Consider the following 115,343-nt stretch of genomic DNA (forward strand, 5'->3'; position numbering starts at 1 on the left):
TCGTCGATTTACCCATAGTAACATTTTCAAGCACCGGACTTGTCAACACTGCATTCAAGTATAGGCCTATCGGCCACTCGAATGCTTAGTTATTGTGTGTAGTGTTTTTTAATCATTCGTTTCGTTTAATTTATAAACATCATTACTAATTAAATCCACAAAACAAATTCCGATTAGAATATTCGTGTAATTTTCATCTTTTATGTCAATTCGTTTTCTTTTTATTCTACCGATGAAGTTATTTTCTGAATAAACCATTTTTCCATAACCGTTACTTACTATTTGTATTTCGGTAAATTCCGATTTATAAAATGACTTGTTAGAAATTGCAATAATCTTTATAGGATTAAATGGTTTCCATTTTTCATTTTTTGATAAGTCAATTATTTCAAAATCATAATTTTTATTTCCTTTAAGAACTATTTCACTATTACCTTTTTTAATAGCAAACTCTCTGTTTTTAATACTATGCTTGTTAATGTCCAAATAAGCTAATTCATTGGAAACATCGTGTTTAAATTCAATCCTTTTTAAATTTCTGAAAATGAAATTGTCGTGAGTCAGTTTTCCTTTCAGATGGATTAAATCTTTTAGTTCAATAAATTCAGACATATTATCGTTTGGTTACATTACACACAACGTTCGATGTATGAGTTGGGGCGGATTATCGTGCCGATTTCGCGTCCGATAGGACAGTGAAATCCAGCGAGAATCCGGCGCTTGACCTGGCACTAATGCCGTCATAACTTATACATGCTGTTATGCTTAGTTTTAGTCACCAGTTTGTAATTCTTTAAATCCATCGAGAGTCCAATAATGAATTACTGAAGCAGCTTCAAATTTTATTATCTGAATAGCATTGCAATTTAGATTAATTTGTGTTTCTTCATACATATCTGATATTTGCCCTGGATTTACAAGAGATATTCCATACCCATAGGGATATTTAGTCTCGGGAATTGAGTCAATTTTAATACATGAATATTTATCATCATTTAAATAGAAAAACCATAATCCTAATTCATTTTTATTCTTTTTATATAAAAGAGTAAAAAAATCTTCCACCTGATCACAATTAAAATCTCCCTTTACAAAATTCAGCTCATCGATAGAATTCGTTTTATAAATGTCTAATTCTTTGATATAATTATTAGCATCTAGAATCTCCCAATCAGGCAGATTTTTTTTTATTGCTTGGTAATAAATGGTATCCGTTGTTGTTTGACCAAACATAATTGACGCTGCACATAAACCAAATAATGTAAGTGTTTTTTTCATATCAATTAAGCATAACGATTGGATAAGCGCGACTCTATTGCTCTTATCCCACATATGTGTTTTGTTATTTTCTGGCAATATAAGCTCCAATTGATTATTTCCAAAAATCTGTTTGAACAATAATGTCGCGCTTAGTATTCTCATTATCCTGCTTTTTTGACTTTTAATTTTTTTAAGGGGTCAACGGCCTCTTCCTAAATTTGATTTTATATGCTTTAACCCTTCCATCTGAATCTCAGACTCTCCATTTAACTCCATTCATTGCCTTATTTTACTTGTTTTGTGTTTCAAAAGGATGTTTCTCACCTCATTTTCAATATAGTCTGTTCTTCTTAGCTAAGCGTAAGATTATACGTATATATACGTTTATTATACGTATAATCAACACTTAAAATGGGGGTGCTAATTTGGTTTGTTAATTATTGAAGTGATAGATTATTAGTATTGTATGGGTGTTTTTGAGACAATAAAAAAAGCCGCTAAACCTTTCGGCCTAACAGCTTGATATATTAATTTCTTATGTATTTTTATTGTCCGTCGGTATCAGGCACCTCAGTAACTGTAATCTGTGGGAATGTAAATGGGGGAGTCTCTATAATATTACTTTCATTAAGGGCTTTATCTACAACCTGAACTTGTAATTTAACTGTGTCATTTCTGAATACCGAAAATATCGCCGCAGAATACATGTTATACCTTAACTCTCCTTTTATTGCTCTTTCATTCTCTTCCAGATTTAAAACAGGGAATCGACCGTCATAAGTATCAGCACATAAAAACGGATCTATTTTTCTGAGATCATATTCTTCCCAAACTCCTTGCCTCTTTACAAAAAAGTCAATGAATATATTATTGTGATATTTATTTCTTTGAACCAAGAAGGTATCTACATCAGTTCCATTAACAATCAATTCATAATCAATACAATTAAAGTCCGGGTCACCTTCACGGTCTCCAAATCTGATTAACTCACCATTATCAAGGATAAATGCATAAGGATGATATGGTACTCCGATATCTTCAGGACTTAACCCCAGATCGCCATTTCCATCTTCAAAATTTAATACCAGCGAAAGATTTTTAGTAAATCCTGTATCATAATAAGTAATGTTATTGTAGCTGATCGCAGGGGTAGAAGAAAGTGACGGCGGTCCGTCGCAAAAGGCCGCTGTGCATAGAATAAAAATTATTGCTAATATCGCATTATATTTCATAGGTGCTCGTCTATCTTTAATTAAAGATATGTAATTATTTACAATATTAAAACGAACATTGATGTCAGATAGTTTAAAGGACAGGATCTTAAATTTATCAAGAGGGGATAAGCAGGGGTTTAATCAACTTGCTCTCGAAGTTTTCAGGTATCAGGCAACAAATAATGTTGTTTATAATGAATATATAAGTCATTTGTCTGTTGATTCTACGAAAGTTTCTTCAATTGAGGAAATTCCCTTCCTTCCGATCAGTTTTTTTAAAAGGCATCGAATATCTACTTTAAATTCCACTCCGGAAAGGATTTTTACCAGCAGTGGCACTACGGGCTCGGTTACATCACGACATGAATTATATGGCACCAAATGGTATGAAGCTATCACTACCAAAATCTGGAATGAATATTATCCATCATTAGAAAACTGTGTCATTCTTGCTCTTTTGCCGGGCTACCTCGAAAGAGAAGGGTCATCGTTAATCTATATGGTTGATCATTTTATCAAATCTTCCGGAGATGCCAGAAACGGATTTTTTCTCTATGATCACGATAAGTTGTATCACCTGCTTCAATCACTAAAAGGTGAGGGAAAGACTGTGGTATTGTTTGGAGTTACATTCGGATTACTTGATTTTGCAGAAAGCTATTCATTGAGTTTTCCTGAACTAATTATCATGGAAACTGGTGGTATGAAGGGTAGGAGGAAAGAAATGACCAGACAAGAGGTTCATACAATTATCAAAAAATCATTTGGCGTGGAAAGGGTTCATTCTGAATACGGGATGACAGAATTATTATCTCAGGCATACTCCAATGGGAATGGCATTTTTGCTCCTTCATCAACACTTGATATCATATTACGTGATACTAATGATCCGTTCAGTTATGTACCTGAAAGAAAAACAGGCGGGGTTAATGTAATCGACCTGGCTAATGTTGATACTTGCTCGTTTATTGAAACACAGGATTTGGGCCGGAAATATGATGATGGCACTTTTGAAGTCCTGGGACGATTTGATAATAGTGATATCAGAGGATGTAATCTGATGGTTTTATAGTTATGGCTAAGGGATATTGTTATGGCTTGTGTCCTCACTAGCCATGGAAAATATGTTTGGACTGGTTGGTGGAGACACCAACCAAGACTTTAAGAGACACCAATCATGATTTACTGCTGTTCCGGATATTAGCGCAGCGCATCAGGTAATTAAGAATAAAAGGGGATTTGAAATCCCTCATTATCAATGATTCAACATGCCCTGCTGAAAATGTCGAAAAGCAGAAAATATATAATGCCAATTATTAAATCTGCGTTACAAACGCAGTTCTCTAACACCCTCGTTACGCTTCGCTAAACAAGGGCGATGAAAATATTGTGAGGCCATCTGTCGTCTTCATTTGTAACAGATTATTTAATGGTTAGTGGAGACACTAACCAAAACTTTTATACCCTTCGAACCATATCGAACAGCAAAGTTCCATCATCATAATTGTTATGGCTTGTGTCCACACTAGCCATGGAAAATATGTTTAGAATGATTGGTGGGGACACCAACCAGGACTTACTGCTGTTCTGGATGTTTGCGCAGCGCATCCGGTAACTAAGAATAAATGGGGATTTGAAATCCCTCATTATCAATGATTCAACAAGCCCTTCTGAACATGTTGAATAGCAGAAAATATATAATGCCAATTATTAAATCTGCGTTACAAACGCAGTTCTCTAACACCCTCGTTACGCTTTGCTAAACAAGGGCGATGAAAATATTGTGAGGCCATCTGTCGTCTTCATTTGTAACAGATTATTTAATGGTTAGTGGAGACACTAACCAGAACTTTTATACCCTTCGAACCATATCGAACAGCAAAGTTCCATCATCATAATTGTTATGGCTTGTGTCCTCACTAGCCATGGAAAATATGTTTAGAATGATTGGTGGGGACACCAACCAAAACTCATAAAGACACCAACCAAGACTCTAAGAGACACTAACCAGGACAAAAAAAAAGGGTGTTGCATGCAACACCCTTACAAGGAATATATCAATTAACAATATTTCTTCACATCATCAGCGGTAATTGTCTTTCCGGACATGATTACCAATCGCTCAACAACATTTCTCAACTCACGGATATTACCTGTCCAGTCATGTTTTTTCAATTCTTCAACAGCACCGTCGTCAATGTCCTTTTTAGCAGTGCCATATTCACCAGCCAGATCATTAAGAAATTTGTCTGCCAGTAAAGGGATATCGTCTTTCCTGTCATTTAATGAAGGCACTTTGATTATGATCACACTCAACCTGTGATACAAGTCTTCACGGAAGTTACCTTCTTCAATTTCTTTCTTCAGGTCTTTATTCGTTGCAGCTAATACTCTGACATTAACCTTGATATCTTTATCTCCTCCAACACGGGTGATTCTGTTTTCCTGAAGTGCACGAAGTACTTTTGCCTGAGCCGAAAGCGACATATCACCAATTTCATCCAGAAAGAGTGTGCCGCCATCTGCAAGTTCAAACTTTCCTTTTCTTTGCTTTACAGCAGAGGTAAATGCTCCTTTTTCATGACCAAACAATTCACTCTCAATCAACTCTGCAGGAATTGCTGCACAGTTAACTTCAATCATTGGTCCGTTGCAACGCTCACTTTTCTCATGTAGCCAGCGTGCTACCAGTTCCTTACCCGATCCGTTAGGCCCGGTAATTAATACTCTGGCATCAGTTGGAGCTACTTTTTCGATAGTTTCCTTAATTTCACCCATTGGCTCCGACTCACCGATCATATCATATTTTTTGGCGATCTTTTTCTTAAGAGTCTTAGTTTCGGTAACCAGATTTGATTTGTCCAGTGCATTTCTGATACTCACAAGCATTCGGTTAAGATCCGGTGGCTTGGAAATGAAATCAAAAGCACCTTTTTTGGTGGCATCTACAGCTGTTTCGATCGTGCCATGGGCAGATATCATGATAAACTGAGTATCTTTTCCAAGCTCAAGGGCTTTAGTAAGAACCTCCATACCATCCATCTTTGGCATTTTAATATCGCATAATACGATATCATAATCATTTTTCTCGATTTTTTCCAGACCGGCCTTACCATCTGGAGCATCGTCTACTTCATACTTTTCATATGAAAGAATATCTTTCAGTGTTTCTCTGATGCCCGGTTCGTCATCTATGATCAATATTTTAGCCATGATCTATCTGGTTGGTTAAAAAAATAAAATTAACGAACAGCAAATTGAATGCCAGTAAAAAAATGATAAAAAATAAAAAAACAAAGGCAGCACGATAAGCCGGGTTCTGTCCTCCTTGCGGAGTGCTTATCATTTATCTGGGCCTGACGTCACCATCAGGCTCTATCGACCTACCCATTCCGGCTTCCCGAAGGAAATAAGCGGGCAGCTTAACCCGGAACCTATTTGGTCTTTCAACCCGTAAGGTTTACCTCGCATCATGATTCACACCATGACCGGTGAGCTCTTACCTCACCTTTTCACCCTTACCCATAACGAAGCCTTGCGGCTTGTCAGGGCGGTATATTTTCTGTGGCACTGGCTGTTACTGACAAGCCGAAGCCTGCCAGCACCTTCCCGTTAGGAAGTACGGCGCCCTGTGTTGCCCGGACTTTCCTCACAAAATCAGATTTTGTGCGATAAGCTGTACTGCCTTTGTTTTTTAGAAACGTAAAATTATACCATACAGATTATTTAATGTACATCCAGACCTGTTAATTTAAACTCATACTCGTCAGCAAGCTCTGCAACCTCAGTGATCATCTCTTTGAGCAAATCATCAGTGATGTTATCAAGGAAGGTCGCTGCCTCTACTTTAACGAAGTTATCGCTAATCACAAATTTGGCATGACAGAAGCGTGCATTTTCAACCAACAGTCGTTTTAGATCGATGTCGGGCGTAAATTCACAGACTTTGGAGGTAAACTCCACACCTGTTTTTCCATATTTTTCGTTCATGCGCATCATACCTAATACGGTCTGATAACGTGACTCATCAACCGGTATTACGATTACCGATTTGTTTTGGTCGTACTCGGAAAATTGTCCCCCGATCTCGGAGGAGAATTCTTCAATGAATTCCAGAAAGTTCATAATATTTGGGTACGGTTAGTTAGTTATTATGAATAATATAAGGATATTTTATTGTTTTCCAGAATTATATTTCATTTTATTTAATATGAACGATATGTAAATGAATTGTTGAGTGATTTGACTGGTTTTGAGTGCTTTATGCCTTTTAATTCACCTGGTTAGCTATTCTGTTACCTCGTTTTTTTGATACTCTGTATAAGTAAGGCAATTATTTTCTTTAAGTTGTTTTTTTATTTCTCCGGAATAGTCCTTAACTATTTTCCAGCTTTGAGTACTGTCAAGCATAAAAGTGAAAGTTTCACAACTTTTTTCTTTGTTCTCTTTAAATGCCATTGTGATATTATATTTCACTTTTTCAGGTTTAGCATCGTCTTTTGCAAGATTTGCTGCTTCTTCAATATAATCTGCATAGGTTTTATGGCCTGATTTTTCTGAACCATTACTGCAACTCATCGCCAGGATTAATACAGTTGTAATTGTTAATAAATAAAAATTCTTCAATTGACTTCAGGGATTTGGGTGATAAAATAGATTTTGTATTATTTGTTTATAAACTAATAACGATCCTTGTGAAATTAATTTACTGAGTCAATGTTAATAAATATTAAAATTTTAATTTTTAACAATTAACCCATTTTTCAAATTGATTTTTGAGCTGCCTGAAAGAAAGAAATGAAAATATACCCTGAATGCTTCTTGATTGAGTTTACATTAAAAAGTATGGGTATCAGGAATCCGGATCCTTAGAGAGGAGACTGACGATCTAGACTTAATCGAGATAAGAGTAATCACCAGATATTGATTAAAATGATATCTGGTGATTATTTATTATTTAAATACAACTTTGGTGGCACCGTAACCACCCCATTTGTCTCGTTGTGTGTCTTTAAAGTATTTGATGTTGTCTATTCCACTCAGATATTTGTGGATCTTGTTTTTTAATACACCGTTACCAACTCCATGAATAAATGTGATTTCATCCATTCCTGAACTTAGTGCCTGGTCAAATTTTTGCAAGAATGTATCAAATTGTAAATCAAGCATCTGGCTGTTGCTCATTGTTGCATGATCTTTCGATAGCTCTTCGATATGTAAATCAATGCTTGCTGAAGGTTTCTGGGCAGATGAATAGTTTTGGCTTTCTCCTGGTTTTGCAGATGATTCCTGAAGTGTTTCTTTTAATTCGCGAACATTTATTTTCTTTCCCTGATCATCTAATCTGAATGTATAGGCATCAGCATCAATTAAAGGTGTTTTTCTTCTGCTTTTAAAGAATTTCCCAGCCTTGAATTTAATCTGTCTGCTCATTGGTGTCGGAGTCTCTTCAAATGTTCTTGAATGATAAATGATGTCTGCTCGATACACAGGCCAGTTATCAAAGTCATTTGAATCCAGATTAAAGAGCTTGTAATGCTCTTTTGGAAGTACTCTTCCGGCAATGATACCCTTCGAATTATCTCCCGAAATCTCAGAAAAGGAAAATAACACCATTTGATCAGTTAGGTTGATCAGGTGCAGAGCCATTTGTTTGTCGTTAACAGGCTTGAACGCAACATATATGCCTTCCGGCCAACCTATAACAGCCGGAGCAGCTTTAATTTTCTCAGCCTGCTTTTCGTATTCTGGCGTTTCTTTCTTTTTGAAATAGGTAGTTTCTTCCTTACTGATGAACACAAGTTCTGAACGAAGTACCGGGATCTCAAACCCATCTTCGATCTCAACCATTACTGTCTGGTTATCAACAATGGAAGTCACAACTCCGCTTTCTGTACCTCTTAAAAATCTTACTTTGTCTCCGATGTTCATTGTTAGAAATATATAGGGTGAAATTTGACATTGCCCCTGGTGTTTATTTCAAGAGCAGGTGTCGGTAAATGTATATAGTTAGCTAGCTTAAGTATAAACTTCAGCCATTTCTTATTTGTTTTAATTGCTGACAGATCAATGTCAGGAGCTAAAAAGAACTGTCGATACGGATCAAGTCCGGCTTCGATATTCTGATGGTCTCTGGCGTAGATCATGTCTTCAGCACCATAGCCAAGGCCGATATTGATATACGATAACCATTTTGGTATGTTGCCAAAGTTATCTGTCTGAATGCTTAACCAGTAGGTTTGCCCGTTATAATCCTTTAAAATTTGCTCGTGAAGTCCATCTCCAAGTACTTCAGGTCTCATAGAAGCATATCCGGAAGTTGAAAAACTGAATTTTGGTCTTACCCACTGTTTGTCCCAGCTTCTGTTTGATTGTAACACGAACAATCCTGTGCCGAGCAAATTAGCCAAAAGGTCTGTTCCACTGGCTCCATAATCCGGAGAATAGCCATCAAAGATTTCAATTGATGCCATTGCTACTGTTGCAGCAGCTGCTCCATAGATAATCGATTTCTTATTTTCCAGTCCCGCATTTCGAAGCCCGTCAACCATCAATTCTGTGATAAAAAAGCTACCTGTCATGTGCCCTGCCTTATCCATCTGTTTCCATTCTTTGGAATCATCAAACCACCGAAATGAAACTTTCTCATCATTGTTGTACCAGGTGGTTCCGAGGTAGGTCATGGTCAGGGCATAGGTTCCTGCCGAAATTAAGGCAAACCTTGCTACATGGTTTTTTGAATCCGTGGTATCAGATGCTTCAGGAGAATATTGACCAAAGCCTAATGCTGGTATGATCAATAAAAGTGCAAAAAGGATTGTCCTTACCGATAGATTCATCCGGTAAACTTAATACTTCCTTTTTATTTCACTGCTTGTTCATAAGTTTTTATTGCTCTTTCCCGGGCTGCTTTATGTTCTACTATTGGTTTAGGGTAATCACCGGAAAGGATTTCAGGAACCCATTTCTTAATGTATTCCATATCCGGATCAAATTTTTTGAGTTGTGACGAAGGATTAAAGACTCTGAAATAGGGCTGGGCATCAGTGCCCGTCCCGGCAGCCCATTGCCAACCTCCATTATTACTGGCAAGCTCATAATCAAGCAGCTTCTTTGCAAAATAAGCCTCTCCCCAGCGCCAGTCGATGAGCAGGTGCTTGCATAAAAAACTGGCTACAACCATTCTTACCCGGTTATGCATATATCCCGTCTGGTTTAATTGCCTCATACCTGCATCAACCAGTGGATAACCTGTTTTTCCTTCGCACCATTTTTGAAATTTTTCCGCATCATTTATCCATTGTACAGCATCATATTTGGGTTTGAAGTTATTATTAACGACCTGTGGGTTGAAAAACAGAATCATCATATAAAACTCTCTCCAGATGAGTTCGTTTAAATAGGTTTTATTTAGTTCTGCTGCTTTTTTTGCAAGTTTCCGAATACTTATTGTCCCAAATCTCAAATGAATACCAAGGTGAGTTGTCCCTTTTTCCAATTTGGGGATATCCCGGGTTTCATCATAGGTTTCAATAATGTTTTCATTGATATCGTTTGTTGGAATCTCAATTTCTGATCTTTCAAACCCCATATCTGATAATTGGTGGGGATTCTTTACTGTAGTTTCGTAAAGATTATGAAGGTTATTTTCACTCCAGTAGTGTGGAACTTCATCCTTAGCCCATTTATCCAACCATGTTCGGCTGTAGGGGGTGAATACTTTGTAGTATGAATCCGTCTGAGTCAAAATATCATACTTCTCAAATATTACCTGGTCCTTATAGGTATTGAACCCGATATTTTTTGATTTTAGAAATTCTTCAATCTTTTCATCGCGTTGCCTGGCATAGGGCTCATAATCACGGTTACAGTAGACTGTATCAACGTTATATTCCTGTGTTAAAGACTGAAATGCTTCTTCAGGAGTGTCATAAAAAGTCAATAAACCACTATTATGCTTTTGAAAACTAGCATGAAGTTCATTGATTTTATCTGAAATAAACATTACTCTTGGATCTTTCTTGTCTTCAAGATCATCAAGAATCTGTCTATCAAAAATAAATATTGGGAGTACTTTGTGTTCTGATTTTAATGCTTCGTACAGACCGTGATTATCGTCTGTTCTCAAGTCTCTTCGAAACCAAAAAATATTGATTTTTTCTTTAGTCATTTATTCGGGATCATTTTCTTCCCTCAAAACAGCATCATCATTCAAATTGTTTTGTTCATTTTCATCTTCCGGACTCTCTTCTTCTTCTTTTTTCTTTTTGTCCTTCCCAAACAAATCCCTGATGTTGTCAAAATTTTCGGTGTATAACAAACTGAGTCCGGCATTAACATCAGACCCTGTAAGTGAGTAAATATTGTTGTAGTCGGTTTTGTTATACATTTTAACCTTCAGCTTGCCATTTTTGGTCAGCACATATTCGATTGTCCAATCTCCGATAAGTTCATTTACCGGCTGAGTATTGTTATCGAGTCCTGCATTGTTGGCATTATTATTAAAGGTACCATCGCGAGTAATTGTCAGACGACCATCAAGCATGCTGTATGAAAGCCTCACCCTGAATGTTTCAAATTGCTGGAAGTCAAGGTTGATATCCAGATTATCATCTACCTGACTTAACCAATAGCTTATCTGGTTAGATAATAACTCACCCATACTGTTTGTGGCAATGGTGTTTTCCACGGTAAAGGTATTACGCGGTGTAAGCCCACCAAGCACTAGAAGACTGAATACCTGCTGGTTCAAATACTGTTCGTTATTTTGAACATCCCTATGAAATGCCTGAACTTCGGCAAGCATCTGTCGCGGATAATCAACAATTTCGATATCAAAATCAACATTAGGCGATAATAACGGCCCGTCAATATCCATTAATGCATTTACCGGATACTTTCTGGCAACATCAGTATTTGAAGTCGATACCTGGTCGTCTTGTGGAATATTCAAGATAGGCCTTAAAGAAGCAAGGTTGCTATATGAAGCCCTGATATCAAGGATACCCTGATACGGATCACCATACCACGTAATTCGGCTGTCAGGCAAAATGCTAAAGTGCTTATTGATGACATTGTAGAAGATGAAGTTGTAATCACCACGTTCAATCTGGTAGTCACCAAACATGTTAAATTCACCCTGTGTATCAATGATCATTTTGATTTTTCCATTACCATACCCTCTGAGTATATCTCCGGTTTTATCATCAAAAATGATCTCCAGGTAGGCATCGGTGGTAACATCAAAGTTGAAATCCAGGATTACTCCACTCAGGTCAATTTCCTCTTCAGTAGCATTTAGTTCTAAAGTTTGTTCTGAATCTGCATCCTCGATGGTTATAAAGTCTGTAGTTGTAGTATTTTCTACTTCCTCACTAACAGGAATGTGAATATGCGTTCCTTTCTCACTTGTGGCATTAGCTGTGATATACAGGTTTTCGAAAGATCCGAGGATCTCTACATCACCGGTGGCATATGCCTCTCCATAGAAAAGTTCATTTTGCCTGATAGTTGTGTTTAATACTTTGAAGTTTTGCAGCTCTCCTCTTAAGTCTAGAGTAAAATATTGAAAGCCGTCATGGAAAATACCACCGTTTAAAACTCCTTGCTGATCGTTTACATCTCTTAGCTGAAGGTTTCTGAATCCGATTTGGTTTTCGTCGAAGAAAATAGAACCCCTGAATGTATAGTAGGTATTCATGTAGTTCATTCTGATTCCACCATCATCAATAAATCCGTTTCCTCTTAATATCGGGTAGTCAAACATTCCGGTAATCTTGAAATCACCTTGCGCTGTCCCTCTGATATCCGAGAAAATAGTTTTCAAATAGGGTTCGAAAATAGTCAGGTTGGCATCATCAAAACTAGCTACCAGGTCGAGTTGATTTCGATCACTTTTAGGGAAAACATCACCTTTTAACGAGATAGTTTCAAATCCTTCACGCACCACATTAAGATCGAGGGCTATCTTTTGTGATTGTTTGTTGAATTCAGAAACACCATTAACATTTCCAACGAGGAAGTCATCGATTTTTAATGAATCTATCGATAAGGTACCATCAATTTCAGGACTCTTAAATAAATTACTTAAAGTGATGTCGCTATTCAGCGTCCCATAATACTTAACTTTCATCAGTGGGTTTAAAGTGCTGATCTTAAAGTTGTTGACGTTGATATCGAGCTCATGTTCAGTCGAGTCAGAGATAACACCATTCAGACTTATAATTTCTTCATTATGGAAAACATTGAAATTTGATACTTTGAAGATTTTATTGATCCAGGCTATTGAGTTATCAGGGTCAATTCCCCAGCTTTTATCCAATATATTAAACTTAGCTTCCTCAATTCGAAGTCTTGTGCTATCAGTAAGGAAATCAAGTTCTCCAATGATTTTAGCATCATTATTTTCGTTTTCTTGCTTAGCAAAAAACTCAAGGTCAATGTGATTTTCACTCCATATAGCTTCAAAAAACAAATCTTCAGTAGTCAGATTATTGGTAACTTTTTGTTTTGATGATTCAACTATTGCATACGCCAGAACATTCGTGCTGTCTTTAAACTTTGATGTAGATAGATCAACTTTCAGATCTTTCATTATCAACTTATTCAGCTGTAAGGTGTCTGTTTCAAGGTATGCGTTTAATATGGAAGTAGCTCCATTCTGAAAGTTTCCGGAGAGATAGATGGTATCCTGAATCTGCATTTTTGACTCAACCAGATCAAGAATTGGCTTCATATTAAAACCTGTAACCTCAAAATCAATATCGTATGACTCATCCGAGCTTTTCCTGGTTAGTGTTGAAAGTTTTTCTTTTTCATTACTTAAGATATAGGTGTATTCTTTCAACAGTAACTGAAGGTCATTCCAGGCAGTTGTTAGGTTAAATTTCCCTTCAGCATTAAAATCTATCAGATCAGATTCAAGTTTGATTTTTCTTCCGAGACTATCTTTTACCGAAATCAATGAAAGAGTATCAATGTGCATTCGGTTATTTTTAAACTCGATGTCTGTATTACTGAATTGCGCATTTCCTCTCAAGCTGTCAATTTCCAGACCTGTGGCATCAATATGGAAATCTCCGGAAAGTGATAATTTTTCCTTACTTAGATTTAACTCATGAAAAAAAGCAGTGTCTAGTGATGCAGTTATTTGAATGAGCTCCTTGTTTTTGTTAAGGTCAATTGTGCCTTCAGTGACAAATTGTAAATTAGGATCATCTATGCTTAGCTTTCCTTCGAAAAGCTCACTTGCTAATCTGGCATTTGTAACAATGTTTTTATAATTATATCCCTTTATTCCAAGGCTGGTTACCTTAGCATCGAGAATAAAATCCGCATTTTCAAGAATTAATCCTGAACCCTGAATTTCACCGCTTAATGATACTTTCTGGAAATCTTCAGGTCTGTTAAAGTATTTACCAAGATCAAAATTTTTGAGTACCAGGTCACCTTTGTAGTTGGCCGCATTATTTTCAAATAGCTTAAGATTTATATCTGTCTCGATATATCCGATTTCAGTCTGGAATGTGGCATTACTTACAAAGTCATTAACAAAGCCAATAAACTGACCTTCAATCTGTGTCTTGCCGAGAGGGGTAAGCAGGGTGTCACGTTTTCCCGGGATGATCTTTTGAAGATCCGAATTAAACATATTTGCTTCATCAACAGTGATAAACATGAAGGTCTCCCCAACATTTGGCAAGCCCGAAAACTGCATGTTTCCTTTTATTTCACTTCGCTGAGCATAGTTTATATTAAGGTTATAGACCGAAAAATCGGTGATTCCGCCACTGAATACCCCTGAAACTTCATGCTTTTCGTTTTGACCTCTGAAATAGGATGCGAAAAGACTCAGATCTTTAGAGTCAATGATGCTTTTATTAATTTTTGCTTCGATATCTACCGAATCAATGAAATAACTTAATGCCGAAGGTGATTTGTAATTAAATACAAGGCTATCCTGAATGAATGATTCTCCAATATTAAGATTCAGATCATCAAAAGACATATGGTCATCGCAATAGAGAAATTGCGTTTGCATGTCATTGATGTGTAATCTGTTATAAACTGGATCATTGGAATTAAGAAAGTCTGAGTAGAAACTTAATGAGTCATTGAAAATCTCAAAACCCTCAAGGTGGGCATTGATTTCATTTAACTTAAAGTGAAACAGGTCAAATTCATTAGATGGCAGACTGTCTTTTTCAATATAATTATAAGTGAAGAAACCCCTGTCGATAAATACATCCGTGAAAGTAACCCATGTCCGCTTTTTGGTCTTAGTTTGTTTGCGGGCCATATTTTTCAATGAAACAATAAAGCCAGTAAGGTTTAATGTGTCTTCACCAGGATGTTTGATAAGGTGTACGGTTGGTTGATCGAGAGATACTTTGTTTAAATGGATTCGTCCTTTCTTATTGATTCCGGTAATATCAAAATTTAGAATCAACCTGTTAACATCAACCATAAGGCTGTCGTTTCGGTCAAAAACCTGGATTCCGTTCAGGCTGATTTCATCATACCATAAAACACCCACCTTATCGAAATTTACCCTGTATCCTGTGGCTGCTTCCAGTTTTGATTTTAACCTACTGGTGATTTCATTTTGTACAAAAGGAAGTTGAATAAGCGCAGTTAACATTAAAAATAAGATTATCAGCCCAAGAATTACCCTCGTGAGTAATTTGAGTACCTTATTTTTAATAACTTGCGATAATTTTATTTCCTTAGTCACTTATGTCAATTAATATATTAGCCATTGAGTCCTCTTGTGATGAAACTGCGGCCTCCGTCATTTCTGATGGAAAGGTCGTAAATAATATAATTGCAACACAAGATATACACGAAAAATATGGCGGTGTCGTTCCCGAATTAGCATCAAGAGTTCACCAACAAAATATAGTTCCGGTAGTTTCCGAAGCTCTCAAACAAGCAAATATAGAAATTTCAGACATCAATGCAGTAGCATTTACCCGTGGACCTGGATTATTAGGTTCATTATTAGTTGGAGTTTCTTTTGCCAAAGGGTTAAGCCTTGCCAGAAATATTCCGATGATTGAAGTAAATCATATGCAGGCACACATTTTGGCTCATTTTATCGATGATCCGAAACCTGAGTTTCCTTTCTTGTGTTTAACTGTTAGTGGAGGGCATACTCAATTGGTAGTTGTCAGAGATTATCTTGATATGGAGATAATTGGTCAGACAAAAGATGATGCTGTAGGAGAGGCTTTTGACAAGGCAGCTAAAATTATGGGATTACCTTATCCCGGCGGACCCTTGATTGATAAGTATGCGAAGGATGGTGATCCGAAAAAATACACCTATCCACCAGCAGAAATACCCGGGCTGGATTTTTCTTTTAGTGGAATTAAAACTGCTATTTTGTATTTTCTAAGGGATGAACTAAAGAGTAATCCGGATTTTATTAAAGAAAATATAAATGATATCTGTGCCGGTATTCAGCAAAGTTTAATTAATATGTTGATTGATAAACTGAAAAAGGCAGTTAAACAAACGGGTATCAAAAGAGTAGCTCTTGCAGGTGGAGTATCGGCAAACTCCGGGCTGCGAAATACGTTACAATCTGAAGCAGAAAAACATGGTTGGGAAACATTTATTCCTGCTTTTGAATACTGCACGGATAATGCCGGAATGATTGCAATTGCTGCCTGGTACAAATATCAGGCAAAGGAATTTGTTGATTTAAATGTATCAGCAGAACCAAGACTAAAGTTTTAATAGTAATGAGTAAAAAAGAAATACAGAAACAAGTAAATATAAAAAATAAAAAGGCCTCGTTTGAGTTTGAATGGCTTGAGCAATTTACGGCAGGGATTGTTCTCAAAGGAACTGAAATAAAATCTATCAGGCAGGGAAAGGCGAACTTGCAAGAGGCTTATTGTGTTTTTCATAAAGGCGAACTGTGGGTGAAATCAATGCACATTTCTCCTTATGAGCAAGCAAGTTTTAAAAATCATGAGCCTAAAGCTGATCGTAAACTACTTCTCAATAAACGAGAAATAGAAAAATTGCAAGGTAAGATGGAGGAGAAAGGGTTGGCCATTATTCCAACGAAACTTTTTATTAATGAAAGAGGCTTTGCCAAAGTCAATATTGCACTTGCAAAAGGTAAAAAGCTTCATGATAAGCGGGATTCAATAAAAGAAAAGGATATCAAAAGAGAACTTCAAAGGCAGCAATTTTAAGCTGTCTTTTTTTTTGGTCATGTTCTGACTCCCATATTTGACTTTCCTTCTGTATATTTAATAGAAATAATTAGTATGGAAAATAACGAAAAAGGTATTTGCAGACTATCTATTATTCCTGTCAGATCTGAACCCCGGCATGCATCTGAAATGGTTACCCAACTTTTGTTTGGAGATCATTATGAAGTAATTAAAGAGGAAAAAGGCTGGAAGAAAATAAAGATTGCCTTTGATGATTATGAAGGGTGGATAGATGGTAACCAATTTCATGGTATCTCAAATGAATATTATGACCAGATAGCTTTTTCTGATTTTAAAGTGTCAACAGAGAAAGTCTCAACCATTTTATTTAATAAGCATTCACTGGATATCGTGATGGGAAGTGTCCTTCCTTTATCAACCAATGAGTTGTTTAAAATGGAAGAACAGATTGCTTTTAATGGTGAATCGAAAAGTATGGCCACTAAAGGTACTGCCGAGGATATCAAAAATACAGCCCTGAAGCTTAATAACTCACCGTACCTATGGGGAGGTAAGAGCCCATTTGGGTATGACTGCAGCGGATTTGTTCAGATTGTATATAAGATAAATGGATATTTTTTACCTCGCGATGCATCACAACAAGTTAATAGTGGTGTAGGAGTGAAAGATCACAATGAAGCTGAGCTGGGAGACCTTGCTTTTTTTGTTAATGATAAGGGAAAGGTAGACCACGTGGGTATTATTCTTGATGGAAATACAATAATTCATGCCTCCGGTAGGGTCAGGGTCGATGAACTGAATGAAAACGGAATTTTTAATAAAGAAAAAAATATTTACACTCATAAAAAACTTCATGCCATAAGACATGTTTTAAGAAAAAGAAAGGAGTAAGGATGAATCAAAAAGTCCTTTTATTAAATCAGGACTACAGTCCTTTAGCTGTTTGTACAGTTAATAAAGCATTTATTTTGCTATTTCTGGATAAGGCAGAAATGGTTAGAGAATTTGCAGGAGAAGCGTTACATTCTGTAACCAGGACTTTTCCCAAACCTGCTGTTGTCAAACTTAAAAGGTATATCAACCTGCCTTACAAAAATGTAATGTTGTCCAGGAAAAACATTTTTAAACGCGACGATCACAAATGTCAGTACTGTGGTAAGTCCTCAGATCTTACAGTCGACCACCTGGTTCCCAAAGCCAAAGGAGGGAAGACTACCTGGAGTAATTTGGTTACTGCATGCAAAAGGTGCAATACCGTAAAAGGAAATAGTTCTCCCGAGGAGGTGGGTCTCGAATTAAGACGTCAACCATACAGACCTAATTACCTGCTTTTTCTAAGGGATTATGTCGGTGAACAAAATAAAGAATGGGAAGATTTCTTTCCCAAAGTCAGTGCCTAGTAATTTTCGTGTATAACCTTGAAGATGGTTTCCATCTTACCTTTTACAATGCTGGTTTTTTCAGTATAATGATTGTTCATGAAACTAAAAATCAGCGTTTTACCACTTTTGGTTTTTATATATCCGCTCATGTTGAAGTTATTATTCAAACTACCGGTTTTTCCCCATAAATAAGGATTGTCAGCAGTATCCTTGAGGAAATATTTTAATGTTCCGGTTTGTCCTGCTACTGGAAAATAAGACATAAGCTCTTCTTTATCTTCAAACTCATCATAAAGCAGGTCAAGAATAGTAACGAAATGTATCGGTGAGAACAAATTATATCTTGATAGTCCGCTTCCATCTCTCCATATCGGGGCTTTTTCCCATTTTTCTGCAAGTGTATCCTGCATCTTTTTGATAATTAGTTCTGTGGAAAGGCTATCTGTATAAAATGAGGAGGCATTGATTAAAAGCTGCTCGGCAATGAAATTATCACTTTCAATCATCATTTTTTTCAATACTGTATCCTTTCTTCCCCCTCGCATTACCAATTCATCCTTATGGTGACTTCTGAACTCCTCTGGCATTCTTCGTATGAAAACCGGCTTTTGAAGTGTGTCTTCTAAAATACAGGTTAACACCTGGTCATCATAATCTAGTGGTACATTCACCGGATCGTCATTGTAGAACATTGAAGGAAAAATCGTAAATGTATTATCAGTGATATTTCGACTTACCCGATAAATACCTCTGCCTCCGTTTTTACTAACCATGGTTGAAGGTAAAAAGTAATCGGGGTAAACGTTAAAAGTGCTGTCTTTACGATTGAAATCCACTCTTAATGCATTTCCACAAACCGGGAAACTTGCTCTTTCATTACTAAAGAAGTAGGTGTAGTCATCCCATGCCCACCCCGGACCGTAATGATCTTCTTCGTAGTTTCCGGTAAGAAATACAATTGTTTTTTCAGTATGCTTAAGATATTCGAGTAAAGGCTGTTCTTCAAAATCAGGATGTAGAAATGTCGGATCACCAGTTCCCATGATATAAACAGTATCACCTCTATAGAAATAATGACAGGATGATAAATACTCGGGAATTAACTTTAGAGCGGTATAAAAAGTGAAAATTTTAACATTCGAAGCCGGATTAAAGAACTTTTTCTCATTAATGCTGGCAATGGTATCGCCTGTTTCCGGATCATAAAGCATAAATCCGGTAAAGTTCTCTTTAAAAAGCTTTACTGTGTCAAATGCATATTCGACTTTATTCTGCCCTTGAGTTTTAAAAATTCCTGTGGTAATTATCAGGATGATGATACAGTATCTGATCATAAAAGTTGGGTCTGTTGTTTTATAAATTTAATTTCTTCTTCACTAATTCAAGGTCTTCAGGGGTATCAATACCAATTGATTCAATGTCTGTCTCGACCATTTTTATTGAATACCCTTTCTCAAGCCATCTTAGTTGTTCTAACGATTCAGCCTTTTCAAGTTTACCTTCAGGAAGTGCAGCTAGTTTTGATAAAATATCTGTTCGGTAAGCATAGATTCCAAGGTGCTTGAAATAGCTGAAATTCTCCAGCCAGTTTTCTTTTTCAGCATTTCTCTGATAAGGAATGGTTTGCCTCGAAAAATATAGTGCATTGCCGGGCTCAGAAACAACTACTTTTACAACGTTAGGATTGAACAAATCTTTTTCATCAGATATTTTTTTCATCATGGAGCCTATTTCAACTTCCGGAGTCAACACCTGACAAAGACTATTAATTTGTTCGGGTTTCAAGAATGGTTCATCACCTTGAATATTGATTGCGAAATCAAATCGTTCTTCAATACCAGAGATTGCTTCGTTGCATCGGTCTGTTCCACTTGGATGGTCATCACGAGTCATAACTGCTGTGCCACCATTTTCATAAACATGATCGAATATTCTTTGATCATCCGTAGCAACAATTACTTTTGAAATAGCTGCCACTTTAGATGCCTGATCAAACACACGCATTACCATAGACCTGCCTCCAATATCAACCAAAGGTTTCCCGGGAAATCTTGTCGAAGAATATCTCGCAGGTATAATTCCTATAATTTTCATTTTATGCCTCGGCTTTTACTAATAAACTGCTTCCCTCATCGCGAATTACGACAATTCTCTGACCTTTTGAAATAAATTCACCTCTTGTATAGGCATCATAGTAATCTTCACCGATTGATACTTTACCACTTGGTCTTAATACGGTGTATGCAATACCATTTTTACCGGTTAGATCTGCCTCATTTTTGACTTTTGATGTATAGCCCAAATCTTTGGTTTCCCGGTAGGCAAGTGAAATTTTATTAAATAATGGAGTTTTATACAGGGTGAATCCACCAACGATCATCAATATTCCTGAAAGTAATGATGATGTTACTACAATTCCCATGGCTCTGACAATGCTCTCAATATTTACAAATTCAAAATTGAAAGTGTCGTTATCTAGCATGACCAATGTAAGGCTGGTGAATATCAGAATTAGACCACTAACTCCTGCAACACCAAACCCCGGGATCACAAATATTTCCAGAGCAAGCAAAATGATACCTATTCCGAATAGAAGAATCTCCCAGTTTTCTGCCAGTCCATTAAGGTAGTATGGAATGAAATATAATACAGCAGCAAGTATAGAAGCGGCAATTGGAAAGCCTACTCCGGGTGTTTGAAGCTCATAATATATACCACCGATCATTATTAAAATTAAAAACCCTGATACAACCGGGTTTAGGACCCATGATATTACCTTTTCACTCCATCCCAATGAGAATTTATCAACTGAAGCGCCTGCAAGCCCTGTTCTTTCAAGAATATCTTCATAACTGGTAACTTCTGCCTCGCAATAATTATATTTTAATGCTTCCTTTGTTGAAAATGTGATCACTTTACCTGCTGTGGTTATACTATCTATTTCTATTGATTCATCTACCATTCCTTCAGCAATAATAGGATCACGCCCCCTTTCTTCTGCCGTTGATCTCATGATTTTGCGCATATAGCTCTGGTATTTATCAGGAGCAGCTTCACCAGTCTGTACAACTACGGTAGCTGCCCCCATAGCCGATCCTGGAGCCATGTAGATACTGTCACAAGCAATACTTATCAAGGCCCCTGCCGAGGCAGCATCGGTATTAATAAAGGCATAAACCGGAATATCAGACTTTAATATTCTTTCTCTGATATCATTGGCGTCCGTTACCAGACCACCATAAGTATCAAGTTCGAGAATAATAGCTGAGTAATTTCCCTCTACAGCTTTTTCCATTCCCAGCTTGGTGTATCTGTTAGTTCTTGGGTCGATTTCCGAATCCACGGTCAAGACAATCACTTTACTGCTATCCTGAGCGATGGCAGCGAAAAAAGTGAAAAAAAATAAAATGTTAAAAAGTTTCAGTTTCTGAACCACTGTCGATTGTTTAATTTTAAGTTGAAATACTAAAATACGTGAAAGAAGTACTTAATTCCACTTTTTCATATACTTTTAAATACCCTGTCTGGCAAACTGTAATAGGATTTCCAACTAATATTCTCGGTATTGAGGTGAGAGGAGAAGGATTCGACGAAGTTTCCTACTATTTATTCGACACAGATCTAAATGAACTGAGTCCGCTAACTTTGAATCTTGATGATCCTTGGTGGAGCAGATTAGCCGCTATTAGTAATGGAAACATAGTTTTACAGGAGTATTCAGGAGAAGGTAACCCTGAAGTGAAGCGAGTTGAAATCTTCAATTCGGGAAAAAAAGTTGCAGAAAATAATGAGGTCCAGTTTGATTATATTGATCTGACTAATGGATCACTGGTTTTTAATTCCAGAAATGATGATAAGAACCAGTTTATTTTTGATCATCATGAAAATAAGTTTATTCCTGGTGATGATGATTATAACCAAAAACAAGCTGAAGGATTAATTTTTCCTGTTCAATATCCTGAAGGAACAGAATATTTTAATGATATAAATGAATTTTTGAGTCTAAAAAGTATTAAACCCTGTGTCGGAGCCGTTGAATATCTGGAGACAGAAAGATTTATTTTAATTTCAGGATATGAGAGAATAGATAAGTTCTTTAAGCATAAACTTTATATCTTTGACGAAGAGGGAAGTTTATTAAAAGAGATTTTATTAGAAAAAGCCGGCAAGGGATTAAGTAAAGATCCTTACTTCATCTTTAACGGCAAGCTTTTTGTGATAGAGGATAAAAATACTATTTCAATTTATGCAGTCTAGATTTTTATTATTTGTATGTAGTGCGTTTCTTTTTTTATCTGCGTTTGTTACGAACGCTCAGCAAACAAGAGAAGTAGATGGAAAGAAGTTTTGGGTTCACATTGTTGAAGCCGGACAAACTGCTTTTTCTATTTCTAAAACGTACGATGTTCCAATTAGCGATATTGAAAAATACAACCCTGACTTTAGTAAGGTGATTAAAGTTGGTCAGGAAGTATTAATTCCCAAGGGTAATCAGGTAGTGAGTAATTCACAGTCTACAAATAGAAAAATTCATACTGTTAAGAAAGGAGAGACCCTGTTTTCGATTTCAAGACAGTATGACATAACTGTAAATGAAATTAAAACCTGGAACGGACTAAATGAAAACGCAATTGATCTTGGTCAAAAGCTTTTTGTGTCTCCAAATGGAAGGTCTCAGGCTACAAATGCAAATTCAGAAGAAAACACCACTCCTAAAGCAGCAATTAAAGGTACTCATGAAGTAGTTGCAGGGGAAACACTATACCGAATTAGTAAGCAGTATGGTGTAGAGGTTGATGATCTTGTTAAATGGAATAATTTGACAGATAATGCAGTTTCGATAGGACAGGTTTTAGTGGTGACATCTCCTGATGGTTCCAAGCCAGTAAAGCAAACTCAGGAATCGAACACTCAAACTACAAATAATAATACTGCAACGGCAAGTACTAAAACAGAACCTCAGACTGAAAGAGAAGTCTTTACTGTACCTGCAATAGATGTTCAAAATCCGGAAATCAAAAAAGTAGTTGAAAAAGGTGTTGCCGAAGTGATTGAAGGAACTGATAAGAATGAGAAATATCTTGGTTTGCACAAAACTGCTCCGGTAGGTACTTTGTTAGAGGTTATTAATGAAGAAAACAAGCGAAGAGTATTTGTGAGGGTTATTGGAAAGCTTCCGGAAAATACAAACGTCGATGTGATTCTACGAATGTCCGAGAGAGCATACCAACGTCTGGGCGCATCAAATAAAAAAATCAGAGTGCAGATTTCTTACTTTCCATACTAATAATGGAATTTTCTATTGATGATGTGAAGGATCATCTGGATGCAGCATTTGAAAAATATGCACGTCCGGAGTTTATTGATTCTGATCCTATTCAGATACCTCATTTATTCTCAAAGAGGCAAGACATTGAAATTGCCGGGCTTTTTGCTTCTACACTTGCCTGGGGGCAGAGAAAAACCATCATTAACAAGTGTACTGAACTGTTGGGGTTGATGGATAATGCCCCTTATGATTTTGTGGTTAACCATAGCAAAGATGAATTGAATAGATTATCATCTTTTAAACACCGCACCTTCAATAATATTGACTTATTGTATTTTGTTAGATTTCTAAAGGAATGGTATTCGACTAATGACTCACTTGAATCTCTTTTTTACTTTCCTGCAGATCAAAATAACGAACCAGTTAGGCAAGGGTTAATCAATTATCATAAAACATTCTTTTCACTTCCTGAAGCTCCTGAAAGAACAAAGAAGCATGTTAGCACACCTGAAAGGAAAAGTGCTTGCAAACGTCTTAATATGTATTTACGGTGGATGGTAAGACCAGATAAGGAAGGGATTGATTTTGGAATATGGACAAAAATCAATACTGCCGATCTAATATGTCCACTTGATGTTCATGTGGAGAGGATAGCCAAAGGTATGAACCTGCTTACCAGAAAACAATCAGATTGGTTAGCTGCGAGTGAGTTAACAGAGAATTTAAAAAAGATAAATCCGGAAGATCCGGTAAAATACGACCTTGCCCTTTTTGGTTTGGGGGTAATGGAAGGCATTTAAGCCTTCCAGTTTTCAGGGTCTGTTCTCCAGGATTTTAATGATATTAATTCATTTTCTTTTACAAGTCCACGGTTTAATGCTTCATTAAGCATTGCTGAGTAGTCACTAAGTGAAACTAGTTTAATTCCCGCTTCTTTAAAGTTATTTTCTGCGATTTCAAAGCCATAAGTGAAAATCGATACCATTCCTAAAATTTCTGCTCCAGCTTCTTTCAATGCTTCGGCAGCTTTTAGTGAGCTTCCGCCAGTAGATACCAGATCTTCAACTAAAACCACTTTTTGTTTTTTATCAACTTTTCCTTCGATCATGTTTTTCATACCATGGCCTTTAGGTTTTGACCTGATATATAAAAATGGTAGATCAAGGATGTCTGCCACCAAAGCACCCTGAGGAATTCCTGCTGTAGCAACCCCTGCAATAGCTTCAACTTCCGGAAAGTTATTCCTGATAGTTTCAACTAAAGCATTTTTTAGGTAAGTACGGGTGTTTGGATATGATAAAGTAATACGATTATCACAATAAATGGGTGAGTTCCATCCAGAAGCCCAAACAAAAGGCTTTGAAGGTGAAATTTTCACAGCGCTTACTTCGATAAGTTCTGAGGCTGTTTTTTTTGCTGTATCCTGATTAACACTTACATAATTCATATTGCGAAAATAATCAAAATCATTCAAGCAGTTTTAATTTTTATATTTGTTTTAAGTATCGTATTCTTGCTACAGGTAAGATACTTGATTATCTTACTGAAATCATTACTTGATATTGTGTAGAATTTCATCTGTTAATTAATGAAAGTTTTTATTAACGATAATCCTGTTTATTTCAGAGGATTGGAATCAGATGATCATCATGTGTATGATCACGTTGTGGACGGAGCAGAATTTGACCTGGCACATGCTAATCTAGTTGATAATTTGCTTATTAGAGCAGCGCAAAAGGAACATATCGATCAAGTGATTGATATATTGTCAGGCAAGAAAGCCAAAAGATTGAACTCAATAACATTTTTATTCGATGATAAGGATGCCGCTATAGATTACTTTAAGAGTAAATTCAAGATCATTAAAGCTGCAGGAGGAATTGTTAGAAAGGATAAAAAAACTTTGGCAATCTATAGATTAGGCAAGTGGGATTTTCCTAAAGGTAAACTTGAGAAAAAGGAAACCCCAGAATTAGGTGCGGTAAGAGAAGTTGAGGAAGAATGTGCTATAAAAGTCAGGCTTAAAGATAAAGTGGTGAAAACATGGCATACCTATGTGTTGAATGGTAAGCGAATCCTGAAAAGAACAGACTGGTATTTGATGGATTGCCTTGATGATTCAAATATGACACCTCAATTGGAAGAAAAAATCACAGATATAAAGTGGCTTACCAAAAAGGAAATGGATAAAGCACTGTTTTCTAGCTATAGATCAATACGATATATCTATCAGAAGTATCTGAGAGTATTAGAAGAACAACAAGTTAAAATAGAATAATATTTCTAAGAATTATATTTCGTAAGGGAGGTACTTTGAAACATCAGCACCGTAACGATGGATCTCCCTTATGATTGTTGAGCTTATAGCTGCAAATTCAGGAGATGTTATCAGGAAGATTGTTTCAAGATCCGTATTAATGTCTGCGTTTACCTGGGATATACTATTTTCGTATTCAAAATCAGTAGTGTTTCTTAGGCCCCTGATTAAGAATTTAGCATCCATTTTTTGTGCTAGAAATGCTGTAAGCTCATTATAGACTACTACCTCGACTCTATCTCCGTATTCGGTAAACGATTCTTTGATTTTCCCTACCATCAGGTCAATATCAAAATATCTGGTATGTTTACTTGTGTTATGCCCAATAGCAATTACAACAATATCAAAGATCTTAAGTGATCTTAATACAATATCTTTATGTCCATTGGTGAATGGGTCAAAAGATCCAGGAAAAATAGCGGTTTTTTGGTTTTTAGTCATTTCTTGTTTAGGCACAAGCCTGGATAGCCATCAAATCAAAATAATGATGATCTTCAGCAACGTCGAATACAAAACCACACTTTAGGAATTGTGGTCTTCTTCCAAATGATATGTTTCTTATGTATTGATATAAAAGTTTGAAGTCTTCATGCTGGCTATCTGTATCACCCCAGATTACAACTCTGGTTTTGTGCTGGTCAAGACCAAGCAGGTTGAAAACAAACATAGAATATTTTAATACTGCTTCAGCTGTGTTCGTTTTGAATTCATTATAGAAAACCATCTTATTGTTTTCCAGTACAGCTATTGATACTCCTTCCTTTGACTTATTCAAAAAGACAGTTGGTTCATTTGTCTTATCATCGTACTTATGAATTGTCTCGATGAAAGCAGCGCTTGGGTGAACAAAATGAACAGGAATTGTAGTATATACGCCTTTAAGCCATTGTACTAGATCTTCATTGACACTAAAAACAGTAACAATATCTGATTGAAGATGCTTGTAATACAAAACTTCATCATCCTGATCGATAATACCATTCATCGAAAGATGATCAGCGGCGTTATCTTTATCAAATAATTCTGAAGGTACATGAGTGAAAGGACATTCCTTAACAGCAACTTTTACTACTTTCCAGAACCCGGCCTTTAAGAGGTGGTGTTCTTCAAATATTTTGTCAAGGATTTGGAGTAAATCCATTGGTGAGGAAACCTCCGGATATTCAAATTCTTCAATAATTAAGCAGGAGTTATCTCTGGTATTCGTTACGAACATCCTGAAATCACTCCTGCCTATTAATAGACTGAGCGTATAATCTTCTAAGTGTTCAATATTAAAACGTGAATCCTTAATTTTTTGTACGCTCTTGTAAGTCATATGAAGTCTTGTTTATTAAAAAATATTATTCCCAGTTACCAGATAAAGAAGCATCAATTAATGAACCAAATCTTAATGGTCTTCTACCAGGAATATCGTTATCTTCTTTTCTTGATTTGTCAAATGGAGCAGGGTCTACAACCTGAATTAAAGGAACTTTAACAGGGCCTTTGATTTGGATTTCAGTTTTCATTTCGAAAATTGAACCGTTTCCATAAGGCACATATTTAAGTTTCGCTAAGTCAAAATTAGGAGCTTTTCTAGAATTGAAAAGTGAATCCTGAACTCCTCTGTAACCCAAAGTATCTAACTCTACAATAATACTGTCAGCACCATATTCAAGAGTTACGATTTGCTCGTTTCTTTCAACGATGTAGATTTTACCTGTGTCGATGAATGAAATAAGTGAGTCCCAATTAGCTGTATATTTGCCGTGAGAAGCATAATATGCTTTTTGTGCATCCCTGATTTGCTCAAGGTTTCGGATTACTTCAGTCTCAACTTTCTTGATCTCTTTTCTTAATCTTATCTCGGAATTAATTGAATAATCCCAAATCAACCACGCTAAAATAATCGCGATAATTGTGAATACAACAGTTAAAATCTTGTTAAGCATTACGTCCCAGTTTAATTTTATTTTTGCAATAATATTATTTTGATGTGCAAATCACAACGAAAATTAACTATTCTTTTGGTTTGAAACAACTGTTGTCAATTGTGAAATTGTTTTTAATTTCTCGAAATCACCTTCAATATTAAAAATTTTATGTTTTCTATAACTTTTTATATTTAATAATTCAATTTCTGAGTACCATTCAAGACCTAATATCATTTGATTGTATTCAGGTAATTCAGGGTCTGTGCCCATTACCGGATTTCCATTATAATTTTCTACATGGAAGAAGTGTTCAATTGCATGATAAGGGCCTTCAATAAATTCGTTCATAAATTGATAATTGGCCTTGGTGATATTTAAATTGGTTTCTTCTGATATTTCGCGTTTTAGGGCTTCAAATAAAGTCTCCCCAAATTCAACTCCACCACCCGGAGGTAAAAGAAAATATTCATTATCCAGTAAAAGGTGTTTATGCTTTATTAATAGTATTCTATCTTCATCATCGAAGATTAAACCCATTACCCTGTTGCGAATCTTTTTTGTAAAGCCGGTGATTTCTTTTTCAGTCATCTTTTGATTTAACTAATTTGCTAAAAAAATAATTAAATCCAATTGGGAAGAATAAAAGATCTTATAGTTAAAAACTTTCCTTTTGATCCTACACCGGATCAGAATTCCTTTCTTGAGGTATTCGAAACTTTTATTAAAGATACCAGTGGTCAAGATGTGTTAATACTAAAAGGGTATGCCGGTACTGGGAAAACTACTGTTTTAAGTGCTATTAATAGGTGTTTAGGAGCTTTTAGGTGGAAGATTATGATGCTGGCTCCTACTGGTAGGGCAGCCAAAGTAATGGCTACATATAGTAAATCCCAGGCTTTCACAATACATAAACTGATTTATAAGCAACAAAATGACCCCGATGCAGGAACACTGAGCTTTAAAAGGCAGCCCAATTATTTTAAAAATACTCTATTTATAGTTGATGAGGCATCGATGATCGGTGATGAATTTAATTTTGGTAAGCAAGGATTGTTAACTGATCTGATGGAGTACGTATTTGAAAAGCCCCAAAATAAAAATAAACTCTTGATTGTAGGTGACCCGGCACAGCTGCCTCCGGTAGGGTTGGAGGAAAGCCCGGCATTAACTGCTGAAGGAATTGAAAAGATTTTGTTTTATAAACCTGAAATCTGTGAACTAACACAGGTAACCAGGCAGGATATTGATTCGGGAATATTACTTCATGCCAATGATATAAGGCACAAGATGTTTAATGGAGTCTACGATCCGGTCTTTAATACTGCAAAATTTACAGATATATTTAAGATGACTACCGAAAGGATGGAAGATGGCCTTAGGTATGCTTATGATAAATACGGTCAGGAAAATACTGCAGTGGTATGTCGAAGCAATTATGCTGCTGTACAATATAATAAGTATATCAGGCAGGTAATTCACTGGTATGAGCATGAAGTTGAGGCTGGAGAGCTGCTTATGGTAGTTCGTAACAACTATTTTTTCCTTCCTGAAGATTCACCGGCTGGGTTTATAGCTAATGGTGATTTTATAGAGGTTATTAAAATGTATGGTGAGGAAGAAATGTATGGATATCGGTTTGCCACCATGCGTTTTCGAATGCTTGATTATCCTGATCAGGAACCTGTAGAAGCTAAAGTTCTCCTTGATACATTGCATCAACCTGAAGCTTCCTTATCATCAGAAGCATCAAGAGAATTGTACATTACAATTAGGGCTGAGCTTGAACAGGTAGCAAAGAATAAAAAGGATTTGAAAGAGCTTATAAGAAGTAATCCATATATAAATGCATTGCAAATTAAATATGCCTATGCTTTAACCTGCCATAAGTCACAAGGAGGGCAATGGGACGCAGTATTTTTAGACAGAGGTTACTTTCCAAAGGAAAAACAGGATAAAGAATATATGCGCTGGATATACACTGCTGTAACCAGAGCAAAAAAGGAGCTTTATTTAATTGAAAAAGTTAAATAAAAGGAACGATATTTGTAATTTAGACGTTAATTAGATTAAAAATTCTTTTCAGTTATGAGAAAATTACCCTTACTACTTTTTATGCTATTTGCTTTTGCTTTTGTAACGAATGCTCAAGAGACTGAAAGCGGACCAAAAATTACTTTTGAACAAACAAAAGTTGATTTTGGTGATATAACAGAAGGAGAAAAAGTTAGCCACGAATTTGTATTCGAAAATACAGGAAACGAAGTTTTATTAATTTCAGAAGTACTTGTTCAGTGTGGATGTACTGCTACAGAATGGCCAAAAGATCCAATTGCTCCAGGTGCTAAAGGATCAATTAAAGTTGTTTTCAATAGTACAAATAAGCGTGGAGTACAAAATAAAGTGGTTACTGTTGTAAGTAACTCTACTTCATTTAGAGATGCTGTTACTTTAAGAACAAATGTTTTGCCGAAAGCAAACTAGTAATAAGAAACTCATTATAAAAACCTGGTCGATTATTCGTCCAGGTTTTTTTTATTAAAAGTGAACGGAACCAAATCCATTACACTATTAAAAAGATTATACTTTCCTTCTTTTGTCCTTAAAAGTATTTCAATCGTATTTTCTTTAGAAAACTCAACCATAACCTGTCTACAGGCCCCGCAAGGAGATACACCAGTGATTTTTCTTTGTCTGTTTTCAGCAAGGACGGCAATTTTTTTAATGTGGATATCCGGAAATTTATGGTGTGCATAAAAAAGTGCAACTCTTTCTGCACAAAGCCCTGATGGGTATGCAGCATTTTCCTGGTTTGAACCTTCTATTATTGAACCATCTTCTAACTGAATTGCGGCTCCAACTTTAAAGTCTGAATAAGGAGCATGAGCTGACTTTATTGCAACTATTGATTTATCTACAAGTTTTTGCCATTCTTCAGGAAGAGCTTCAAATGATTCAAATTCTTTATATTCAATTATATGAGATTTGGTTTTGACACTCATTTGTAAATTATCTTTTTGAAAAATTAAATTTCAGTTTGTCAAGATAATGCTTTTCAACTAATTTGCCTTCTACAATAAACCCAAAATATTATGAAATCAATACTGGTAATAGGTGCAGGGAGATCTTCTACTGCGTTAATCGATTACCTGATCAGGTGCTCGGAGAAAAATCAATGGAAGACTATCGTTGCAGATCTGGATCTAGATCTTGCAAAAGCCAAAGTTGGTGATTCTGATTTTGCTAATGCTGTGGCTCTTGATCTAAATGACCATGAAAAACTTAATTCATTAATTTGTGAGGCAGATATTGTGATTAGCATGGTGCCGGCACATATGCATATGAAGGTGGCTAATTTTTGCTTAAAAGAGTCTAAAAATCTTATAACAGCCTCATATGTGAGTGATGAAATGATGGAGCTTGATCAACAGGTTAAAGATAAAGGATTAATATTCCTGAATGAATGTGGTCTTGATCCTGGCCTTGATCATATGTCTGCAATGAGGATAATCGATGAAATTAAAAGTGAAGAAGGTAACGAACTGACAGCTTTTGAAACTTTTACCGGAGGCTTGTTGGCAGAACATACTGAGAAAAATAATCCATGGCAATATAAATTTACCTGGAATCCCAGAAACGTTGTAATGGCTGGTACTGGTACTGTGAAATTTATTCAGGAAGGGAAGTTTAAGTTTATACCTTATCATAGATTGTTTCGAAGAACTGAGATTATTGAGGTGCCTGAATATGGATTTTATGAAGGTTATGCTAACCGTGACTCATTAAAGTATCTTGATGTTTATAAACTCAGAGGGATTAAAACCTTGTATCGAGGAACTTTAAGGCGTCCTGGATTTTGTAGAGCCTGGGATGCATTTATACAATTGGGAGCTACTGACGATACTTATTTCATGGAAGGGGTACAGAATATGACCCACCGTGAATTTATTAATTCATTTTTGGCTTATAATCCTCATGATTCTGTAGAGTTAAAGTTAGCCCACTATTTAAGAATTGACCTTGATTCGGAGGTAATGCATAAAATGAGCTGGCTGGATATGTTCAAGGAGATTCCGGTAGGTTTGGGAAAGGGAACCCCTGCCCAGATTCTGGAGCATATTCTAAAGAAGAAATGGACGATGAACAGTGATGATGATGACAGAATTGTTATGGTTCATAAATTCAGATATAACAGCAAGCAAGGGGAGCAGGCTATTGATTCATTCATGGTGATCGAAGGTGATGATGCTGAGCGAACTGCCATGGCTAAAACAGTTGGGTTACCTCTTGGTATCGCTGCTGAAATGATTTTAATGGATAAAATTGATGCCAAAGGGGTCGTACGACCAGTGTCTCCGGAGATTTATAATCCTATATTGGATCAATTAGAAAGTATGGGTATAGTATTCAAAGAATATAAATACCAACTGGAATCTTAATGGCTATAGTTTAAGATAGTATGGTTTTAATAAGTCAATGAAGGGTTTGGAGTATTCTCCATTCTCTTCTTTGATTATAAATTCTTCCTCAATAATATCTTCCTCCGAGTGGGCTTTTTCAAAACAACAAATTACTCTAATTGGCTCCTTATCTTTGTTGTCTTTTATAACTACTTTTTTTGTTACTGTTAAATTGTAGAAAGAAGAGATTCTTTCAAAAATACTCATCTGATGTGGAGGGTACATTATATAGGCCTGACCTTCATCGTCCATAAGTTTATTTAAAATCGAAACCAAATCTTCATATGGCAGATCATCATTATGAACGGCATTATTATTTTTCTTATCTGATTTTAAATGATTTTCAAAAAAAGGAGGATTGCAAATAATTAAGTCATATTTATCATTAGAGCTTAGAGCATAATCTTGAATTCTGGAATCTATAAGTTCAATTTTATCATTGAATTCAGAAGATTCAAAATTGAGTTTGGCATCTTTCAGGCTTTCCGGGTCAGATTCTATTGCACTCACTTTTATTTTGGCTTTTTGTGCAATCATTAGGGATAATAGTCCGGTGCCTGTTCCAATATCAAGAACTTTGAGTTTATTTTCAACAGGTACAATAGCTCCAAATATGCATGAATCTGTACAAACTTTCATTGCTGAATGTTCCTGAACAATCTTAAATTTTTTAAACTCGAAGTAATTATTAGCCATCCCGATGGTAGATTTTGTCTGAATCAAAGATAGGAGATTGATTTTCGGGATAAAATGGAGTGTAAGAATATTGAGGTTTTAGAAGATAAAAAAAGGTGTCTGTCTTTTTTTTATAAGATCAGACACCTTCGGTTCTTAGTTAAGGTTAGAACCTGTATATAAGTAGTAGTGATCGTCTCCATCTTTCATGATAAGTTCTGAGTTCTTTAATAATTTATTTAATTGTGTGTCCTCGTTTTCTTCCATGAATTCGTACGTTTTTGAATAGATCACATTGTATGATTCATCCATTATGCTATAAGATGCTTGATTTAAATAACCAAAGTGTTCTTCTAATAGAATTTCATTTTCAATAAACTCAATGGTGAATTTCAAATCATTTTTCTCAACTTTTTCTCCGGCTATTGTGTCAATGGTACAGCAGTTGTCATCATTGTTAGCAGCTTTAGAGATATTTTGAGCACCGATTAGAAGGGCTATCATTACGCCTAGGGTTAACCAGACTGATTGTTTGTTTAAAATTGATGTAGTTTTCATTACTGTAAGTTTTTATGTTAGAAAGTTATTTGTTTACAGTAATGCCAAAGGTGTGCCATAAAATTATAAAATATTGATAATCAGTTATATAAGTGTTAAATGAGTAACTATTTATCAATAAAAGTGTATCAAAAATGAACATTCGATTATCCAGTACGGACAATCGAGTTCGTTTTTGTGATTATAATTAGAATGAAATGAATTATTGCCAGAAACCTGATCGAGGGTATGAATTAACTTTGATAGATTTTATATTACATCGAATCTATATCAAACGACCAGAGGATTTTGTCCCATGCAAAAGTAACATTGCCAAAATCATTTATACTGAATTGCATTTGTTCAACTTTACCAGGTATTGATTTTACAGGTACCTGAAATGAAACGATCACATCTTCTTCCGAAAATATTTCTGATTCTTTTGTGACCATAATTGTCCAGTACCTAGTATTAGGAACGGTAAACAAACTATATCTTCCTGCAGGTATTTGTTTTTGGTTGATTACCGCTGAATTATCTAAGCTTAATATTGGAGGAGATGTAATTCCGGGCTTCCAAACCACGTTATAGGGGATTTGTGTGCCCCATAAGCTTCGACCATTTACCTTTATTTTTTCATATTTAACAGTAATAGTCAAATCATCAATTTTATTTGAAGACATCGAATAGGAAGAGCTATTGGACTGTGAGTATGAGTAAAAACTTATTAATAGAAATACTAAAATGTAAAGTTGTTTCATGATTGCTGTGATTTGTACTATTAAGGTATTTAATGTGATTAAAGAAAACAAGTGTCTAAGTAAATTTTAATAGATATTTTATTCATATAAAGGCAGTTATGATATCTTTAATTACAGTTTGAAAAGACCGTTTATTATCATACTTAATTTTGATTTTTTCGAATTATATTATTGAATTATCATGTGCTTTGTTTTAGCTATGGTTTAATATGATGCGAAATTTCGATTGAAATAAAATAAAAGGGTAATCATTAATGTTCATTGCTAAGACTTGTTGATATTTTCTTATTTTTGTACCACAAGTTAAGAAAATTGTATCTGGTGATAATTGATGCTTTATTTATAGCCGCTGATACTCGAATTATAATAGTAAAATATGAATATTAAGACCTTTGAAAAAGGGCAGATAGATAACCCCAAATATTCAGTATTAATTCCAACCTGGAATAGTCTAGAATATTTAAAACTTTGCATAGATTCAATCAATAAAAATTCTTATTACAAACCCGAAATTCTAATTCATGTTAATGAAGGAGTTGACGGAACTTTGGAATGGTTAAAGGAGCAGGATTATTCTTTTAATTATTCAGAAAGTAATATAGGGGTTTGTTGGTCATTAAACGGTCTTCGTCCGTTGGTAAAGAGCGATTATATTGTTTTTATTAATGACGATATGTATGTGTGTCCTAATTGGGATAAAGAATTGTTTGATGAAATTGAATCACTTCCGAATAATAACTTCTTTTTATCATCAACTTTACTACAGCCACGTCCATTTTGGTGCAAGAGTGTTATTTCACCTGCTGATTACGGACAGGATGTCAAGTCTTTTAAAGAAGATGAATTGCTTAAAAATTATATGAAATATGAGCATCCGGACTGGATGGGAAGTACCTGGCCACCAAATATCATACATAGGGATATTTGGGATCTTGTAGGAGGTTATAGCATTGAATATTCACCGGGAATGTATTCTGACCCCGATTTTTCTGCAAAGTTATGGATGGCTGGCATCAGGTATTTTAAGGGAATATCTAAAAGTAGAGTATATCATTTTGAAGCTCGGTCTACCGGTAGAGTGAAGCGAAACAATGGTAGTAAGCAGTTTCTTAATAAGTGGCATATCACCTCATCAACCTTTATGAATAAGATATTGAAAAGAGGAGAGGTGTTTGAAGGCCCTGCTTCAATTAAAAATTCAAAGCCAATTGATTTTGATATTAAAAGAAGCAAATTGAAAAAGATCCTACAGAATTTCGGAATACCAGGAAATTCTTCAACCTTAATTGACTAAATGATGAATCTAGGAGTAATTCTTCCACATACAAAACTTTATGGAGGTGTAAAACGCTTTCTTGAATTGGGAAATATTTTTGTAAAGAATGGTCATTCTTTCACTGTTTTTACACCAGAAGGTTTAGGTCCTGATTGGTTTGATTTTACTGGTGAAATGGCAAAGCTGGAAGACATCAATGATCATTCGATGGATGCAGTTTTTCTAACAGAGATCCGATATGTTGATATTCTGGCAAATAGTAATGCAAAAAGGAAGGTTTTCTATCACGTAAGAGAAAATGAACCAATGAAAAAGGTTCTTAAGCATCCTGAAATTGAGGTTTTTGCATGTTCATCAAACATATTTGAGCACGATAGAAAAAGGTTTAAATTAGAGCCATTTAAGGCTATTGGCGGAATTGATACAACGCGATACCAGCCCAAAGAGATTTCAGAAGAACAACCGGACACAATTACGATAATGATGTATGGCAGACTTTCTGAAAAAAGAAAGGGAACCATGATTGCTGTCAAGGCTTGTGAGATGATCTATAAGAAAAATAAAAACATTAAACTTTTATTGTTTGATTCTCCGGTAGATGAAAAATCAAAAAGGATGATAGAAGAATTTAATACTAAGATTCCTTATGATTTTGTTTTAAATCATCCGTTTGATAAAAATACTGAGCTTTTTCATCGAGCAGATATTTTTGTGGCTGTAGAAAAGCGTGCAGGTTGGGCGAATACAGTTGCAGAAGCGATGGCTTGTGGTATTCCAGTAGTTGCTACCGAATCTGGAACCAAGGATCTACTGATTCCTGGAGAAACAGGAGTTTTGGTGAAGAGAAACAGATGGTCAGTTAAAAAAGGTATAGAATCAATTTTAAAGGATCCGAAGAAAAGGAAAGAATTCGGGAAAAAAGGTAGAAATAAAATAGAAGAGTTTGATTGGAATAAGTTAGCTGGTGTAATTATTAATCATTTACAAAGCTAAATCTAGTTATTATAGAAAATAAAAAAGGTTTGATTATCGATATTAGATTCTCAAACCTTTTTTTATGATTATGAATTATTGAAGTTCAATTATTTCATTAAGCTGTTATAACAGTTCATTATTTTCTGAGCAGCTATTTCCGCACTGAATATTTGAGCATGCTCAATTCCTTTGGAAATCATTTCTTTCTGAAGGTCTTCACTATCTAAAACTTTTGTAATAGCATTAGCAATTTCTTCAGGGGAGTAGGGGTCAAAGTACTCAGCAGCATTTCCTCCAGCTTCAGGAATAGAACTGGTATTTGATGCTAATACAGGTGTTCTGCTATTCAATGCTTCAATAACAGGTATGCCAAAACCTTCGTAAAGTGAAGGATAAATAAAAGCATTGGAAAGCTGGTAAAGCGCAGCAAGATCATTATCGTTAACATTTCTCAAAAAGTAGAAATATTTTTGTAATCCTTTTGCCCTGATCATTTCTATTGATTCCTTTTTATACCTTTTTCCTGAACCGACAATAACCACCGGAATTTTACTTTCTTCAGGTAAGGCTTCAATAGCTTTGATTAACCCCTTCAGGTTTTTTCTATCGTTGATTGTACCGACAAATAGAAGGAATTCAGAAGGTAATTTATATTTATTTTTCACCATCTCTAATTCAGATGATGGTAATTCTTTTTTGAACTGCTCTCCACAAGCCTGATAAATCACGTCAATCTTTTCTTCCGGAGTACTATAATATTTCATTATATCTTGCTTGGCACTTTTACTGATGGCAACGATTCTATCAGATTTAATACAAGCACTTTGACATTTATATTCATAAATTTTTCGGTCTATGAAAGGGAAATGTTCAGGATGTATTTTGAAAATCAGGTCATGAATTGTTACGATACTTTTAATTCGTGCACTCTGGATATTTGATGGTAATTCATTACTTAATCCATGATAAATATCTAGGTCTTTTTCTTTCAGGATTTTGGTAATGCCATAGGTTCTCCAATATGCCTTCATACTTTTGTCAGGTTGTATGATTTGATATTGGTCAGAACTCTTAAAATGATCTACTACAGGTTTGTCTTTTACTTTTGGTGTGAATAAAAATAATTTGTTGTCCGGATAATTATCCGCAATGCTTTTAATTAAAGTCCTTGAATAGTTACCAAGTCCAGTGAAATTATTAAAAGCTCGTTTTGCATCGTAACCGATCTTAAACATAAAAATGGTTGGGGTTGGTGAATGTTACATAAATAGTATTATTCTCATCAATAATATTAAAATATTGGTAATTACCAAAATTTTATTGCTCACTATCGACAAGTTTTCTGGTTATTTTCAAAAATCCTGCTGCAATTAATAGTTGTGCAAGGCAATATGTACTCATTATCAAAAGTCCAGCCATTGGTAATGCTGTTCCAAATGCATTAATAGCTAACAGGCTATCAGAAAGTACAAATAGACAAACACCAATGAATATGATTTTGTTTTGAGATGTCACCTGATTACCGTATCCTGATGCAAAAATTGCATGAAAGGCCAGTACAATGCCATATATTGTAACAGGGAAAGTCATATCAATTGCCACAGTGGGCAAAATGATATAAAGCAGGACCAAAGTATAGGAGACAATGCCTATGACAACTAATATCGGGACTTTAGAAATAATTTGTTTAGTCGTGATATCGGTATACTTGTGGTAAGATATGATGTAAGCCAGATGGCTGAATAGAAATGCAATAAGACCAAGTAAAAAGTACAGGGAATTGTCTCCCTGAAAGATTAATAGTATATCTCCAAGCCAGCTAAGTCCCAGGGCTACAATTATCCAGAAACTTATAGGGAGATTAATTTTTTTTGAATTTTGGATATAGAATACTGCCACGGAAGGTATTATTAATGCCTTCGAGATGTGGGTGATTAGCTTTAGATCAAGGGTAAGGGCAATAAGATGAGTTAAAGTAACAAAAATAAAAAAAATCGGAAGTGAGGTTTTTTCAGTTTTCATTTAAAAGGGTTTAAAACATATTTGAGTTACCTTCCTGCTCTCTCTCAAACCCCTCATCAATTTTTAAGTCATTACTCTCTGCAGCTTGAACAGCAAGTTCATCACAACGTTCATTAAGTGGATTACCGGCATGTCCTTTTACCCAAACAAATTTCACATTGTGTTTTTTGTATAAAGGTATAAATTTTCTCCAAAGGTCAGCATTTTTTTTGCCATTAAATCCTTTTTTTACCCATCCCCAAATCCAACCTTTACTAACTGAATCAACAACATATTTACTATCACTATATACAGTAACATCCCAGCCTTCTTTTTTTATTTGTTCAAGGCCTTTGATAACTGCCAGAAGTTCCATTCGATTGTTTGTTGTTCGTCTAAAACCTTCTGATAATTCTTTTTTGTGATGCTTGTGTAGTAACACTGTGCCATATCCTCCCGGGCCAGGGTTTCCTCTGGATGATCCATCTGTGTAAATCGTAATCATAGGGCTCCAATGTTTGTTTTTATCAATTTGATTGATATTGCGAGTAATATTATTCCAAAAACTTTACGCATAACACTGAACCCACCAGGACCAATTTTTTTACCAAGCCAAGCTGATGATTTTAATACGATGAAAACAAAAATCAAGTTAAGTACAACGCCAGCCAGAATATTTTGGGTTGCATATTCTGCTCTTAACGAAACAAGTGTAGTCAAAGTACCAGCTCCGGCAATTAAAGGAAATGCCAATGGTACAATGCTCGCCCCGGAAGTATCAATATCTTCTGATTTAAAGAAATTATGGCCCAAAATCATTTCCATACCTATGATTATCATCACAACTGCTCCGGCAAGAGCGAATGACTGAACATCAATACCAAAAAGCGTTAACAATCTTTCTCCAACAAATAAAAATGCTATCATGATAGCTGCCGAAACCAATGTAGCTTTAACCGAGTCTATATGCCCGTGTTGTTTTCGAAGGTCGATGATGATTGGAACACTACCTAATATGTCTATCACAGAGAATAGGATCAATGTGACTGAAATGATCTCTTTAAAATTTAACATTAATGAATTGCGTTAAATAATTTCTAAAAAACTCAATAATTTATTTACTTCCTTTTTCTTTAAAGCCGGAAAGTTAGCAATTCTGAAGGTTTCATCCTTCCAATTACCATACCCTTTTCCTAAAATTATCTCGGCATCTTCTGCCAGGTTGTGAATAGAGTCTTTAGTAGAAAGATATTTTAATGCTAAAACTGTAATCGATCTTTTAGATTTTTCTTCAATAAGCCATTCTAATGAAGGGTTGTTGTTTATTTTAGAATTGATTTTTTTGTATCGGGATCTTAATTCTTTTTCAACCTTTTCAATGTTATTTCTCTTACTCATTACCCTATTTAGTAGATAAATATTGAGAATGTTTGGTGTATGAGTTGTTTGAAATTTCTTTGCCTGATTGATAATATTGACAAGGCTGTTATAGTGATCAGTATTGTTTAATTCGTAAGCTCTTTCTAATGCTCTTGGAGATAAAACCATTACACCTAATCCCGCAGGCAATCCGAAACACTTTTGTACACTTGCATACCAGATATCAGCCAGATTAAAAGGTAATTTATATCCTGCCATAGAAGATGTAGCATCAACACAAATGATGGCTTTGCCCTGTACTTGCCTGAGTGCTAAAATCTCCTCATAACTTAAGGCTGTTCCATTAGAGGTTTCATTGTGAGTAATACAAAATGTATCTGCCTTGATCTCTTGAATCTCGCTTATTGGAAGGTCTTTATTTAAATCGAAGCTTAAAGATTCTGTCTTGTAGCCTAATTTCGATGTGTTATTGAACCATTTTTCTCCAAATGACCCATTAAAGCAATGAACACTTTTCTTTTTTATGATGGATTGTGCAATTATCTGCCAACATTCTGTTGCTGAACTGACAAACGCAATAGTATAATCAGCGGGAATGTTAAGGTTCTTTTTTAACATTCCCACTGTTGATTTATATAAGTCAATAACTTGTGGACTTCTGTGATTGAAACTCATGAACCCTTCATCATAAGCATCACGCAAATACTTGGGTATTCGGCGATCTACTCGTGAAGGTCCAGGGAGCAAAAACAGTTTTTCACTCATTTGTTATTGTTTTCTATCCATTGTTTAGCATTTACGAAAGCTTCTACCCAAGGAGTAATCTCATCATTTTTGTTTTCTTCTGAGATGTATGCCCAGTTCCATGGGAATAAACTTCTTTCAAGGTGTGGCATCATTGCTAAATGACGTCCATCCTTACTGCTTACTGCAGCTGTGTCATATTGAGAGCCGTTAGGGTTACCAGGGTATCCCGAATAGGAGTATTTTCCAACAATATTAAAGTTGTCTTCCTCGCCTTCGAATACAAATTTACCTTCCCCGTGAGCTACCCATACACCAAGTCTGGTTCCTGATAATGATTTTAACATTACTGTGTCATTATCAGGGATTGTCATGTTTACGAAACCAGATTCAAATTTATGTGAATCATTATGGTGCATAGTCGGATGTGAATCACCCATTTCAGGCCATAATAATCCAAGTTCCATCATTAATTGGCATCCATTACAAACACCTAAACTTAATGTGTCTTCTCTTTTGTAGAAGTTGTGAAGTGCCTCGTTTGCTTTCTCATTGAATTTAAATGCTCCGGCCCATCCTTTAGCAGAACCAAGAACATCTGAGTTACTAAACCCACCAACGAATACAATCATGTTCACATCTTCAAGAGTTTCTCTTCCGGAGATAAGGTCTGTCATATGGACATCTTTAACATCGAATCCAGCCAGGTAAAGTGCCCAGGCCATTTCTCTGTCACCATTAACTCCTTTTTCTCTAATGATTGCAGCTTTAATGTTGTTTTTTTCTCTTCTATCCGGGTTTATGCCTTTTGAAGCATATGAACCAACGAAGTTTTCAGGGAATTTGAACTCAAGTTTTTGCTCAGGAATATTATTATATCTTTCTTCGGCTAGTTTAGCTCCACTCTGTTGCTGGTCTAGCAAATAAGAAGATCTCATCCATAGCTTTCGAAGATATGATACACTTTGAGAAATATTTACATCTTCTTTAGTAATATCAATTGTACCTGAAGTATTTGGATTTCCTATGTTGATCGCCTTCAATCCCATGTCTTTGAAAGCTGCGATAACTTCCTCACCATAAGTAGTCTGAACGATTACACCAGGGTTTTCACTAAACAAGGCCGTAACCAAATCAGATTTTAAATCAGATAAATCTATGTTTACACCAACTTCTGATGATCCGAAACACATTTCAGCGATTGCAGTAAACAAACCACCTGAAGAAATATCATGACCCGCCATTATCTTACCTTGCTTGATAAGTTTCTGAAGGGTTTTAAAAGTGTCTTTAAAGTAATTAACATCAACATCCGGGCATTGATCACCAATTTTACCTAATAACTGAGCAAATGATGATCCTCCTAATTGTTGTTTTTTATTACTGAAATCAATATAAATGATGTCAGTATTATCATCCGGTTGAAGTACCGGTTCAATAGTTTTTCTGATGTTTTCTACTTCACCTATTGCTGAAATGATAACTGTACCCGGTGAATAAACTTTGCCATCTTTATATTTCTGGGTCATTGAAAGCGAATCTTTTCCCGTAGGAACATTGATTCCTAATTCAACACAGAAATCACTGACTGCTTCAACAGCATCATAAAGTCTGGCATCTTCTCCAGGGTTGTTGCAAGGCCACATCCAGTTAGCACTAAGGCTGATTCCTTCTAATCCGGAAGTAAGTGGTGCCCAAACAATATTAGTTAATGCCTCTGCAATAGAAAGTCTTGAGCCCGCGGCAGATGAAATCAATCCTGGAACCGGTGCATGGCCTATTGAAGTTGCAGTACCTTTAACTCCTTGATAATCTGCTGCGATTACAGCAACGTTATTTAAAGGGATTTGAATTTCACCGGCAGTTTGCTGCTTTGCTACTTTTCCTGTTACTGATCTGTCAACTTTGTTAGTTAACCAGTCTTTACTGGCCACTGCTTCAATTTGAAGAATATCTTCAATATATTTTCCTAATAGGGAAGTACTATATTTTATAGGTCCAAACTCAGGTTTGATATTGGTGTCTTCCATAATTGTCTGAGGAGACGAACCAAAAAAGTGACTTAGCTTTAAGTCAATTGGGTTTTTGTCTTTTTTTCCTTTGAATACAAGTCTCATGTCGCCAGTGATTTCCCCAACTTTGTATAGAGGAGCTCTTTCGCGTTCTGAAACTTTCTTAAGTGTTTCAAAGTCCTTTTCTTTCATGATCAGTCCCATTCTTTCCTGAGATTCGTTTCCGATAATCTCCTTTTCAGAAAGAGTCGGATCACCAACTGGAAGTTTGCCTACTTCAATCTCTCCACCTTTTTCTTCAACTAACTCAGATAAGCAGTTAAGGTGTCCGCCTGCACCATGGTCATGAATTGAAACGATTGGATTCTCATCACTTTCGGCCATTGCACGAATAGCATTGTAAACCCTTTTTTGCATTTCAGGATTTGAACGCTGAATTGCATTAAGTTCGATAGCATTCGCAAATTCTCCGGTAGCTACAGACGATACTGCACTACCACCCATTCCGATTCGGTAGTTGTCGCCACCCATAACGATAATTTTATCGCCAGTTTCAGGAGTTGCTTTTAAGCTATCAACTTTTTTACCGTATCCGATACCTCCTGCAAGCATGATTACTTTATCAAAGCCCCAGTGTGTATCGTTTTCTTTATGTTCAAATGTCAGTAAGGATCCACAGATTAATGGTTGCCCAAACTTGTTACCAAAATCGCTGGCACCATTTGAAGCCTTAATCATAATTTCAAGTGGTGTCTGATATAACCATTCTCTTGGCTGAGTGTGGTTTTCCCAACTGCGGTTTGACTCAGTTCTTGAATATGAAGTCATGTATACAGCAGTACCGGCAACTGGCATTGATCCTTTTCCACCCGCAATTCTATCTCTGATCTCACCACCCGAACCTGTTGCAGCACCATTAAATGGCTCAACAGTGGTTGGGAAGTTATGTGTTTCAGCTTTTAATGATAAAACACTGTCAAATTCTTTGATTGCAAAATACTCAGGAATGTCCTGTCTTACCGGAGCAAACTGCTGTGCTCTTGGCCCCTCGACAAAGGCTACGTTGTCTTTGTAAGCAGAAACAATTTTATTTGGGTGTTCTTTGGAAGTTTTCTTGATTAACTGGAATAAAGATGATTTCTTCTCTTTTCCATCGATAATGAACTTACCGTTAAATATTTTATGTCGGCAGTGCTCCGAGTTTACTTGTGAGAATCCAAATACTTCAGAGTCAGTAAGCTTTCTGCCTAATTCTTTACTTACATTTTCAAGATATTCAATCTCTTCATCATTCAGGGCTAAACCCTCAGATTCATTATAAGTTCTGATGTCATCAATTTCTTTGATTTCTTCAGGATCAATATTTACATCGAAAATTGACTGGTTTAGCTCTTCATACACATGCTCAAGCATTTTGTCGAAGCCTTCACCTTCTTTCATTTCGTAAAACTGCTCGATCCTGTCAATGCCATTAATACCCATGTTCTGGGTAATCTCTACAGCATTGGTACTCCATGGAGTGATCATTTCAGTTCTAGGACCTTTGAATTTTCCTGTGAGCTTAGGAGAGTCTATTCTTTCAGCTTTGCCAAGCAGCCAGTGAAGTTTTGTAGATTCGTCCTCTGTGGGTAATTGATTTGTAGAAATTACAAATATGTTATTGTGAACACCTTTATAAAAAAGAATCATCGATGAAATGCGGTTATTTTTTTACACTGCAAAGGTATTATTACTGGGTGATTTATAAAACGTCCTAATGAAAATAATATCAGGAATATCTAATGAGTCTCAACCATTAATGTCTGATTAATTCCGTTTGTGTAATTGAATTGTCATTTTCATCGAATACGTAAACAAATAGCCTGGTTTTTCGTTGATAGAAACGCAGGAAACTTTTAAACTTGCAAAAGTTTCCAGAGGTAATAGCTTAAGATGCAGGAAGAACAAAAGACTGAAATACAAACACAAAGAGAAAAGATACTCGAAGAGGCCTATGCACTGTTTATGAAATATGGTATACGTTCTGTAACCATGGATGATTTAGCATCGAGCATTGGAGTGTCCAAGAAGACTATTTATTCCCACTTTGATGATAAGAATGGACTTATTCTGGAAGGGACAAAGTATTTATTGTTTCAAAAACAATGTGAAATTGATCAGTATAAGCATAAAGCTGATGATGTGATCATTGAAATGGGTTTAATATCAAAGCATATACGCGAAAGCTTTCAGTATATGAACCCGACAATGTTTTATGATATGAAGAAATTCTACCCTGAAAGCTGGGCTTTGTTTCAGGATTTTAAGGAGAATGTTTTTCGTAAAGAGGTTGTCAGATCAATCAAAGAAGGTATTAAACAAGGGTATTTTAGAGAGGATATTGATCTTGATGTGGTATCAAAAATTAGAATGATACTTTTTGATTCGGTATTAAATATGGATGAGTTTTCTCCTCAGGAATACAATATGGCAGACCTTCAGATTAAAGTTTTTGATTTTTTCGTAAGGGGATTGTTAAGCGAAAAAGGACTAAAACGATATGAAGAAATCTACAAATCATTTATTAGTGAACAAAACCAACAAAACAGTGACTCATAAAGTAGTATTTTTATTAGGATTAGTTTTGATCGGCGTAAATGCTTATGCGCAAGAGCCCGGTCAACAGGTTGATTCTGTATTTTCTTTACAGGATTGTATTAATTATGCACTTGAGAATAATGAATCATTGATTAAGTCTAATATTGAAAGAGATATTTCTCAGGCTGAAATCAATGAATTTGTTGCACAGGGATTACCCCAAATCAATGCCAACGCCAATGTTACTTATAATATTAAGCAACAGCAGGTGATTATTGAAGGTGATAATCCTTTTGCTCCTTCAAATGGTGAGGGAGGTCCTGTTGCTTTTGCATTAGGAACAAAATATAGTGGAAGCGCAGGGATTGAATTAACTCAATTGATTTTCAATGGTAGTTATTTCGTTGGGGTTCAGGCTACAAAAACTTTAAAGGAGCTTTCTGATAAGTCTTACATTAAAACACAAATTGATGTTAAAGAAAATGTTATTAAAGCTTATTACACAGTTTTGGTAGCACAAGAAAGACTTGACCTGATTAAGTCCAACCTTTCGCGAATTGATTCTATTCTTACTGAAACACAACTTTTGTTTGATGAAGGTTTTGTTGAAAAGATTGAAGTAAACAGGTTGAAGATTAATCACAATAATCTTAAGACTTCCTACGAAAACAATCAAAGAAGTGTTGAAATCGCTAAGGAACTGTTGAAATTTCAAATGGGTATGCCAATTGATCAAAACCTGACAATTAGTGAGACTATCAGAGATATTCAATTCAAGGATCTGGAAACTAACATTGAATCGTTTCAATATGAAAATAGAATTGAGGTTAATATTCTAGAAACACGCAGGAAGCTCACTACTTATAATATGAAAAACACAAAAGCTCAATACATGCCTGTTATTGATGCATTTGCAAATTATGGAGCGATTGGTGGTCGTAATGATTTTGGTGACCTAATGAAATTTTCCGAAAGTTGGTTTGATTTTTCAAATGTTGGAGTCAGGATATCAATTCCGATTTTTGATGGGTTAAGAAAGTCTTCTATTATTCAACAAAGAAAACTTGAGCTAGATCAGTTAGACCAGGACTCACATCAGCTTAAGAATAATATTGACCTTTCAATTAAGCAAGCACGAATCGATGTTGAAAATGCTGTAAATACACTAAAGACCCAGGAAGAAAATATGGGGCTTGCGAAAGATGTGTATGATGCTGCCCAGCTTAAATATAAAGAAGGAATCGGATCCAGCCTTGAATTAACTGAGGCTAACTCTGAGTATTTAACAGAACAAAATAACTACTACATTGCTCTTTTTGAGGCGCTAATGGCTCGAGTTGAACTTGAAAAATCATTAGGACTTCTTTAAATAATTTGACCAAATAATAACTATTGAAATAAATAATAAGATGAAAAATAAAGTAATTATTCTTTTAACATTAGCATCTGTTATTGCTTTTACTTCTTGTGAGAAAGATCTTGAAGCAAAAAAGGAAGAACTTAAGGCATTAAAAAAAGAAGCTTCTGAATTACAAGGCAAGATTACATCACTTGAAAGTGAGATTGTAAAGGAAGATCCCGAATTTGGGGTTAAGAAGGTTAACAAGATTCCTGTTTCGGTTGAGAAAATCGTTAAGAAACCTTTCGCAAATTATATTGAAATTAACGGTAGTGTATCTACTGATAAAAATATTACACTGGCCTCTCAGGCTAATGGTCAGATAGAGAAAGTATATGTTTCAGAGGGTGATAAAGTTTCTAAAGGACAAACTTTAGTAGTGTTGGATACTGATATTCTTAGAAATAATATCAATGAGGCTGAGTCTTCTTATAACCTAGCGAAAACAATGTACGAGAAAAGGAAGAAACTGTACGACCAGGGAGTTGGTAGTGAAGTAGATTACTTAAATGCTAAAACCCAGAAAGAAACTCTTGAAAACAGAATTGCCAGTTTAAAGTCTCAATTGAGTAATTCAATAGTTAGAGCGCCATTTTCAGGAAAGATTGATGGTGTTATGGCTAAGGAAGGTGAAGTGGCTATGCCGGGAATGCCAATGGTACGAATAGTAAGCCTTAATGATCTTAAGATTGAAGCTGATGTTTCAGAAAAATACATTGGTAGTTTCCATAGAGGTGATAGTGTGGAAGTATTCTTCCCTGCTTTAGGAGAAAACTATAAAACTGTAGTTAGTGCGGTTGGTGATGTGATTAACCAGGCAAACAGAACATTTTCACTACAAGTTAGAGTTCCTAAGAACAATGATTTGTTAAAGCCAAATCTAATGGCGACAATTCGATTAGCAGATTATAAAAATGAAGAGGCATTTGTAATTCCTGATAAAGTAGTACTTCAGGATAGTCGTGGTTTTTATGTATATCAGACTGTAAAATCTGAAGAAGGACTGAAAGCCGAGAAGAAGTATATAAAGATCGGTGAAACGTTTGATGGTAAAGCAGAAATTTCTGAAGGTCTTGAAGAAGGTGCTTCTGTAATTGTTACAGGATATAGAGATGTAGCTGAAGGGACTATTGTTGAAATCGCTAAGTAATTAAGATTATGGCTGAAGAAAACAAAAACAATAAAAAGGACGAAGTTCTTAAAGAATTTGGTCTTACAACAGGTGCACTAAAGAATAAGACAACTGTTTTTTTCCTTACCTTTCTACTTGTTGTAATGGGACTGATCAGCTATAGAAGCCTTCCGAAAGAAAACTTTCCGGAGGTGAGTCTTCCGACAATTTATATTGGAACACCATTTCCTGGAAACTCTCCGGCTGATATAGAAAACCTGGTTACCAGACAAATAGAAAAGGAAGTCAATACGATTAGTGATGTAAAAGATATCCGTTCAACATCAGTACAGGATTACTCTACAATTATTGTTGAGTTTAATTCCGATGTTGATGTTCAGGAAGCTTTAATTGATGTAAAAGATGCAGTGGATAAGGCAAAGCCTGAATTACCAAGTGATTTGCCTCAAGATCCGAATGTTTTTGAACTTAACTTTTCTGAGTTTCCTATTCTTAAAGTAAACCTGACTGGTAATCTGAGTCAGGAAGAGTTAAAGGAACATGCTGAGAATCTTAAAGATGAAATTGAAAATGTGTCTGAAATTTCTGAAGCTGAGATTGTTGGTATCGACGAAAAGGAAATGAAAATTCTTGCCGATCCTTATAAGATGGCCGCAAGAAGAGTGACATTTAGCGATATCGAAAATGCTGTTAAAGCTGAAAACCTGACAATGTCGGGAGGTAGTATCAAACAAGATGATATTCGTAGAACTGTAAGGATTGTAGGAGAATTTGAAAGAGCCAGACAGATTGAAGATATCATAGTCAAGAGTGAAAAGAACAATATTGTTTATCTAAGAGATGTTGCCGACGTTCAGTTCGAGTATGCTGATAAGTCAAGTTATGCAAGATTAGAATCCAAAAATGTAGTTGCTCTTGATATTAAGAAGCGAAGTGGTGAAAACCTGATTCTTGCTACCGAAAAGGTAATGAAGATATTGGATGAATATAAATCCAGAGATGAATATCCTGCGGAATTGGAGTTAACACTTACCAATGACCAGTCAAAAATGACTAAGGACATGGTTTCTAACCTTGAGAATAATATTATTTCCGGTGTGATTCTGGTGACCTTGACTTTATTATTCTTCCTGGGGACAAGAAACTCTCTTTTCGTTGGGATGGCTATTCCTTTATCAATGTTTATGGCATTTGCTATTCTGGGAGCACTGGGTATCACCATTAATATGATGGTGCTTTTTGCCTTGATTATGGCACTCGGTATGCTTGTCGATAATGGAATTGTGGTTGTTGAGAATGTTTACCGTTTAATGGAACAGGGCTATAGCTCATGGGATGCTACCAAATATGGAGTTGGTGAAGTAGCTATGCCGATTATATCATCTACTGCTACTACACTTGCGGCATTCCTTCCGCTTATGTTCTGGCCAGGTATCATGGGTGAGTTCATGTATTATCTGCCTACAACATTGATGATTACATTAGGATCTTCATTATTTGTTGCCCTGGTAATTAACCCGGTATTCATTGGTTCATTCATGAGACTTGATGAACGAACTTTCAATAGAAAGAAGATGCTAGTGAGATCCATCATTGCGCTGGTAATTGCTGTTGCATTAATCGTAGAAGGATTAATAGTTGATAAATACAATGTTACAATAGCTATAGGCAACATAATAATTCTGATTGTTGCTCTATTGTGGCTTAACATTCTTGTACTCAATCCACTTTCAGAAAAGTTTCAGGAAGGATTTTTACCAAAGCTGGAATCATTTTATGAAAAGACTTTAAGATTTGCTCTTAGAGGACACAACTATATATTCTTCTTTGTTGGAACCATTATAACTTTATTCCTATCTATTTTCCTATTTGTATGGAAAATGCCAAAAGTGGAATTCTTCCCTGAAAACGTTCCTAAATATGTCAATGTTTTCATTGAGTTTCCAATCGGAACAGATGTTGAAAAGACTAATGAATTTACAGTTAAGGTGAATAACAGGCTGGATAGCTTGATCAAGCCTTATCGACCTATCATCGAGTCTGTTGTTACAAATGTTGGTCAGGGAACTGCTGATCCTGGTGATCCTTCAGCAGTAAGCATGAATGAAACTCCTAACCAGGCAAGGATAACAGTAAACTTTGTTGACTACAAGTATCGTCAGGGTATGGATACTCAGCAAGCGCTTAATGATATCCGTGAGGGTATGCAAAATGTTGCGCCTGGTGTTGCCATTACCGTTGCCAAAGACCGTAACGGTCCTCCTGTAGGTAAACCAATTAGTATCGAGATTTCCGGAGAAGATTATGACAAACTAATTGAACATACTGAAAACGTTGTTACAAAAATTAATAACTCTGGTATTCAGGGAATAGAAAAGCTTAAATCTGACCTTGAAACAGGTAAGCCTGAATTGTTAATCGATATTGATAGAGATAAAGCCAGAAGATTTGGTGTTTCAACTTATAGTATTGGTAACGAACTGAGAACTTCAATTTTTGGTAAGGAAATCGGTCAGTATAAACTAGGAGAAGATGATTATGATATCGAGCTAAGGCTAGCTGAAGAATATCGTTATGATCTGAATAAACTGATGAACAGGGATATTATTTTCAGAGACCAGTCATCGGGTAATATACATCAGGTGCCAATTTCATCAGTGGCAGATGCAGAGTTAAGTACTACTTACGGTTCTATTAAAAGAAGAAACCTTGACAGAGTAGTTTCTATTACCTCAAATGTACTCGCAGGGTATAATGCAACAGAGATAACCCAGCAGTTGAAAGATTTGTTATCTGAATATAGTCTGCCTCAGGGGTATGAAATTAAATTTACCGGAGAGCAGGAGCAGCAGGCTGAAGAAATGGAATTCCTGAGTGGAGCTCTAATTCTTGCGATATTCCTGATATTCTTGATTATTGTGGCTCAGTTTAATAAAATAACTGCACCATTAATTATTATGACGTCAGTTGTATTGAGTACTATTGGTGTATTCCTTGGATTGGTATTCTTTAATATGACCTTCGTAGTAATTATGACTATGATTGGGATTATCTCTTTGGCTGGTATTGTTGTAAATAATGCAATTGTATTAATTGACTTTATCGAGCTAATCAGGGAAAGAAAACGTGCCGAGCTGCATTCAGATGCAAGATTGAGTATGCATGATATCCTTGAATCAATTGTGGAAGGTGGTAAAACACGTCTTCGTCCTGTATTACTTACAGCGATTACTACAGTTTTAGGATTGATCCCTCTTGCAGTTGGAATCAACATTGATTTCATAAAGTTCTTTACAGAATATCAGGCTGATTTTTATATTGGTGGTGATAATGTGATTTTCTGGGGACCAATGTCCTGGACGATTATTTTCGGTCTATCCTTCGCAACTTTCTTGACGTTGATAATTGTTCCGGTGATGTATCTGATTTTTGATAAGATTAATAACAAATTCGGTTTGTCTAAATATTAAAAACCGAATTAAATAAATCTCGTTAATTTAAAGAAAATACTCCTGTTCATATTAGTCAGGAGTATTTTCTATTAATAATGCGTATAATGAATACCATATTAGTTCTGTTGATCATCCTGGCATTTATGCTGGCGATTGATATATACTTTTTTCAGGCAATAAAAACAATTGTAGCTGATAGTTCTCAGGTTACACGGCGTGTTACAACCATTTCTTATTGGTTATTTTCTTTCATTCTTTCTGCAGGTATTGTTTATGTTTTTCTGATGAATGACCGCCATGGTCTGGGGAGAGTTATTATCCTTGTCGCTTTCGGAACAGTAATTTCAAAAATAATTGGTATTCTATTTCTTTTGTTTGACGATATCCGAAGAGGTGTGGTCTGGCTTGTTGATAATGTATTTTACCGTGGTGATGCCAAAATTACTGAAACAATAAGCAAGGTTACTGAGGAAGGAGAGGGGATTTCTAGAAATGAGTTTTTAGCTAAATCTGCAATAATTTCATCACTGGCCCCAATTGCGGCAATGGGGTTTGGGATTTTAAGCGGTGCTCATGATTACAGAGTTCGTAAAAAGGTAATTACTTTGCCAAATCTTCCAAAAGGTTTTGATGGATTAAGAATAGCTCAAATCTCAGATATACATTCTGGTTCATTTTTTAATAAGACAGCCGTAGAAGGCGGTGTTGAAATGTTACTTGATGAAAAGCCTGACGTTGTATTTTTTACTGGCGATCTGGTTAATGAGGATTCAAATGAGGTTAAAGATTATACAGAAATCTTTATGCAGGTAAAGGCACCTTTGGGAGTTTTTTCAACTTTAGGTAATCATGATTATGGCGACTATAAACGATGGCCTAATGAAAAAGCGAAAGCAGCCAATCTTCAAAAGCTTTTTGATGCTCATAAATACATGGGCTGGGAATTGCTGAATAATGAAAACAGAATCTTGAAAGAAGGTGGTGATCAACTGGCAATTATTGGAGTTGAAAACTGGGGGCTTGGTTTTAAGAAAGCGGGAGACCTTAAAAAAGCCCTAATAGGAACAGAAGAGTCAGCCACTAAATTATTATTATCACATGATCCTACACACTGGGATGCTGAAGTCAGACCGATGAGTGATGTGGATGTTATGTTTGCAGGTCATACCCATGGTTTTCAATTAGGAATAGAAATTGGAGATTTCCGATGGAGCCCTGCTCAATACCGATATAAACAATGGGCTGATCTTTATGAAGAAAATGGTCAGTACCTATATGTAAACAGAGGGTATGGTTACATCGGGTATCCCGGTAGAATTGGAATGCCACCTGAAATTACCATAATCGAATTGAAAAGGGCTTGACAATTGATTAACTTCACGCCGATCAATTTGAAGTTATGATAGAAATACTTTTAAAGTGGGATACGGCTTTATTTTTAGCACTTAATGAACTCCACTCGCCGATTAGTGACCAAATTTGGCATATAATTTCAGAAAAGAAGACCTGGTTTCCTCTTTATCTTTTTATAATTCTCTTTACAGTATGGAAATATAAGAAAGATTCATGGTGGATGATTCTCGGATTTATTGCCGCAGTTGGATTAGCAGATTGGGTAGCAAGCGGGTTATTCAAGCCTTATTTTGGTCGATTACGTCCTTGTCATAATGAAGAGCTTATGGGACTTGTCCATATTGTAAATAATCATTGTGGAGGGAAATATTCATTTATGTCATCTCACGCTTCAACAACTTTTGCGTTGGCATCCTCATGGTACTTTTTTATGAGAGATAGATTCTCGTGGATGAAGTACTTTTTGATATGGTCTGTAATCGTTGCTTATTCCAGAATTGCCTTGGGTGTTCATTATCCACTTGATATTATTTGTGGAGGATTAGCTGGGTTTTTAATTGGAATGTTGATATTTTATCTCTTTACTTTCGTTAAACAAAAGATTACAGGAACAACCATTCAAAAAGTTTAGATTAATATGAATCAATTGGCAATCGTAACAGGGGCGACAAAGGGTATCGGAAAGGCATGCGTAACTGCATTTGCCAAAGAAGGACTTGATATTGTTGCCTGCAGTCGTCACAATTCTGAATTAGAAACTTTAAAACAAGAGATAGAATCAACTTTTGATGTAACAGTTCATATTCAGGTGGTTGATGTTTCAAAAAAAGAAGAAGTTTTATCTTTTGGGAAATATATTAATTCAATTAATCAACCAATAGCTGTTCTATTGAATAATGCCGGTGTGTTTATTCCCGGAAGTGTTCATGAAGAAGAAGATGGAATGCTCGAAAAAATGATTGAAACTAATTTGTATAGTGCATATCATTTAACAAGGGCTATTGTTCCCCGGATGAAATCCCAAGGAACGGGTCATATATTTAATATGTGTTCAATTGCTAGTTTTCAAGCGTATGCAAATGGAGGTTCATACAGCATAAGTAAATATGCTATGCTGGGTATGAGTAAAAATTTGAGGGAAGAATTAAAGCAATTTGGAATCAGGGTAACAGCTGTAATGCCGGGAGCAACATATACTGCCAGCTGGGAAGGTTTTGATATTGACCAGGACAGATTAATGAAAGCTGAAGATGTTTCGAATGCAGTATTATCTGCTTTTAAAATGTCAAAGGGCACAGTGGTTGAAGACATCGTTTTAAGACCTCAGTTGGGCGATTTGTGATAATAAAATATTAATAAACACTATACTTGTTTATACGTTTATCAGGTAGGAACTAAGAATATGCAAGCGATATCCGAAATAGAGAAATATAAAAATTATTGTAACTCACTGGTAAGTTATAAAAGGAGGAAGACCATTGAAGTTAACATTGGTGGTATTCCGATGGGGGGTGACAATCCGATTCGTGTTCAATCTATGACAACAGTAGATACAATGGATACAGAAGGAAGTGTTGAACAGGTGATTAGAATGGTTGATGCAGGCTGTGAATACGTTAGAATTACTGCGCCTTCTCTTAAAGAAGCTCAAAACCTTGAGAATATTAAGAATGAATTAAGAATAAGAGGTTATGATGTTCCTTTAGTTGCTGATATTCACTTTACTCCAAATGCTGCAGAATTGGCAGCTAAGATTGTAGAAAAGGTTAGAATTAATCCTGGCAACTACGCTGATAAAAAGAAATTTGAAACAATAGAATATACTGACGAAACCTATCAGGCAGAACTGGAAAGGATCAGAGAAAGATTTATCCCGTTGGTTGAAATATGTAAGAAACATGGAACGGCCATGCGTATTGGAACTAACCATGGGTCATTGTCTGATCGTATTCTTAGCAGGTATGGAGATACTCCTCTGGGTATGGTTGAGTCTGCACTTGAGTTTTTAAGAATTTGCGAAGAACTTGAATACTACAATATTGTATTAAGTATGAAAGCCAGCAATACTCAGGTAATGGTTCAGGCGTACAGATTACTTGTCCAAAAGCTTGAAGAGGAAGGTTTGAAACCTTATCCGCTTCATTTGGGTGTAACTGAGGCTGGAGAGGCTGAAGATGGTAGAATAAAGTCTGCTGTCGGAATTGGTGCTTTATTAGAAGATGGTCTCGGCGATACTGTACGTGTTTCATTAACAGAAGAGCCTGAAGAAGAAGCTCCTGTAGCTGCTGCTTTAATAGATAGGTATGATAAAAGATCAGAACACGAAGAAATTCTTCCTTTAGAAGCACCTCTAAAAGATCCATATGGATATAGCAGAATTAAGACCAGGGAGGTTTTAAATATTGGTGGAGACAATGTGCCTCGCGTTATTACTGACTTGCAGTTTTTAACTGGTAAAGGAATTGAGGTATCTGACCTGAAGTCAATTGGCCATTATTATTTACCTGAGCCTGATAAATGGACAATGAATGATCTGGGAGCTGATTATATTTATAGCGGCAAGAATCCAGTGACATTTATGTTGCCAAATGGACTGAAGGAAATTGTAGACTATGCTCAATGGCTGGATCTCAACGATCAAGAAAATAAATATCCATTATTTGACAAATCAGAAATAATAATTGAAAATCAACGACATGAAAAGCTGAATTTTTTGAAGCTGTCACTTTCGGAGGTTGATTCAGATATTTTAGATGTTTTAAAAGGTAATGATAATATTGTTGTTCTGCTAACAACAAATAATAAGCATGGCTTAGCCGATCAAAGAAGGTTTTTCTATTTGTTAATGGAAAAAGGAATTGAAACTCCGGTTATTATTCAAAGAACCTATGCCGGACTAAATGAGGATAAACTTCTATTATATTCTGCTACTGATATAGGTGGTTTATTAATTGATGGTTTCGGAGATGGAGCAATGATTAGAAATGAAGATCAGAAGCAATTAACTGCCAAGGAAGATCTTTTAAAATCAGTGAAATTCCATAATGAAACAACATTTGGTATTCTACAGGCTGCAAGAACCCGTATGACCAAAACTGAATACATTTCTTGCCCTAGTTGCGGCCGTACCCTTTTTGACCTTCAGGAAACTACAGCTATGATCAGGAAAAGAACTGATCACTTAAAAGGAGTGAAGATTGGTATCATGGGTTGTATTGTAAATGGACCCGGTGAAATGGCAGATGCAGACTATGGATACGTAGGGTCAGGAAAAGGAAAGATTACACTTTATAAAGGGCAGGAGGTGATGAAGAGAAATATACCTTCAGAACATGCTCTTGATGAATTGATTAATATAATTAAGGAGGATGGGCAGTGGATAGAACCTGCTCAAGCCTTAAATAATTAATGGTTATGGAAGATAAAAAGAACGGATTTAAAGAGTTTTTTAAAATGGGAGAGGTTGCAGGGTATTTTTTCAGGAAAAAAGACCCTAGCCGTCCTTCAAATTTTAATATAAAAGCTATGCATACAATTAATAAGATATCAATTCTTATGTTTTTGGTCTGTATGGTGATTTTATTCGTAAGATACGTTTTATGAATGTAGAAGAATTCAGAGATTACTGCCTCAGCTTACCGGATACTTCAGAAGATATGCCTTTTGATGATAAAGTACTTGCCTTTCGAGTACATGGAAAGATTTTTGTGTTAAGTGATATTTTTGAATTCAACTCTATTAATTTAAAATGTGATCCGGAATGGGCAGTTGAACTTAGAGAAAGACATTCGTTTATCCGTCCCGGATATCATATGAATAAAAAGCATTGGAATACCATTGATTTGACAGAGGAGTGCGGGGATGATTTTTTAAAAGAACTTATCGGACATTCTTATGAGTGTGTCCGTAAAACATTACCAAAGAAACTTCAGTAGTATGAGAAATCTTTTATTTATCGTATTAGCATTCTTGTTTTTTTCCTGTGAAACCGAAGCTCAACAACAACAAATAACCTCAAAACCCAAACCTTCAATGAATACTAAATATTTAGCTCTTGGCGATAGCTATACTATCGGAGAGGCGGTAGACTCTGATAAGAATTTTCCAAATCAGCTCGTTGCGGAATTAAGAAGTCGTGGAGGCTCAATTGATGATCCTAAAATTATAGCTGTTACAGGTTGGACTACCGATGAACTAAAAACTGCCATAGAAAATGATAACCCAACTAAAGATTATGGATTTGTCACCTTATTAATAGGAGTGAATAATCAGTACCGAGGTTATGAATTTTCTCAATATGAAAAGGAATTTACAGAGTTGTTGAATATGGCTATCGAATTTGCATCTGGTGACCCTGAAAAGGTTATTGTTGTAAGTATTCCTGATTATGGAGTAACACCTTTTGCCGAAAATAGTGATAGCGATAAAATTGCCAGAGAACTAGATCAGTATAACTCTTATGCAAAGGGACAAGCTTTATCAAAAGGTGTCACTTTTGTTGATATTACAGGGATTAGTAGATTAGCCGAATTTGATCCCGAATTAACTGCTTCAGATAAACTTCACCCTTCAGGAAAGATGTATAAGCTGTGGGTAGATGCTATTTCACCAGCAGCTTTTATAAAAATAAATTAGTAGTCAATAAACTTATATCTCGATTTTTGATTAAATTAATAGAGTAATCAAGGAATAGGAGGGTTTTGTGACAGATATAAGTAAAATACATGCAGTAATTATCGGAGATCTTGTAAATCCACCATCAGTTGATGCATCTAATCGATCAGACTTTGATGCTTCACTTAGAGAAATATTTGATGAGGTAAATAGCGATTACGAGAAGGATATAGATTTCCTGATTCAGAGGTCAAATTCATTTACCAAAGTAATGATAAGCCCTGAATATGCACTCGAGGTAGCCTTATACCTTAAAGCAAGGGTGAAGATGCTAAGGAAATATTATTCCCTGCCAGATTTGGATATGAGATTGTCCATTGGTATCGGGTTAATTGAAAATCTTGCTCAGGAAGTATCTCAATCTGATGGACAAGCATTTAGATTTGCAGGAACCGAACTGGATAAATTAAGTAAGTTTCAGAGTTTTACCCTTAGGTCATCATTTAAAGAAATGAATATAAGCTGGAAGGCTTTGGCTTTAATGGTAGATACAATTACAGAAGGTTGGTCTTATGAAGGCGCCGAGGCTGTTTGGTTTTCTCTTAAAGGATTAACCCAGTCACAAATAGCCAAGATACTTGATATCTCTCAAAGTGCGGTTAACTTCAGGCTAAGGGCAGCTCATTGGAGAGCAACAAAAGTTTTGATTAAAACTTATCATGATCAATTAAATCATTTTATTGATTAATTCATTTTAATCTTATTTATTTGTCCGGGGTTTATAATTCCGGAATTTTTTTTATCTACTTAACTATTTTTTTTTATGGATTTTAATGAACAAATTCTTGATTCACCAACCACAAACATTATTTCAGAAGAGGTTGTTAAAAGAGCCAAATCTTCTCATGGTAAAAGATTGGGAGGTTATATTATTGACAGAGTAATTATATCTTTATGCTTTTATGGAGCATTATTTGTAATTACATTATCTGGAAGTTCTTTTTTTCTTAACCTGAATAATGTGTTTTTTTTCCTGATTTCGTTAGGGTGGACTGTTACTTATTACCTATTGTTTGAAGGTATATTTGGTAGAACTCCAGCTAAAATGATGATGAACATGAAGGTTGTTTCAGAAAAAGGTGGAAAACCTGATGGTGTTGAGATTTTTGCCAGAACATTATTTAGATTAGTTCCATTTGAAGGGTTTTCTTTTTTAGGTGAAAAGGGATGGCATGATGACTGGTCTAAAACTACTGTAGTTGATATTAATAAACTTTAATACGGATCTACATCAATAACAACGCGGCTACGTTTGAAGTTTTTATCTTGAAGTGTAACCGCGATTGTTTCATCCAGATCTTGTTTTATCTTGCCCAAGTTGGTTGTCTTTCTGTCAATTTTGATAATAAGTTGCATCAGATATTGATTTCTGATTTTTCCAACCATTGGTTCCTGAGGTCCTAAAATACCGCCTTTCACTCCATATTTTCTTTTCAAAGCAAATGCAATTGCCTCGGCTGTTTGAATGGCTTCGAGCTTATCCTGATTTTTTATTGTTAACGAAATTAACCTTGAAAAAGGAGGGTAGATGAATGAATGCCTTTCCTTGATCTCATTGAAATAAAAATTTTCATACTCATGATCTCGTACCCAATGCAAAATCTGGTGTTCGGGAATACTTGTTTGTATCATAACTTTCCCGACTTTATCACGACGGCCAGTTCTTCCACTCACTTGTAATAACAGCTGAAATGATCTTTCATAAGATCTTAAGTCAGGAAAATACATCATACGGTCTGCATCTAATACACCAACAAGCCCCACCTTGTCAAAGTCAAGCCCCTTAGTGACCATTTGTGTACCAACAAGGATATTTATTTCTCCGGTATCAAAGTCATTTATAATGTTTTCATAACTGTGTTTTCGTCTGGTGGTTTCAAGATCCATTCTTCCAACCCTGGCTTCAGGTATGAATAATTTTAAGTCTTCCTCAAGCTTCTCTGTGCCGTAGCTAACAGTTTTTAATTTTCTTGAGCCACATGCATCGCATTCGATAGGAAGTGGTTCTGTATAGCCACAATAATGACATCTCATCTCCTTCTTGTATTGATGGTATGTCAGGCTGATATCACAATGCTCACATTTGGGGATATGTCCGCATGTTTCACATTGAATATAGGGTGCGTAACCTCTACGGTTTTGAAAAATTATTACCTGCTCATTATTAGATAGTACCTCTTGAATTTTTTCCAGCAATTTATTGCTGAAATCACCTTTCATTTGCTTTCTCTTCTTGGCTTCCCTCAGGTCTACCAATTCGATGTCCGGCATTTGACTCTCACCATAACGATTTAGTAAGGTAACCAAACCGTATTTACCAATTTTAGCATGATGATAACTTTCAATTGAAGGTGTTGCAGAACCTAATAAAACTTTTGCATTATGGAATCTACCCAGAATATGAGCCATGTCCCGCCCCTGATAACGAGGTGCCGGATCATGTTGCTTGTATGATGAATCATGTTCTTCATCAACAATTATTAAACCCAGGTTATCGAATGGAAGAAAGATAGAAGACCTAACTCCAACGATGATATTATAGGCCTTGTTTTTGACGCCTTGCCATACTTCAACTCTTTCGTTATCTGAAAAGCGAGAATGATAGACCCCTAATTTATTTCCAAATATCTTTTTTAGTCTCTGGACAATTTGAGTTGTAAGGGCAATCTCAGGTACCATGAAAAGCACCTGTCGGTCAGATTCAATAGCCAGTTGCATTAACTTTGAATAGATTGCCGTTTTACCACTTCCAGTTACGCCATGAAGCAAGACTGTCTGTTTGTCTTCAAATTCATTTAAAATTTGATCGAAGGCATGCTGTTGCTCTTCACTTAAGGTCTGCTCTTCAGTTTGCTGGTTTGAAGTAAAATCAAACCTTGAAATAATTACTTCAAATTCTTCAAATACATCGTTTTTGATCAGGGTTTGTAATGAAGAAGTACTTAGGTCTTCGTCTTTGGTAATATCAGCTTTTAGAATACCTCTGGGGTTTAATTCTTCCAGTTTGAATACCGGTACTCTTTGAAGGTATCTTAATATTATAGCTTGTTGTTTTTCTTTGTTATTTAATGAGTTGACCAAATCTTCAAGCTCATCCGTATCACCACTGTATGGAGCTTTTAATCTGATACGCTTCTGTTTTTTTGGCTTGTATTTTTCTTTAACCTCTTCAAAAATGATAATTGCCTCTCTTTGAATAAGAGATTTAATCACTGAGTGTATTGATTTCTTGCCCAGAATTTCACTTACCTCTGTATAGGTTAAAGTTCTGTCGTTAGATAAATTTTCAAGAATTAATAGTTCATTTTCAGATATCGGAGAATTATATGACTCAAGGTCAAATTCGGGGTGCAATTGAATCTGAGATTCGCTACTTAATTTCAAACCTGAAGGAATTGCTGCTTGCATCACCTCACCAATTGAGCATAAATAATAATCAGCCAACCATTCAAAAAACCTGAATTGAATTGGTTCTGCAACTGGTAGCTTATCGAGTAAATCTATGATTGTTTTTGCTTCATATTTTAGTGGTGGATTATTATGAAGATGAACAATAAGGCCAGTCATCACTTTTCTTTTTCCGAATGGAACCAGAACTCTGCAACCCGGCTTGACATCATTGATCAAACTTATGGGGATCCTGTAAGTAAAGTATTTACCAATTGGAACCGGAAGAATTACTTCTGCAAATGAATTCTGAAAATCTTGTTGATTACTGTCCAAGCTGATTTTTAAAAAGTGTTGACAATTGAATTTTAGCTTCTTCGGTATTTGTAACCGGAGTCTTACAAACCCGGTCACTGCAAATATATATTTTTGTTGTGGTATCTGTCAAGCGTCCTTCAAAATGAGGAAGAGACGAGCTGCTATTCTCTGTTGACATATAGAGAATAAACGGATTAAAAGGTTGTTGTAGTTTTTGAATAATATCTTTTGATTCTTCTCCGGTAACTACTACCTCGACTTGAGGTAAATTCATATGTAAAATTAATTTCCCCCAGTTACTCATATATCTCAAGTCACTTTCCACTAGCTTGCTGACTTTTGAAACCATTTTTCTGGCAATATCTAACCAGTCATTTTGGTCAAAATATCTTCCGAGCTTATACATGCATTCAGCTAATATAGAATTGCTTGAAGGTATAACCTGGTCAAAGATTTCAAACTGTTGTGCCACAGGCGAATTGTGGTCTTCTGAAGAGAAACTGAAAAAGCCTTCATCAGAATCATAGAAATTTTTAAGTGCCCTTCTAAGATATTGAGCAGCCTCATTTAAATAATGTTCTTCTTGAGAAACCTGATAATGATCAATTAGCAATTGAATATATAGGGCATACCCATCAGCAAATGCTTCAGTATCTTTACCCACACAATGAATAAGTTTGTCGGATAATAATAAGTTTTCTCTTATAAAATGCAAATTCCGAAGTGCCAGTTCATAATATGCCTCATCGTGATACATTAAATATGCACTTATAAGCCCTGAATTTATCAGGCAATTTTGATTTAAAAGGATTTTGTTATCAAGCCCGGGAGGAATTCTTAATGACCTGAGATTTAAAAGTTTTGATTTAATTGACTTAAAAATATCACTGTCAGAATGATTTTGAAAGACATTATCTTTACTCTGATAAATGATATTTACTCCATCTTCCCAGTTTCCGTTTTCAGTAATTCCAAGATTACTTTTTGCAAATTCCAATTCTTCATCACTCAACTCATTTTTTAGCTCATTATAAGTCCAGGTAAAGTACTTTCCTTCAATCCCTTCGGAATCGGCATCCGTCGCGGTATAAAACCCTCCCTCATCACTCAATAAAACTGTTTTAATCCACTCTACAGTTTCATCTATTACATGTTTGAAGTTGATATTTTCAAGGAGTTGCTGACCTTCACTATAAAGAGAAAGAAGCTGACCATTATCATATGCCATTTTTTCAAAATGAGGAGCAAACCATTCACCATCAACACTATATCTTGAAAATCCGCCGCCGATATGATCGTAAATTCCTCCGGCAGCCATGCCTTTAAGAGTATTTATTATGGCATATCTTTCTTCCGTCTTTTCTTGTATAAGGTTTTTAGCAATTAAGGTTCGCCATATCACTGGCATTGGAAATTTAGGAGCTCCTTTTAATCCTCCATTATCATTATCAAATAATGAGTGTAACTTTTCTATTCCTGAATTTAGAATTTCAATTGATGGTATTTTATCGCTCTGCTGCAAATTGAGCTTTTTTGGAAGTGATACTGACAAAGCTTCCTTTAAACTTTCAGCAGCGTTTTTTATGTCATCATATTGAGTTTTGAATCCATTATGTAATCCCTTAAGCACATTTATCCATTGATCTGGCCTGAAGTATGTACCACCATAAAATGGACTTCCATCTGGTAATACAAAGACATTAAGAGGCCAGCCACCACTAATTCCCATCGCTTGTATGGCTTCCATGTATAACTGATCAACATCAGGACGTTCTTCTCTGTCAACTTTAACACATACAAACCATTCATTCATCATGTCAGCAATGTCTTTGTCCTCAAAAGATTCTCTTTCCATGACATGACACCAATGACAAGAACTATACCCAATACTAATTAGTAAGGGTTTGTTTTCTTTTTTTGCATTTTCAAATGCTGAATCACCCCAAGGAACCCAATTTACCGGGTTGTGAGCATGTTGTAATAAATATGGGCTTGATTCATGAATGAGGCTATTAGTGTGCTCGCTGCTCATATTTCTTCAGTTTATAATCTATATCATCAATAAGAGAGTCAACCGGAAACTGCTCATTTAATACTAAAAGCATGTTTTTAGTTTCTTTAAGAAAAGAAATATATTTTACACCTCTTTGAAGAGGTCTGTGGTCAAGTCTCCTCTTTAATTTCTCATATTTAGAAATTAATTGAACAGTTTTTTCTGAGAGAAATGTATCCCAGAAATGCTCTCTTATGTATTCAATAGCCAGATCATTAGGATGGATCAGGTCTTCATCGTAAAATCTATAATCACGGAGATCATCAAGGAGTAATTCATATGCAGGGTAGTAGGTGCAATCTTCATGATTTTCAACAAGGTCATTAACAGCCAAAAGGAGACTGGATTTACTCAGTTGATTTTCATGAAACCCATCTTTTATATGTCTTACAGGACTTACTGTAAATACAATTCGGCATTCGGGATTGATAAATTTGATGTTTTCAATAGTTTGATGCCATGCCTTTACAATTTCCTGAACCGATAATAGTGATTTTGTAAAGTAGGACTGAGGGATTTTCTGACAATTTGCAACGATATCATCAGTAGGGTGGTAGCGATAAGCGTATGCAGTCCCGAATGTTATGAAAATAGTTTTCGCTTCATACAGAGCCTGTCTAAGTTCCGAAAGACTATTGGTGATCTCAAAAAACAATTTCTGAGGATCTGAAGCATATAGTTTTGAATGAAAATCAAGACTAAAGAAATGTGATTCTCTTTCAACTATGTGTTCATTGTTAATTTGAAAAGCTTCAGATAAACTATTGTTAAATATTTTTGCCAGAGATAGAGGGTTAAAAATAATGCCCATCGGGTTTATTGTAGTCTGGAACCCTGCTTCTTTAAGACGTTTGCCAATATTTTCAGCAAAACATGATCCTGCTAAAAGGATGTTTTCTCCTGCTTGTAATTCAAAAGATTCTTTGTTTGCTTTTATCTCGGTTCTGAACTTCATTTTGGGAATTTACACAAATAAATGTCGCTCAGCATATGATATAAAATAAAAAAGCACTTCCAAATTGGAAGTGCTTTAAATATGATGTTCGAGTAGGTTTACTCAGCTACAACTGTAAATTTAACAGTTTGCTTAACCTCTCTGTGAAGATCGATTTCAGCTTCGTACTCACCAAGGTTTTTAACCTCAGAAGAGATTGAAATCTGCTTTCTGTCTACTTCAATACCTTTCTCTTTAAGAGCATCAGCAATTTGAAGAGTAGTAACAGTTCCGAAGATTTTACCAGACTCACCAGCTTTTGCACCTAGTTCGATAGCTACACCTTCTAGTTTAGAAGCGATAGCTTCAGCATCTTGCTTAATCTTATCTTGCTTGTGTTCAGCTTGACGAGCAATTTCGCTCATCATTCTTTTATTAGAATCTGTTGCTAAAACAGCATATCCTTGAGGAATAAGGTAGTTACGTCCATAACCAGGCTTAACTTCAACTATGTCGTGTTTGTACCCTAATCCTTTTATGTCTTTCTTTAATATAATTTCCATTGTCTTGATTACTTTGGATTATTTCAATGAGTCAGTTACATAAGGTAATAAGGCAAGGTGACGAGCACGCTTTACAGCTTGAGATACCTTTTTCTGATATTTAGCGCTAGTACCAGTGATACGACGAGGTAAAATTTTACCTTGCTCATTCACAAACTTTAATAGGAAGTTAGCGTCTTTGTAATCAACATATTTAATGCCGTGCTTTCTGAATCGGCAATATTTCTTTCTGTTTTCCCCTCTGTTGATAGGTTCGTTCTGTAGTGTCATTGTGCTGCCTCCTCTTTTTTCTTGTTAAATTCTCCTTTTCTTCTTCTTTCGTTGAATTCAATTGCATGCTTGTCTAGACTTACAGTTAAGAATCTCATAACTGCTTCGTCACGTCTGTACTCAGTTTCCAATACATCAATCAGAGAAGGCTCCGCTTTAAATTCAAATAGGTGATAAAAACCTGTAGATTTGTGCTGAATTGGATAAGCAAGTTTTCTTAGTCCCCAATTCTCGTCATTGACGATCTCAGCGCCACCATCAGTGATCACTTTCTTGAATTTAGCGACAGCATCCTTCATCTGAGACTCAGATAAAACGGGATTCAAGATGAATACTGTCTCAAAATTTTTTAATGCCATTTGTATAAAATTTAATGGTTTTGTTAAACGAACTGCAAAAATAGTCTATTGTGATGATATAAAAAAGGTGCTGTATAAAAAAAGCAGCCATCAAGGCTGCTTTTGGGAACATAAAAAACTGAATTATTATTAATTAGATCCTGAAATCACGATTTGATCAAGATATACTGCTTCATTTCCACTGTTAGATTCGAATTCAACTATCAATTGGGCAGTAGTTTTACCACTTAAATTGCCATTTAATAGTGTCCACATACCTTCAAGACCTAGATCATCAATGTCTTGTCCTTCGGTGTTGATTAATTCAATATTACCATCGTTAGTGATTACATAAACTTTTAAATAATCAGTTGCTTCATAACTGTCACTGTTAAAGAATACTGACATGGTAATGTCTACATTCGAATACGAACTGATGTCCACTGTTTCAAAAGTTAATTTAACTTTTCCATCAGTATCACTTAATTGATATCCCTGGTTTCCTTCTGCATAGCTTCCTACTGCACCAGTAAAATCTGTAAATCCTACATAATCACCATCTGTTAATCCAACTCCATCTTGTGTGTTGTAATAAAATGCATCAAATGCCATTTCGTTACCCGAACCATCGTACTCAATCATCATTACAGAATCAGCATAGTTTGTTAAATCATGGTCTGTAGCCTGATCTCCCTGATCGATATATATTTTACCAAGAGAACCTTCTTCAAATGATGTATATGCAATAACGGCAGCAGGGTTATCTTCAGTTCCACTTACGCTAATTGATTTACTTTCCATACCTGGTGAAGTAATAGAGATTTCTCCGCTAATAGATCCTGAAACTCCGGAATCTGGTGTGAACCTTACAAAAATTTCAATATTACCTGCTTCAAATTCTCCTATTGAAAGAGTGATTTCAGATGAGAAGTTCACACCGTCAAGTGAGATTTCGAAATTGTTTGGAGCATATAGTGTAACATCTCCTATCAGGTCTGTAGCTGCAATTGTAAATGAAACTGCATCCGATGACTCACCAGATGTAATTGTACCGAAATCGGCCAAAGCACCATTGTCAACTCCGGTAAATATTATTTGAGTATTACCATTGCTTTCAAAGATGTCAGTCTCTTTAATTGGTATAAGTTGAGCTGAGTTATACATTCCGGCAATACCAGAAAGTGTTCCTTTTCCTGTTGGTATTACAATCTCCTTAAACGGAGCATAACTCTCAACTCTTAATACAGATTCATTACTTCCGTCTGAGAATTTAGTGTTACCTGCAATTGTTGAACCATCCGGATTTGAGAAATATACATTTTCAATTGTTACTAATGTGCTTTGGTAATCATTAGAGTTAAGCTGCTCAATAGTGATAACAACAGGTGAGGGAAGAGTTCCAGCTCCTTTTGATTCCGCAAGAGAGAGATTCAGGTTTGAAATTTGAATTAACCCATTAAAATCGTAAAGTCTCCCTCCGTTTATGTTTACAAGAACTGAATCTCCCTGAGTTAAAGTATTATTGTCTTGAAATCTTAATACAATTCCTCCAGTGTGATCCTGAATAAAAACATTTTTGCTCTGTATGTTGTCATTTGTAGAAATTACAATACCACCTGTATATAAGTCTTCAGTAAATGTTGAGTCGTTATCAGTATTGCTTTCATAGATTGACTTTAACTCAGCAATGTTTAAGATTGTCATATCCGGTTCATCGTCCTTAATTGTAACAATGTGTTCCAAAGTTTCGCCAAGTTGAATCATTTCTGAATCTGAGCTTATAACAAAGGAAATAGTTTTGTCTTCATTTCTATCAGCATTGTCAACAGGCTTTACGAAAAATGAAACTTTTGTAGCACCAGCTTCAAATGGTAAGGTAATAACATCGTTGCTAGATGAAGGTGTAGTGACAAAATCACTTCCGGAAGTATTAGCGTCTGGAGTTAATGTTACTAATATTGTTCCTGACTGCTGGGCTTCAGTACTGAAGTTGATTTCTACTAAAGTCCCCTGGCTTACGTTTTCCATTACAACTGAAGAAGCTGATTTAAAACCTACTTCAGGAATTACTACAGGCTCTTCGTCTTTACAGCTATTCAATGCTGTCATGGCCAGAACCAGAATTACTAAATATTTAATTTTCTGCATTTTTAGTTTTGGTTATTAGGTAAAAATTTAGTTTAGCTCAATTGATAAATTGTCGATTACCCATGATGATGATCCATCAGATTTTGCCTCGATAAATTGGAATGCTACAACAAATTTACTTGCGCTAATTCCTTCAATATTTAGGTTAATCGAAGTCCATACTTTTGATCCTACGGCAGGAGCCTGATTATCATAATCAGTAATTTCAGTCCAGCTTGCTGTGCCAGGTGCTCCGGAAGAATAGTCTGTACTGTATAATACTTTGATTCTTCCCGGTCCTGAGAAATTACTAAATACATCGAATTTGATGTTGGCACTTGTCTGTCCTGATAATTGAATTGGATTGTTAATTAACCATGCATTTTCCTCTCCTGCATCTCCACCAAATCCCGAAGCATTTACTGCCCACGAACCATCGACTCCAAAATCTCTTAATCCCCAGCCTCTGTCTGTTTTAAAACCGTCAACAATAACCTCAGAGAATTCAGCAGGGATACCATACTTTTCTGTTTGGTCATTAAAGTCATAGAATTTTGAAATTGCACCTGTTGCCTGATCATTATCCTTGATTTGAATCTGTGAGGATATCACTCCAACCTGACCAAGTTCGAAATCTGTGCCCTCCGAAAGAATGTTGAAAATGAATGTCTTGTTGTTTTCTTCTACTGAATTATCAAGACTAACAAATTCAAATGAATTGTTTTCTTTGGAATAATTAATCGTAACAATATTATTTACAGCAGCTGGAATTGTTACATAGTCAACTCCATATTCAAGACTATTATTTAATGGAATAACCTCAATAGATACATTTCCTGTTATATCTTTCTGATCATTCACATAAAGTTCGATCTCCTTTTTTTCTCCTTCATTGATTTCAAATGAAAGCGTTGAAAAACCAATTTTTGTTGTCAAATCAAATGGTTGATCGTCATCGCATGAAGTGAAGCCTAAAATGATTGTCAGGCTTAACAAGATTTTTGATATACTTAGTCTGCTCATTTTATTCTCCTCTTATTTCTAAATTGTCAATTGTGTAGGAAACTGAATTTGAACTTGATGCATTGAAAAAATGAAATGCAATAAATAGTTTTTCACTTCCAACCGCATCAGATAGGTCTGCTGATACTTCTTTCCAGTATCCATCCGGTGCATTTGCAGCTCCCGAACCTTTTTCTGGAAGGTTTTGACTAAACTCATCAACAGTAATCCAAGTTGAGTTTTCAGGGTTTCCTGACCCTGAATAGTCAGTTGAATATTTTAATTGCAACTCACCAGTTCCATTGAAGTAGCTTTCTACCATCATTGATAATACCAAAGAACTTAAAGATGACGGGTCAATCGGTTGTGAAGTTGATTCATTGATTACCTCATTAAGGTTTAGAATCATCCAGGCATTATCAGTACCAGCCTCACCTCCAAATGCACTTGCCTGAACACCAGGAGTATCCTCAAATCCAAATGAGTCTCTGGTTTGCCATCCACGGTCTGTTTTATATCCAGGAGTGAATTCTACCGAAAATGGTGTAGTTGGTACTTCATAGTTTCCGTATTCATTAAAGTCATACAGGGCTAATCTTTCAGGAGTATCAGCATCATAAATGCTCATTTTAAAATCTTCTCCTGCAGCTGATTTGAATTCACCATTGAATTGATCCAGTTTGAATGAAAAGTCATTTCCACCGGTATATTGACCATCGTATAATGAAACTACAGTAAATGAAGCTGTGTTTTGTCCTCTTTCGGCAAACAATGTTAGCTTGTTATCTTCTACCATTGGAGGATAAGTGATGTAATTAATGCCATATTGGGCATCTGTTTCAACATTGATATTTACAGCAGCATCTGCAGCAATAACTCTGGAGAAGTTTAAAGTAACAACCTTACTATTTGTTGTCTCAGGTGTGCTTTCATTTAATGTTGCGTTGTAAACAGGCCCAAATGTTACAGAAACCTGTTCTTTTAATGATTCATCCTCACATGAAAAAATCATTAAGCTTATCAACCCGATAAATATTGATTGAATATTAAAATATTTCATGATTAGTCTTTTTAGAAGTAGATATTCAAACCAGCGTTATAAGTGATTCCGAAGCCATAGTCTTCACCAATAAATCTTTGGTTACTTCTTCTGATGTACCTTTCGTCAAGCAGGTTATTGATGTTTCCAGATACTCTTGCTCTTAATCCGTTTATTTCGAAATAATAACCCGCATATAGATCAATGATTTTGTAGTTGTCAAGTTTACGAACTTCGATACTTTCATTGCCAATTGCGATCGTCGGATCGTATTCTTCATACAGTTTTCCGAAATAGTTTAGTCTGGTTCCTATGTAAAAATTCTTTATGCCTTTGTAATGTAAGCCTATAAAGCTTGTTGTTTGAGCTGAATTCCCCACAGGTAATCCGCCAGTATACATTTTCACTTCACTAGAGTTTCCTTCTTCGTCAGTTACTGTTGTTACTACATCGTCTTTGAATTTGTAGTCACCAAAAGATGCCATACCAGTAAGTTCTAATCCGTTGATCACCTGGAAGCGTACATCAAACTCAATCCCTTTATGTTCTTGAGACTGACCTGTCACAGCAAAGAATGTTCTTTCACCAGTGTCCTGATTTAATACTGATTGAACAAAAGCTTTGTCTGTCCATCTGATATAGTACATGTTTAGGTTTGCTCTTAAACGGCTGGTTCTATATGAATATCCTACTTCGGTCGCAAGGATTTTTTCATTTGTTAGTCCCTCAAGATAATCATTTGAGTACCTTGAATCTCTGAATGAATTAGCTAAGAATGGAGCTCTTGTGATATAACCACCATTAACAAATACATTTTGTTTTCCATCGATGGTATAGTTTAGTCCTGCCTTTGCATTGTAGTTGTTAAATACGCGTACGTCAGATTTTCCAAAGCTACTATTGATGTTATTATTACCACCACTCCAGAAGTTACCATATCTGTACATTTGGCTTCTACTAACGTTCACAGAAACGAAAGCATTAAGATTTCCAAAATCATGCTCGTACTGGCCAAATGCTGCACCCCATTTTACATGTCCATCGTAGTTGTAGTTTACCTTGTCTCCAAGGGTAGCGATGTTATTTGGATTCAGAATGTCATTATCTGTTCCATTATACTGGTCAAGATAAAATTCACCTCCTAGTAGATCCAAGACTGAAGCATAGTGAAGAGCTTTGTATGTTCTTAAGTCAACTCCTAACACTAAATTTCCCTGATCAGAAATTTTCCAGTTAAGGTTTGATATTGCTCCAACCCAATTGTGGTTATTGTGTCTTGCTTCAAGATAATAAAGAGACTGTGCTCCTGAGATACTGTTTGTAGTTCCGTTGATATTACTAACAGATTGTTCGTTATCAGCATTTCTCTGATCGATCAATTCAAAATCGATGTATCCGTTATTATCATTAGGTATTGAAGGTGCGCCACTTGCTGATCTGATACTTGTGCCATAAGCACGAGCGATAGAAGTATATGCTGAAGTCGATAATGACATCTTGTCGTTGATCGTCCAGTACCAGTTTAAGGTAGCCTGTGGTTTGTGCGAATATCCTTGTGAGCTATTAAATAATTGACCTCTGTAGTAACCAACTGAAGGGTTAAACCAGTAGTCGTTTCTTTTTTCATACTCATCAGTATTTGTATTCCATGCACGACCATAATTCGCTGGTGCACCAAAGATGGTGAACATCAGTGTGTGATCTTTATTGATAGTTTTTTGTGCATTGAAGAAATAAGACCATGCGTCAGTATATGCTCCTTTTTTGTATCCATCTCCTGTGGTGCGAGCTCCCTGGAAGGTAAATGCCCATCCGCCTTCTAGTTTTCCTGAGTGAAGCGTAAGTCCATAGCGGTTGTCCCAGGTGCCTGAGTTCATTCTGATGTCGAACTGTCCTCCTGCTTTTTCATCTGAAGGTTTTGTAACAATATTTATTGTTCCTCCAACAGAATTAAGACCCAGTTTTGATGCTCCCAGACCTCTTTGTACTTGCATATTGCTGGTGATTTCACTCAACCCGGCAAAATTTGACCAGTAAAGACGTCCATTTTCCATATCATTTAATGGCACACCATTGATCATAAACAAAATTTCTGTCTGCTCAAATCCTCTGATGTTTATTCTGGCATCTCCATAAGACCCACTTCCTTTTGTAGCGTATACACCAGGAGTTGAGTTTAGTAATTCAGGTAAAGCCATAGAACCAAGTTGCTCATCAATAGTGATGGCTTTAATGGTTGAAGCAGCTACCGGAGTTTTTCTGTCAACAACAACATCTGCAAAAACTTCTACCTCACCAAGAGTTGTAACATCTTGAGATAATTTGATAGTGCCAATTGAGTTTACACCATCTTTAATTTCAGCGGGAACCTCTTTGTCTTCATATCCTATGTAACTAAGTACAACAGTTGCATTGCCCGGTTGAAGTCCACCAATACTGAAATTTCCCTTAAGATCGGTAATAATACCCTTGTTGGTTGATTTTACGATTACAGAAACACCGATCAAAGGTTCTCCGTTCTCGGCATCAATTACCTTACCTGTGATGACAGCATTGTTTTGAGCAGAAATCTGTCCACTCAATACCATACACAGCGTAAGGATAAAGATCCTTAGCATTTTTTTCATTTGTGATTATTGTTTGGTCTAAAATTTAAAAACTTGTGTTAGTCGGTTTTTTAAAAATTTGGTTGATTGTTCTGATCCTTAGTTTAAAAATTCGAATGAATCTTACATTCGCGCTGCAAAATTATAATTGTTTTTGTCAATTAAAAGAAGCTAGTGTTAATAATTTGTTAACATATTTATAGTAGAATATTCTATTTGATTCATTATTCTTGCATTTTTGTAAATAAAAATCTTTTCAAATGATCAGAATATTACATGTTTTTTTATTTCTAGCTTTTGCATTTTTAGGAGTTGCTCAGGAGAAAGAATCTTATTCGAACACAGCTACTATTGGCTTTTATAACATGGAAAATCTATTCGATACTATAGATGATCCGAATATAAGAGATGAAGAGTTTTTGCCTGGCGGGGACAAACAATGGACTCGTGAACGGTATATGAAAAAGCTATCGAATATGGCTAAGATCATAGCCTCTATGGATGGTGGGCCAAATGTACTTGGCGTATGTGAAGTTGAGAATAGAAGAGTTATGGAACACTTGATTATTATTTTAAGAAGATATGGTCTTAATTATAATCTTGTTCATTTTGATTCTCCTGATATTAGAGGTATAGATGTAGCTTTACTTTATGATCCTTCATTTTTGAGACCTTTCTATACTGAGCAATTAAAAGTTTCTGATCCGGCTGATGAAGAGTTCATCACTCGTGATATTTTATACGTGAAAGGATTGGCAGGCAATGACACTTTGCATTTTTTCGTGAATCACTGGCCATCAAGAAGAGGAGGTAAGGAAGATAAACGAATATTAGCTGCAAAGGTGTTGAGAAATAAAGTTGACGAACTGGAGAAAATTAACCCTCTAGCTAAAATTATTATTATGGGTGATTTTAATGATGACCCGATTAACAAATCCATAAAAAGTGAATTGAGAGCAGAGGGGAAGCTTGAAGATTTGGAGCCTGGTGAATTGTTTAATACTTCATATAAAACTCATAAAAAGGGGTATGGAACGCTTGCTTATCGTGGTGCCTGGAATTTATTTGATCAAATTATAATCAGTAATGGGCTAATCAATTCAAATAATTCAGAAGGGGTTTATTATATAGATGAGTCATTTTCAATTTATGTTCGTGAGGAAATGCTTGTCCAAGATGGCGAGTATAAGGGGTATCCTTTTAGAACTTTTGTTGGAGATAGGTTTGACGGTGGTTATAGTGATCACTTTCCTACCTACATTAAGTTAACTTTCAATCAGATTAAATAATAGTAACCAAAACATTATTATGTCAATTAATTACAAACAACTTTCTTTGTTGATCGTATTACTTTTTGTTTTTTCTTGTAAAGAGGAAATATCTGAAAAGGTTAAACCAAATCCTGATGACAAGGAAGATCCGGTAGATTTACCCACCGATGGACCAACACTTGCGACCGATTCAACATTAGAGGTGATGACATGGAATCTAGAATTTTTTCCATTGGATGGAGATCCTAATGTTGTAAGTGTAGTAGCTAGAATGATAGATTCTCTAGATGTTGATTTGATTGGTTTCCAGGAAATTGATGATATGAGTGAGTTTCAACGTTTGGATAACTTGTTGACAGAGTGGGAAGGAAAGGTAGTTTCTAATTCTGCAGGATTAAATCTGGCTTATATGTGGAGATCCTCATCTTTTACATCTGTTTCATCAGTTACTTCAATTTTGACGTCAGATATTAATTACTTTGCAGGTAGGCCACCGATAATGATTGAAGTAACACATAAAAATGGTCAGGTTGCAAGAGTCGTTAATCTTCACATGAAATGTTGTGAAAATGGCCAAGCAAGAAGAAAAGAGGCTTCATCAAGACTTAAGTCATTTCTTGATACCAATTACCCTAATGACAAGATTCTTGTTGTTGGAGATTACAATGAGGAGATAAATGACAGTAATGGGGCATATGATAATTTTACTGATGACCCGAATTACAAATTTGCTGATCTTACAATTGAGGAAGGGTCAAGCTCGTATTGGAGTTATCCTTCATACCCAAGTCATATTGATCACATTTTGGTTTCAAATGAGTTGTTTAACAGCATTGTTAATACTCAAACAATGAAGTTAAATCAAAATTACTCTAAGTATTTATTTGATGTATCTGACCATTTGCCGGTTATGACTATTATTAAATAAATAAAAAAGGGCTTGAAATTTTCAAGCCCTTTTTTATTATTTGTTCTAAGTAGTATTATTTAACTACAAAAGATTCTTCTCCTATTATATAATCATCACACCAAATTTCTACAAGGTATTCACCTTCTTCGTATTCACTGCCTTTTGTATATAGGAAGCTAAGTTGCTGTCTTGTATTGTCAAAAAGGATATTTTGCTTACTGGTGTAAAACTCTTCTTTGTTGTTTAGCATGAAAGTACCTGAACCTTTTGCAACATCAAAAATAACTTGACCATTGCCGTCAATTACTCTTATGAAAATATCTTTTCCTTCAATTGGAGCAACATCATTTTTAGCAAGATTAAAAGCAACTTTTAGTTGTTCTACATGTCGGTTTTTAAATTCACCCTCTCTTTCTTTTCCTCTGTCATTAACAGCTGCTACTACAATGTTTTCAGCCTTAAGCCTTGAAGCCATTTCAACTTTAGACTGTAGTTGCTCCTGAACTTGAGATAGCTGCCCAATACTATCACTTAAATTCTCTTTTTCAGTTTTAAGGTCAGTGTTTTCAGTATAAAGGGCTTCATTAATAGCCTTAAGCTCTGTGATTTCATTATCTTTTTTCTTAAGGAGCTCTTCGTAGCCTTCAACCTTGTTTTTTAGTCTGTTTAGGTTTGAAGTAGCCCAGTTAGCTTGAGATTTGAACTTTTCTTTCTCAGCTTCCAATTCAGCTTTAACTTTTTTCAATTCCTCTACATCTCCTCCAAGTCTTTCGATAGTGGCAATTTTTTCTTCTAATTCAACACTAAGCTCATCGAGTTTTTTAACCTGAGCAGAAATTTCAGATTGCATGGCACTTTCTCTTACCTGATATTCCTTGTTATCTTGCCACCATAAGTAACCCAGTACCAGATTGATCAGAAAGAGCACTCCGATCAAAACTGTGATTACAGTTTTGTTAGTGCCTGAACCTTCTTTCTTTGGTTGGCCGGCTCCAGGCTTTTGTGTTGCCTGTGTGTTCTTTTCTTCGCTCATATATTATTTCTAATTAATTTTGTTGTTCAACGCAAACAATTTAATATTCGTATTTTTTACTGCTATAAAAGTAAAATAAAATATAAACATGCAAAATAATAAAATGAATGAAATTTACTGGCAGGAAAGGTGGGAAAATGGTCAGACTGGTTGGGATATAGGCTACGCTTCTCCTCCAATTGCCGAATATGTAAACCAATTATCAGATAAATACCAAAAAATTCTTATTCCAGGAGTGGGAAACGGATATGAAGCTATTTATCTGAAAGAGAATGGATTCAAAAATGTTTATGTAATTGACCTTGCACAAAAACCTTTAGATAACATCAAAGAAAGATTTCCTGATTTTCCTGATGATCATTTGATTCATGGAGATTTTTTTGAGCATGAAGATCAATATGATCTAATACTCGAACAAACTTTTTTTTGTGCACTTGATCCCGGTTTGAGGAGTGATTACAAAAATAAAATGCTAGGCCTATTAAATCCAGGAGGAAAACTCACAGGATTGTGGTTTACATTTCCTCTTACAGATCAGGGTCCTCCTTTTGGTGGGAGTCCTCAAGAATATCATAATTTGTTCAAAAATGATTTTAATATCAAAGTTGCCGAACCTTGCTATAATTCAATACCGCCAAGAATGGGTAATGAGTTTTTTATGATTTTACAGAGGCCTACTCATTAGGTGCTCGTATGTTTCAGGGTAGTCAGGTCCCCTGAGTAGCAAGCCAGAATGATAAAAATCCAGTCTGATAGGGTAGTGGTTTGACTTAGCAATTTCAAACCATGCTTTCTTCATTCCTGGAGACCAATATATATCACCAATTAAAATTGCTGATTTACTGGCCATAAATGGTTCGAGTAAATTAAAATATTTGATTGTTGCTTCAAAAGTATGATTAGCATCAATGTATGCCAGGTCTATTTGAGGATTTTTTGTATTAAGAAATTGAGGTAAAGTTTCATCGATATTTCCTTTTAAGACTGAAATGTTTTTTGAATTACTTGATTTGAATTCATTTTCTGCAATACTGGCAATGTTGTGACTTCCTTCGAAAGTATAAACAGAAGTGTTGCTTCCTGCAATTGACATACTTAATGTCGAGACACCTAAATTGGTTCCAAGCTCAACTATTGTTTGAGGATTATATGAAATTATATAATTAGAAAGAATCTTCCTGATTGTTTTGGATGAGGTGCTAGTTCTTAGAATATCACACACTTTCCTCTCTGAGGATTTGAGCTTACTACTACCTGCTCCAAGATCTTCTACTTCGATGATTGAAGTGTTATTTTTTAACCTTTCAATATAGTCAACAACTTGCTTGGGCTCGATGAAATTAGTTCTTATTAGTTTCTGATAAAGATCAAATAAGAAGGGCGAGTGTAAACTATGGTCATTGACACATTTAAGCCAATGATTAAAGGCATGCTTAACTTGAAAGTACAATTATTTGATTAGTTTAATCTGAATGGTGCAACCATAGAAAATTCAGGGATATTCACTAAAAATTGATTGCCATCTACTACTTTTTCCATCAGATAAGTTCCATACATTTTTCCGATACCAGACTTTAAATTACAACCACTAACATATTTATGTTGTTGTCCGGGTTCGATAATAGGTTGTTGTCCAACTACACCTTCCCCTTCAACTTCTCTTACTACTGTAGCTGCATCATGAATAAACCAATGTCTTCGAAGTAATTTAACAGTGTACTGACTATTATTTTCAATTGTAATACGATATGTGAAAACATAATGATATTGAGAAGGAGAAGAATACTCCGGTTGATATTCTGTTTCTACTGAAATTTTAACTCCTTTTGTTATTTCTGTTACCATTATCAGTTACACTCTGGGTTATTATTAATAAATATAATAATATTTGAAAATTATCTGCATTATTATGTAGGTAAAACTGAATTTAAAAATAAAAGTTTCGATATAGATGCAAATACTTCTCACGAACGAATGGAAAAATGCTTTAAAAAGTGAATTAGAAAAGGAATATTTTTTGAATTTGAAAGAATTTTTAAATGATGAATATTCTAAACATATAATTTATCCACCTGAAAGCCTGGTTTTTAATGCTTTGAATATGTGTCGACCTCAGGATTGTAAGGTCGTTATTTTAGGTCAGGACCCATACCATGGTCCGGGGCAGGCTCATGGTTTAAGTTTTTCAGTTAATGATGGTGTTAAATTTCCACCGAGTTTAAGAAATATATTCAAAGAACTTAGGTCGGATCTTAATGTTGATGTTCCGTTTAGTGGTAATCTTGAGAAATGGGCTAAGCAAGGGGTTTTGTTATTAAATGCAACACTTACAGTTAGGGCCGGGCAGGCAGGATCACATCAAAAAAAAGGATGGGAGATATTTACTGATTCCACTATTGAAGAGCTTGGAAAAAAGTATTCGGGTATAGCATTTGTATTATGGGGTAGCTATGCTTCAAAAAAAGAAAGCTTGATTGATCAGGAAAAACATCTGGTAATAAAGTCTGCCCACCCTAGTCCATTAAGTGCCCATCGTGGATTTTTTGACTCAAAGCCATTTAGCAAAGTAAATTCATATTTGATTTCACAAGGTAGGGAACCTATAGAATGGTAAAAAAAAGTCCTCAAAAAATTGAGGACTTATATATTTTTTATTCTCTGTGGTCAATTAAACCGAGGCGATTAAACCTATACCCACTGAATAACCCGTAGTTAGGATCTTTTGACCAGTGAATAAATAGAGGATAACCCATTATATGATCCTCAGGAACAAAACCCCAGTACCTTGAATCAAGTGAGTTATGACGGTTATCACCCATCATAAAATAGTAGTTTTGTTTAAAAGTATATTCATTTACTTTTTGGCCATCAATGAATAACCCTTCTTTATTAAACTCTACATCCTTAAGGTGTTCATAATCAACAATTACATTACCATATATGGCCAGATTTTCCGCAGTCATTTCCATTTTCATTCCTTTTGCCGGAATTAATAATGGACCATACCAATCTTTATTCCATTCCTGGAATTTAATTGACGGCCAGATAGAACTTTCACCTTCACCTTGATTAGAAGTAATTCTTTCTACCTTTGAAATGTCAGGAGATGCTTCTAATGTCTGAGCTGTATGCTCAGGAATACGAGCAATATACCCACCATCCATAATTCCAATTTCTCTAATAGAGTGCTTGTTTAGGAATTTTTCATTGAAATTTGCATTGGTAGTTATTTTATACTCAAACTGTCTTTCATTTGGATCAAACGCGTTTTCGCCATTAATAAACAGCTCAGAATCTTTTATTTCAATTATATCACCACCTACAGCTACACACCTTTTAACATAGTACTCTTTCATATCTACCGGTAGAAGGTTTCCATTCTCGTCTAGATCTCTTGGCCAGTTGAATACTACGATATCGTTTCTTTCAACATCCTTAAAACCAGGGATTTGAATTGGAGGTAATTGAAGTAAAGTGCTATATGATTTAGCGGGGCCTAATCTTTTATGAGTCAGAGGGACCTGTAATGGCGTTTCTGGTGTTCTTACTCCATAATGAAGCTTACTAACAAACAAGTAATCACCTGTTAGTAATGTGTTTTCCATACTTGATGTAGGGATTGTAAATGCTCCAAGCACTCCCCATTTCATTACAGTTACTGCAAAAACTGCAAAAACAATTGATTCTGACCAGTCTCTGTTTTTCTTTTTTAGTTCTCTTGCTTCCTTTGGAGTTATAACCCACTTTGGTTTTTCAACAAAGCCAAGATATGGCAAATAGAAAAACGGAACAGCAAGAGTAAAAGCCATTGGAATGAACTGCGCTTTGTTAAACCCTCGTAGAAATTCAATCATTAAAGCTGCCCAGATTATTAAATTAATATAAGGGACAAAGATTAAAATCTTCCACCAGAAAGGTTTTTCAGCAACATCGGTTAGAATTATCAGATTGTAAATTGGAACAAGAGCTTTCCAACCTTCAATTCCAGCCAATTCAAACAATTTATATAATCCGGCTTTATATAGAATATACAGAACAGCCAGAATGATAAAAAATGTAGTATAGCTCATTATTAAAATATATTATCTTAAAAGTTTTTTCTATTAAAGAGGAAGAAAGTCTTTCATGTTAAGAACACCTTCCTTGTCTTTTATCCATTCTGCTACTAATACAGCACCCAGAGCAAATCCCATTCTGCTGTGAGCTGTATGCTTAATAGATATTTCATCAATTTCCGAACCATAAATAACTTCATGAGTTCCCGGAGTAGGGTCAATTCGTTTACTTACGATTGGTACAATATTTTCAGGGAATTCAGCAGAGCCATTTTCCTCTTCAAATAATTTCCAATTTTGGATATCAGGATGATTTTTAACGATACCTTCCGCAAGTGTAATAGCTGTTCCTGAAGGGGCATCCTTTTTTGATGTATGATGAATCTCTTCCATCTGAACGTTGTATTCAGGGTATCTGCTCATCAAATTAGCCATCCATTCATTAAGTCTGAAGAAAAGATTAACTCCAATGCTGTAGTTAGAAGCATAAAAGAAGGTTCCATTGTGTTGTTTGGCGTAACTCTTAACTTCATCCATCTTGTCAAGCCATCCCGTGGTTCCAGACACGACTTTAACCTTTTGGTCTATACAAGCCTTGATATTTTCTGCTGCTGCTTCAGGCTGGCTAAATTCAATCGCTACTTCGGCTCCGTTTTGGGATAGTTGTTTTAGAACGTTTGCACCTCTTTCTTCAACTATGTTTACAATTTCATGTCCGCGTTCCAGGGCGATTTTTTCAATGGTCTGACCCATTTTGCCATATCCAATAATTGCTAATTTCACTTTAATTCTAGGTTTATTGTGTTGTTTATTTGAGTTTCAAACTTAGCGCAAAACCAGCCTGGTAATCACCTGTTGCCAATTGGTAATTGACCGGTTTAATATTAACGGCGTTAAAATACTTTTTATTTACCCTAAATTCAATTAAATGAGCGTCAACATGTGCATCAACAATGTTTAGGGTATATAATACAACTCCTAGGATAATAAGGAGGTCTCTGTTTCTTCTATATTCATCAGCAAGGTTAACTAGTTGGTCTTCGCTAAAACCAATCTCATTACTGCCGGTATTTTGTTGATCATATAGATAGCCCAGTAATTCCTGGTATTGATTGTTATTCCAGTTGATGAAATATATATCCGCAGCCGCCAGTCCATAAATTAGAGGTGCTTTCCAATACCTTTTGTTATAAATCTGTCCCAAGCCGGGCACAACAGCAGATAGTAATCCGGCTTTTCTTGGGTTTGGTAAAGTTTCGTATCTACGACTTAACCTTTCGCTTTTAGTCAAGTCCTTTTTACGAACTTTTGATGAATCTGATAAAACCCTAACAGGCTCAGTATAAAGGGTGTCTTTATCCTGAGCCTGTATTTTGTTTATTCCTGATGCTGTTATGATCAGGATTATTAAGATTCTAATCAATTTCATTATAATCCTTCAATAAGATCGAGAATTCTCGAGAGATCATCCGGGTTAGTAAAAGGTATTGTTATGTTTCCTTTTCTGTTATCCTTACTTGCTACAGTAACTTTCGTGCCAAAGTGACTTGAAAGTTTGTTTTGTATAGTTTTTATTTCCGGAGAAACGTCTTCAGGTTTTTGAGGTTTTGGTTTTTGAGGTTGATTTAATGACCTAACCAATTCTTCAACTTTTCTTACCGAAAGATCTTCCTGAACAATTTTTTTGAAGATATCTAACTGATGATCAATTGATTCAATGGTAATTAATGCACGAGCATGTCCCATGCTTATTTTACCATCTCTTAGACCTGCCTGAATATCAGGTGGTAATTTCAATAATCTTAAATAATTATTAACCGTAGTTCTGTTTTTTCCAACACGGTCACCAAGTTCTTCTTGCTTAAGTTCACATTCAGCCATAAGTCGCTGATAAGAAAGAGCAATTTCGATTGCATTCAGGTTTTCACGTTGAATGTTCTCGATTAATGCCATTTCCAGCATTTGCTGATCATTGGCAATTCTTATGTAAGCAGGGATTTTTTCTAACCCGGCTCTTCTTGATGCCTGAGTTCTTCTTTCACCTGAAATCAACTGATATCTCCCTTTTTCAAGTTCTCTAACAGTGATAGGCTGAATTATCCCCTGAATTTTTATTGATTCAGCAAGTTCATTTAAAGCTTGCTCGTCAAAATCTGTTCTTGGCTGAAATGGATTGACTTCAATAGCATCTACAGGAATCTCGTTAATAGATCCTGAAGCTTTTTTTACTATTTCAGCCCTTTGTTCGGGTGAAGGGGTATCAGCCAAAAGAGCCCCTAAACCTTTACCTAAAGCATTTCTTTTTTTCTGTGGTGACTTACTCATCGGTCCTCGTTCTTACTACTACGCTTCTACGTTATTCTCAATAATTTCTTTTGCCAGGTTTAGATAAGAAATTGCACCTTTACTTTCTGCATCATGGATAATTGCCGGAACTCCAAAACTAGGAGATTCACTCAATTTGATGTTTCGAGGTATTATAGTATTAAACACTAATTCCTTGAAGTGTGCAGTTACTTCTTCAACTACCTGGTTAGACAAACGTAATCTCACATCATACATTGTCAATAAGATGCCTTCAATTTCAAGTTCAGGATTAAGTCTTGACTGAATAATCTTGATAGTATTTAATAGCTTACCAAGACCTTCAAGTGCAAAATACTCACACTGAACAGGGATAATTACTGAATCTGCAGCAGTCATTGCATTAACAGTAATCAGACCTAATGAAGGCGAACAGTCTACTATAATATAATCATAATTATCTGCAACTTTTCCTAGGGCATCACGCATTCTGGTTTCACGCCCATCGATGTCCACCATCTCTACTTCAGCACCAACCAAGTTGATATGTGACGGAAGAATGTCAAGATACTCAATATCTGTCTTAACGATAGCTTCATCCACGTCAATATCATTGACCATACATTCATAGATACTTACTTCAACAGCTTTCGGGTCCATTCCAACACCAGAAGTACTATTCGCCTGCGGGTCTGCATCGACCACAAGAGTCTTATGATCCAAAGCTGCTAAACTGGCAGCTAGGTTGATGGCAGTTGTAGTTTTACCTACGCCACCTTTTTGGTTAGCAATCGCGATAACTTTGCCCATGGATATAGGATAAATTATAGGTTTGATTTAATTAAATAAAGTTGACTCGATCTCTATCGAATTCAAGTTCCAAATATTATCAATTTTGGTTGGATTTCATAATTAATAAAATCTTCTTGTGTAAATTTACCTTCAATATTACAGGGACAGCAATGATTTGCCATTCTATTTGTTTTTAAGCTAAAATAAGTGAATATTTAACCCCGAATTATTTTTGAGATAAAAGTTCCATGAGTAAAATTTTTATAACTATGCTTAAGAAGTTATGCTATTCATTAATGCTACTCGTTCTGTTTGCTTCATGTGGTGGAGATGGTAATAACGAGGGCCAGAATGACCTTGCTGGTAAGAAAGTATTCAGATACAACCAGGCGGAAGGTCTTAGTTCATTAGATCCTGCATTTGCTCGAAATCAGGCAAATATCTGGGCTACAACACAGCTGTTTAGTGGTTTATTTGAACTAACAGATGAATTATACACTGCTCCAAACCTTGCAGATACATGGAAAATTTCTGAAGATGGATTGGTTTACACAATTACTATCCAAAAGGGAGTTAAATTCCATGATAATGATTGTTTTGAAGGTGGAGAAGGTAGAGAGTTAAAAGCTTCAGACTTTGTTTATTCTTTTAAAAGAATCTTAGACCCTGCTACTGCTAGTACTGGTGCTTGGGTTTTCAGAGATAAAATTAAAGCTAATGAAAACGGTGAAATTGCTGAGGATTGGGTAACTGCTGTTGATGATTACACTTTACAAATCACTCTAAAAGAGCCATTTGCTCCGTTCTTAGAAATTCTTACTATGCCTTATACTTTCCCTGTTCCTCAGGAAGCAGTAGAGAAATATGGTAAGGATTTCCGTACTAATCCGGTTGGTACAGGTCCATTTAAGCTTCAAACATGGAAAGAGAACAACACTCTTATCATGGTTAAAAACGAAGATTACTGGAGAAAAGACATTAATGGTAAAGGGTTACCTTACCTTGATGCTGTTGAAGTATCATTCATTAATGATAAAAATCAGGAATTATTAACGTTCCAGCAAGGTAACCTTGACTTCGTTTCAGGTATCCTTTCTGCTTCTGTTGATTTAATCCTTAATAAAGATGGTCAGCCAAAAGCTGAATTTGAGAAAGAACATAAGTGTAAAATCTTCAAAGAGCCTTACTTAAATACTGAGTATATCGGTTTTATGATGGATAAATCAGTTTATGAGGATCCAAATCACCCATTCTTAAATAAAGACTTTAGAAAAGCATTAAACTATGCTATAAACAGAGAAGAGCTTGTTTCTGGTCTTCTTAACAACCTTGGTCGTCCGGGTAACTCAGGAATCGTTCCTGCTGCTTTACCTTCATTTGACGAAGATGTTGTGAAAGGTTATAGCTACGATACTAAGAAAGCTGAAGAGTTATTGAAGAAATCTGGTTACGATGCTTCAAAATACCCTTCATTCGAACTTTATACTACTATTCAATCTAAGGATATCATTGAATATCTTAAGAATCAGTGGAATAGCATTGGTGTAGATGTTAATATTCAAATTAACCAGGTTCCTCAACATCAGGAAATGGTAGATAATGGTAAAGTTAAGTTCTTCAGAGGTTCTTGGTTAGGTGACTATCCGGATGCTGAAAACTATTTATCAATGTTCTACAGCAAGTACTATGCACCTGCAGGACCAAATAAGACACATTTTAACAACGCTAAGTTTGATAGCCTTTACAATGTAGCAAAAGAAACTAATGACGGTTTCAAAAGATTTGATCTTTATCAGCAAATGGACAATATTATTGTTGATGAGGCTCCAGTTATTGTTCTTTTCTATGATGAGGTAATTAGACTTGTTCACAGCAATGTTAAAAATCTTGAGTCAAACCCAATGAACGTTCTTAAATTAGAGAAAGTTGATAAGGGTGATGCTGAAACTTTAGCAGCTTCTACAGAAAGCTCTGAAGGTAGCGAAGTTGAGATTATTACTGAATAGCATATAAATTAGATTAACATGGAAGAGGCCTGCTTGAATTTCAAGCAGGCTTTTTTCAATTATAAGCATATATAATACTAGCTATTTGATCAATATGATTTGGGTGAGGTAGATGATGATCTTCAAGTTTATAATATATTGCTTCTCACCATTTATGCGTAACTGCCCCCTTATTCGTTTTTAGAAGGTAACAAAAGGTGTCTTAGAAAGAAGGATTATTATATATCTGTATAATTGAAGCTAAAACTTCTGATAACAACCGTATCATTTTATGTATTTTATTACATAAAGATTTTTTTCATTTATCCGAATTAGTTTAGTTGTTACTAATGTCATAAAGCTTATAAAACAAAAAGCCCGACTGAGTAATCAGTCGGGCTTTGATTTATTTGAAATGTCTTTATTATTTCTTTTTTGTTTTCTTAGCCTTAGCTTCTTGAGCTTTCATAGCTTCTTCAAGCTTAGACTGGAATTTAGACTTTTTACCACCTTTAAGCTTTCTGTTTTCTTCGATCTGTTGTTCAATCTTTTCTTCATTGATCATAAACTTCTTGATTAAAGTCTGCTGACCAAAGGTGATAGTATTAGAAAGGAAGTAGTAATAAGTTAGACCCGCAGGGAATGAATTCAATACAAACATAATGATAACAGGAGTGAAGTATTGAATAGTCTTCATTGGTCCTTGCATTTGAGCACTGTTCATTTGACTATTTGTGTAAGTCATTAGAATGGTTGAAAGTGTCATCAACAAAGTAAACAATGAAACGTGATTACCATAAAATGGAATATTAAATGGAAGCGTTGCAATGCTATCGTAAGTAGACAGGTCATTTGCCCAAAGGAAAGACTCACCTCTTAGTTCAACTGAATACGGGAAGAAGTTAAACAGAGCAAACAGAATAGGCATTTGTAATAACATTGGAATACAACCGCTCATTGCCGCAAATGGACTTACCCCCATTTTTTGATAGAGCTTCATTGTTTCCTGCTGAACCTTTGCCTGATCGTCTCCGTACTTTTCTTTTAATTGATCAGTTTCTGGTTTTAAAAGGTTGTTAAGCACTTTCATTTTTGCCATTGACTTATAAGATTTATAAGTTAATGGAGAAAGCATAAGCTTAATGATCAACACAAGCATGAAGATAATTAATCCATAATTACCTGTGAATCTTTCAAGGAAATGGAAAATAGGTAATACTAATCCTTTATTTATAAAGGCTAGAATTTTCCAGCCGAATCGAACGTTTTCCTTAAAGTCAGGTGCTCCTTCAACGGCTTCCATAACATAGTAGTTATTTGGACCGAAGTAGTATTTCAAAGATGAATTCTCTCCATTTAAATCACTTAATGGAATTGATGCTTTAGCATAAAGTTCTTTTACTGTAGTTGTATCAGATTCCGGAGGAGTAATTGTCTTGAATTGAGTGTTGGTAAATCCTTTGTCAGCAATCAATGCTGCCGAGAAGTACTTTTGAGACATGCTAAACCATTTTACAGGTGTAGCTAAAGTATCGTACTGTGGATCAGTTGAAGCCGCATCAAGCGATTTAAACTCTTCGTTATCAGATCTGAAATAATTGATTGTAGTTTCTGGTCTTGATCCTACACGTACACCTTCAAGTTGCTTTTCAAGCCTTTTAGTATGGTTGTCCCAAGATATAACCAGGCTTTTACCATTTGTGTTAACACCTTTGAAATCTAGATCATAATCTACTGTAAATTGATTATGCGCAAGTTTATAAGTTACAATTATAGACTTTCCTGAAGTTCCGGTAGATTCAAATTTTATTTCAGACTCAGAGCCTTCTGATACTGATACAGTTTTGGGAGAACTACTAGAGAAAAACAGATCTGTTAGATCAATGGTTTTCCCATCTATTTCAGTGATTAATGATTGTTTAGAACTGTTTTCATCAATTAAGAATAAAGGTTCTCCAAGATAGGTTTCTCTATCTTTTAATCGAACTGATTTTATAATTGCACCTTTTGAACTGATTTTAACTTCTAAAAGGTTGTTCTCAAGAGTGAAAAAATCTTCATTACCGTTAGCACTTGGGGCAAAAGCACCGTATTTACTATTGGCAATTGCTTGTTTTACTGAGTCACTCTCCTCAGACTCTATTACAGAGACTTCTTCACTAGCTTTTTGCTCATTTGACTCAGTGATTACCTGTTCGGTTTGACCAGGATTGTTTTCAGTCGTTTCATCTACCTTTGGTTCATCAAAAAAGAACTGTGTGTAGATAATAAACATGACTGCGATCAGGGATAACCCAATTGCTTGATTTCTATCCATTATAATTATTTGTTATTCTTTATTCTTATTTTTCTTAAACTCAATAGCTGCCTTAACGAATCCTGTAAATAAAGGATGCGGCTTAAGAACAGTACTTTTTAATTCAGGATGGAATTGAGCGCCAACAAACCAAGGATGATTTTTTAATTCAACAATCTCAACAAGGTCTCTGTCAGGGTTTTTTCCTGAAGCGATCATGCCGTTTTCTTCAAATTGATCCAAAAATTTATTGTTGAATTCAAATCTATGTCTGTGTCTTTCTTCAATATTTGTTTTATGATAAGTTGCATAGGCTTTTGTTCCTTTTTTGATCTTACAAGCATAAGCACCTAATCTCATAGTTCCACCCATATTTTCAATATCTTTTTGATCTTCCATCAAATCGATAACCGGGTATTTGGTTTCCTTATCAATTTCAGTTGATGCAGCACCTTTTAGTCCTAATACATTTCTAGCAAACTCAACTACTGCACATTGCATACCTAAACAAATTCCAAAGAAAGGGATTTGGTTTTCACGAGCATATTTAACTGCTGAAAGCTTGCCTTCGATTCCTCTTTCACCAAATCCAGGAGCAACAAGGATTCCATCCATCTCTCTAAGTAATTCATGAACATTTTCTTCAGAAACAACTTCAGATGAGATATGATGAAGTTTTACTTTACATTCGTTTTCTGCACCACCGTGTACAAACGATTCATTTATTGATTTATATGCATCAGGAAGTTCAACATACTTACCAATCAATGCAATTTGAACTTCATTAGTTGGGTTCTTTAATCTACCAAGGAATTCCTTCCACTGATCAATGTCAGGTTGAATCTTAGTTGGAAGCTTTAATTTGCTTAGTACACGCTCATCAAGCTTTTCTTTTCTCATTAATAACGGTACATCATAGATAGATTCAGCATCAAGAGCTTCGATAACGCTATTAATTTGAACATTGCAGAACAATGCTAATTTCTTACGGATATCCTGAGGAAGATGCTGTTCAGATCTACATACAAGGATATCTGGCTGAATACCATTTTCAAGAAGTTGTTTAACTGAATGCTGAGTAGGTTTTGTTTTTAACTCGCCTGCAGCCTTAAGAAATGGAATAAGTGTTAAGTGTATGTTTAAGAAATTGGATGTCCCTAACTCTATTCTTGCCTGTCTTACTGCTTCAAGGAATGGAAGTGATTCGATATCACCTACACAACCTCCAATTTCAGTAATAATGAAATCATATTTACCACTTTCACCAAGCTTATAAAAGTTTTTCTTGATCTCATCTGTGATATGTGGAATTACCTGAACTGTTTTTCCAAGATAATCTCCACGTCGTTCCTTCATGATCACATTATAATAAATTCGCCCTGTAGTGACGTTGTTATCTTGTGAAGTAGGAATGTTTAGGAAACGCTCATAGTGTCCCAGGTCAAGGTCAGTTTCGGCTCCATCATCGGTCACATAACATTCACCATGTTCATACGGATTTAATGTGCCCGGATCAACATTTATGTATGGATCAAATTTTTGGATTGTTACCGAATAACCTCTTGCCTGAAGAAGTTTTGCTAATGATGCTGAGATGATTCCCTTTCCTAAAGAAGATGTTACGCCACCCGTAACGAAGATATATTTAACTGCGCCCATAAGTTTTTTTAGCTTGCAAATCTTACGGGATACAAAGGTACGGTTTAAAAATTAATTAACGATAAATTATTAATAAAATAGCTTAGGCATGTCACTATTTTCTGAGATTTGAATTTTCTTTGAGTTTTAATAACCTTAATAACTTGTTAAATCACAGTCTTTTGTAGAGTGTTAAAGTGTCATTAACCTTGCTATTAAAATATTTATAAAGACATGTTTTTTTTCTCAAACGATTGAAGATTTTTAGATTGTTATCTTTTCTTCAATACCTCACAAAATTTTTCAAAGAGTATTATTATGACATTTTGTATATAACGCTATTTTCAGTCCGGATTTTATGAATTGCCCTGTTTCATAGTGTTGAGTTGATTAGAATAAATGAAATAATGAATTTAATTGTGAAAAAAAGTGAATTGTAATGGCTAATGCCTCTTCTATCTTTGATAAAACCGAATTGATCGACTACTTTTGAAAATTGAGTGAGTCACAGAAAATTGAATGGTGGACCTAAGAGCACATTTAGAAGAATTAGCAATATTTGGTATTGTTGGAGAAGCAGCTAAAGAGATTGGAGTTGATGTATACTGCGTAGGTGGATATGTTAGAGACCTGATTTTAAAAAGACCATCGAAAGACATTGATTTTGTTTGTGTTGGTAGTGGTATTGAATTAGCCAGAGTAGTTGCAGATAAATTGCCAGGTAAAAAGCAAGTTAATTACTTTAAGAATTTTGGTACTGCCATGATAAATTCTGGTGAATTTGAACTTGAGTTTGTTGGCGCCAGAAAAGAATCATACAGAAAAGATAGTCGTAAACCTGTTGTGGAAGATGGTACTCTTGAAGATGATCAGAACAGGAGAGATTTCACCATTAATGCATTAGCAATAAGTTTGAATGAAGGTGATTATGGACAATTAGTTGATCCCTTTGAAGGAACCAAGGATCTTCGCAGGAAGTTGATCAGAACTCCTCTTGATCCCGATATTACTTTTTCGGATGACCCTTTACGGATGATGCGTGCCATTCGGTTTGCTTCACAATTAAATTTTGATATCGAACCTGATACCTTTGAATCACTTATGAGAAATGTGGAAAGGATTGATATCGTAAGTAAGGAGCGAATAACAGATGAACTAAATAAGATTATTCTTTCTCCTAAACCATCATATGGGTTTAAGCTTTTGTTTCAATCCGGCCTTCTTAAGCATATTTTTCCTGAAATGGTTGAATTGCATGGTGTTGAGAAACGAAACGGACAGTCGCATAAGGATAATTTTTACCACACATTAGAAGTTCTTGATAATGTATCTGAGGTCTCAGATGATTTATGGCTTCGATGGGCTGCAATTTTACATGATATTGCAAAACCTCCTACAAAACGTTTTAATTCAAAGGTGGGGTGGACATTTCATGGCCATGAAGATAAAGGAGCTCGAATGGTTCCGGGAATTTTCAGACGAATGAAATTACCTCTGAATGAAAAAATGAAGATGGTTCAGAAATTGGTGAAACTTCATCTTCGACCGATTGCATTGGTTAAGGATACCGTTACCGATAGCGCAGTGAGAAGAGTATTGTATGAGGCTGGAGAGTATATTGATGAATTGATGATGCTTTGTAAAGCAGATATTACTTCGAAGAATCATGAAAGAGTAAAAAGGTATCTTAAGAATTTTGAAAAGGTAGAGCAGAAAATGAAGGAAGTTGAAGAAAAAGATCAGCTTCGTAATTTTCAATTATCAATAACTGGTGAAGATATCATGGAAGCGTTTGATATAAAGCCATCAAAAGTTATTGGAGATATAAAAGAAGAAATAATGGAAGCTGTTTTAGAGGGGACAGTTCCTAATGATAAAGCACAGACCTACCCTCTGATGTTAGAAATTGGTAATAGATTAGGACTTAAACAAAAACAACAATCATGAGAATATTTTTAATAGCTCTGTTTATAAGCGGGGCATTTTTTACACTACAGGCACAACAAGATTCAACTCAAAGAGCTTTAACCCCTGAGGAAATTGCAGCACAGAAGCAGTTTCAGCAAATGGGAATGGCATTTACACAGCTTGCTGTATCAAAATACCAAATTGCTAAAAGATATAATGACCGTAATAATATTAAAAGTGCCATCTATGAGTTAATAGCTATCAATCCTAATAATGTTAACTTGCTTGATACTTTAGCATTGATGTATTTCGAAGAAAGAAATTATATTTCTGCAGCTTTGGTAACCAAGGATGTATTGCAGGTTTTACCGGAAGATAAAATGGCTTTGGAAATATCTGCACTAAGTTATGAGAATTTAGGAGTTCTGGATCAAGCTGTTACCAGATATGAAACTTTATATTTAAAGAATAATGATCCTGTTACTTTGTATAAGATAGCTGGATTGAATCTGGATTTGAAAAGATATAGTGAATTTGACTCTAATGTTAGTGCTATTTTAGAAAATCAATCATTTAAAGACACCAAACTTGAAATCAACAATGGGAATGGAGGTACGCAGCAAGTAACTATGGAAACAGCTGTGAGATATTTACAAGGAGTTAGGTATGAGGAAATAGGAGATAAGAATCAGGCAAAGGAATTTTATAATAAAGCACTAGCTTTAGATCCACAGTTTACTGCCGCAAAAGCTGCATTAGATAAATTGAAATAAATTAAAATACAACAATATAGACCGAAGTAGTGAAAACCTGCTTCGGTTTTTTTTGTCTAGTTTAAATAACCAATCAGATTTATAATCATTGTTATTTTAACAAATCAGACTTGTTGAAAAGTGAAGTGTTATACTTTGTAAGTGAATTATAAGGCATAAAAAAACCGGACCTAAAGTCCGGTTTTTTTATTATGTAAAATCTTTAATTACAGACCGAAAGTAACACCAATAAGAGCATTACCAGTTCCAGTTCCTCCTCCAAATTCAACCATTGCTCCAAAGTTTGGAGAGAAGAAGTATTTTGCACCAACATTTATTCCAAGATAAATAGTTGAAGAATTTCCATCATACGGACCGTAATCATCATTCCAATCATCATTCCATGCAGCGTATCCAAGTTCTAAACCTCCATAAAGATCTAATTCTTGAGGTACATTTATATGTCTTGAAAAGTGGTAGTTACCAACTGCAGCTAAAGTGAATACAGAGGCATCATATCTATAACCAGCATGTCTGTAAGTTTTTGAAGCATAAGAAATTCTAGGTCCAACCGTGATGAAATCTGTAACTCCAAATTGTACATCTGCAAAAATAGGAACTCCCCATCCACTTGTTCCAACACCTACACTAATTTGAGTTAAACCTTTATCAGGACCCCATCCTTGTGCATTAGATGTAAAAGCAAACGCAACTATTGCTAGTAAGCTTAAAAGTAATTGTCTCATAGTTTGAAATTTTTTGTTCAAAAGTATAATTAAAAAAAATAGTTCAAAGAGTTATAAATCTAAAAAAAACACTTGAAGTAAGGTTTTGATTGATATTAGATAAAACGGTTATTCTTAATTGTCTTTACCGAATTTTTTATTGTAATCTTCAAAGCTTTTGTTGATAATCTCTAAAGCAATTTCTCTGTTTTGGAAATCTTCAACAACTACTTCTTTATGTTCCAGCTTCTTATAGTCCTCAAAGAAAGCTCTCATTTCCCTAAGCATATGTTCAGGAAGATCACTAATGTCATTAAGGTGGTTAACGCTCATGTCCTGATCAGCTACTGCAATGATTTTATCATCAGCTTCACCGTTATCGAGCATGCGCATTACACCAATAACTTTTGCAGGAGTAATACACATCGGAACGATTTCTACTTGTGAAAATACAAGGATATCCAAAGGGTCATGGTCATCGCAATAAGTTTTAGGGATGAAACCATAGTTAGCTGGGTAATAAACATTTGAATATAAAACCCTGTCCAGAATCAATAATCCTGATTCCTTATCTAATTCGTATTTTGCTCTACTATTTTTAGGTATTTCGATAATTCCATTTACAATATCCGGTGCTCCTGTACCCGGATCAACATCATGCCAAGGATTCAACATAGTATATTTTTGTTTTAAATAAAGGTGCGCAAAATTAAATTATTCAACTCTAAACACCTTAAATTTCATGTATTAATTCAATCATCGGGGTATTATTTTTAATATTTTGTAATCTTTATTGCATTCATGCAACCCTTTCAAATTTGTTCAATCTTTATAGTGAAAATAAAAAGAATTGAAATCCGCAGAACACGAAATACACTTTGAACTGATCGACTTGTGTAGGCAAGGAGACAGGAAAGCTCAGTATGAGATATACAAGCTATATGTAAAGGCAATGCTTAACACCGCCTTTAGAATTGTAGGTGAAAAGCAGGCTGCCGAAGATGTTGTTCAGGATTCATTTATAAAAGCATTTAATAATTTATATGCCTTCGAAGGACGTTCGAGGTTTGGAGCCTGGCTGAAGAGGATTGTTGTGAATGAATCTTTGCAGGTAATAAAGAAAAATAAGTTTGAGTGGGTAGGAGAGGAAGAAATTGTTGATCACTACGATAATGAAGATGAATCATATTTAGATGATGTTGATGTGATCAGGGTTAAAAAGTGTCTGGAAGAACTGCCTGAAGGATTTAGAGTGGTCTTATCTCTTTATTTAATCGAAGGATATGATCATAATGAAATAGGGGAGATCCTGGGGATAAGCCCGAATACTTCCAAAACTCAATATATGAGAGGCAAAAAGAAATTAAAAGAGTCAATACTAAATCATCAGAGAGATGAAAGATAAAGATAAATTAAAAGGATATTTCCAAGACAATAGAGATGGTTTTGATGATTTGGAACCAACGTCAGAGCTCTGGGAGAAAATTGAAAAGGAACTAAAGCCTGAAGGTAGAAAGGAAGCTAAAGTTGTCCAATTTAATTGGTGGAGAGCAGCTGCAGTTTTGTTTATGGTATGTACTTTCGGATTGGCAATGAAAATGTTTCTGTTTAATGATTCTTCGGATGTTAAGACTACTATTGCTTCATACGAAATTCCAAGTGTTAATAATGATATTTCTTTTGATCAGGTAAATACTGAAAAGTACTATTTCCAGGTGATTGATGAGAAAAGGAAAGAAATTAATGAATTGGGTGCTCCTGAATCGATCAGCGAAGCATACGATAAAGAACTCAAAGATCTGTTAATTGATTATAAATCGCTTAAGACTCAGCTTGAAGCTAACCCCGGGAATGAACAGCTTATTCAGGCTCTAGTCAAAAACCTAAAATTGCAAATCGATTTACTCAATGAGCAGCTTACCATACTTAATAATTACAAAAGCTACGAAAATGAAAATAATGAGAACTATACAAACAGCTAATCTTCTGATACTTATGCTTCTTGCATCTGTATTTATCACATCGGCCGGTGATCTGGATGTGAGAAAGGAGAAAGAGTATGATAAACAGTTTAAAGTGAATAAATCAACTGTTGTCAAGATCAAGAATAAATTCGGGAAGGTAAATATTGTTCCATGGTCTGAAAACTATGTTAAAATAGATGTTCAGGTGGTAGTTGAAGCCCGAAGTGATGATAAGGCTAATCAGTTATTGGATAAGATTGAAATAGATTTCATTGGAAGCGATAACTCTTCCGAGGTTGGTGCAATAACCGAGATGCGCGGAAGTATAAATACTTCTAAAAATGAAAGGTTTGAGATAAATTATGAGGTGAAGGTTCCTGCTTCACAGCCAATGGATATTTCCCATCAGTTTGGAACGATTGTATCTGGAAACTTGACTGGTAAAATTGAAATTTCACATCAGCACGGAAATGCAATGCTTGGCGATATACTCGGCAATGATTCTAAAATAAAGATGCAGTTTGGAGATCTTGATGTCGGGAAAATGTCTAATGCAGAAATTAATATCCAGCACTGTGGCAATGTAACAATTGAAAAAGCAGAGAATATTATTCTTAATAGCCAACATTCAAAAATTGCTTTTGGAGAAGTTAAAAATGTTGAAATCGAGCTTCAGCACGGACAGTTTAAATCAGATAAATTAGCTTCAATTGAAGGTGATATCCAGTTTAGTAAATTTGAAGTAGGTACATTGACAGGTAAACTGGATCTGGATGTTCAGCATACTGGTTCATTTGAAATTGAAAAAGTTGCTTCATCCGTAAGCAATATAAATTTAGATGTCCAGTTTTCTTCGCCGAAATTGAGATTTGAAAACATCAGTGCCTGGGATATGGAAATTGAGGTTAATCACGGTGGAGTAAGCCATCCTTCTGATTTCTCTTTTAATTATGTTGATAAGAAAACAACATCAGCTACATATAGAAAGAATGGAAACTCTGGGAAAAAACTAACGGTTGATGGTCAGTTTTCAAGTGTAACCATCAAGTAATTAAAAATCGTTACTGAGTTTTACTTCTTCTTTTGAAGAGTCAATCACCTTACCGGAATCACATTTTAGAATTCTGGTAGGGTGTTTTTTTACAAGCTGATGATCATGAGTAGCCATTAATATTGCAGTACCTGATCTGTTAATTTCCTGGAATAATTTGAAGATACCATCTGAAACTTCAGGATCGAGGTTTCCGGTAGGTTCGTCTGCCACTAGCATCGCAGGTTCATTAATCAACGCCCTGGCAATTGCTACACGTTGCTGTTCACCACCACTTAATTGATGAGGGTATTTTTGAGGTACAGAACCCAAACCGACCTGCATAAGAACATCGGTCATTCTGTTTTTAATCTTAGAGCTTTCAGTCCATCCTGTAGCTTTCATTACAAATTGAAGATTTTCAGAAACCGTTCGGTCATCAAATAACTGGAAATCCTGAAAAACTATACCAAGCTTTCTTCTTAAAAAAGGAACTTGGGATGAATTGATGGTTTTAAGATTGAAACCTGCCACTTCAACATTTCCTTGTTTCAATGGCAGGTCTGCATATAATGTTTTTAACAATGAACTTTTACCAGATCCTGTTCTTCCAACTAAAAAGGCAAATTCTCCTTTAGACAATTCGAAATTTACATTCGAAAGTATAGGATTACCCGATTGGAAAATTGTCAAGTTTTCTACTTTAACTAATGGATCAGATGAAAAAGTCATGTTTTTTATTTATTAACCGTTAACTTTTTTATGGTCAGCTAAAAACTTCGCAAGTCCAGAGTCAGTTAATGGATGGTTTAATAATCCAGTGATAACACTTAATGGACAAGTAGCAACATCAGCACCAATTTCAGCACATTTGATTAAGTGCATTGTATGACGAACTGACGCAGCTAATACTTCAGTAGTATAACCATAGTTACCGTAAATATGAACAATTTGATCGATAAGTTCCAGGCCGTCCTGTGAAATGTCATCAAGCCTTCCGATGAATGGAGAAACGTAGCTGGCACCAGCTTTTGCAGCAAGTAAAGCTTGTCCTGCACTAAATACTAATGTGCAATTTGTTCTTATTCCTTCAGATGTAAACCATTTGATTGCTTTAACACCATCTTTGATCATTGGAACTTTAACTACGATCTTATCATCGATCTTAGCTAATTCTTTCCCTTCTTTGATCATGTTGTCAAAATCAGTTGCAATTACTTCAGCACTTACGTTGTTGTCAACGATATCACAGATTGCTTTATAATGATTTCTTACGTTTTCGTCGCCGGAAATTCCTTCTTTTGCCATTAGTGAAGGGTTCGTAGTAACTCCGTCAAGTATTCCAAGATCGTATGCTTCTTTGATTTCTGCCAGGTTGGCTGTGTCAATAAAGAATTTCATGTTGCAGATGTTAGTTTAAATTTGCTGCAAAACTAAATCTTTATTGGTTAAGTCAAAAGAAATAAAGTGGATAAGAATAGGCTGGACAAAAAAAAGGCGAGCCGACATCGCACCGCTCAACTATCTACCCTTGCTTCATTCCTGACCTGGGGGAGTTCGATAGGAGCTGGTCGTGCCTGCTCGCGGATGCAAAGGTAGACAAAACAGCTAATTTTCCACAGAAATGAAGCTTTTTTTCGAAATTTTTTTATAATTCCTTGATTTTCAGACAACCATTTTGATTTTAAATTGTATTCTTGGTATAGAGATTTAATTTTTTAATCATGTCGAAAACATATTCAGTCAAGTGGCGCCAGATCTGGGCCCTTATTTTTTTGGATATCGCAATTCTGATTAGCTGGATTGCATACCATAAATATCAACCTGTTGTTCTTGATATTTTTGGTTTTTCATCCATCACAAAAGAGTTTCTGATTATTCAGGCTCTAATTTTATTAGTAACTCCGCCTGCTGCAGGAATATTTGCTGATAAGATATGGCTTAAAAAGAAAGAAAAGTTACCTCTTATTAAATCAGGAATTAACCTTGTAACAATGGTTTTTATGACTGTGGCCTTTACAGTTTTTATTCAGCCTGACGGATGGTGGAGGTTCCTGGTGCCAATTTTAATAGTATTTTGGTTAATACTTATGAATGTATTTCATAGTCCTGCATTTTCTACTTTTGAGATGTTTGTTCCAGAGAAGAAATATCCGCAGGTAATGGCCTTGTTTATTGTTTTGATTCAGTTGGCTCAAGCTATTGAACCTGTAATTATTGATGTTCTTGATATCTTTGGTGGTCCGATAACCTTTGCAGTAGGAGGTATTCTTGTTTTTGCAACGGGTTTTTACCTTCAGAGGCAATTCACAAATTTAAATACTTCTACCAAAAGAAGATTATCTGTAAAAAAGGCTACCACTTCTGAAAGTAAACCATGGTTGGTCTTTGGTTTAGGGTTGATCTTTGGAATTGCGACAAACTTCTTTTTTAACCAATTACCAGAGTTGATCGATGAGTTTGGCGTGATGAGTTTTATAGATGTTTCCGGAGCTGTTAAAACTGGGTTGGTTATTGCATTCTCTGCTCTTTTTTGTTACCCTATTTCATTGTTAGTTTCTAAAATAGGACTAAACAAATCAATGATAATATCGATAATATTGTGCATTCTCTTCGGTGGGGTGATTTTCCTGTCAACAGGTACTACAACAACTATAGCCATACTCTTGTTTGCTCTGGCATATGCCGGACTTTCAGTAAGCGCTATTCCTAGTGCTTTTGTAAATCTTAATCCTCAACATAAAGTTTTTGGGTTGGGATTATTCTTTGCAGCAGCCGAATTTCCTAGCAGTATCTTTGAAATTCTGAGTGTATAAAATATAAAGGCCGGGAAATTACCGGCCTTTTTTAATTTTTTCGAGATATAAATTGAATTCTAGAGGATTACCTTTTTCGAATCCATCCTCTTCAAGGTCATCATAAATCTCATCATCAAACTCTCTTTCTTCCTTCTTTAAATGCCCTTCTGTTGAAATTAAGATTTCAGTACCCGTAAGATCCATTGGGTTTATTTGTAGAAGGATAATCCCTTCAGGAAGTTCCTTTTTAAAATATTCAAAAACTACTGCAGACTTTTTCATCCTCAAAATTAATCAGGCTAAGTTTAATTTTCTGCTTTAATAGACTTATTTAAACGAAAACCGGTGTATGAGTGATTTTTGGTTTTACATTTCCTTTCATTTGCCCCTCTTCAGCTAGTTTTTCTTCTAAAAGATCGGCCCAGGCAATCATATATTTAACGACATCTTCTCTTTTATTATGTCTTAAATAATCTTTGCCAGGAATTCTTTCCAGTACTTCTTTATTTTTTAGTCTTTCCAGATCTATTAAATCTTCTATTGTTAATCCTGAATTTACCATGGTATTAATGATCAGGTCAAAAGGCTGGGCACTGGTTGGACAGTAATCCATAGCCTGTTCTGTCCAGTCTCCATATTTTTGCATGGCATAGGCATGAATTTCTTTTTTACTTAAATGAGTGATTTCCTGTGCTAGAAATCCGCAATTACAACTACCCATATGTCCCCATTGATAGTTTTTGTCAGTATTCAACTTCTTAATTGTTCTTCGAAGTGCATCAATTAGTGATCTGTTTGGTTTTGCCATAATGATATTATTTTGTCACACTAAAAATTTACCACTTATCAAAATGATTAACCATTGAATCATATATATTGTTACTTTTATTTTTTTAAACAAATAGATCGTATCGAATGAAAAAGTTATATGTCTTATTACTCGCAGCTGGTTTTGTTGCGTGTCAATCAGAAGATGGCGGTCAGAGTGAGGCGAATAATTCTATCGACCTTTCTTTGATGGATACTACAGTACGTGCTCAGGATGACTTCTTTACTTATGTAAATGGTAAGTGGGTTGAAAATACTGAGATTCCTGGAGACCAGGGACGTTGGGGTAGTTTTAATGAATTGAGAGAATCAAGCTCTGAAACAGTAAAATCAGTTCTTGAAAATGCTTTGAATAGCGGTGAACTAAAAGAAGGTTCTGATGAATACAAAGCTGGCTTATTCTACAATGTAGGAATGGATTCAATGCTTGCAGAAAATGTTGGTATGAAACCACTTCAGAGATATTTTGAATTAATAGACAATATCTCGGACAAAAAATCACTTCAGGATTACATCGTTAACGACCATAAGAGAGGTGGAAGTGCTTTTTTTGGTTTTGGTGTAATGGCTGACCTTAAGGATAGTGAAATCAATGCTGCCTATATGTGGCAATCTGGTCTTGGTCTTCCAGATCGTGACTATTATTTTAAAGATGACAGCGTTTCAAAAAATCTTCGTGAAGAATATGTAAAGCATGTTCAGAGAATGTTTGAAATGACTGGAGACGATGCAGCTGTTGCAGCTGAAAAGGCATCTACGGTAATGGCAATGGAAACTATTCTTGCTGATTCTTCAAGAACAAGAGTAGAAATGAGAAACATTCCGGCTTTATATAATAAGTATGCGGTTTCTGATTTGTCATCTCTTAATGATGAGATCAACTGGAATGAATATTTCGCTGGAATTGGTCTTCCTGAACTTGATAGCATTGTTGTTTCAGTTCCTGAATTTTTACAAGGAGTAGACGGAATCATTGCTAAAGGTGATGTTGAGTCATGGAAAGCTTATTTAAAATGGCACCTTATTAACAGATATGCAAATTATCTGAATCACGAAATTGTAGCTGCTGACTTTGAGTTTTTCAGCAAAAAACTTCGTGGTACTGAAGAAATGAGACCAAGATGGAAAAGAGTTCTAGGAATGGTTAATGGTGTTGCCGGAGAAGCGGTAGGTAAACTTTATGTTGCTGAAGCATTCCCTGCTGAAGCAAAAACTAAAGCTAAGGAAATGGTTGATAACATTCTTGATGCTTTTGGTGATAGAATTAAGAATCTTGACTGGATGACAGACAGCACTAAGACTAAAGCTCTTGAGAAGCTTGGTACTATTACTGTTAAAATCGGATATCCTGATGAGTGGAAAGATTACAGCGAGCTTGTAATTACTGAAAACAGCCTTGTAGAAAATGTTATCAGTGCAAGTGAATGGAATTTCAAAGAAGAAATTGAAAAAGTTGGTAAGCCAGTAGATAGAAAAGAGTGGGGCATGACTCCTCAAACTGTAAATGCTTATTACAACCCATTAAACAATGAAATCGTATTCCCTGCAGCTATCCTTCAACCTCCTTTCTTTGATTTTAAAGCTGATGACGCCGTAAATTATGGTGGTATTGGTGCGGTAATTGGTCATGAAGTATCTCATGGTTTTGATGATAACGGATCAAGATTTGATTCTGAAGGTAACATGGTTAACTGGTGGAGCGAAACAGATGCTGAGCAGTTTAAGTCAAAATCTGAAGTGTTAATCAGTCAGTTTGATGCTTTTGAAGCACTACCTGATGTACATGTAAATGGAAAACTAACTTTAGGTGAAAACATTGGAGATCTTTGTGGACTGTCTGTTGCTTATGATGGTTTGATGGATCATTATGCTAACACTGAAAAACCAGGTGAAATTGCCGGGTTTACTCCTGAGCAAAGGTTCTTCATGTCTTGGGCTACAATCTGGAGAATCAAGTACAGAGATGAAACGTTGAGAAACCAAATTCAAACGGATTCACATTCACCAGGAATGTTCAGAGCAAATGGACCACTTAAAAATATTGATTCATTCTATTCAGCTTTTGGTGTTAAAGAAGGTGACGGAATGTATATCCCTCAAAGTGAAAGAGTAGTTATCTGGTAATCAGATTTTATATAAAACCAGGCCATCGGAGTTTTCTTCGATGGCTTTTTTTTTATCAGCGTTATAAACGCAATTCTCTAACAACCTCTTATGCTTCGCTAAACAAGGGCAATGAATAGTAACGTGAGTCAATCGTCCTTGTTTGGAACGAGGATGTTAGAGGTTGGTATTTGTAATGTCTTGTTTAGTTTATTCTTCAATTACTGCTGCTCGACATTTGTAATGTCGTACCCCTATCGTAGGATCTGTGATCTGGATTAAATTACCCCCCCTGGCGCGCGTTGCTTTTTCAGCATAACGCGTGCCGTACATTTTCCATCTCAATTCCATTATTTATTTTGATATAGTCTCTATCTGATATATTTTTCCAGTATCAACTATTGCCTAATCAAAACTGATGTCTGAAAAGTATAAATTTAATAATCCGGAAGGGATATATTTTGTTACTTGTACTGTAGTTTTTTGGATTGATTTATTTACCAGGAAAGAGTATAAGCATGTTTTATTGGATACGTTGGAGTATTATCAGAGAAAAAGAGGATTAACTGTTCATGCCTATTGTATCATGCCAAGCCATATCCATATGATATTAAGCGTGAATAAAGACGGTGAAAGCTTATCTGCTATAATGCGAGATTTTAAAAAACTTAGTAATAAGCGGATCATATCGGAAATAGGCAGAATTAATGAAAGTAGAAGTGAGTGGTTGTTAAGAGCTTTTAAACATGCAGGGAGTAAATTGAAAAGGATAACTTCAAATAAGATATGGATGGATGGAAACCATCCGATAGAATTGGATAATAATATAATGATTGAGCAAAGACTTGATTATATCCATAATAATCCGGTAGATGCAGAAATAGTAGATGAGGCTGAAAATTACTGGTACAGTTCAGCAAGAGATTATTTTGATTATAAAAAGGGGCTTTTAAATGTGGAGCTGTTATTGTAGTCACGCGTATTGCTTCGCTACGCGCGCCAGGGGGAGTTTATCTTTCTGATCTATCCAGACTCATATTTCGTTTTGGTAATACAATTGTCCACTAACTTTTAAAAAATCAAAAATAACATTATGATTTTGCAACTAAATATAGTTACTTTAAGTTATGTCTAAAAGGGAGAAACTACTTCAACGGTTTCTAACCATTCCATCGGATTTTCATTATTCTGAGATGGTTAATTTGTTAGGCTATTTTGGCTTCAAGGAAGTTAAAAAAGGAAAAACTTCGGGTTCCAGGGTAAAGTTTGAAAATGCAGAAGGTGTTCCAATAATGCTTCATAAACCTCACCCTAATGGAATTATGAAAAGGTATCAAATGATTCAGATAAAGGAGGTTTTAGGATTATGAAATATTTAAATTATAAAGGATATGCTGGAAGTATTGAGTACAGTCCGGATGATAATTTACTTTACGGTAAAGTGTTAGGTATTAAAGGGTTGATCTCTTATGAAGGAGAAACCGGCAAACAATTAGAACAAGACTTTATCCAGGCAATAAATGAATATCTTAATGATTGTAAAGTAAAGGGAATTATGGCAGAAAAACCTTTCAAGGGGAGCTTTAATGTTCGGATTTCCGCAAAACTTCATGAGAAGGTGGCTTTAATGGCTATGGAATTGAAAACATCTTTAAATAATTTAGTTGCGGAAGCAATCAGAGAAAAAGTAACTAATGAAGGAGGCTAATGTTCTGTTATCAATTTTATTAGAATCAATATTAGGTTGATTCAAGGATTAAAAAGATTAATAAAACATAAAAAAAGTCTTCAGATTATTTCTGGAGGCTTTTTAATTTATCTGCGTTACAAACGCAGTTCTTGGACACCCTCGTTATGCTTCGCTAAACAAGGGCAATTAATAGTAACGTGAGTCAATCGTCCTTGTTTGGAACGAGGATGTTTGAGGTTGGCATTTGTAATGCCTTGCTGTTAGAAGTCTAGCGATAGCGTGAATTCAAACTTTTAATGAAAAACTTTACTGCCTTATGCTGACAGATATTTCCCCAACAGGCGCAAGTATATTTAAAACGTCTAGCTCTGGTTCAAGTTTGAACCTGGACCAATCGTATTAGTTCTTTTAAAATCCCAACCTAACTGTTTTGCTCCGGATTGAGCCTTCATTTCCAGATAAGTAAAATGATTGAATTTAAGTTCCTGTATGGGCGGGAAACTCATTAATATTCTATAGTTTCGCTTAACGACAACAGCACAAGAAAAATCTTGCGCCAGAGGGGGGGTAAATAAGAGATGTTCGCTTAATGACACCGGTACAAGTGAAAACTTGCACCAGGAGAGGGAATTTAGAAATCAAGCATAGATTGATAGATCTGATAATAGGGGGGATATCAGAAAATGGTCGAGTTTTACCTTAATAAATTTGCAGAACAGGGTATAGTATTCGATTTCACTAAGTTAGAAAAGAATTTAAAGGCATAACAAGAATTTTATAACAAAAAATATATTGATTTTGAGGCTGATAGTAAAGATGTCGATGTTACTTTTTAGTGTTTTAAGTATTCATATAGCTTGTGAACCTAAAGACTCCAACTTAATAACAATTAATTCTAATAAAGGTATTACCTTGAATATGTTGATTGATTATTATGATGAATTAAATGGTTATTGGGATAATGATGGTGTTTCGTCCAAATTTATTATTGAATTAGGAGATGAAAATAAGTTTCCTTTTAAATCTAGAATTGTTAAAATACCTGATAATTTTCATAGAGAATTGGGACAAGTAAATTTTCCTTTGAAATGCGAAATGGTTTATGTTAATAAAAGACAGGTTTTATATAAAAACCAAGAGTATTCATGTGAAAATTTATCCTTTCTTATAAAGGATCAAAAGATCAAAAAAATATGTTTAGTAAGTCATAATAAAAATGAAAATTATTATTTTATTTTAAAGTGCTTAATGAAATCAATTAGTAAAGAATACGGAGATAAAAGTGGAACTAATTTAGATATAGAGATTATATTTTATAAACCATCTAATGATTTAATTTACCCTATTTAGTCCGTCTGCCCCCCCCTCCCCACAAGCGCAAGATTATCTTAACCGACTAGCTCTGGTTCAAGTTTGAACCTGGATCAACCTGGTTTGAACCAGGATTTTCAAGATTCAAAGATTAATAAAACATAAAACAAAAGCCTTCAAATTATTTCTGGCGGCTTTTTAATTTATCTGCGTTACAAACGCAGTTCTTGGACACCCTCGTTATGCTTCGCTAAACAAGGGCGATGAATAGTAACGTGAGTCAATCGTCCTTGTTTGGAACGAGGATGTTTGAGGTTGGCATTTGTAATGCCTTGCTGTTATAAGTCTAACGATAGCGTGAATTCAAACTTTTAATGAAAAACTTTACTGCCTTATATTGACAGATATTTCACTTATTATTTGGTTGTATCAATATGCCTTATGAGTAGTTATTTTTATCAAAGACTCATTGGTTACTATAGTATAATCGTTCAATATGACGGGTAGAGTGGGGTGGGTAATAAGTGATGATTTTTGATTTTAATTTGATTGTAGTGGGGCGTAGCATGCTATGCCCCCGCCATTGAGCATTAAAATTATTTCTTAAGTTGTTTTGTTCAGACAATTAAAATTTGTTAGTTAATTGTTAATATTTATGGAAATAATTAAAATTTAATCTATAAATGTTTGACAATTTAAATTGAACGATTACATTTGTTTTTCAAATGACGACAATGAATATACATAACGCATGGTACTGGTGGTACATCGAAAGATGAACACGGAACCGTTATGTAGTTTAAGATATAGAAAATAAATCTTTAAAGCTTGCCGGTTTCGGCAAGCTTTTTTTTTGCGCTAAACTTTTTGAAGAAAAATGAAATATAGGTTTAAATCATCGGTAAAGCGGTTTTTAGCTGATACAGTTACTCCGGTAAATCTCTACCTCAAACTTAGAGACAAGTTTCCAGGGACTATCCTCCTGGAGAGTTCGGATTACCACGGGCATGATAATAGCTACTCATATATTTGCTTTGACCCTGTCGCATCATTCATCGTAGATAAGGGAGAATTGACAATACAATATCCCGATTCTAAACAGGTAACTGAAAAGGTTGACAGAACTTCAGTTGTTGAAAAACTGACTGCTTTTTCAAAGCAATTTGAAGCAAGTGATATTAACCTTCCTTTCGCTGTTAACGGATTATTTGGATACATGGCTTATGATGCAGTTCAGTATTATGAAGATCTGGATTTGATCGAGAAAGATGATGAAAACCATATTCCTGAGATCAGATATGCTGTTTACCGTCACATTTTAGTGATTGACCACTTCAAAAACAGTTGTTTCCTGATTTCTCACCATTCCGAAGAGGGCGATTCAATTGACGATAAGGAAATCCTTTCTCTGATTAATAATAAGAACTATCCTGGTTATACTTTTTCGATAACAAAACATGAAACTGCCAATATTGCGGATGATGACTTTCTGGATATTCTTGACAAAGGTCAGCAGGCTTGTTTTGCAGGTGATGTATTTCAAATAGTATTAAGTAGAAGGTTTAATGTCGGGTTTGCTGGTGATGAGTTTAATGTCTATCGTGCACTTAGATCTATTAATCCTTCGCCATACCTGTTCTACTTTGACTATGGTAGTTACAAAATCTTTGGTTCTTCACCTGAAGCACAACTGGTTATAAATGATGGCCAGGCAGGTATTTTTCCTATTGCGGGAACTTTCAGAAGAACAGGTAATGACAAAACAGACGCTGAGCTTGCCGAAAAATTACTTGAAGATCCCAAAGAAAATTCTGAGCATTTGATGTTGGTGGATTTGGCAAGAAATGACCTTAGCAGATCTGCACAATCTGTTGAAGTAGAAACATATAAGGAGGTACAGTTTTATTCTCATGTTATACATCTGGTATCTAAAGTTACCGGGAAGCTAAACGGAGCTTCAAGTCCGATAAGGCTGGTTGCAGATACTTTCCCGGCTGGTACTCTATCTGGCGCTCCAAAATATAAGGCCATGTCTATTATTGATTCGTTAGAGCCTACCTCAAGAAGTTATTACGGAGGCGCAATTGGTTACCTGGGATTTAATGGTGATTTCAATCATGCGATTATGATCCGTTCATTTCTGAGTAAGCAAAACAAATTGTACTATCAGGCAGGAGCGGGAGTTGTGGCTAAATCGGATATCGAAAGTGAACTTCAGGAAGTAAATAATAAGGTTGCTGCACTAAGACAGGCAATTGAAGACGCAGAACAGATCAACAAAGCATAAAAAGAAAAGCAGGTGAAAATTTTAGTTTTAGATAATTACGACTCGTTTACCTACAACCTGGTTCATATTTTAAGGGATCTGGGACATGAAGGAAATACAGATATTTTCAGGAATGACAAGATTACTTTGGAGCAGATAAACAATTACGATAAAATTCTTATTTCTCCGGGTCCGGGTTTGCCTTATGAAGCAGGAGTTTTGCCTGAGATGTTAAAACAGTATGGAGCTTCAAAAAGTATTCTGGGAGTTTGTCTCGGTTGCCAGGCAATTGCTGAAGCTTATGGAGGAGAATTATACAATCTTGATACTGTAATTCATGGAGTAGCAATGGAAACGCTTATTAAAGATCAAGAGGAACCACTTTTTAAAGGGTTGCCAGAAAAGGTCATTACCACCCGTTATCATTCCTGGGCCGTCAAGCCCGAATCATTAAAAAATACCCCGGTAAAAATTACTGCAATTGATTCTGAAGGTGTCATAATGGCTTTGAGTCATGAGTCCCACGATGTCAGGGGAGTGCAGTTTCATCCGGAATCTGTAATGACTCCGGAAGGAAGTAAAATGATCGAAAACTGGTTATCCATTTAATCATATAGTTATGAAAGAGATTTTAAATACATTATTTGAATATAAAACACTTACTGAAGAACAAGCGAAAACTGTTCTGATGAACCTGGCTGGTGGAAAGTATAATGCTGCCCAAATGGCTTCATTTTTAACAGTTTACATGATGAGAAGTATCACTGTAGAAGAACTGAGTGGCTTTCGCAAGGCAATGATGGAGTTATGTGTTCCTATTGATCTTTCGGAATTTGATGCCATAGATTTGTGTGGTACAGGTGGTGATGGTAAAAACACCTTTAATATTTCTACTTTAAGCTCATTTGTTGTTGCAGGAGCAGGAGTTAAGGTTGCTAAGCACGGAAATAATGGAGTTTCATCAGCATGTGGGTCTTCAAATTTACTTGCACACCTTGGCTATGAGTTTACAAATGATGAGTCAACTCTTAAAAAGCAGATTGATGAAACTGGAATTTGTTTTTTACATGCTCCGTTATTTCACCCGGCAATGAAAAATGTTGCTCCGGTAAGGAAAGATCTGGGAGTTAAGACCTTCTTTAATATGCTGGGTCCAATGGTAAATCCGGCAAGTCCGTCGAAACAGCTGACTGGTGTGTTTAGTCTTGAGTTAGCCAGACTTTATGCCTACTTGTTTCAGCAAACAGACCGAGATTTTGTTGTTCTTCATGCTCTTGATGGTTATGATGAAATTTCCCTAACAGGAGATTTTAAAGCAATTACTAATGTTGGTGAATCTATCTTTTCACCTAAAGATCTTGGATTAGAGAAAGTATCTGCAGACCAGATTTATGGTGGTGAAACTGTTGAATCTTCAGCAAAGATTTTCATAGATATTCTGGAAGGAAAAGGAACAAAAGCTCAGCAAGAAGTTGTATTGGCAAATTCTGCAATGGCACTTAAATGTGCTGACAAAACCCTGTCTGCTGAAGACGCTGTGGGACTTGCAAAAGAATCACTTGAATCAGGAAAAGCATATTCGGTACTTAAAAAACTAGTTGCGTAATGAATATTCTGGATAGAATTATATTAGATAAAAAGGCAGAAGTAGAAGAGAAAAAGGAGTTGATTCCTGTCAAAATGCTTCAAAAAAGTATCTTGTTTGAAACAATGCCTGTTTCGATGAGCAAATACATAAAAAGGCCGGATAAGAGCGGTGTAATTGCCGAGATTAAAAGGAAATCACCGAGCAAAGGCGATATAAATCCGTTTATATCTGTAGAAGAGATTTCTATTGGGTATATGCAAGCCGGTGCTTCAGCTTTGTCAGTATTGACAGATAAGAAATACTTCGGAGGCACTAATGAGGATGTTCAAATAGCTAGAAAGTTCAACTATTGTCCGATCCTTAGAAAGGAGTTTATAGTTGATAAATATCAGATTATCGAGGCGAAATCAATTGGAGCTGATTGCATCTTGCTTATAGCCTCAGTTTTGAGTCCGGTAGAAATTGAAAAATTCACCAAACTGGCCCATGACCTGGGAATGGAAGTTTTACTCGAAGTTCATAACGAAGAAGAGTTAAAAGCAAACCTTGATTCAAAAGCAGATTTATTCGGAGTCAATAATCGAAACTTGAAGACTTTTGATGTTGATCTTGAAAACTCTATTTCTTTACTTTCAATGATACCCGATGAAAAGGTCAAAATAGCAGAAAGTGGCATTCACAGGCCTGAAGACCTTGTTTATTTAAAGAATAACGGATTTGATGGATTCTTGATTGGAGAAAGGTTTATGAGGTACTCAAGGCCGCACGAAGAAGCAAGAAAGTTTTTATCCAAAGTCAAAGAAATTGAAACCTACTATGCAACAAAAGGCTAAATCAGATTCATTGAAAATCAAGGTCTGCGGCATGCGGGATCTTGAAAATATTAATGGGCTAATTGATCTTGGCGTTGATTACATGGGACTTATATTTTACCCGGCTTCATCAAGGTATATCGGTGAGGAATCAAGCTACAAAGAAGTTTCCGGAGTAGAAAAAGTAGGTGTTTTTGTAAACTCAACTGTTGATCAGATTCAGGAAGCCATATCAATTCATGGATTATCATTGGTCCAGTTACATGGTAATGAATCTCCCGAATTTGCAAAGCAAGTTAAAAGCCTGGGTGTACAGGTAATCAAGGCATTTTCAGTGAAAAGTATTAGTGATCTTCAAAAAGCAGATTCTTATAGTGAAGCTGTTGATTACTACTTGTTTGATACGAAAGGAAAAAATCCGGGAGGTAATGGTAAAGCATTTGACTGGCCAATTCTAAATAGCAGGGCATTTGCAAGACCGTTTTTTCTTGCTGGTGGCCTAAACAGCAATAATATCGAAGGGATTAGTGTTATTAATAATCCTGCCTTTTATGCTGTGGATTTAAACAGTGGCGTGGAGGATTCTCCAGCTCAAAAGAATATTAAAGAAATTGAAAAAATCAAAAATAAACTAGCTGGTATATGTCAAAATATTCAGTAGATGAAAGAGGATATTATGGTAAGTATGGAGGGGCTTTTATTCCTGAAATGCTTTATCCAAATGTTGAGGAGTTAAAACAGAACTACCTCAAAATCATTAATGAAGAAGGATTTCAAAAGGAGTTCAGGGCTTTGTTAAAGGATTACGTTGGAAGGCCCACTCCATTATATTTTGCAAGCCGCCTGTCTAACGAGTATGGTGCTAAAATCTATCTTAAAAGAGAGGATTTATGTCATACTGGTGCTCATAAGGTGAATAATACGATTGGTCAGATATTGTTAGCAAAGCGTCTGGGCAAGAAAAAAATCATTGCCGAGACAGGTGCTGGTCAGCATGGTGTGGCCACTGCAACAGTTTGTGCTTTGGCAGGTCTTGATTGCAAAGTTTATATGGGGGCTATTGATATGGAAAGACAGAAGCCCAATGTTGAGAGAATGCGAATTCTTGGAGCAGAGGTCATTCCGGCTGAATCAGGTAGCAAAACACTTAAAGATGCTACAAATGAAGCCATGCGTCACTGGATTAATGACCCTGAAGGCACTCATTACATAATAGGTTCGGTTGTCGGTCCACATCCCTATCCGGATATGGTTGCCCGCTTTCAGTCTGTGATCAGCGAGGAGGTTAAAAAACAACTTCTAGAGGCTGAGGGAAGAGAAAATCCTGATTATGTAGTTGCTTGTGTAGGAGGAGGAAGCAATGCAGCAGGTATTTATTATCACTATCTGGATAATCCTGAAGTAAAAATTATTGCTGCCGAGGCTGCTGGAAAAGGAGTTGAATCAGGTGAAACTGCAGCGACTACTTTTAAAGGAACGCCAGGTGTTTTACATGGAAGTATGACACTGCTGATGCAAACTTCAGACGGGCAGGTTGTAGAACCTTATAGTATTTCTGCCGGACTGGATTATCCTGGTATCGGACCTTTACATGCTCACCTGTTTGATACTGGCAGAGCACGATTTATCGCAGTTGATGATGAGCAATCTATGCAAGCCGGAGTGGAACTTAGTCGACTGGAAGGAATAATTCCAGCTGTTGAGTCTGCCCATGCTTTGTCAGCTTTAAAGCAAATGGAATTAAAAGAAGATGATGTAGTTGTAGTTAACCTGTCTGGAAGGGGAGATAAGGATCTTCAAACATATATAAACTGGGGTAAATATTGATATTATGTCTGAAAACAGAATAAAACAATTATTTGAGAAAAAGTCTGAGCGGGTACTGACTGTATATTTTACAGCCGGCTATCCTCAGCTTAATGATACAATGGAGGTTCTTTCTCAACTGGAAAATTCAGGCGCAGATATGGTTGAGATTGGCATTCCATATTCTGATCCGGTAGCTGATGGTCCGACAATTCAGGAAAGTAACGGAGTAGCACTCGAGAATGGCATTAGCCTGGGGTTAATTTTTGATCAGATCAAAGACATGCGTAAATCCGTAAGTGTTCCTGTTGTCTTAATGGGGTATTTTAATCCGATTCTTCAATTTGGATTAGAAGAATTCTGTAAGAAATGTCAGGAATGCGGGGTGGATGGAGTGATTATTCCAGACCTGCCAATTGTAGAATATATTGAGCAATACAAAGCCTTGTTTGAGCAATATTCTTTATTGAATATTTACCTGATAACACCACAAACTTCTGAAAAAAGGATCCGAATGATTGATGAAAATACTTCAGGATTTATTTACATGGTAAGTAATAGTTCAATAACAGGAGCCAAATCAGAAATTTCTGATAATCAACTTGGGTACTTCCAGCGAATCAGGAATATGAATCTAAGGAATCCACGATTAATCGGGTTTGGGATTAGTGATGCAAAAACATTTGATATAGCATCTGAATATTCTTCAGGAGCCATAATCGGTAGTGCATTTATTAAAGCGCTAAAAGGTGAAGGGACTATTGCAGAAAAGACAAGTTCATTTATCGGAGAAGTTAAAGGAATAAAACAGAACTTATGATTATTCAATTAAAAGAAAATATAACCGAAGACTTAGTGTCGGAGGTAAAGGAGAAGCTTTCAGACATTGGGTATAGCGCAAATGAGGTGAAGACTCAAAAGGCAAGATATCTGGTGGGTATTGGAAAATCAGATTTTGATATCAGGGCTATTGGTCAATTGCCAGGAATACATGATATCCATATCGTTTCTGATGATTATAAGCTGGTTTCGAATAAATGGAAAGTTGATCCGACAGTAATTGATCTTGGAGATGGAATTACAATTGGAGGGAATGATCTGGCTTTGATGTCTGGTCCTTGTAGTATCGAGGGAGAGCAACAGATTGTAGATACGATAAATTTTCTGAAATCTCAGGGAGTGAAGATAATGCGGGGAGGAGTTTACAAACCACGTAGTTCTCCATATTCGTTCAGAGGCATGGGGATTGAAGGGCTTAAATTATGGAGTAGTCTTGCTAGAGAAGCCGGATTAAAGATCATCACAGAAGTAATGCAGGTTTCGCAGATTGAAGAAATGCACGACTACATTGATATTTATCAGGTAGGAGCAAGAAATACCCAGAATTTTAACCTGTTAGATGAACTTGGTAAGGTTGATAAGCCTGTAATGATTAAACGAGGTATTTCAGGCACAATTGATGAATTGCTGTATTCAGCGGAATATGTGTTTTCCGGAGGTAATGAGAAATTGCTTCTTTGCGAAAGAGGTATTCGTACTTATGAAAAAGCTTCACGAAACACCTTTGATATCAATGCAATCCCAATATTAAAAGAGAAAACGCACCTGCCTGTTATTGCTGATCCGTCACATGGTATTGGAATCAGGAGACATGTTGGTGAGGTGGCATTAGCATCGGTAATTGCCGGAGCAGACGGGGTGATTTTTGAGTCGCATTCTTGTCCTGAAAAAGCATATAGTGACGGGCAACAAACGCTGGATTTCAATGAGTCAGAGAAACTTATCATGGCAATGAGAGAGATTCATAAATTGAAGAAAACGTTATACTAATAATAGCACCTAACAGTTGTAAGGTTATTGCGATTTTAATTTCATGAATAATTAATTTTTTACTAATTTCACCTTTGAAGAATTAAATTGCTTTGGTACGCATCATAGTGAAATAAAATTCGTTTTTAACAATAGACAACAATAATCCGATAATATGAGTACTGAATTTGAAAAACACAGTGGACTTCCAATAATGAGTCAGGAATATGGTTCATACACTGAGGAAGACTTTAAAGTGTGGAAACTTTTATACGAACGACAGAAGGAAAATATTCCCAAATATGCTTCTGAAGAGTATATAAGAGGATTGGAATTGATCAAGTTTAAAGCTGATGAGATTCCGGATATTTACAAGACTAATGATATTCTAAAGGAGATTACAGGATGGGAAATTTTCATCGTACCGGGATTAATCGATGATGATAAATTTTTCCAGTTGATGTCAAATAAAAAGTTTCCTAGTTCTACATGGTTAAGAAAGCTGGAAGAGCTTGATTATTTGGAAGAACCGGATATGTTCCATGATATTTATGGACACGTGCCGTTATTAACAAATCAGTCTTTTGTTAATTTCCTTCAGGACCTGTCAAAATTGGGATTAAAGTACATTGATAACCCTCATGCTATTCATTTACTTTCAAGGGTATATTGGTTTACTGTAGAATTTGGTCTTATCAGAGAAAATGGTGAATTAAGAATTTATGGTGCAGGTATTTTGTCTTCAAAAGGAGAAACAGAATATGCGACAACTGATAAACCTGAGCATATTGAGTATGATGTTGAAACGATGTTAGATACATCATATAGAAAAGATGTGTTCCAGACAAAATATTTTATAATAGATAGTTACGAACAACTGTATGAATCAATTGGAGAAATTGACAGGCTTTTAGCAAAAAAAGTTGCTGAGCATGAAGATTCTACGGTTGCAGAGTAGTATTTATCTTCTAAAACCAATAAATTTGAAAGCACCTTTAAAAGGGTGCTTTTAATTTTGATACCAAATCAACCCTGATAGAAATAATGTTTTTTTTAATAGAAAAACGATCTCATATATTTCTTTTAAATGAAGACCATCATCATTGTCTTCATCATCATCATTGCCATTGATCATATATCAGTTCAAGATCAATCAAACCCTCTTTCTATTCTTTTAATTCTTAATACTTTAGTGCTTAGATGGATACAGCTATAATAAAATACAATGCAGGTAATGTACAATCGGTAAAATATGCCCTGGACAGGATTGGAGTAAAATACAGATTAACTGATAATGCTTCTGAGATAATGTCTGCTGACAAGGTTATCTTCCCTGGTGTTGGAGAGGCAAGTACAGCAATGAATTATCTGAAGGAGAATGGTCTGGATAATGTGTTGAGAAGCCTTACTCAGCCTACTTTGGGGGTATGTCTGGGCTTGCAGCTTATGTGTAAACACACAGAAGAAAATGATACTGAATGTCTGGGCCTATTCGACATTGATGTTAAGAAGTTTAAAACTGATCCAAATACGGTAATACCTTATAAAATACCTCATATGGGGTGGAACAAACTTGCCTATAAGGAACATCCCCTTTTTGAAGGAATGCCTGCACAACCGCAATTTTATTTTGTTCATAGCTATTATGCACCATTGTCAAAATATACGCTTGCATCAGCAAACTATATGCATGATTTTAGTGTTGTCATCCAGAGAAATAATTTTTATGCAATCCAGCCGCATCCGGAAAAAAGTTCTGATGCTGGAAGCTTGTTTTTAAAGAATTTTATAGAAAAGATCAAATAACCAATGACTACTAGATTAATACCGGCAATCGATATTATAGAAGGAAAATGTGTCAGACTTACCCAGGGTGATTATGGGAAAAAGAAGGTGTATAATGAAAAACCTGAAGAAGTTGCAAAAGAATTTCTTGATCATGGACTAAATAACCTTCATTTGGTTGATCTTGATGGTGCTCGTAATAAACAAATTGTGAATTTGAAGGTGCTGGAGAAAATTGCTTCTCTTAATGGAATTCATGTTGATTTTGGAGGTGGAATAAAACGCGATCAGGATGTAACTGATGCATTTAATGCAGGGGCAGCACAGATAACGGGGGGGAGTATTGCTGCCAAAGAACCGGAGACTTTTTTGAATTGGGTTCAGAAATATGGTTCGGAAAAAATTATTCTTGGTGCCGATGCCCGTGATAAATTGATTGCTGTTAGCGGATGGGAAGAAAGCTCAGACTTGGAAGTAACTCAATTTATTAAAGATTATGCTTCCAAAGGAGTGTCATATGTTATCTGTACTGATGTAGCGAAAGATGGATTACTCCAGGGCCCTTCATTTGATTTATATAAAGAGATAATGGGCAAAACTGAAAATATCAAACTAATTGCCAGCGGAGGTGTGTCTGGAATTGAAGATATTCAGGGGTTAATTGATATGAAGATGGAAGGGATAATTATTGGCAAAGCCATTTATGAAAATAAAGTAACGCTGTCTCAGCTATCACAATTAATTATAAATACAAATGCTTAGCAAAAGAATCATTCCTTGTCTGGATATTAAAGAAGGCAGAACGGTAAAAGGGATAAATTTTGTCGACCTGGTTGATGCCGGAGATCCGGTAGAGCAAGCAGCTATTTATGCTAAGCAAGGTGCAGATGAGCTCGTGTTTCTGGATATCACCGCCACAGTTGAAAATAGAAAAACACTGATTGAATTAGTTAAAAAGGTAGCTAGTCAGATAGATATTCCATTTACAGTAGGAGGTGGGATTTCATCTGTTGAAGATGTTTCAGCACTGTTGAATGCCGGAGCAGATAAAATATCTATTAATTCTTCAGCTGTAAAAGATCCTGAATTGATAGACAGGCTTGCTCTTGAGTTTGGAAGTCAATGTGTGGTTGTAGCCATAGATACCAGATTTGTTGATGGAGAACATATAGTGCATGTCAGAGGAGGGCGAACTCCAACTGAAAAACGAACTCCTCAATGGATAAAAGAGGTTAATGAACGGGGTGCTGGCGAGTTATTGCTTACCTCAATGGATCACGATGGTACAAAACAGGGGTTTGCATGTGAATTACTTCGTGAAGTTAACAATATGGTAGATATCCCCGTAATTGCTAGTGGCGGGGCTGGTAAGATGGAGCATTTTTATGATGTGTTTACTCATGGAAATGCAGATGCAGGACTGGCTGCAAGTATCTTTCATTTTCATGAAATTGATATTCCCGAGCTTAAGAAATATTTAATTGAAAAAGGATTAACGATCAGATTATAATGGATAATAACCTGAATATCGATACACTTGATTTTGCTAAAGGTGATGGTTTGATACCGGCCATCATTCAGGACGTTTCAACTAAAAATGTTCTGATGATGGGCTATATGAATAGAGAGTCACTTGAGAAAACTCTGGAAACAGGCTTAGTGACATTTTATAGCCGGTCAAAACAAAGACTTTGGACTAAGGGAGAAACAAGCGGGAATGTCTTGAAGCTGGTTAGTATAAAACAGGATTGTGATGCAGATACTTTGCTGGTATACGCAAAACCTTCAGGACCGACATGTCATACAGGATCGGATACTTGTTTCGATGAGTCAAATAAAGGTAATGTTGCGTTCATCGATTATTTGAAAAAAGTCATAAAAGACAGGTATGAGTCTCCAACGGATGAATCATATACTTCCTCCTTGTTCAAAAAGGGGATAAATAAAGTCGCTCAAAAAGTAGGAGAGGAGGCAGTAGAGATTGTTATTGAAGCAAAAGATGATAATAAAGATTTGTTTTTAGGAGAAGCAGCGGATCTTTTATATCATTACCTGGTTCTTCTTCAAGCTAAAGAGATTGACTTGGAAGAAGTAATTGAAGTGTTACAAAAAAGACATAAATAAGAATATATGAGCCAATCAATTCAGGCAGCACCAGCTGTTATGATGGTAAGACCGGTGAAGTTTGGAGCTAATCCGGAAACAGCACAGTCGAATGCTTTTCAACAATCTGATGAGCAGGGTACCAGTGAAGAAACTCAGCAAAAGGCTTTAGAAGAATTTGATTCTTTTGTG

111 protein-coding genes and 2 other RNA genes (1 of these 113 running past the window's edge) are annotated in these 115,343 nt (G+C 35.6%); 57 read left to right on the plus strand and 56 right to left on the minus strand.

The features are described from left to right. Nucleotides 1-108: 108 nt before the first annotated feature. The 3 genes from HH304_RS19100 to HH304_RS19110 form a co-directional block, all read right to left on the minus strand. Nucleotides 109-612, minus strand: coding sequence for a hypothetical protein (locus tag HH304_RS19100; RefSeq protein ID WP_169684893.1), 504 nt, complete (start codon nucleotides 610-612; stop codon nucleotides 109-111). A gap of 159 nt (nucleotides 613-771) precedes the next feature. After that, nucleotides 772-1,422: a hypothetical protein gene (locus HH304_RS19105; protein ID WP_169684894.1), complete on the minus strand. Its 651-nt coding sequence runs from the start codon at nucleotides 1,420-1,422 to the stop codon at nucleotides 772-774. A gap of 383 nt (nucleotides 1,423-1,805) precedes the next feature. After that, complete coding sequence (locus HH304_RS19110; protein WP_169684895.1) at nucleotides 1,806-2,492, minus strand: hypothetical protein; 687 nt, start codon at nucleotides 2,490-2,492, stop codon at nucleotides 1,806-1,808. 61 nt (nucleotides 2,493-2,553) lie between these two features. Here HH304_RS19110 and HH304_RS19115 point away from each other — a divergent pair, with 61 nt between their 5' ends. Further along, on the plus strand, nucleotides 2,554-3,546 hold the full coding sequence (locus HH304_RS19115; protein ID WP_169684896.1) for a long-chain-fatty-acid--protein ligase: 993 nt from the start codon (nucleotides 2,554-2,556) through the stop codon (nucleotides 3,544-3,546). Nucleotides 3,547-4,535: 989 nt separating this feature from the next. Here HH304_RS19115 and HH304_RS19120 read toward each other — a convergent pair. The 8 genes from HH304_RS19120 to HH304_RS19155 form a co-directional block, all read right to left on the minus strand. Then, nucleotides 4,536-5,687, minus strand: a complete 1,152-nt coding sequence (locus HH304_RS19120; RefSeq protein ID WP_169684897.1) for a sigma-54-dependent transcriptional regulator — start codon at nucleotides 5,685-5,687, stop codon at nucleotides 4,536-4,538. Between the two features lie 79 nt (nucleotides 5,688-5,766). Next, nucleotides 5,767-6,162: RNase P RNA component class A (rnpB, locus tag HH304_RS19125), an RNA gene on the minus strand. A gap of 38 nt (nucleotides 6,163-6,200) precedes the next feature. Further along, entirely contained in the window at nucleotides 6,201-6,599 is a 399-nt protein-coding gene (locus HH304_RS19130; protein ID WP_169684898.1) for a type III secretion system chaperone family protein, read from the minus strand. A 162-nt stretch (nucleotides 6,600-6,761) separates the two neighbouring features. After that, nucleotides 6,762-7,100, minus strand: a complete 339-nt coding sequence (locus HH304_RS19135; RefSeq protein ID WP_169684899.1) for a hypothetical protein — start codon at nucleotides 7,098-7,100, stop codon at nucleotides 6,762-6,764. 327 nt (nucleotides 7,101-7,427) lie between these two features. Next, nucleotides 7,428-8,405, minus strand: coding sequence for a Smr/MutS family protein (locus HH304_RS19140; RefSeq protein ID WP_169684900.1), 978 nt, complete (start codon nucleotides 8,403-8,405; stop codon nucleotides 7,428-7,430). Between the two features lie 2 nt (nucleotides 8,406-8,407). Next, complete coding sequence (locus HH304_RS19145; RefSeq protein WP_169684901.1) at nucleotides 8,408-9,313, minus strand: DUF2279 domain-containing protein; 906 nt, start codon at nucleotides 9,311-9,313, stop codon at nucleotides 8,408-8,410. A 23-nt stretch (nucleotides 9,314-9,336) separates the two neighbouring features. Further along, the gene (locus HH304_RS19150) at nucleotides 9,337-10,644 is read right to left on the minus strand and encodes a cryptochrome/photolyase family protein (protein WP_169684902.1); all 1,308 of its coding nucleotides are present in this window, start codon (nucleotides 10,642-10,644) and stop codon (nucleotides 9,337-9,339) included. Beyond that, entirely contained in the window at nucleotides 10,645-15,114 is a 4,470-nt protein-coding gene (locus tag HH304_RS19155) for a translocation/assembly module TamB domain-containing protein (RefSeq protein WP_169684903.1), read from the minus strand. It abuts the gene before it with no gap. A gap of 95 nt (nucleotides 15,115-15,209) precedes the next feature. On the opposite strand from HH304_RS19155, the gene tsaD reads away from it, so the two are divergent. The 4 genes from tsaD to HH304_RS19175 all read left to right on the plus strand — a co-directional run bounded on the left by tsaD (nucleotide 15,210) and on the right by HH304_RS19175 (nucleotide 18,063). After that, nucleotides 15,210-16,214, plus strand: a complete 1,005-nt coding sequence (tsaD, locus tag HH304_RS19160) for a tRNA (adenosine(37)-N6)-threonylcarbamoyltransferase complex transferase subunit TsaD (RefSeq protein ID WP_169684904.1) — start codon at nucleotides 15,210-15,212, stop codon at nucleotides 16,212-16,214. A 5-nt stretch (nucleotides 16,215-16,219) separates the two neighbouring features. Next, nucleotides 16,220-16,681 (plus strand): SsrA-binding protein SmpB, encoded by a 462-nt coding sequence (gene smpB, locus HH304_RS19165; RefSeq protein ID WP_271711697.1) that lies wholly within the window; start codon nucleotides 16,220-16,222, stop codon nucleotides 16,679-16,681. A 75-nt stretch (nucleotides 16,682-16,756) separates the two neighbouring features. Further along, a complete protein-coding gene (locus tag HH304_RS19170; RefSeq protein ID WP_169684905.1) occupies nucleotides 16,757-17,554 on the plus strand; it encodes a C40 family peptidase in 798 nt (265 codons plus the stop codon). Between the two features lie 2 nt (nucleotides 17,555-17,556). After that, complete coding sequence (locus HH304_RS19175; protein ID WP_169684906.1) at nucleotides 17,557-18,063, plus strand: HNH endonuclease; 507 nt, start codon at nucleotides 17,557-17,559, stop codon at nucleotides 18,061-18,063. Here HH304_RS19175 and HH304_RS19180 read toward each other — a convergent pair. Genes HH304_RS19180 through HH304_RS19190 form a run of 3 tightly spaced genes read right to left on the minus strand, consistent with a single transcriptional unit; the run spans nucleotide 18,060 to nucleotide 21,481 of the window. Then, nucleotides 18,060-19,379, minus strand: a complete 1,320-nt coding sequence (locus HH304_RS19180; protein WP_169684907.1) for a D-alanyl-D-alanine carboxypeptidase/D-alanyl-D-alanine-endopeptidase — start codon at nucleotides 19,377-19,379, stop codon at nucleotides 18,060-18,062. The genes HH304_RS19175 and HH304_RS19180 overlap by 4 nt on opposite strands. Nucleotides 19,380-19,398: 19 nt before the next feature. Then, nucleotides 19,399-20,139 (minus strand): 3-deoxy-manno-octulosonate cytidylyltransferase, encoded by a 741-nt coding sequence (kdsB, locus tag HH304_RS19185; RefSeq protein WP_169684908.1) that lies wholly within the window; start codon nucleotides 20,137-20,139, stop codon nucleotides 19,399-19,401. Between the two features lies 1 nt (nucleotide 20,140). Further along, nucleotides 20,141-21,481 (minus strand): NfeD family protein, encoded by a 1,341-nt coding sequence (locus tag HH304_RS19190; RefSeq protein ID WP_456298951.1) that lies wholly within the window; start codon nucleotides 21,479-21,481, stop codon nucleotides 20,141-20,143. A 38-nt stretch (nucleotides 21,482-21,519) separates the two neighbouring features. Here HH304_RS19190 and HH304_RS19195 point away from each other — a divergent pair, with 38 nt between their 5' ends. Genes HH304_RS19195 through HH304_RS19205 form a run of 3 tightly spaced genes read left to right on the plus strand, consistent with a single transcriptional unit; the run spans nucleotide 21,520 to nucleotide 24,114 of the window. Beyond that, on the plus strand, nucleotides 21,520-22,302 hold the full coding sequence (locus tag HH304_RS19195) for a DUF4905 domain-containing protein (RefSeq protein WP_169684909.1): 783 nt from the start codon (nucleotides 21,520-21,522) through the stop codon (nucleotides 22,300-22,302). Then, entirely contained in the window at nucleotides 22,292-23,332 is a 1,041-nt protein-coding gene (locus tag HH304_RS19200; protein ID WP_169684910.1) for a LysM peptidoglycan-binding domain-containing protein, read from the plus strand. Before HH304_RS19195 ends, HH304_RS19200 begins: the two co-directional genes overlap by 11 nt. A 2-nt stretch (nucleotides 23,333-23,334) precedes the next feature. After that, nucleotides 23,335-24,114, plus strand: coding sequence for a TIGR02757 family protein (locus HH304_RS19205; protein ID WP_169684911.1), 780 nt, complete (start codon nucleotides 23,335-23,337; stop codon nucleotides 24,112-24,114). Here the strand turns inward: HH304_RS19205 and pyrE are convergent. After that, nucleotides 24,111-24,761 (minus strand): orotate phosphoribosyltransferase, encoded by a 651-nt coding sequence (gene pyrE, locus HH304_RS19210; protein WP_169684912.1) that lies wholly within the window; start codon nucleotides 24,759-24,761, stop codon nucleotides 24,111-24,113. The two genes, HH304_RS19205 and pyrE, sit on opposite strands and share 4 nt — an antisense overlap. A gap of 141 nt (nucleotides 24,762-24,902) precedes the next feature. Between pyrE and HH304_RS19215 the strand changes: the two genes are divergently transcribed. Beyond that, nucleotides 24,903-25,592, plus strand: a complete 690-nt coding sequence (locus HH304_RS19215) for an NUDIX hydrolase (protein WP_169684913.1) — start codon at nucleotides 24,903-24,905, stop codon at nucleotides 25,590-25,592. 12 nt (nucleotides 25,593-25,604) lie between these two features. On the opposite strand, the gene coaD is transcribed toward HH304_RS19215, so the two are convergent. The 4 genes from coaD to HH304_RS19235 all read right to left on the minus strand — a co-directional run bounded on the left by coaD (nucleotide 25,605) and on the right by HH304_RS19235 (nucleotide 28,135). Next, on the minus strand, nucleotides 25,605-26,072 hold the full coding sequence (coaD, locus tag HH304_RS19220; protein ID WP_169684914.1) for a pantetheine-phosphate adenylyltransferase: 468 nt from the start codon (nucleotides 26,070-26,072) through the stop codon (nucleotides 25,605-25,607). A gap of 7 nt (nucleotides 26,073-26,079) precedes the next feature. Continuing rightward, nucleotides 26,080-26,949: a DUF3822 family protein gene (locus HH304_RS19225; RefSeq protein WP_169684915.1), complete on the minus strand. Its 870-nt coding sequence runs from the start codon at nucleotides 26,947-26,949 to the stop codon at nucleotides 26,080-26,082. 25 nt (nucleotides 26,950-26,974) lie between these two features. After that, on the minus strand, nucleotides 26,975-27,565 hold the full coding sequence (locus HH304_RS19230; RefSeq protein ID WP_169684916.1) for a hypothetical protein: 591 nt from the start codon (nucleotides 27,563-27,565) through the stop codon (nucleotides 26,975-26,977). A 63-nt stretch (nucleotides 27,566-27,628) separates the two neighbouring features. Next, nucleotides 27,629-28,135 (minus strand): NUDIX domain-containing protein, encoded by a 507-nt coding sequence (locus HH304_RS19235; protein ID WP_169684917.1) that lies wholly within the window; start codon nucleotides 28,133-28,135, stop codon nucleotides 27,629-27,631. 42 nt (nucleotides 28,136-28,177) lie between these two features. Between HH304_RS19235 and HH304_RS19240 the strand changes: the two genes are divergently transcribed. Both HH304_RS19240 and HH304_RS19245 read left to right on the plus strand, forming a co-directional pair. Further along, nucleotides 28,178-29,578 (plus strand): ATP-dependent DNA helicase, encoded by a 1,401-nt coding sequence (locus HH304_RS19240; RefSeq protein WP_271711698.1) that lies wholly within the window; start codon nucleotides 28,178-28,180, stop codon nucleotides 29,576-29,578. A gap of 54 nt (nucleotides 29,579-29,632) precedes the next feature. After that, a complete protein-coding gene (locus HH304_RS19245; RefSeq protein ID WP_169684918.1) occupies nucleotides 29,633-30,028 on the plus strand; it encodes a DUF1573 domain-containing protein in 396 nt (131 codons plus the stop codon). A 32-nt stretch (nucleotides 30,029-30,060) separates the two neighbouring features. Here the strand turns inward: HH304_RS19245 and cdd are convergent, their stop codons facing one another. Beyond that, nucleotides 30,061-30,546 carry a cytidine deaminase gene (cdd, locus tag HH304_RS19250; RefSeq protein ID WP_169684919.1) on the minus strand — a complete coding sequence of 162 codons (486 nt, stop codon included), beginning with the start codon at nucleotides 30,544-30,546 and terminating at the stop codon, nucleotides 30,061-30,063. A 90-nt stretch (nucleotides 30,547-30,636) separates the two neighbouring features. On the opposite strand from cdd, the gene HH304_RS19255 reads away from it, so the two are divergent. Then, entirely contained in the window at nucleotides 30,637-31,983 is a 1,347-nt protein-coding gene (locus HH304_RS19255) for a saccharopine dehydrogenase family protein (protein WP_169684920.1), read from the plus strand. A 3-nt stretch (nucleotides 31,984-31,986) separates the two neighbouring features. Here HH304_RS19255 and HH304_RS19260 read toward each other — a convergent pair whose 3' ends face one another. The 3 genes from HH304_RS19260 to HH304_RS19270 form a co-directional block, all read right to left on the minus strand. After that, nucleotides 31,987-32,700, minus strand: a complete 714-nt coding sequence (locus HH304_RS19260) for a tRNA1(Val) (adenine(37)-N6)-methyltransferase (RefSeq protein ID WP_169684921.1) — start codon at nucleotides 32,698-32,700, stop codon at nucleotides 31,987-31,989. Between the two features lie 135 nt (nucleotides 32,701-32,835). Continuing rightward, complete coding sequence (locus HH304_RS19265; protein WP_169684922.1) at nucleotides 32,836-33,237, minus strand: hypothetical protein; 402 nt, start codon at nucleotides 33,235-33,237, stop codon at nucleotides 32,836-32,838. 254 nt (nucleotides 33,238-33,491) lie between these two features. Next, nucleotides 33,492-33,977, minus strand: coding sequence for a DUF2911 domain-containing protein (locus HH304_RS19270; protein ID WP_169684923.1), 486 nt, complete (start codon nucleotides 33,975-33,977; stop codon nucleotides 33,492-33,494). Between the two features lie 376 nt (nucleotides 33,978-34,353). Between HH304_RS19270 and HH304_RS19275 the strand changes: the two genes are divergently transcribed. Both HH304_RS19275 and HH304_RS19280 read left to right on the plus strand, forming a co-directional pair. Further along, a complete protein-coding gene (locus HH304_RS19275) occupies nucleotides 34,354-35,271 on the plus strand; it encodes a glycosyltransferase family 2 protein (protein WP_271711699.1) in 918 nt (305 codons plus the stop codon). Then, nucleotides 35,272-36,246 carry a glycosyltransferase family 4 protein gene (locus tag HH304_RS19280; protein WP_169684924.1) on the plus strand — a complete coding sequence of 325 codons (975 nt, stop codon included), beginning with the start codon at nucleotides 35,272-35,274 and terminating at the stop codon, nucleotides 36,244-36,246. It begins immediately after the preceding gene. Nucleotides 36,247-36,335: 89 nt separating this feature from the next. Here the strand turns inward: HH304_RS19280 and HH304_RS19285 are convergent, their stop codons facing one another. From HH304_RS19285 to purL, 6 genes are all read right to left on the minus strand, one after another. Beyond that, nucleotides 36,336-37,463, minus strand: a complete 1,128-nt coding sequence (locus HH304_RS19285) for a glycosyltransferase family 4 protein (RefSeq protein ID WP_169684925.1) — start codon at nucleotides 37,461-37,463, stop codon at nucleotides 36,336-36,338. Between the two features lie 82 nt (nucleotides 37,464-37,545). Then, the gene (locus HH304_RS19290; protein ID WP_169684926.1) at nucleotides 37,546-38,250 is read right to left on the minus strand and encodes a lysoplasmalogenase; all 705 of its coding nucleotides are present in this window, start codon (nucleotides 38,248-38,250) and stop codon (nucleotides 37,546-37,548) included. Between the two features lie 10 nt (nucleotides 38,251-38,260). Further along, a complete protein-coding gene (rnhA, locus tag HH304_RS19295; RefSeq protein ID WP_169684927.1) occupies nucleotides 38,261-38,734 on the minus strand; it encodes a ribonuclease HI in 474 nt (157 codons plus the stop codon). Continuing rightward, entirely contained in the window at nucleotides 38,731-39,303 is a 573-nt protein-coding gene (locus HH304_RS19300; protein ID WP_169684928.1) for a MarC family protein, read from the minus strand. The genes rnhA and HH304_RS19300 overlap by 4 nt, the downstream gene beginning before the upstream one ends. Before the next feature lie 12 nt (nucleotides 39,304-39,315). Beyond that, nucleotides 39,316-40,374: an aminotransferase class V-fold PLP-dependent enzyme gene (locus HH304_RS19305; RefSeq protein WP_169684929.1), complete on the minus strand. Its 1,059-nt coding sequence runs from the start codon at nucleotides 40,372-40,374 to the stop codon at nucleotides 39,316-39,318. Next, entirely contained in the window at nucleotides 40,371-44,054 is a 3,684-nt protein-coding gene (gene purL, locus HH304_RS19310) for a phosphoribosylformylglycinamidine synthase (protein WP_169684930.1), read from the minus strand. Before purL ends, HH304_RS19305 begins: the two co-directional genes overlap by 4 nt. A gap of 243 nt (nucleotides 44,055-44,297) precedes the next feature. On the opposite strand from purL, the gene HH304_RS19315 reads away from it, so the two are divergent. The 13 genes from HH304_RS19315 (at nucleotide 44,298) to HH304_RS19375 (ending at nucleotide 58,171) form a co-directional block, all read left to right on the plus strand. After that, nucleotides 44,298-44,963 carry a TetR/AcrR family transcriptional regulator gene (locus tag HH304_RS19315; RefSeq protein ID WP_169684931.1) on the plus strand — a complete coding sequence of 222 codons (666 nt, stop codon included), beginning with the start codon at nucleotides 44,298-44,300 and terminating at the stop codon, nucleotides 44,961-44,963. Continuing rightward, nucleotides 44,953-46,311: a TolC family protein gene (locus tag HH304_RS19320; RefSeq protein WP_169684932.1), complete on the plus strand. Its 1,359-nt coding sequence runs from the start codon at nucleotides 44,953-44,955 to the stop codon at nucleotides 46,309-46,311. The genes HH304_RS19315 and HH304_RS19320 overlap by 11 nt, the downstream gene beginning before the upstream one ends. A 40-nt stretch (nucleotides 46,312-46,351) precedes the next feature. Continuing rightward, complete coding sequence (locus HH304_RS19325) at nucleotides 46,352-47,491, plus strand: efflux RND transporter periplasmic adaptor subunit (protein ID WP_169684933.1); 1,140 nt, start codon at nucleotides 46,352-46,354, stop codon at nucleotides 47,489-47,491. 8 nt (nucleotides 47,492-47,499) lie between these two features. Then, nucleotides 47,500-50,943 (plus strand): efflux RND transporter permease subunit, encoded by a 3,444-nt coding sequence (locus tag HH304_RS19330; protein WP_169684934.1) that lies wholly within the window; start codon nucleotides 47,500-47,502, stop codon nucleotides 50,941-50,943. A gap of 86 nt (nucleotides 50,944-51,029) precedes the next feature. Then, a complete protein-coding gene (locus tag HH304_RS19335) occupies nucleotides 51,030-52,289 on the plus strand; it encodes a metallophosphoesterase (protein WP_169684935.1) in 1,260 nt (419 codons plus the stop codon). A 35-nt stretch (nucleotides 52,290-52,324) separates the two neighbouring features. Next, complete coding sequence (locus HH304_RS19340; RefSeq protein ID WP_169684936.1) at nucleotides 52,325-52,909, plus strand: phosphatase PAP2 family protein; 585 nt, start codon at nucleotides 52,325-52,327, stop codon at nucleotides 52,907-52,909. Between the two features lie 6 nt (nucleotides 52,910-52,915). Next, nucleotides 52,916-53,620 (plus strand): SDR family oxidoreductase, encoded by a 705-nt coding sequence (locus HH304_RS19345; RefSeq protein ID WP_169684937.1) that lies wholly within the window; start codon nucleotides 52,916-52,918, stop codon nucleotides 53,618-53,620. 60 nt (nucleotides 53,621-53,680) lie between these two features. Then, on the plus strand, nucleotides 53,681-55,687 hold the full coding sequence (gene ispG, locus HH304_RS19350) for a (E)-4-hydroxy-3-methylbut-2-enyl-diphosphate synthase (RefSeq protein ID WP_169684938.1): 2,007 nt from the start codon (nucleotides 53,681-53,683) through the stop codon (nucleotides 55,685-55,687). Nucleotides 55,688-55,692: 5 nt separating this feature from the next. After that, the gene (locus HH304_RS19355; protein WP_169684939.1) at nucleotides 55,693-55,881 is read left to right on the plus strand and encodes a DUF6728 family protein; all 189 of its coding nucleotides are present in this window, start codon (nucleotides 55,693-55,695) and stop codon (nucleotides 55,879-55,881) included. Next, on the plus strand, nucleotides 55,878-56,213 hold the full coding sequence (locus HH304_RS19360) for an MmcQ/YjbR family DNA-binding protein (RefSeq protein ID WP_169684940.1): 336 nt from the start codon (nucleotides 55,878-55,880) through the stop codon (nucleotides 56,211-56,213). The genes HH304_RS19355 and HH304_RS19360 overlap by 4 nt, the downstream gene beginning before the upstream one ends. A 1-nt stretch (nucleotide 56,214) precedes the next feature. Next, nucleotides 56,215-56,913 carry an SGNH/GDSL hydrolase family protein gene (locus tag HH304_RS19365; protein ID WP_169684941.1) on the plus strand — a complete coding sequence of 233 codons (699 nt, stop codon included), beginning with the start codon at nucleotides 56,215-56,217 and terminating at the stop codon, nucleotides 56,911-56,913. Nucleotides 56,914-56,980: 67 nt separating this feature from the next. Beyond that, nucleotides 56,981-57,640 carry a hypothetical protein gene (locus tag HH304_RS19370; RefSeq protein ID WP_169684942.1) on the plus strand — a complete coding sequence of 220 codons (660 nt, stop codon included), beginning with the start codon at nucleotides 56,981-56,983 and terminating at the stop codon, nucleotides 57,638-57,640. 75 nt (nucleotides 57,641-57,715) lie between these two features. Further along, on the plus strand, nucleotides 57,716-58,171 hold the full coding sequence (locus HH304_RS19375) for an RDD family protein (protein WP_169684943.1): 456 nt from the start codon (nucleotides 57,716-57,718) through the stop codon (nucleotides 58,169-58,171). Here the strand turns inward: HH304_RS19375 and priA are convergent. From priA to HH304_RS19425, 10 genes are all read right to left on the minus strand, one after another. After that, on the minus strand, nucleotides 58,168-60,675 hold the full coding sequence (gene priA / locus HH304_RS19380) for a replication restart helicase PriA (protein ID WP_169684944.1): 2,508 nt from the start codon (nucleotides 60,673-60,675) through the stop codon (nucleotides 58,168-58,170). The two genes, HH304_RS19375 and priA, sit on opposite strands and share 4 nt — an antisense overlap. After that, entirely contained in the window at nucleotides 60,665-62,689 is a 2,025-nt protein-coding gene (locus HH304_RS19385) for a thioredoxin domain-containing protein (RefSeq protein ID WP_169684945.1), read from the minus strand. Before HH304_RS19385 ends, priA begins: the two co-directional genes overlap by 11 nt. After that, nucleotides 62,670-63,665: a GSCFA domain-containing protein gene (locus HH304_RS19390; protein ID WP_169684946.1), complete on the minus strand. Its 996-nt coding sequence runs from the start codon at nucleotides 63,663-63,665 to the stop codon at nucleotides 62,670-62,672. Before HH304_RS19390 ends, HH304_RS19385 begins: the two co-directional genes overlap by 20 nt. 98 nt (nucleotides 63,666-63,763) lie before the next feature. Next, a complete protein-coding gene (gene rplI, locus HH304_RS19395) occupies nucleotides 63,764-64,207 on the minus strand; it encodes a 50S ribosomal protein L9 (protein WP_169684947.1) in 444 nt (147 codons plus the stop codon). Between the two features lie 18 nt (nucleotides 64,208-64,225). Further along, complete coding sequence (rpsR, locus tag HH304_RS19400) at nucleotides 64,226-64,477, minus strand: 30S ribosomal protein S18 (RefSeq protein WP_169684948.1); 252 nt, start codon at nucleotides 64,475-64,477, stop codon at nucleotides 64,226-64,228. Continuing rightward, nucleotides 64,474-64,836: a 30S ribosomal protein S6 gene (rpsF, locus tag HH304_RS19405; protein WP_169684949.1), complete on the minus strand. Its 363-nt coding sequence runs from the start codon at nucleotides 64,834-64,836 to the stop codon at nucleotides 64,474-64,476. Before rpsF ends, rpsR begins: the two co-directional genes overlap by 4 nt. A 129-nt stretch (nucleotides 64,837-64,965) precedes the next feature. Further along, a complete protein-coding gene (locus tag HH304_RS19410) occupies nucleotides 64,966-66,963 on the minus strand; it encodes a DUF5689 domain-containing protein (protein WP_169684950.1) in 1,998 nt (665 codons plus the stop codon). Between the two features lie 27 nt (nucleotides 66,964-66,990). Next, nucleotides 66,991-67,965, minus strand: coding sequence for a choice-of-anchor J domain-containing protein (locus HH304_RS19415; RefSeq protein WP_169684951.1), 975 nt, complete (start codon nucleotides 67,963-67,965; stop codon nucleotides 66,991-66,993). 1 nt (nucleotide 67,966) lies between these two features. Then, entirely contained in the window at nucleotides 67,967-69,004 is a 1,038-nt protein-coding gene (locus HH304_RS19420) for a hypothetical protein (RefSeq protein WP_169684952.1), read from the minus strand. An 11-nt stretch (nucleotides 69,005-69,015) separates the two neighbouring features. Then, nucleotides 69,016-71,610 carry a TonB-dependent receptor gene (locus HH304_RS19425; RefSeq protein ID WP_169684953.1) on the minus strand — a complete coding sequence of 865 codons (2,595 nt, stop codon included), beginning with the start codon at nucleotides 71,608-71,610 and terminating at the stop codon, nucleotides 69,016-69,018. A 239-nt stretch (nucleotides 71,611-71,849) separates the two neighbouring features. Here HH304_RS19425 and HH304_RS19430 point away from each other — a divergent pair, with 239 nt between their 5' ends. Beyond that, nucleotides 71,850-72,878 carry an endonuclease/exonuclease/phosphatase family protein gene (locus HH304_RS19430; protein WP_169684954.1) on the plus strand — a complete coding sequence of 343 codons (1,029 nt, stop codon included), beginning with the start codon at nucleotides 71,850-71,852 and terminating at the stop codon, nucleotides 72,876-72,878. Between the two features lie 19 nt (nucleotides 72,879-72,897). Beyond that, entirely contained in the window at nucleotides 72,898-73,788 is an 891-nt protein-coding gene (locus HH304_RS19435) for an endonuclease/exonuclease/phosphatase family protein (protein WP_169684955.1), read from the plus strand. A 55-nt stretch (nucleotides 73,789-73,843) separates the two neighbouring features. On the opposite strand, the gene HH304_RS19440 is transcribed toward HH304_RS19435, so the two are convergent. Then, a complete protein-coding gene (locus tag HH304_RS19440) occupies nucleotides 73,844-74,803 on the minus strand; it encodes a chromosome segregation protein SMC (RefSeq protein ID WP_169684956.1) in 960 nt (319 codons plus the stop codon). 88 nt (nucleotides 74,804-74,891) lie between these two features. Between HH304_RS19440 and HH304_RS19445 the strand changes: the two genes are divergently transcribed. Further along, nucleotides 74,892-75,488 carry a methyltransferase domain-containing protein gene (locus tag HH304_RS19445; RefSeq protein ID WP_271711701.1) on the plus strand — a complete coding sequence of 199 codons (597 nt, stop codon included), beginning with the start codon at nucleotides 74,892-74,894 and terminating at the stop codon, nucleotides 75,486-75,488. Here HH304_RS19445 and HH304_RS19450 read toward each other — a convergent pair. Next, on the minus strand, nucleotides 75,468-76,253 hold the full coding sequence (locus tag HH304_RS19450; protein WP_169684957.1) for a class I SAM-dependent methyltransferase: 786 nt from the start codon (nucleotides 76,251-76,253) through the stop codon (nucleotides 75,468-75,470). The genes HH304_RS19445 and HH304_RS19450 overlap by 21 nt on opposite strands. An 8-nt stretch (nucleotides 76,254-76,261) precedes the next feature. Beyond that, nucleotides 76,262-76,648 carry a Co2+/Mg2+ efflux protein ApaG gene (gene apaG / locus HH304_RS19455; protein ID WP_169684958.1) on the minus strand — a complete coding sequence of 129 codons (387 nt, stop codon included), beginning with the start codon at nucleotides 76,646-76,648 and terminating at the stop codon, nucleotides 76,262-76,264. A gap of 106 nt (nucleotides 76,649-76,754) precedes the next feature. On the opposite strand from apaG, the gene HH304_RS19460 reads away from it, so the two are divergent. Then, on the plus strand, nucleotides 76,755-77,417 hold the full coding sequence (locus HH304_RS19460) for a uracil-DNA glycosylase (RefSeq protein WP_169684959.1): 663 nt from the start codon (nucleotides 76,755-76,757) through the stop codon (nucleotides 77,415-77,417). A 37-nt stretch (nucleotides 77,418-77,454) separates the two neighbouring features. On the opposite strand, the gene lepB is transcribed toward HH304_RS19460, so the two are convergent. Genes lepB through HH304_RS19485 form a run of 5 tightly spaced genes read right to left on the minus strand, consistent with a single transcriptional unit; the run spans nucleotide 77,455 to nucleotide 81,972 of the window. Continuing rightward, entirely contained in the window at nucleotides 77,455-78,873 is a 1,419-nt protein-coding gene (gene lepB, locus HH304_RS19465; RefSeq protein WP_169684960.1) for a signal peptidase I, read from the minus strand. A 33-nt stretch (nucleotides 78,874-78,906) separates the two neighbouring features. Continuing rightward, complete coding sequence (gene dapB, locus HH304_RS19470; protein WP_169684961.1) at nucleotides 78,907-79,641, minus strand: 4-hydroxy-tetrahydrodipicolinate reductase; 735 nt, start codon at nucleotides 79,639-79,641, stop codon at nucleotides 78,907-78,909. A gap of 25 nt (nucleotides 79,642-79,666) precedes the next feature. Next, nucleotides 79,667-80,287 (minus strand): DUF5683 domain-containing protein, encoded by a 621-nt coding sequence (locus HH304_RS19475; RefSeq protein ID WP_169684962.1) that lies wholly within the window; start codon nucleotides 80,285-80,287, stop codon nucleotides 79,667-79,669. Beyond that, nucleotides 80,287-81,183, minus strand: coding sequence for a ParB/RepB/Spo0J family partition protein (locus HH304_RS19480; protein ID WP_169684963.1), 897 nt, complete (start codon nucleotides 81,181-81,183; stop codon nucleotides 80,287-80,289). Before HH304_RS19480 ends, HH304_RS19475 begins: the two co-directional genes overlap by 1 nt. A gap of 18 nt (nucleotides 81,184-81,201) precedes the next feature. Next, the gene (locus tag HH304_RS19485; RefSeq protein WP_169684964.1) at nucleotides 81,202-81,972 is read right to left on the minus strand and encodes a ParA family protein; all 771 of its coding nucleotides are present in this window, start codon (nucleotides 81,970-81,972) and stop codon (nucleotides 81,202-81,204) included. Between the two features lie 251 nt (nucleotides 81,973-82,223). Between HH304_RS19485 and HH304_RS19490 the strand changes: the two genes are divergently transcribed. After that, nucleotides 82,224-83,960, plus strand: coding sequence for an ABC transporter substrate-binding protein (locus HH304_RS19490; protein ID WP_271711702.1), 1,737 nt, complete (start codon nucleotides 82,224-82,226; stop codon nucleotides 83,958-83,960). A 403-nt stretch (nucleotides 83,961-84,363) separates the two neighbouring features. On the opposite strand, the gene yidC is transcribed toward HH304_RS19490, so the two are convergent. Both yidC and HH304_RS19500 read right to left on the minus strand, forming a co-directional pair. Continuing rightward, nucleotides 84,364-86,256, minus strand: coding sequence for a membrane protein insertase YidC (gene yidC / locus HH304_RS19495; RefSeq protein WP_169684965.1), 1,893 nt, complete (start codon nucleotides 86,254-86,256; stop codon nucleotides 84,364-84,366). Between the two features lie 12 nt (nucleotides 86,257-86,268). After that, nucleotides 86,269-87,894: a CTP synthase gene (locus HH304_RS19500; protein WP_169684966.1), complete on the minus strand. Its 1,626-nt coding sequence runs from the start codon at nucleotides 87,892-87,894 to the stop codon at nucleotides 86,269-86,271. A gap of 501 nt (nucleotides 87,895-88,395) precedes the next feature. Between HH304_RS19500 and HH304_RS19505 the strand changes: the two genes are divergently transcribed. After that, nucleotides 88,396-89,820, plus strand: a complete 1,425-nt coding sequence (locus HH304_RS19505) for a CCA tRNA nucleotidyltransferase (RefSeq protein WP_408631357.1) — start codon at nucleotides 88,396-88,398, stop codon at nucleotides 89,818-89,820. Next, nucleotides 89,817-90,554, plus strand: coding sequence for a tetratricopeptide repeat protein (locus HH304_RS19510; RefSeq protein ID WP_169684968.1), 738 nt, complete (start codon nucleotides 89,817-89,819; stop codon nucleotides 90,552-90,554). Before HH304_RS19505 ends, HH304_RS19510 begins: the two co-directional genes overlap by 4 nt. A 206-nt stretch (nucleotides 90,555-90,760) precedes the next feature. On the opposite strand, the gene HH304_RS19515 is transcribed toward HH304_RS19510, so the two are convergent. Both HH304_RS19515 and HH304_RS19520 read right to left on the minus strand, forming a co-directional pair. After that, complete coding sequence (locus HH304_RS19515) at nucleotides 90,761-91,279, minus strand: hypothetical protein (RefSeq protein WP_169684969.1); 519 nt, start codon at nucleotides 91,277-91,279, stop codon at nucleotides 90,761-90,763. Nucleotides 91,280-91,393: 114 nt separating this feature from the next. Further along, on the minus strand, nucleotides 91,394-91,933 hold the full coding sequence (locus tag HH304_RS19520) for an inorganic diphosphatase (protein ID WP_271711703.1): 540 nt from the start codon (nucleotides 91,931-91,933) through the stop codon (nucleotides 91,394-91,396). Nucleotides 91,934-92,108: 175 nt separating this feature from the next. On the opposite strand from HH304_RS19520, the gene HH304_RS19525 reads away from it, so the two are divergent. Genes HH304_RS19525 through HH304_RS19535 form a run of 3 tightly spaced genes read left to right on the plus strand, consistent with a single transcriptional unit; the run spans nucleotide 92,109 to nucleotide 94,273 of the window. Beyond that, nucleotides 92,109-92,663 carry an RNA polymerase sigma factor gene (locus tag HH304_RS19525; RefSeq protein WP_169684970.1) on the plus strand — a complete coding sequence of 185 codons (555 nt, stop codon included), beginning with the start codon at nucleotides 92,109-92,111 and terminating at the stop codon, nucleotides 92,661-92,663. After that, nucleotides 92,653-93,240 (plus strand): hypothetical protein, encoded by a 588-nt coding sequence (locus tag HH304_RS19530; RefSeq protein WP_169684971.1) that lies wholly within the window; start codon nucleotides 92,653-92,655, stop codon nucleotides 93,238-93,240. Before HH304_RS19525 ends, HH304_RS19530 begins: the two co-directional genes overlap by 11 nt. After that, complete coding sequence (locus HH304_RS19535; RefSeq protein WP_169684972.1) at nucleotides 93,218-94,273, plus strand: hypothetical protein; 1,056 nt, start codon at nucleotides 93,218-93,220, stop codon at nucleotides 94,271-94,273. The genes HH304_RS19530 and HH304_RS19535 overlap by 23 nt, the downstream gene beginning before the upstream one ends. On the opposite strand, the gene HH304_RS19540 is transcribed toward HH304_RS19535, so the two are convergent. The 3 genes from HH304_RS19540 to ffs form a co-directional block, all read right to left on the minus strand. Continuing rightward, nucleotides 94,274-94,984 (minus strand): cell division ATP-binding protein FtsE, encoded by a 711-nt coding sequence (locus HH304_RS19540; protein WP_169684973.1) that lies wholly within the window; start codon nucleotides 94,982-94,984, stop codon nucleotides 94,274-94,276. It abuts the gene before it with no gap. 12 nt (nucleotides 94,985-94,996) lie between these two features. Beyond that, nucleotides 94,997-95,653, minus strand: coding sequence for a fructose-6-phosphate aldolase (gene fsa, locus HH304_RS19545; protein WP_169684974.1), 657 nt, complete (start codon nucleotides 95,651-95,653; stop codon nucleotides 94,997-94,999). A 90-nt stretch (nucleotides 95,654-95,743) separates the two neighbouring features. Then, an RNA gene (gene ffs / locus HH304_RS19550) (signal recognition particle sRNA small type) lies at nucleotides 95,744-95,840 on the minus strand. Nucleotides 95,841-95,976: 136 nt separating this feature from the next. On the opposite strand from ffs, the gene HH304_RS19555 reads away from it, so the two are divergent. Continuing rightward, nucleotides 95,977-97,068: an MFS transporter gene (locus tag HH304_RS19555; protein WP_169684975.1), complete on the plus strand. Its 1,092-nt coding sequence runs from the start codon at nucleotides 95,977-95,979 to the stop codon at nucleotides 97,066-97,068. A gap of 18 nt (nucleotides 97,069-97,086) precedes the next feature. On the opposite strand, the gene HH304_RS19560 is transcribed toward HH304_RS19555, so the two are convergent. Beyond that, complete coding sequence (locus HH304_RS19560) at nucleotides 97,087-97,332, minus strand: hypothetical protein (protein ID WP_169684976.1); 246 nt, start codon at nucleotides 97,330-97,332, stop codon at nucleotides 97,087-97,089. Between the two features lie 49 nt (nucleotides 97,333-97,381). Beyond that, a complete protein-coding gene (locus HH304_RS19565; protein WP_169684977.1) occupies nucleotides 97,382-97,858 on the minus strand; it encodes a hypothetical protein in 477 nt (158 codons plus the stop codon). A gap of 107 nt (nucleotides 97,859-97,965) precedes the next feature. Between HH304_RS19565 and HH304_RS19570 the strand changes: the two genes are divergently transcribed. The 19 genes from HH304_RS19570 to ctlX form a co-directional block, all read left to right on the plus strand. Next, entirely contained in the window at nucleotides 97,966-100,002 is a 2,037-nt protein-coding gene (locus tag HH304_RS19570) for a M13 family metallopeptidase (protein ID WP_169684978.1), read from the plus strand. A 397-nt stretch (nucleotides 100,003-100,399) separates the two neighbouring features. Next, entirely contained in the window at nucleotides 100,400-100,954 is a 555-nt protein-coding gene (locus HH304_RS19575) for an REP-associated tyrosine transposase (RefSeq protein WP_169684979.1), read from the plus strand. A gap of 154 nt (nucleotides 100,955-101,108) precedes the next feature. Continuing rightward, nucleotides 101,109-101,351, plus strand: coding sequence for a type II toxin-antitoxin system HicA family toxin (locus HH304_RS19580; RefSeq protein ID WP_169684980.1), 243 nt, complete (start codon nucleotides 101,109-101,111; stop codon nucleotides 101,349-101,351). Continuing rightward, nucleotides 101,348-101,689 (plus strand): type II toxin-antitoxin system HicB family antitoxin, encoded by a 342-nt coding sequence (locus HH304_RS19585; protein WP_169684981.1) that lies wholly within the window; start codon nucleotides 101,348-101,350, stop codon nucleotides 101,687-101,689. Before HH304_RS19580 ends, HH304_RS19585 begins: the two co-directional genes overlap by 4 nt. A gap of 804 nt (nucleotides 101,690-102,493) precedes the next feature. Beyond that, complete coding sequence (locus HH304_RS19590) at nucleotides 102,494-103,021, plus strand: hypothetical protein (RefSeq protein WP_169684982.1); 528 nt, start codon at nucleotides 102,494-102,496, stop codon at nucleotides 103,019-103,021. Between the two features lie 838 nt (nucleotides 103,022-103,859). Then, the gene (locus HH304_RS19595; protein WP_169684983.1) at nucleotides 103,860-105,269 is read left to right on the plus strand and encodes an anthranilate synthase component I family protein; all 1,410 of its coding nucleotides are present in this window, start codon (nucleotides 103,860-103,862) and stop codon (nucleotides 105,267-105,269) included. Nucleotides 105,270-105,281: 12 nt separating this feature from the next. Further along, on the plus strand, nucleotides 105,282-105,857 hold the full coding sequence (locus HH304_RS19600; RefSeq protein WP_169684984.1) for an anthranilate synthase component II: 576 nt from the start codon (nucleotides 105,282-105,284) through the stop codon (nucleotides 105,855-105,857). Between the two features lie 10 nt (nucleotides 105,858-105,867). Next, nucleotides 105,868-106,854 carry an anthranilate phosphoribosyltransferase gene (trpD, locus tag HH304_RS19605; protein ID WP_169684985.1) on the plus strand — a complete coding sequence of 329 codons (987 nt, stop codon included), beginning with the start codon at nucleotides 105,868-105,870 and terminating at the stop codon, nucleotides 106,852-106,854. Then, complete coding sequence (gene trpC, locus HH304_RS19610; protein WP_169684986.1) at nucleotides 106,854-107,669, plus strand: indole-3-glycerol phosphate synthase TrpC; 816 nt, start codon at nucleotides 106,854-106,856, stop codon at nucleotides 107,667-107,669. The genes trpD and trpC overlap by 1 nt, the downstream gene beginning before the upstream one ends. After that, nucleotides 107,653-108,309: a phosphoribosylanthranilate isomerase gene (locus HH304_RS19615; protein WP_169684987.1), complete on the plus strand. Its 657-nt coding sequence runs from the start codon at nucleotides 107,653-107,655 to the stop codon at nucleotides 108,307-108,309. Before trpC ends, HH304_RS19615 begins: the two co-directional genes overlap by 17 nt. Then, the gene (gene trpB, locus HH304_RS19620; protein ID WP_169684988.1) at nucleotides 108,291-109,475 is read left to right on the plus strand and encodes a tryptophan synthase subunit beta; all 1,185 of its coding nucleotides are present in this window, start codon (nucleotides 108,291-108,293) and stop codon (nucleotides 109,473-109,475) included. Before HH304_RS19615 ends, trpB begins: the two co-directional genes overlap by 19 nt. 4 nt (nucleotides 109,476-109,479) lie before the next feature. Then, a complete protein-coding gene (gene trpA / locus HH304_RS19625; RefSeq protein ID WP_169684989.1) occupies nucleotides 109,480-110,274 on the plus strand; it encodes a tryptophan synthase subunit alpha in 795 nt (264 codons plus the stop codon). Continuing rightward, nucleotides 110,271-111,284 (plus strand): 3-deoxy-7-phosphoheptulonate synthase, encoded by a 1,014-nt coding sequence (aroF, locus tag HH304_RS19630; RefSeq protein ID WP_169684990.1) that lies wholly within the window; start codon nucleotides 110,271-110,273, stop codon nucleotides 111,282-111,284. Before trpA ends, aroF begins: the two co-directional genes overlap by 4 nt. A gap of 154 nt (nucleotides 111,285-111,438) precedes the next feature. Beyond that, entirely contained in the window at nucleotides 111,439-112,221 is a 783-nt protein-coding gene (locus HH304_RS19635; protein ID WP_271711704.1) for a phenylalanine 4-monooxygenase, read from the plus strand. Between the two features lie 242 nt (nucleotides 112,222-112,463). Continuing rightward, complete coding sequence (gene hisH / locus HH304_RS19640) at nucleotides 112,464-113,069, plus strand: imidazole glycerol phosphate synthase subunit HisH (protein WP_169684991.1); 606 nt, start codon at nucleotides 112,464-112,466, stop codon at nucleotides 113,067-113,069. A gap of 3 nt (nucleotides 113,070-113,072) precedes the next feature. Continuing rightward, the gene (gene hisA / locus HH304_RS19645; protein ID WP_169684992.1) at nucleotides 113,073-113,810 is read left to right on the plus strand and encodes a 1-(5-phosphoribosyl)-5-[(5-phosphoribosylamino)methylideneamino]imidazole-4-carboxamide isomerase; all 738 of its coding nucleotides are present in this window, start codon (nucleotides 113,073-113,075) and stop codon (nucleotides 113,808-113,810) included. After that, nucleotides 113,803-114,558 carry an imidazole glycerol phosphate synthase subunit HisF gene (gene hisF / locus HH304_RS19650; protein ID WP_169684993.1) on the plus strand — a complete coding sequence of 252 codons (756 nt, stop codon included), beginning with the start codon at nucleotides 113,803-113,805 and terminating at the stop codon, nucleotides 114,556-114,558. The genes hisA and hisF overlap by 8 nt, the downstream gene beginning before the upstream one ends. Further along, entirely contained in the window at nucleotides 114,558-115,172 is a 615-nt protein-coding gene (gene hisIE / locus HH304_RS19655) for a bifunctional phosphoribosyl-AMP cyclohydrolase/phosphoribosyl-ATP diphosphatase HisIE (protein ID WP_169684994.1), read from the plus strand. Before hisF ends, hisIE begins: the two co-directional genes overlap by 1 nt. 6 nt (nucleotides 115,173-115,178) lie before the next feature. After that, on the plus strand, nucleotides 115,179-115,343 hold the 5' portion of the coding sequence (gene ctlX, locus HH304_RS19660; protein WP_169684995.1) for a citrulline utilization hydrolase CtlX. 777 nt of this gene lie beyond the right edge of the window; only the first 165 of its 942 coding nucleotides appear in the window; it begins with the start codon at nucleotides 115,179-115,181; its stop codon lies off the right edge, out of view.

This window comes from Marinigracilibium pacificum (assembly GCF_012926615.1).
Lineage (GTDB): Bacteria > Bacteroidota > Bacteroidia > Cytophagales > Cyclobacteriaceae > Mangrovivirga > Mangrovivirga pacifica.

Bases quoted from the DNA above. Each gene is read 5' to 3' on its own strand.
- trpD (WP_169684985.1), top strand. From the start codon at position 105,868: ATGAAAGAGATTTTAAATACATTATTTGAATATAAAACACTTACTGAA.
- HH304_RS19425 (WP_169684953.1), bottom strand. From the start codon at position 71,610: ATGAAAAAAATGCTAAGGATCTTTATCCTTACGCTGTGTATGGTATTG.
- apaG (WP_169684958.1), bottom strand. From the start codon at position 76,648: ATGGTAACAGAAATAACAAAAGGAGTTAAAATTTCAGTAGAAACAGAA.
- HH304_RS19390 (WP_169684946.1), bottom strand. From the start codon at position 63,665: ATGAAGTTCAGAACCGAGATAAAAGCAAACAAAGAATCTTTTGAATTA.
- HH304_RS19520 (WP_271711703.1), bottom strand. From the start codon at position 91,933: ATGTTGAATCCTTGGCATGATGTTGATCCGGGTACAGGAGCACCGGAT.
- aroF (WP_169684990.1), top strand. From the start codon at position 110,271: ATGATTATTCAATTAAAAGAAAATATAACCGAAGACTTAGTGTCGGAG.
- HH304_RS19215 (WP_169684913.1), top strand. From the start codon at position 24,903: ATGAAAGTTTTTATTAACGATAATCCTGTTTATTTCAGAGGATTGGAA.
- hisF (WP_169684993.1), top strand. From the start codon at position 113,803: ATGCTTAGCAAAAGAATCATTCCTTGTCTGGATATTAAAGAAGGCAGA.
- HH304_RS19460 (WP_169684959.1), top strand. From the start codon at position 76,755: ATGCAAATACTTCTCACGAACGAATGGAAAAATGCTTTAAAAAGTGAA.
- smpB (WP_271711697.1), top strand. From the start codon at position 16,220: ATGAGTAAAAAAGAAATACAGAAACAAGTAAATATAAAAAATAAAAAG.
- HH304_RS19315 (WP_169684931.1), top strand. From the start codon at position 44,298: ATGCAGGAAGAACAAAAGACTGAAATACAAACACAAAGAGAAAAGATA.
- tsaD (WP_169684904.1), top strand. From the start codon at position 15,210: ATGTCAATTAATATATTAGCCATTGAGTCCTCTTGTGATGAAACTGCG.
- HH304_RS19175 (WP_169684906.1), top strand. From the start codon at position 17,557: ATGAATCAAAAAGTCCTTTTATTAAATCAGGACTACAGTCCTTTAGCT.
- hisIE (WP_169684994.1), top strand. From the start codon at position 114,558: ATGGATAATAACCTGAATATCGATACACTTGATTTTGCTAAAGGTGAT.
- HH304_RS19540 (WP_169684973.1), bottom strand. From the start codon at position 94,984: ATGACTTTTTCATCTGATCCATTAGTTAAAGTAGAAAACTTGACAATT.
- HH304_RS19480 (WP_169684963.1), bottom strand. From the start codon at position 81,183: ATGAGTAAGTCACCACAGAAAAAAAGAAATGCTTTAGGTAAAGGTTTA.
- HH304_RS19235 (WP_169684917.1), bottom strand. From the start codon at position 28,135: ATGACTGAAAAAGAAATCACCGGCTTTACAAAAAAGATTCGCAACAGG.
- pyrE (WP_169684912.1), bottom strand. From the start codon at position 24,761: ATGAATTATGTAAGTGTTAATCAGGATACAGCAAAAAAAACAGCCTCA.
- HH304_RS19570 (WP_169684978.1), top strand. From the start codon at position 97,966: ATGAAAAAGTTATATGTCTTATTACTCGCAGCTGGTTTTGTTGCGTGT.
- HH304_RS19140 (WP_169684900.1), bottom strand. From the start codon at position 8,405: ATGAACATCGGAGACAAAGTAAGATTTTTAAGAGGTACAGAAAGCGGA.
- HH304_RS19595 (WP_169684983.1), top strand. From the start codon at position 103,860: ATGAAATATAGGTTTAAATCATCGGTAAAGCGGTTTTTAGCTGATACA.
- HH304_RS19170 (WP_169684905.1), top strand. From the start codon at position 16,757: ATGGAAAATAACGAAAAAGGTATTTGCAGACTATCTATTATTCCTGTC.
- purL (WP_169684930.1), bottom strand. From the start codon at position 44,054: ATGATTCTTTTTTATAAAGGTGTTCACAATAACATATTTGTAATTTCT.
- HH304_RS19325 (WP_169684933.1), top strand. From the start codon at position 46,352: ATGAAAAATAAAGTAATTATTCTTTTAACATTAGCATCTGTTATTGCT.
- HH304_RS19305 (WP_169684929.1), bottom strand. From the start codon at position 40,374: ATGAGTGAAAAACTGTTTTTGCTCCCTGGACCTTCACGAGTAGATCGC.
- HH304_RS19255 (WP_169684920.1), top strand. From the start codon at position 30,637: ATGAAATCAATACTGGTAATAGGTGCAGGGAGATCTTCTACTGCGTTA.
- HH304_RS19615 (WP_169684987.1), top strand. From the start codon at position 107,653: ATGCAACAAAAGGCTAAATCAGATTCATTGAAAATCAAGGTCTGCGGC.
- HH304_RS19145 (WP_169684901.1), bottom strand. From the start codon at position 9,313: ATGAATCTATCGGTAAGGACAATCCTTTTTGCACTTTTATTGATCATA.
- HH304_RS19415 (WP_169684951.1), bottom strand. From the start codon at position 67,965: ATGAGCAGACTAAGTATATCAAAAATCTTGTTAAGCCTGACAATCATT.
- trpB (WP_169684988.1), top strand. From the start codon at position 108,291: ATGTCAAAATATTCAGTAGATGAAAGAGGATATTATGGTAAGTATGGA.
- HH304_RS19555 (WP_169684975.1), top strand. From the start codon at position 95,977: ATGTCGAAAACATATTCAGTCAAGTGGCGCCAGATCTGGGCCCTTATT.
- HH304_RS19530 (WP_169684971.1), top strand. From the start codon at position 92,653: ATGAAAGATAAAGATAAATTAAAAGGATATTTCCAAGACAATAGAGAT.
- rpsF (WP_169684949.1), bottom strand. From the start codon at position 64,836: ATGGCATTAAAAAATTTTGAGACAGTATTCATCTTGAATCCCGTTTTA.
- HH304_RS19180 (WP_169684907.1), bottom strand. From the start codon at position 19,379: ATGATCAGATACTGTATCATCATCCTGATAATTACCACAGGAATTTTT.
- HH304_RS19285 (WP_169684925.1), bottom strand. From the start codon at position 37,463: ATGTTTAAGATCGGTTACGATGCAAAACGAGCTTTTAATAATTTCACT.
- HH304_RS19275 (WP_271711699.1), top strand. From the start codon at position 34,354: ATGAATATTAAGACCTTTGAAAAAGGGCAGATAGATAACCCCAAATAT.
- HH304_RS19290 (WP_169684926.1), bottom strand. From the start codon at position 38,250: ATGAAAACTGAAAAAACCTCACTTCCGATTTTTTTTATTTTTGTTACT.
- kdsB (WP_169684908.1), bottom strand. From the start codon at position 20,139: ATGAAAATTATAGGAATTATACCTGCGAGATATTCTTCGACAAGATTT.
- HH304_RS19150 (WP_169684902.1), bottom strand. From the start codon at position 10,644: ATGACTAAAGAAAAAATCAATATTTTTTGGTTTCGAAGAGACTTGAGA.
- HH304_RS19445 (WP_271711701.1), top strand. From the start codon at position 74,892: ATGCAAAATAATAAAATGAATGAAATTTACTGGCAGGAAAGGTGGGAA.
- HH304_RS19225 (WP_169684915.1), bottom strand. From the start codon at position 26,949: ATGACTTACAAGAGCGTACAAAAAATTAAGGATTCACGTTTTAATATT.
- HH304_RS19280 (WP_169684924.1), top strand. From the start codon at position 35,272: ATGATGAATCTAGGAGTAATTCTTCCACATACAAAACTTTATGGAGGT.
- HH304_RS19475 (WP_169684962.1), bottom strand. From the start codon at position 80,287: ATGAAATTGATTAGAATCTTAATAATCCTGATCATAACAGCATCAGGA.
- HH304_RS19105 (WP_169684894.1), bottom strand. From the start codon at position 1,422: ATGAGAATACTAAGCGCGACATTATTGTTCAAACAGATTTTTGGAAAT.
- HH304_RS19230 (WP_169684916.1), bottom strand. From the start codon at position 27,565: ATGCTTAACAAGATTTTAACTGTTGTATTCACAATTATCGCGATTATT.
- HH304_RS19510 (WP_169684968.1), top strand. From the start codon at position 89,817: ATGAGAATATTTTTAATAGCTCTGTTTATAAGCGGGGCATTTTTTACA.
- cdd (WP_169684919.1), bottom strand. From the start codon at position 30,546: ATGAGTGTCAAAACCAAATCTCATATAATTGAATATAAAGAATTTGAA.
- HH304_RS19485 (WP_169684964.1), bottom strand. From the start codon at position 81,972: ATGGGCAAAGTTATCGCGATTGCTAACCAAAAAGGTGGCGTAGGTAAA.
- HH304_RS19585 (WP_169684981.1), top strand. From the start codon at position 101,348: ATGAAATATTTAAATTATAAAGGATATGCTGGAAGTATTGAGTACAGT.
- HH304_RS19420 (WP_169684952.1), bottom strand. From the start codon at position 69,004: ATGAAATATTTTAATATTCAATCAATATTTATCGGGTTGATAAGCTTA.
- HH304_RS19430 (WP_169684954.1), top strand. From the start codon at position 71,850: ATGATCAGAATATTACATGTTTTTTTATTTCTAGCTTTTGCATTTTTA.
- HH304_RS19355 (WP_169684939.1), top strand. From the start codon at position 55,693: ATGGAAGATAAAAAGAACGGATTTAAAGAGTTTTTTAAAATGGGAGAG.
- rnhA (WP_169684927.1), bottom strand. From the start codon at position 38,734: ATGATTACGATTTACACAGATGGATCATCCAGAGGAAACCCTGGCCCG.
- HH304_RS19345 (WP_169684937.1), top strand. From the start codon at position 52,916: ATGAATCAATTGGCAATCGTAACAGGGGCGACAAAGGGTATCGGAAAG.
- HH304_RS19435 (WP_169684955.1), top strand. From the start codon at position 72,898: ATGTCAATTAATTACAAACAACTTTCTTTGTTGATCGTATTACTTTTT.
- HH304_RS19500 (WP_169684966.1), bottom strand. From the start codon at position 87,894: ATGGGCGCAGTTAAATATATCTTCGTTACGGGTGGCGTAACATCTTCT.
- HH304_RS19270 (WP_169684923.1), bottom strand. From the start codon at position 33,977: ATGAAACAACTTTACATTTTAGTATTTCTATTAATAAGTTTTTACTCA.
- HH304_RS19515 (WP_169684969.1), bottom strand. From the start codon at position 91,279: ATGAGACAATTACTTTTAAGCTTACTAGCAATAGTTGCGTTTGCTTTT.
- HH304_RS19560 (WP_169684976.1), bottom strand. From the start codon at position 97,332: ATGAAAAAGTCTGCAGTAGTTTTTGAATATTTTAAAAAGGAACTTCCT.
- trpA (WP_169684989.1), top strand. From the start codon at position 109,480: ATGTCTGAAAACAGAATAAAACAATTATTTGAGAAAAAGTCTGAGCGG.
- hisA (WP_169684992.1), top strand. From the start codon at position 113,073: ATGACTACTAGATTAATACCGGCAATCGATATTATAGAAGGAAAATGT.
- HH304_RS19360 (WP_169684940.1), top strand. From the start codon at position 55,878: ATGAATGTAGAAGAATTCAGAGATTACTGCCTCAGCTTACCGGATACT.
- HH304_RS19110 (WP_169684895.1), bottom strand. From the start codon at position 2,492: ATGAAATATAATGCGATATTAGCAATAATTTTTATTCTATGCACAGCG.
- HH304_RS19120 (WP_169684897.1), bottom strand. From the start codon at position 5,687: ATGGCTAAAATATTGATCATAGATGACGAACCGGGCATCAGAGAAACA.
- lepB (WP_169684960.1), bottom strand. From the start codon at position 78,873: ATGAGCTATACTACATTTTTTATCATTCTGGCTGTTCTGTATATTCTA.
- trpC (WP_169684986.1), top strand. From the start codon at position 106,854: ATGAATATTCTGGATAGAATTATATTAGATAAAAAGGCAGAAGTAGAA.
- rplI (WP_169684947.1), bottom strand. From the start codon at position 64,207: ATGGAAATTATATTAAAGAAAGACATAAAAGGATTAGGGTACAAACAC.
- HH304_RS19245 (WP_169684918.1), top strand. From the start codon at position 29,633: ATGAGAAAATTACCCTTACTACTTTTTATGCTATTTGCTTTTGCTTTT.
- HH304_RS19375 (WP_169684943.1), top strand. From the start codon at position 57,716: ATGGATTTTAATGAACAAATTCTTGATTCACCAACCACAAACATTATT.
- HH304_RS19565 (WP_169684977.1), bottom strand. From the start codon at position 97,858: ATGGCAAAACCAAACAGATCACTAATTGATGCACTTCGAAGAACAATT.
- HH304_RS19100 (WP_169684893.1), bottom strand. From the start codon at position 612: ATGTCTGAATTTATTGAACTAAAAGATTTAATCCATCTGAAAGGAAAA.
- HH304_RS19205 (WP_169684911.1), top strand. From the start codon at position 23,335: ATGGAATTTTCTATTGATGATGTGAAGGATCATCTGGATGCAGCATTT.
- HH304_RS19300 (WP_169684928.1), bottom strand. From the start codon at position 39,303: ATGTTAAATTTTAAAGAGATCATTTCAGTCACATTGATCCTATTCTCT.
- HH304_RS19575 (WP_169684979.1), top strand. From the start codon at position 100,400: ATGTCTGAAAAGTATAAATTTAATAATCCGGAAGGGATATATTTTGTT.
- hisH (WP_169684991.1), top strand. From the start codon at position 112,464: ATGGATACAGCTATAATAAAATACAATGCAGGTAATGTACAATCGGTA.
- HH304_RS19340 (WP_169684936.1), top strand. From the start codon at position 52,325: ATGATAGAAATACTTTTAAAGTGGGATACGGCTTTATTTTTAGCACTT.
- HH304_RS19590 (WP_169684982.1), top strand. From the start codon at position 102,494: ATGTTACTTTTTAGTGTTTTAAGTATTCATATAGCTTGTGAACCTAAA.
- HH304_RS19265 (WP_169684922.1), bottom strand. From the start codon at position 33,237: ATGAAAACTACATCAATTTTAAACAAACAATCAGTCTGGTTAACCCTA.
- HH304_RS19365 (WP_169684941.1), top strand. From the start codon at position 56,215: ATGAGAAATCTTTTATTTATCGTATTAGCATTCTTGTTTTTTTCCTGT.
- HH304_RS19535 (WP_169684972.1), top strand. From the start codon at position 93,218: ATGAGAACTATACAAACAGCTAATCTTCTGATACTTATGCTTCTTGCA.
- HH304_RS19335 (WP_169684935.1), top strand. From the start codon at position 51,030: ATGAATACCATATTAGTTCTGTTGATCATCCTGGCATTTATGCTGGCG.
- HH304_RS19490 (WP_271711702.1), top strand. From the start codon at position 82,224: ATGCTTAAGAAGTTATGCTATTCATTAATGCTACTCGTTCTGTTTGCT.
- HH304_RS19115 (WP_169684896.1), top strand. From the start codon at position 2,554: ATGTCAGATAGTTTAAAGGACAGGATCTTAAATTTATCAAGAGGGGAT.
- HH304_RS19385 (WP_169684945.1), bottom strand. From the start codon at position 62,689: ATGAGCAGCGAGCACACTAATAGCCTCATTCATGAATCAAGCCCATAT.
- HH304_RS19410 (WP_169684950.1), bottom strand. From the start codon at position 66,963: ATGCAGAAAATTAAATATTTAGTAATTCTGGTTCTGGCCATGACAGCA.
- rpsR (WP_169684948.1), bottom strand. From the start codon at position 64,477: ATGACACTACAGAACGAACCTATCAACAGAGGGGAAAACAGAAAGAAA.
- ispG (WP_169684938.1), top strand. From the start codon at position 53,681: ATGCAAGCGATATCCGAAATAGAGAAATATAAAAATTATTGTAACTCA.
- HH304_RS19635 (WP_271711704.1), top strand. From the start codon at position 111,439: ATGAGTACTGAATTTGAAAAACACAGTGGACTTCCAATAATGAGTCAG.
- HH304_RS19580 (WP_169684980.1), top strand. From the start codon at position 101,109: ATGTCTAAAAGGGAGAAACTACTTCAACGGTTTCTAACCATTCCATCG.
- HH304_RS19200 (WP_169684910.1), top strand. From the start codon at position 22,292: ATGCAGTCTAGATTTTTATTATTTGTATGTAGTGCGTTTCTTTTTTTA.
- HH304_RS19440 (WP_169684956.1), bottom strand. From the start codon at position 74,803: ATGAGCGAAGAAAAGAACACACAGGCAACACAAAAGCCTGGAGCCGGC.
- HH304_RS19260 (WP_169684921.1), bottom strand. From the start codon at position 32,700: ATGGCTAATAATTACTTCGAGTTTAAAAAATTTAAGATTGTTCAGGAA.
- coaD (WP_169684914.1), bottom strand. From the start codon at position 26,072: ATGACTAAAAACCAAAAAACCGCTATTTTTCCTGGATCTTTTGACCCA.
- HH304_RS19130 (WP_169684898.1), bottom strand. From the start codon at position 6,599: ATGAACTTTCTGGAATTCATTGAAGAATTCTCCTCCGAGATCGGGGGA.
- HH304_RS19155 (WP_169684903.1), bottom strand. From the start codon at position 15,114: ATGTTAACTGCGCTTATTCAACTTCCTTTTGTACAAAATGAAATCACC.
- fsa (WP_169684974.1), bottom strand. From the start codon at position 95,653: ATGAAATTCTTTATTGACACAGCCAACCTGGCAGAAATCAAAGAAGCA.
- HH304_RS19330 (WP_169684934.1), top strand. From the start codon at position 47,500: ATGGCTGAAGAAAACAAAAACAATAAAAAGGACGAAGTTCTTAAAGAA.
- yidC (WP_169684965.1), bottom strand. From the start codon at position 86,256: ATGGATAGAAATCAAGCAATTGGGTTATCCCTGATCGCAGTCATGTTT.